Origin of the sequence: Terrabacter terrae (assembly GCF_039529575.1) — a bacterium.
Lineage (GTDB): Bacteria > Actinomycetota > Actinomycetes > Actinomycetales > Dermatophilaceae > Terrabacter > Terrabacter terrae.
Genome location: NZ_BAAANB010000001.1, coordinates 491,072 through 605,694 on the forward strand (window position 1 = coordinate 491,072; position 114,623 = coordinate 605,694).

At 72.0% G+C, this 114,623-nt stretch carries 103 protein-coding genes (1 of these 103 cut by a window edge); 69 read left to right on the forward strand and 34 right to left on the reverse strand.

Annotated features, from left to right (window positions below; genetic code table 11):
• Nucleotides 1-76: 76 nt before the first annotated feature.
• A complete protein-coding gene (locus tag ABD194_RS02290) occupies nt 77-1,318 on the reverse strand; it encodes an MFS transporter (RefSeq protein ID WP_343986861.1) in 1,242 nt (413 codons plus the stop codon).
• Between the two features lie 86 nt (nt 1,319-1,404).
• Between ABD194_RS02290 and ABD194_RS02295 the strand changes: the two genes are divergently transcribed.
• Nucleotides 1,405-2,310, forward strand: coding sequence for a LysR family transcriptional regulator (locus ABD194_RS02295; RefSeq protein ID WP_343986864.1), 906 nt, complete (start codon nt 1,405-1,407; stop codon nt 2,308-2,310).
• 40 nt (nt 2,311-2,350) lie between these two features.
• Here the strand turns inward: ABD194_RS02295 and ABD194_RS02300 are convergent, their stop codons facing one another.
• Together ABD194_RS02300 and ABD194_RS02305 are read right to left on the reverse strand one after the other, a co-directional pair.
• Nucleotides 2,351-2,878, reverse strand: a complete 528-nt coding sequence (locus ABD194_RS02300; RefSeq protein WP_343986867.1) for an amino-acid N-acetyltransferase — start codon at nt 2,876-2,878, stop codon at nt 2,351-2,353.
• A 246-nt stretch (nt 2,879-3,124) separates the two neighbouring features.
• A complete protein-coding gene (locus ABD194_RS02305) occupies nt 3,125-5,737 on the reverse strand; it encodes an ATP-dependent Clp protease ATP-binding subunit (protein ID WP_343986870.1) in 2,613 nt (870 codons plus the stop codon).
• 498 nt (nt 5,738-6,235) lie between these two features.
• Here ABD194_RS02305 and ABD194_RS02310 point away from each other — a divergent pair, with 498 nt between their 5' ends.
• On the forward strand, nt 6,236-7,168 hold the full coding sequence (locus ABD194_RS02310) for a hypothetical protein (RefSeq protein ID WP_343986873.1): 933 nt from the start codon (nt 6,236-6,238) through the stop codon (nt 7,166-7,168).
• Between the two features lie 185 nt (nt 7,169-7,353).
• On the opposite strand, the gene ABD194_RS02315 is transcribed toward ABD194_RS02310, so the two are convergent.
• The 3 genes from ABD194_RS02315 to ABD194_RS02325 form a co-directional block, all read right to left on the reverse strand.
• On the reverse strand, nt 7,354-8,106 hold the full coding sequence (locus tag ABD194_RS02315) for an SAM-dependent methyltransferase (protein ID WP_343986876.1): 753 nt from the start codon (nt 8,104-8,106) through the stop codon (nt 7,354-7,356).
• A gap of 120 nt (nt 8,107-8,226) precedes the next feature.
• A complete protein-coding gene (locus tag ABD194_RS02320) occupies nt 8,227-9,525 on the reverse strand; it encodes an alpha-hydroxy-acid oxidizing protein (RefSeq protein WP_425579940.1) in 1,299 nt (432 codons plus the stop codon).
• Nucleotides 9,526-9,551: 26 nt separating this feature from the next.
• Nucleotides 9,552-10,394: a maleylpyruvate isomerase N-terminal domain-containing protein gene (locus tag ABD194_RS02325; protein ID WP_343986882.1), complete on the reverse strand. Its 843-nt coding sequence runs from the start codon at nt 10,392-10,394 to the stop codon at nt 9,552-9,554.
• A 159-nt stretch (nt 10,395-10,553) separates the two neighbouring features.
• Between ABD194_RS02325 and ABD194_RS02330 the strand changes: the two genes are divergently transcribed.
• The 4 genes from ABD194_RS02330 (at nt 10,554) to ABD194_RS02345 (ending at nt 13,514) form a co-directional block, all read left to right on the forward strand.
• On the forward strand, nt 10,554-11,504 hold the full coding sequence (locus ABD194_RS02330; RefSeq protein WP_343986885.1) for a proline dehydrogenase family protein: 951 nt from the start codon (nt 10,554-10,556) through the stop codon (nt 11,502-11,504).
• Between the two features lie 42 nt (nt 11,505-11,546).
• Nucleotides 11,547-12,353, forward strand: a complete 807-nt coding sequence (gene proC, locus ABD194_RS02335; protein ID WP_343986888.1) for a pyrroline-5-carboxylate reductase — start codon at nt 11,547-11,549, stop codon at nt 12,351-12,353.
• A 15-nt stretch (nt 12,354-12,368) separates the two neighbouring features.
• Nucleotides 12,369-12,884 carry a GNAT family N-acetyltransferase gene (locus ABD194_RS02340; protein WP_343986891.1) on the forward strand — a complete coding sequence of 172 codons (516 nt, stop codon included), beginning with the start codon at nt 12,369-12,371 and terminating at the stop codon, nt 12,882-12,884.
• Between the two features lie 102 nt (nt 12,885-12,986).
• On the forward strand, nt 12,987-13,514 hold the full coding sequence (locus ABD194_RS02345; protein WP_343986894.1) for a GNAT family N-acetyltransferase: 528 nt from the start codon (nt 12,987-12,989) through the stop codon (nt 13,512-13,514).
• An 81-nt stretch (nt 13,515-13,595) separates the two neighbouring features.
• Here the strand turns inward: ABD194_RS02345 and ABD194_RS02350 are convergent, their stop codons facing one another.
• A complete protein-coding gene (locus ABD194_RS02350) occupies nt 13,596-14,264 on the reverse strand; it encodes a potassium channel family protein (RefSeq protein WP_343986897.1) in 669 nt (222 codons plus the stop codon).
• 50 nt (nt 14,265-14,314) lie between these two features.
• On the opposite strand from ABD194_RS02350, the gene ABD194_RS02355 reads away from it, so the two are divergent.
• The 6 genes from ABD194_RS02355 (at nt 14,315) to ABD194_RS02380 (ending at nt 21,206) form a co-directional block, all read left to right on the forward strand.
• Entirely contained in the window at nt 14,315-15,511 is a 1,197-nt protein-coding gene (locus tag ABD194_RS02355; RefSeq protein WP_343986901.1) for an acetoin utilization protein AcuC, read from the forward strand.
• A gap of 359 nt (nt 15,512-15,870) precedes the next feature.
• A complete protein-coding gene (gene aspS / locus ABD194_RS02360) occupies nt 15,871-17,187 on the forward strand; it encodes an aspartate--tRNA(Asn) ligase (protein ID WP_343986904.1) in 1,317 nt (438 codons plus the stop codon).
• Nucleotides 17,188-17,379: 192 nt separating this feature from the next.
• Complete coding sequence (locus ABD194_RS02365) at nt 17,380-17,580, forward strand: excisionase family DNA-binding protein (RefSeq protein ID WP_142182521.1); 201 nt, start codon at nt 17,380-17,382, stop codon at nt 17,578-17,580.
• A gap of 259 nt (nt 17,581-17,839) precedes the next feature.
• Nucleotides 17,840-17,938, forward strand: a complete 99-nt coding sequence (locus ABD194_RS02370) for a 30S ribosomal protein bS22 (protein ID WP_003792170.1) — start codon at nt 17,840-17,842, stop codon at nt 17,936-17,938.
• A gap of 269 nt (nt 17,939-18,207) precedes the next feature.
• The gene (locus ABD194_RS02375) at nt 18,208-19,254 is read left to right on the forward strand and encodes an NAD-dependent epimerase/dehydratase family protein (protein WP_343986914.1); all 1,047 of its coding nucleotides are present in this window, start codon (nt 18,208-18,210) and stop codon (nt 19,252-19,254) included.
• A complete protein-coding gene (locus tag ABD194_RS02380; RefSeq protein WP_343986917.1) occupies nt 19,251-21,206 on the forward strand; it encodes a 1-acyl-sn-glycerol-3-phosphate acyltransferase in 1,956 nt (651 codons plus the stop codon). Before ABD194_RS02375 ends, ABD194_RS02380 begins: the two co-directional genes overlap by 4 nt.
• Nucleotides 21,207-21,296: 90 nt before the next feature.
• On the opposite strand, the gene ABD194_RS02385 is transcribed toward ABD194_RS02380, so the two are convergent.
• A complete protein-coding gene (locus tag ABD194_RS02385) occupies nt 21,297-22,739 on the reverse strand; it encodes a hypothetical protein (RefSeq protein ID WP_343986920.1) in 1,443 nt (480 codons plus the stop codon).
• Between the two features lie 395 nt (nt 22,740-23,134).
• Nucleotides 23,135-23,866 carry an RNA polymerase sigma factor gene (locus tag ABD194_RS02390; protein ID WP_343986923.1) on the reverse strand — a complete coding sequence of 244 codons (732 nt, stop codon included), beginning with the start codon at nt 23,864-23,866 and terminating at the stop codon, nt 23,135-23,137.
• A gap of 250 nt (nt 23,867-24,116) precedes the next feature.
• Between ABD194_RS02390 and ABD194_RS02395 the strand changes: the two genes are divergently transcribed.
• The 8 genes from ABD194_RS02395 (at nt 24,117) to hemL (ending at nt 32,124) form a co-directional block, all read left to right on the forward strand.
• Complete coding sequence (locus tag ABD194_RS02395; RefSeq protein WP_343986926.1) at nt 24,117-24,380, forward strand: glutaredoxin family protein; 264 nt, start codon at nt 24,117-24,119, stop codon at nt 24,378-24,380.
• 142 nt (nt 24,381-24,522) lie between these two features.
• Nucleotides 24,523-25,206 carry a redox-sensing transcriptional repressor Rex gene (locus ABD194_RS02400; protein ID WP_343986929.1) on the forward strand — a complete coding sequence of 228 codons (684 nt, stop codon included), beginning with the start codon at nt 24,523-24,525 and terminating at the stop codon, nt 25,204-25,206.
• Nucleotides 25,203-26,585, forward strand: coding sequence for a glutamyl-tRNA reductase (gene hemA / locus ABD194_RS02405; RefSeq protein ID WP_343986932.1), 1,383 nt, complete (start codon nt 25,203-25,205; stop codon nt 26,583-26,585). The genes ABD194_RS02400 and hemA overlap by 4 nt, the downstream gene beginning before the upstream one ends.
• Complete coding sequence (gene hemC, locus ABD194_RS02410; RefSeq protein ID WP_343986935.1) at nt 26,582-27,586, forward strand: hydroxymethylbilane synthase; 1,005 nt, start codon at nt 26,582-26,584, stop codon at nt 27,584-27,586. Before hemA ends, hemC begins: the two co-directional genes overlap by 4 nt.
• Nucleotides 27,583-29,232, forward strand: coding sequence for a bifunctional uroporphyrinogen-III C-methyltransferase/uroporphyrinogen-III synthase (locus ABD194_RS02415; RefSeq protein WP_343986939.1), 1,650 nt, complete (start codon nt 27,583-27,585; stop codon nt 29,230-29,232). The genes hemC and ABD194_RS02415 overlap by 4 nt, the downstream gene beginning before the upstream one ends.
• An 11-nt stretch (nt 29,233-29,243) precedes the next feature.
• Entirely contained in the window at nt 29,244-30,209 is a 966-nt protein-coding gene (gene hemB / locus ABD194_RS02420; protein ID WP_343986942.1) for a porphobilinogen synthase, read from the forward strand.
• A gap of 36 nt (nt 30,210-30,245) precedes the next feature.
• Nucleotides 30,246-30,740, forward strand: coding sequence for a MarR family winged helix-turn-helix transcriptional regulator (locus ABD194_RS02425; protein ID WP_343986945.1), 495 nt, complete (start codon nt 30,246-30,248; stop codon nt 30,738-30,740).
• A 46-nt stretch (nt 30,741-30,786) separates the two neighbouring features.
• Entirely contained in the window at nt 30,787-32,124 is a 1,338-nt protein-coding gene (hemL, locus tag ABD194_RS02430) for a glutamate-1-semialdehyde 2,1-aminomutase (protein ID WP_343986948.1), read from the forward strand.
• Between the two features lie 19 nt (nt 32,125-32,143).
• Here the strand turns inward: hemL and ABD194_RS02435 are convergent, their stop codons facing one another.
• A complete protein-coding gene (locus ABD194_RS02435; RefSeq protein ID WP_343986952.1) occupies nt 32,144-32,761 on the reverse strand; it encodes a LysE family transporter in 618 nt (205 codons plus the stop codon).
• 177 nt (nt 32,762-32,938) lie between these two features.
• Between ABD194_RS02435 and ABD194_RS02440 the strand changes: the two genes are divergently transcribed.
• Genes ABD194_RS02440 through ABD194_RS02465 form a run of 6 tightly spaced genes read left to right on the forward strand, consistent with a single transcriptional unit; the run spans nt 32,939 to nt 38,016 of the window.
• Nucleotides 32,939-33,607, forward strand: coding sequence for a histidine phosphatase family protein (locus tag ABD194_RS02440; protein ID WP_343986955.1), 669 nt, complete (start codon nt 32,939-32,941; stop codon nt 33,605-33,607).
• The gene (locus ABD194_RS02445) at nt 33,607-34,221 is read left to right on the forward strand and encodes a TlpA family protein disulfide reductase (protein ID WP_343986958.1); all 615 of its coding nucleotides are present in this window, start codon (nt 33,607-33,609) and stop codon (nt 34,219-34,221) included. Before ABD194_RS02440 ends, ABD194_RS02445 begins: the two co-directional genes overlap by 1 nt.
• Nucleotides 34,222-34,228: 7 nt before the next feature.
• Nucleotides 34,229-34,972, forward strand: a complete 744-nt coding sequence (locus ABD194_RS02450; RefSeq protein WP_343986961.1) for a cytochrome c biogenesis CcdA family protein — start codon at nt 34,229-34,231, stop codon at nt 34,970-34,972.
• A gap of 1 nt (nt 34,973) precedes the next feature.
• The gene (gene resB / locus ABD194_RS02455; RefSeq protein WP_343986964.1) at nt 34,974-36,698 is read left to right on the forward strand and encodes a cytochrome c biogenesis protein ResB; all 1,725 of its coding nucleotides are present in this window, start codon (nt 34,974-34,976) and stop codon (nt 36,696-36,698) included.
• A complete protein-coding gene (gene ccsB, locus ABD194_RS02460; RefSeq protein WP_343986967.1) occupies nt 36,695-37,687 on the forward strand; it encodes a c-type cytochrome biogenesis protein CcsB in 993 nt (330 codons plus the stop codon). The genes resB and ccsB overlap by 4 nt, the downstream gene beginning before the upstream one ends.
• A gap of 17 nt (nt 37,688-37,704) precedes the next feature.
• Nucleotides 37,705-38,016, forward strand: coding sequence for a DUF4229 domain-containing protein (locus ABD194_RS02465; RefSeq protein WP_343986970.1), 312 nt, complete (start codon nt 37,705-37,707; stop codon nt 38,014-38,016).
• A gap of 82 nt (nt 38,017-38,098) precedes the next feature.
• Here the strand turns inward: ABD194_RS02465 and ABD194_RS02470 are convergent, their stop codons facing one another.
• The 6 genes from ABD194_RS02470 to ABD194_RS02495 form a co-directional block, all read right to left on the reverse strand.
• Complete coding sequence (locus tag ABD194_RS02470; protein WP_343986973.1) at nt 38,099-39,322, reverse strand: flavin-containing monooxygenase; 1,224 nt, start codon at nt 39,320-39,322, stop codon at nt 38,099-38,101.
• A 60-nt stretch (nt 39,323-39,382) separates the two neighbouring features.
• Nucleotides 39,383-40,258, reverse strand: coding sequence for a 1,4-dihydroxy-2-naphthoate polyprenyltransferase (locus ABD194_RS02475; RefSeq protein WP_343986976.1), 876 nt, complete (start codon nt 40,256-40,258; stop codon nt 39,383-39,385).
• Nucleotides 40,259-40,278: 20 nt separating this feature from the next.
• Nucleotides 40,279-40,602 (reverse strand): PLD nuclease N-terminal domain-containing protein, encoded by a 324-nt coding sequence (locus ABD194_RS02480; RefSeq protein ID WP_343986979.1) that lies wholly within the window; start codon nt 40,600-40,602, stop codon nt 40,279-40,281.
• 11 nt (nt 40,603-40,613) lie between these two features.
• Nucleotides 40,614-41,798: an o-succinylbenzoate--CoA ligase gene (gene menE, locus ABD194_RS02485; RefSeq protein ID WP_343986982.1), complete on the reverse strand. Its 1,185-nt coding sequence runs from the start codon at nt 41,796-41,798 to the stop codon at nt 40,614-40,616.
• Entirely contained in the window at nt 41,798-43,237 is a 1,440-nt protein-coding gene (locus tag ABD194_RS02490) for an MFS transporter (protein WP_343986985.1), read from the reverse strand. Before ABD194_RS02490 ends, menE begins: the two co-directional genes overlap by 1 nt.
• A gap of 103 nt (nt 43,238-43,340) precedes the next feature.
• The gene (locus ABD194_RS02495; protein ID WP_343986988.1) at nt 43,341-44,300 is read right to left on the reverse strand and encodes a 1,4-dihydroxy-2-naphthoyl-CoA synthase; all 960 of its coding nucleotides are present in this window, start codon (nt 44,298-44,300) and stop codon (nt 43,341-43,343) included.
• A 45-nt stretch (nt 44,301-44,345) separates the two neighbouring features.
• On the opposite strand from ABD194_RS02495, the gene ABD194_RS02500 reads away from it, so the two are divergent.
• Entirely contained in the window at nt 44,346-44,849 is a 504-nt protein-coding gene (locus tag ABD194_RS02500) for an NUDIX hydrolase (protein WP_343986991.1), read from the forward strand.
• A 29-nt stretch (nt 44,850-44,878) separates the two neighbouring features.
• Nucleotides 44,879-45,883 carry an o-succinylbenzoate synthase gene (locus ABD194_RS02505; RefSeq protein ID WP_343986994.1) on the forward strand — a complete coding sequence of 335 codons (1,005 nt, stop codon included), beginning with the start codon at nt 44,879-44,881 and terminating at the stop codon, nt 45,881-45,883.
• A gap of 226 nt (nt 45,884-46,109) precedes the next feature.
• Here ABD194_RS02505 and ABD194_RS02510 read toward each other — a convergent pair whose 3' ends face one another.
• Nucleotides 46,110-46,448 (reverse strand): hypothetical protein, encoded by a 339-nt coding sequence (locus ABD194_RS02510; protein WP_343986997.1) that lies wholly within the window; start codon nt 46,446-46,448, stop codon nt 46,110-46,112.
• A gap of 350 nt (nt 46,449-46,798) precedes the next feature.
• Here ABD194_RS02510 and ABD194_RS02515 point away from each other — a divergent pair, with 350 nt between their 5' ends.
• The gene (locus tag ABD194_RS02515; RefSeq protein ID WP_343986999.1) at nt 46,799-47,086 is read left to right on the forward strand and encodes a DUF6188 family protein; all 288 of its coding nucleotides are present in this window, start codon (nt 46,799-46,801) and stop codon (nt 47,084-47,086) included.
• An 18-nt stretch (nt 47,087-47,104) separates the two neighbouring features.
• Here ABD194_RS02515 and menD read toward each other — a convergent pair whose 3' ends face one another.
• Together menD and ABD194_RS02525 are read right to left on the reverse strand one after the other, a co-directional pair.
• Nucleotides 47,105-48,826 (reverse strand): 2-succinyl-5-enolpyruvyl-6-hydroxy-3-cyclohexene-1-carboxylic-acid synthase, encoded by a 1,722-nt coding sequence (menD, locus tag ABD194_RS02520; RefSeq protein WP_343987002.1) that lies wholly within the window; start codon nt 48,824-48,826, stop codon nt 47,105-47,107.
• 10 nt (nt 48,827-48,836) lie between these two features.
• Nucleotides 48,837-50,132: an isochorismate synthase gene (locus ABD194_RS02525; RefSeq protein ID WP_343987005.1), complete on the reverse strand. Its 1,296-nt coding sequence runs from the start codon at nt 50,130-50,132 to the stop codon at nt 48,837-48,839.
• 68 nt (nt 50,133-50,200) lie between these two features.
• Here ABD194_RS02525 and ABD194_RS02530 point away from each other — a divergent pair, with 68 nt between their 5' ends.
• From ABD194_RS02530 to ABD194_RS02620, 19 genes are all read left to right on the forward strand, one after another.
• A complete protein-coding gene (locus ABD194_RS02530) occupies nt 50,201-50,893 on the forward strand; it encodes a demethylmenaquinone methyltransferase (protein ID WP_343987008.1) in 693 nt (230 codons plus the stop codon).
• A 191-nt stretch (nt 50,894-51,084) separates the two neighbouring features.
• The gene (locus tag ABD194_RS02535) at nt 51,085-52,404 is read left to right on the forward strand and encodes a geranylgeranyl reductase family protein (protein ID WP_343987010.1); all 1,320 of its coding nucleotides are present in this window, start codon (nt 51,085-51,087) and stop codon (nt 52,402-52,404) included.
• Nucleotides 52,405-52,531: 127 nt separating this feature from the next.
• The gene (locus tag ABD194_RS02540; RefSeq protein ID WP_020145018.1) at nt 52,532-52,891 is read left to right on the forward strand and encodes an NADH-quinone oxidoreductase subunit A; all 360 of its coding nucleotides are present in this window, start codon (nt 52,532-52,534) and stop codon (nt 52,889-52,891) included.
• Nucleotides 52,892-52,959: 68 nt separating this feature from the next.
• Complete coding sequence (locus ABD194_RS02545; protein WP_343987022.1) at nt 52,960-53,514, forward strand: NuoB/complex I 20 kDa subunit family protein; 555 nt, start codon at nt 52,960-52,962, stop codon at nt 53,512-53,514.
• Nucleotides 53,511-54,317 (forward strand): NADH-quinone oxidoreductase subunit C, encoded by an 807-nt coding sequence (locus tag ABD194_RS02550; protein ID WP_343987025.1) that lies wholly within the window; start codon nt 53,511-53,513, stop codon nt 54,315-54,317. Before ABD194_RS02545 ends, ABD194_RS02550 begins: the two co-directional genes overlap by 4 nt.
• Entirely contained in the window at nt 54,317-55,705 is a 1,389-nt protein-coding gene (locus ABD194_RS02555) for an NADH-quinone oxidoreductase subunit D (RefSeq protein ID WP_343987028.1), read from the forward strand. Before ABD194_RS02550 ends, ABD194_RS02555 begins: the two co-directional genes overlap by 1 nt.
• Nucleotides 55,702-56,490, forward strand: a complete 789-nt coding sequence (nuoE, locus tag ABD194_RS02560) for an NADH-quinone oxidoreductase subunit NuoE (RefSeq protein ID WP_343987030.1) — start codon at nt 55,702-55,704, stop codon at nt 56,488-56,490. The genes ABD194_RS02555 and nuoE overlap by 4 nt, the downstream gene beginning before the upstream one ends.
• A complete protein-coding gene (gene nuoF / locus ABD194_RS02565; protein WP_343987032.1) occupies nt 56,487-57,830 on the forward strand; it encodes an NADH-quinone oxidoreductase subunit NuoF in 1,344 nt (447 codons plus the stop codon). The genes nuoE and nuoF overlap by 4 nt, the downstream gene beginning before the upstream one ends.
• On the forward strand, nt 57,827-60,310 hold the full coding sequence (locus ABD194_RS02570; RefSeq protein WP_343987034.1) for an NADH-quinone oxidoreductase subunit G: 2,484 nt from the start codon (nt 57,827-57,829) through the stop codon (nt 60,308-60,310). The genes nuoF and ABD194_RS02570 overlap by 4 nt, the downstream gene beginning before the upstream one ends.
• Nucleotides 60,307-61,752: an NADH-quinone oxidoreductase subunit NuoH gene (gene nuoH, locus ABD194_RS02575; protein ID WP_343987038.1), complete on the forward strand. Its 1,446-nt coding sequence runs from the start codon at nt 60,307-60,309 to the stop codon at nt 61,750-61,752. The genes ABD194_RS02570 and nuoH (ABD194_RS02575) overlap by 4 nt, the downstream gene beginning before the upstream one ends.
• On the forward strand, nt 61,745-62,605 hold the full coding sequence (gene nuoI, locus ABD194_RS02580; protein ID WP_343987041.1) for an NADH-quinone oxidoreductase subunit NuoI: 861 nt from the start codon (nt 61,745-61,747) through the stop codon (nt 62,603-62,605). The genes nuoH (ABD194_RS02575) and nuoI overlap by 8 nt, the downstream gene beginning before the upstream one ends.
• Entirely contained in the window at nt 62,602-63,390 is a 789-nt protein-coding gene (locus ABD194_RS02585) for an NADH-quinone oxidoreductase subunit J (protein ID WP_343987044.1), read from the forward strand. Before nuoI ends, ABD194_RS02585 begins: the two co-directional genes overlap by 4 nt.
• Before the next feature lie 5 nt (nt 63,391-63,395).
• Nucleotides 63,396-63,686: an NADH-quinone oxidoreductase subunit NuoK gene (nuoK, locus tag ABD194_RS02590; RefSeq protein ID WP_371860843.1), complete on the forward strand. Its 291-nt coding sequence runs from the start codon at nt 63,396-63,398 to the stop codon at nt 63,684-63,686.
• Nucleotides 63,687-63,701: 15 nt separating this feature from the next.
• Nucleotides 63,702-65,687, forward strand: a complete 1,986-nt coding sequence (gene nuoL / locus ABD194_RS02595) for an NADH-quinone oxidoreductase subunit L (protein ID WP_343987054.1) — start codon at nt 63,702-63,704, stop codon at nt 65,685-65,687.
• Between the two features lie 20 nt (nt 65,688-65,707).
• A complete protein-coding gene (locus ABD194_RS02600) occupies nt 65,708-67,309 on the forward strand; it encodes an NADH-quinone oxidoreductase subunit M (protein WP_343988182.1) in 1,602 nt (533 codons plus the stop codon).
• A complete protein-coding gene (nuoN, locus tag ABD194_RS02605; protein ID WP_343987057.1) occupies nt 67,306-68,919 on the forward strand; it encodes an NADH-quinone oxidoreductase subunit NuoN in 1,614 nt (537 codons plus the stop codon). Before ABD194_RS02600 ends, nuoN begins: the two co-directional genes overlap by 4 nt.
• Before the next feature lie 37 nt (nt 68,920-68,956).
• Nucleotides 68,957-69,973 (forward strand): polyprenyl synthetase family protein, encoded by a 1,017-nt coding sequence (locus ABD194_RS02610; RefSeq protein ID WP_343987060.1) that lies wholly within the window; start codon nt 68,957-68,959, stop codon nt 69,971-69,973.
• Between the two features lie 114 nt (nt 69,974-70,087).
• A complete protein-coding gene (locus ABD194_RS02615) occupies nt 70,088-71,269 on the forward strand; it encodes an alanine racemase (RefSeq protein ID WP_343987063.1) in 1,182 nt (393 codons plus the stop codon).
• Nucleotides 71,262-72,605, forward strand: a complete 1,344-nt coding sequence (locus ABD194_RS02620; protein WP_343987066.1) for a D-arabinono-1,4-lactone oxidase — start codon at nt 71,262-71,264, stop codon at nt 72,603-72,605. The genes ABD194_RS02615 and ABD194_RS02620 overlap by 8 nt, the downstream gene beginning before the upstream one ends.
• A 421-nt stretch (nt 72,606-73,026) precedes the next feature.
• Here ABD194_RS02620 and ABD194_RS02625 read toward each other — a convergent pair whose 3' ends face one another.
• The 5 genes from ABD194_RS02625 to ABD194_RS02645 form a co-directional block, all read right to left on the reverse strand.
• Nucleotides 73,027-74,439: a class II fumarate hydratase gene (locus tag ABD194_RS02625; RefSeq protein WP_343987069.1), complete on the reverse strand. Its 1,413-nt coding sequence runs from the start codon at nt 74,437-74,439 to the stop codon at nt 73,027-73,029.
• Between the two features lie 96 nt (nt 74,440-74,535).
• Nucleotides 74,536-76,122, reverse strand: a complete 1,587-nt coding sequence (locus ABD194_RS02630; protein WP_343987072.1) for an MFS transporter — start codon at nt 76,120-76,122, stop codon at nt 74,536-74,538.
• A 40-nt stretch (nt 76,123-76,162) separates the two neighbouring features.
• Nucleotides 76,163-77,140, reverse strand: coding sequence for an EamA family transporter RarD (gene rarD, locus ABD194_RS02635; protein WP_343987075.1), 978 nt, complete (start codon nt 77,138-77,140; stop codon nt 76,163-76,165).
• Complete coding sequence (locus ABD194_RS02640; protein ID WP_343988186.1) at nt 77,137-78,198, reverse strand: 2-oxoacid:ferredoxin oxidoreductase subunit beta; 1,062 nt, start codon at nt 78,196-78,198, stop codon at nt 77,137-77,139. Before ABD194_RS02640 ends, rarD begins: the two co-directional genes overlap by 4 nt.
• A gap of 26 nt (nt 78,199-78,224) precedes the next feature.
• Nucleotides 78,225-80,123 carry a 2-oxoacid:acceptor oxidoreductase subunit alpha gene (locus tag ABD194_RS02645; RefSeq protein WP_343987078.1) on the reverse strand — a complete coding sequence of 633 codons (1,899 nt, stop codon included), beginning with the start codon at nt 80,121-80,123 and terminating at the stop codon, nt 78,225-78,227.
• 167 nt (nt 80,124-80,290) lie between these two features.
• On the opposite strand from ABD194_RS02645, the gene ABD194_RS02650 reads away from it, so the two are divergent.
• The 10 genes from ABD194_RS02650 to ABD194_RS02695 are packed head-to-tail and all read left to right on the forward strand — an operon-like array spanning nt 80,291 to nt 89,798.
• The gene (locus tag ABD194_RS02650; protein ID WP_343987082.1) at nt 80,291-80,650 is read left to right on the forward strand and encodes an NADH-quinone oxidoreductase subunit A; all 360 of its coding nucleotides are present in this window, start codon (nt 80,291-80,293) and stop codon (nt 80,648-80,650) included.
• Nucleotides 80,650-81,330 carry an NADH-quinone oxidoreductase subunit B gene (locus ABD194_RS02655; protein ID WP_425579931.1) on the forward strand — a complete coding sequence of 227 codons (681 nt, stop codon included), beginning with the start codon at nt 80,650-80,652 and terminating at the stop codon, nt 81,328-81,330. Before ABD194_RS02650 ends, ABD194_RS02655 begins: the two co-directional genes overlap by 1 nt.
• On the forward strand, nt 81,327-81,851 hold the full coding sequence (locus ABD194_RS02660) for an NADH-quinone oxidoreductase subunit C (RefSeq protein WP_343987085.1): 525 nt from the start codon (nt 81,327-81,329) through the stop codon (nt 81,849-81,851). The genes ABD194_RS02655 and ABD194_RS02660 overlap by 4 nt, the downstream gene beginning before the upstream one ends.
• Complete coding sequence (gene nuoH / locus ABD194_RS02665) at nt 81,848-82,831, forward strand: NADH-quinone oxidoreductase subunit NuoH (protein ID WP_343987087.1); 984 nt, start codon at nt 81,848-81,850, stop codon at nt 82,829-82,831. Before ABD194_RS02660 ends, nuoH (ABD194_RS02665) begins: the two co-directional genes overlap by 4 nt.
• A gap of 60 nt (nt 82,832-82,891) precedes the next feature.
• On the forward strand, nt 82,892-83,785 hold the full coding sequence (locus ABD194_RS02670) for a NuoI/complex I 23 kDa subunit family protein (protein WP_343987089.1): 894 nt from the start codon (nt 82,892-82,894) through the stop codon (nt 83,783-83,785).
• Nucleotides 83,782-84,426, forward strand: a complete 645-nt coding sequence (locus ABD194_RS02675; RefSeq protein ID WP_343987092.1) for an NADH-quinone oxidoreductase subunit J family protein — start codon at nt 83,782-83,784, stop codon at nt 84,424-84,426. Before ABD194_RS02670 ends, ABD194_RS02675 begins: the two co-directional genes overlap by 4 nt.
• Complete coding sequence (gene nuoK / locus ABD194_RS02680) at nt 84,423-84,809, forward strand: NADH-quinone oxidoreductase subunit NuoK (protein ID WP_343987096.1); 387 nt, start codon at nt 84,423-84,425, stop codon at nt 84,807-84,809. Before ABD194_RS02675 ends, nuoK (ABD194_RS02680) begins: the two co-directional genes overlap by 4 nt.
• Nucleotides 84,806-86,725 carry an NADH-quinone oxidoreductase subunit 5 family protein gene (locus ABD194_RS02685; protein WP_343987099.1) on the forward strand — a complete coding sequence of 640 codons (1,920 nt, stop codon included), beginning with the start codon at nt 84,806-84,808 and terminating at the stop codon, nt 86,723-86,725. The genes nuoK (ABD194_RS02680) and ABD194_RS02685 overlap by 4 nt, the downstream gene beginning before the upstream one ends.
• Nucleotides 86,716-88,221: a complex I subunit 4 family protein gene (locus ABD194_RS02690; protein WP_343987102.1), complete on the forward strand. Its 1,506-nt coding sequence runs from the start codon at nt 86,716-86,718 to the stop codon at nt 88,219-88,221. Before ABD194_RS02685 ends, ABD194_RS02690 begins: the two co-directional genes overlap by 10 nt.
• On the forward strand, nt 88,218-89,798 hold the full coding sequence (locus ABD194_RS02695; RefSeq protein WP_343987105.1) for an NADH-quinone oxidoreductase subunit N: 1,581 nt from the start codon (nt 88,218-88,220) through the stop codon (nt 89,796-89,798). Before ABD194_RS02690 ends, ABD194_RS02695 begins: the two co-directional genes overlap by 4 nt.
• A 254-nt stretch (nt 89,799-90,052) precedes the next feature.
• Here the strand turns inward: ABD194_RS02695 and ABD194_RS02700 are convergent, their stop codons facing one another.
• Nucleotides 90,053-90,649 (reverse strand): hypothetical protein, encoded by a 597-nt coding sequence (locus ABD194_RS02700; protein WP_343987108.1) that lies wholly within the window; start codon nt 90,647-90,649, stop codon nt 90,053-90,055.
• A gap of 217 nt (nt 90,650-90,866) precedes the next feature.
• Here ABD194_RS02700 and htpX point away from each other — a divergent pair, with 217 nt between their 5' ends.
• From htpX to ABD194_RS02720, 4 genes are all read left to right on the forward strand, one after another.
• The gene (htpX, locus tag ABD194_RS02705; protein ID WP_343987112.1) at nt 90,867-91,739 is read left to right on the forward strand and encodes a zinc metalloprotease HtpX; all 873 of its coding nucleotides are present in this window, start codon (nt 90,867-90,869) and stop codon (nt 91,737-91,739) included.
• A gap of 70 nt (nt 91,740-91,809) precedes the next feature.
• The gene (pepN, locus tag ABD194_RS02710; RefSeq protein WP_343987115.1) at nt 91,810-94,308 is read left to right on the forward strand and encodes an aminopeptidase N; all 2,499 of its coding nucleotides are present in this window, start codon (nt 91,810-91,812) and stop codon (nt 94,306-94,308) included.
• Between the two features lie 50 nt (nt 94,309-94,358).
• On the forward strand, nt 94,359-95,159 hold the full coding sequence (locus tag ABD194_RS02715) for a hypothetical protein (protein ID WP_343987118.1): 801 nt from the start codon (nt 94,359-94,361) through the stop codon (nt 95,157-95,159).
• Nucleotides 95,156-95,740, forward strand: a complete 585-nt coding sequence (locus ABD194_RS02720; RefSeq protein WP_343987121.1) for a GNAT family N-acetyltransferase — start codon at nt 95,156-95,158, stop codon at nt 95,738-95,740. Before ABD194_RS02715 ends, ABD194_RS02720 begins: the two co-directional genes overlap by 4 nt.
• Before the next feature lie 300 nt (nt 95,741-96,040).
• Here the strand turns inward: ABD194_RS02720 and ABD194_RS02725 are convergent, their stop codons facing one another.
• The 5 genes from ABD194_RS02725 to ABD194_RS02745 form a co-directional block, all read right to left on the reverse strand.
• The gene (locus tag ABD194_RS02725) at nt 96,041-97,561 is read right to left on the reverse strand and encodes an SDR family NAD(P)-dependent oxidoreductase (RefSeq protein WP_343987124.1); all 1,521 of its coding nucleotides are present in this window, start codon (nt 97,559-97,561) and stop codon (nt 96,041-96,043) included.
• A gap of 166 nt (nt 97,562-97,727) precedes the next feature.
• Entirely contained in the window at nt 97,728-99,032 is a 1,305-nt protein-coding gene (locus ABD194_RS02730; RefSeq protein WP_343987127.1) for a S1C family serine protease, read from the reverse strand.
• A gap of 74 nt (nt 99,033-99,106) precedes the next feature.
• A complete protein-coding gene (locus ABD194_RS02735; protein WP_425579932.1) occupies nt 99,107-100,627 on the reverse strand; it encodes a sensor histidine kinase in 1,521 nt (506 codons plus the stop codon).
• A 4-nt stretch (nt 100,628-100,631) separates the two neighbouring features.
• A complete protein-coding gene (locus ABD194_RS02740; RefSeq protein ID WP_343987134.1) occupies nt 100,632-101,354 on the reverse strand; it encodes a response regulator transcription factor in 723 nt (240 codons plus the stop codon).
• A 144-nt stretch (nt 101,355-101,498) separates the two neighbouring features.
• A complete protein-coding gene (locus tag ABD194_RS02745) occupies nt 101,499-103,151 on the reverse strand; it encodes a DNA repair helicase XPB (RefSeq protein WP_343987137.1) in 1,653 nt (550 codons plus the stop codon).
• 103 nt (nt 103,152-103,254) lie between these two features.
• Between ABD194_RS02745 and ABD194_RS02750 the strand changes: the two genes are divergently transcribed.
• Nucleotides 103,255-104,187, forward strand: a complete 933-nt coding sequence (locus ABD194_RS02750) for a hydroxymethylglutaryl-CoA lyase (RefSeq protein WP_343987140.1) — start codon at nt 103,255-103,257, stop codon at nt 104,185-104,187.
• A gap of 111 nt (nt 104,188-104,298) precedes the next feature.
• On the opposite strand, the gene ABD194_RS02755 is transcribed toward ABD194_RS02750, so the two are convergent.
• On the reverse strand, nt 104,299-106,560 hold the full coding sequence (locus tag ABD194_RS02755) for a helicase-associated domain-containing protein (RefSeq protein WP_343987143.1): 2,262 nt from the start codon (nt 106,558-106,560) through the stop codon (nt 104,299-104,301).
• A 92-nt stretch (nt 106,561-106,652) separates the two neighbouring features.
• Here ABD194_RS02755 and ABD194_RS02760 point away from each other — a divergent pair, with 92 nt between their 5' ends.
• From ABD194_RS02760 to ABD194_RS02770, 3 genes are all read left to right on the forward strand, one after another.
• The gene (locus ABD194_RS02760; RefSeq protein ID WP_343987146.1) at nt 106,653-107,594 is read left to right on the forward strand and encodes an aldose 1-epimerase family protein; all 942 of its coding nucleotides are present in this window, start codon (nt 106,653-106,655) and stop codon (nt 107,592-107,594) included.
• A gap of 144 nt (nt 107,595-107,738) precedes the next feature.
• Entirely contained in the window at nt 107,739-108,134 is a 396-nt protein-coding gene (locus ABD194_RS02765; protein WP_343987149.1) for a cold-shock protein, read from the forward strand.
• A gap of 4 nt (nt 108,135-108,138) precedes the next feature.
• Nucleotides 108,139-109,026 (forward strand): DUF3027 domain-containing protein, encoded by an 888-nt coding sequence (locus tag ABD194_RS02770; RefSeq protein ID WP_343987152.1) that lies wholly within the window; start codon nt 108,139-108,141, stop codon nt 109,024-109,026.
• Nucleotides 109,027-109,046: 20 nt separating this feature from the next.
• Here the strand turns inward: ABD194_RS02770 and ABD194_RS02775 are convergent, their stop codons facing one another.
• Nucleotides 109,047-109,349, reverse strand: a complete 303-nt coding sequence (locus ABD194_RS02775) for a DUF2530 domain-containing protein (RefSeq protein WP_343987155.1) — start codon at nt 109,347-109,349, stop codon at nt 109,047-109,049.
• A 58-nt stretch (nt 109,350-109,407) separates the two neighbouring features.
• Here ABD194_RS02775 and ABD194_RS02780 point away from each other — a divergent pair, with 58 nt between their 5' ends.
• The gene (locus ABD194_RS02780) at nt 109,408-110,910 is read left to right on the forward strand and encodes an NCS2 family permease (protein WP_343987159.1); all 1,503 of its coding nucleotides are present in this window, start codon (nt 109,408-109,410) and stop codon (nt 110,908-110,910) included.
• Nucleotides 110,911-111,036: 126 nt separating this feature from the next.
• Here the strand turns inward: ABD194_RS02780 and ABD194_RS02785 are convergent, their stop codons facing one another.
• A complete protein-coding gene (locus ABD194_RS02785) occupies nt 111,037-111,417 on the reverse strand; it encodes a hypothetical protein (RefSeq protein ID WP_343987162.1) in 381 nt (126 codons plus the stop codon).
• Between the two features lie 155 nt (nt 111,418-111,572).
• On the opposite strand from ABD194_RS02785, the gene ABD194_RS02790 reads away from it, so the two are divergent.
• Nucleotides 111,573-112,022 (forward strand): MarR family winged helix-turn-helix transcriptional regulator, encoded by a 450-nt coding sequence (locus ABD194_RS02790; protein ID WP_343987165.1) that lies wholly within the window; start codon nt 111,573-111,575, stop codon nt 112,020-112,022.
• Nucleotides 112,019-113,305 carry an MFS transporter gene (locus ABD194_RS02795; RefSeq protein ID WP_343987168.1) on the forward strand — a complete coding sequence of 429 codons (1,287 nt, stop codon included), beginning with the start codon at nt 112,019-112,021 and terminating at the stop codon, nt 113,303-113,305. The genes ABD194_RS02790 and ABD194_RS02795 overlap by 4 nt, the downstream gene beginning before the upstream one ends.
• Before the next feature lie 254 nt (nt 113,306-113,559).
• Here the strand turns inward: ABD194_RS02795 and ABD194_RS02800 are convergent, their stop codons facing one another.
• Nucleotides 113,560-114,623: the 3' portion of a lytic transglycosylase domain-containing protein gene (locus ABD194_RS02800; protein WP_343987171.1), read on the reverse strand. It continues 316 nt past the right edge of the window; only the last 1,064 of its 1,380 coding nucleotides appear in the window; its start codon lies off the right edge, out of view; it ends in the stop codon at nt 113,560-113,562.

Consider the following 114,623-nt stretch of genomic DNA (forward strand, 5'->3'; position numbering starts at 1 on the left):
TTGCGTGTGCACGGTCGGACGGGGGCGGGTCTCCGAGACCGTATGCCGCGTGCTGACGTCGGCCGGCCGAACCACCTCAGCCTCGGGCCCTGGACCGGGCGAGCAGGCGGGTGGTCGAGACGAGGACCGCCACGAGGACGATGCCGGCGAAGGCGACGAGCACCGACGGCGCCGCGATGTAGGTCACGGCCACGCCGGCGGCCACGACCGGGATCGTGATCCCGGCGTAGGCGGCCAGGAACATCCCCGCGAGCGTCTCGCCTCGGTGCTCGGGTGACGACACGGTCGATGCCGTCGTGATCGCCACGTTGAAGACCAGCCCGACGCCCGCGCCGGCGATGACGCCGGCGACCGCGAAGACCGGCAGTGAGGTCGTCCACGCGCCGACGGCGACCAGCACCAGCCCGACCGACATGGCGGCCATTCCCGCCCGCAGGCGCGCCGGCACGTCCCGCGAGCCCAGCACCACCTGCGAGAGCGTGGAGGCGCCGATCACGCCGAAGACGATGGAGCCGGTCAGCAGGCGCGAGTGCAGCCCCAACGTGCCCCCGACGAAGCTGGCCGTCAGGGAGGTGAAGACACCCAGCACCGAGAAGGCAGCGGCGGCGGCGACCGCGGCAGCGGAGAAGTGGGGCCGGGCCGCCGGCTCCACGCTGACCCGCTGCGGACGGTACGCCGGCCGCGAGGCGGGCCGGTCGACCGTCTCGGGTGCGAGGAGCAGGGCCACGAAGACCACGGCGAGCAGGACGACCCACACGGCATACGGCACGGTGAGCGGGTGGGGGAGGAACTGCGTCAGCAGCCCGGCGACGAGAGGGCCGAGGGCCAGACCGCCGGTGTTGACGGCGCCCGCGACCACCGAGGCGAAGCGCCCGTCGGAGTCGGGGCGGCCCACGGCGTGCAGCTCGGCGAGGTGGGCGGTCGCAGTCGCGGTGACGGCGCCGATGCCCAGACCGCAGAGGAAGCGCGCCACGAGCAGGCTCGCGGTGTCCTGGAGCAGCACGAACATCACCGCGCTGACGAGCTCGACGGCCGTGGCCGCGAGCAGCACCGGCCGGCGGCCGAGGTAGTCGCTGACGTGGCCGGCGAGGTAGAGGCCGGCCATCACGCCGATGCCGTACGCCGCGAAGATCAACGTGATGACGAACGTCGGGAAGCCGTCGCGCTGCTGGTAGAGCGGGTAGAGCGGCGTGGGCAGCGTGGTGAACGCCATGAGCACGAGGAAGGCCCCGACGACGAGCCAGAAGCCCCGGCGGTGCCGGGTGCGGGAGGCGTCGTCGTGGGGTGCCCGCGTCGCGGTCTGGCCGGCTGTCGTCATGGTTCCAGCGTGCGCCTTCGGCATTCATCGTGTCCAACGAGGACTGTCAGTCACATTGATCGATATTGCTGGTGGATGATGGCGGAATGGACACCCGGCACCTCGAGTACTTCGTCGCCGTGGCGGAGGAGCTGAGCTTCACCCGCGCCGCCGAGCGCCTCCAGGCGGTGCAGTCGACGGTGTCTTCCGGTGTGGCGGTGCTGGAGCGCGAGGTGGGGACCGCGCTGTTCATCCGCTCCACCCGGCACGTGGCCCTGACCCGGGCCGGGGGAGACCTGCTGCCGCAGGCGCGCACCGCCCTCGAGGCCGTCGAGCGCATGCGCAGCGCGGGCGCACGGGCCACCGGCCGGGTGAGCGGGTCACTGCGGGTCGGCCTGCTGACCAACCTCGAGTCGCTCGGCCTGCCCGAGATCTTCGGCGCCTTCCACCGGGAGCACCGCGGCGTCGAGCTGTCGATGCGGACCTCGCCTCGGGGCTCGACCGGGCTCGTCGACGACGTGCGGCGCTCACGGGTCGACGTCGCCTTCTGCGGGCTCGCCCACGACGAGCTCGCCGGCCTGCACGCCCAGGTCCTGCGGCGCCAGCCGTTCGTGGCGCTCCTGCCCGCGGGCCACCGGCTGGCAGGCGCAGCATCGGTCGGTCTGCCCGACCTGCTCGACGACGAGTTCGTCGACATGCCGGTCGGGTTCGGCAACCGCAAGGTGGTGGACGACTGGCTGCGTGCCGCCTCGCTGCGACGCCGGGTGACCCTCGAGGTGCCGGACCTCTCTGCGGTGCCCGCCTACGTGGCGGCGGGCCTCGGCGTGGCCGTGGTGCCGCAGCAGACGGCTGCCGGCGCACCCGCCGAGGCCCAGGGGCCGGCCGGGATCGCCGTGGTGCCGCTCGTGGAGCGGCTCGTCTGGGAGCTGTCGGTCATCGCCCGTGGGGAGGGGCGCTCTCCTGCGGTGGACGCGCTGCTGACGCATCTCGAGCGCCACCTGCCCGCCGCCTGAGCGTGGCGCCCGCGCAGTGCCGACGCCCGCGGGGACCGGGTCAGAGCGTGCGCAGCATCCGGGTGTTGCCCAGGGTGTTGGGCTTGACCCGCTCGAGGTCGAGGAACTCCGCCACGCCCTCGTCGTACGACCGCAGCAGCTCGGCGTAGACATCCGTCGGCACGGCCTGGCCCTCGATGGCCTCGAACCCGTGCCGGGTGAAGAAGCCGGTCTCGAAGGTGAGGCAGAAGAGGCGCTGGACCCCGATGTCACGCGCGTCCTGGACCAGCTCCTCGAGCAGGCGCCCGCCCAGACCCGTCCCGACCTGGTCGGCCGCGACGGCGAGCGTGCGGATCTCTGCCAGGTCCTCCCACATGACGTGCAGCGCGCCGCATCCCACGATCCGCCCGTCCAGCTCCGCGACCCGGAACTCCTGCAGGCTCTCGAAGTAGGCGACCGCGTCCTTGCTGACGAGCACCCGACGCTCGGCCAGCGGGGCCACGAGAGCCCGGATGCCGCGTACGTCGCCGGTGCGGGCGCGGCGGATGGCGGGTGTCCCGTGGTCGGCGGGCTGGCGCTGGGAGGTCACCGGGACACGGTAGACGCCCCGAACCGTCCGGCGGGACACCGCCCGGCGCCTGCCCGGCGCCTGCCCGGCGCCCGTCCGGCGCGCCCCCCCGCCCGGCGGCCGACGCACGTGGACTCGCACGCTCGGCGTGACGGCATACGCGGCTCGTGCGTCACCCGCGGGAGGATGGCGAAGGGGCCGGGGACCTCGGTCCCCGGCCCCTTCGGTCGGTCACTCAGCGCTCCGTCGGGTGAGCGCTTCGTCAGGTCAGCGCTCGGAGCCGAGCCCGGACTCCGGGAACACCTGGTCGTCCGGCACGGCCGGTCCGGCGACGACGTTCACTCCCAGTGCCTCGTCGAGGGCAGCGCCCTCCGGGAGGTCGGCGAGGTCGTCGGCCGGGCGGTGCGAGTCGGGACGGGCGGCGCTGGAGAAGGTGAACTTCTCCTCCTTGCCCTCGCCCTCGGTGTCGACCTTGATGTGCTGGCCGGAGGTGAACTCGGCGAAGAGGATCTTCTCCGACAGGGCGTCCTCGATCTCGCGCTGGATGGTGCGGCGCAGCGGGCGCGCACCGAGCACGGGGTCGTAGCCGCGCTTGGCGAGCAGGTCCTTGGCCGCGGGCGTGAGCTCGATGCCCATGTCCTTGTCCTTGAGCCGCTTGTCGAGCTTGGCGATCTCGAGGTCGACGATCTGGGTGATCTCCTCACGGTTGAGGTGCGGAAACACGATCGTGTCGTCGACGCGGTTGAGGAACTCGGGCCGGAAGTGCTGCTTGAGCTCGTCGGTGACCTTCGCCTTCATCCGCTCGTAGTCCGAGCGGCTGTCGGGTCCGGCCGAGAAGCCCATGTTGGCCTTGGAGATGTCCCGGGTGCCGAGGTTGGTCGTCATGATGATGACGGTGTTCTTGAAGTCGACCATCCGACCCTGCGAGTCGGTGAGGCGGCCGTCCTCGAGCACCTGCAGCAGCGAGTTGAAGATCTCCGGGTGGGCCTTCTCGACCTCGTCGAAGAGCACGACGGAGAACGGCTTGCGGCGCACCTTCTCGGTGAGCTGGCCGCCCTCCTCGTAGCCGACGTAGCCGGGAGGCGAGCCGAAGAGGCGGCTGACCGTGTGCTTCTCGGAGTACTCGGACATGTCGAGCTGGATCAGCGCGTCCTCGCTGCCGAAGAGGAACTCGGCGAGCGTCTTGGCGAGCTCGGTCTTGCCGACACCGGTGGGGCCGGCGAAGATGAACGAGCCACCGGGGCGGCGCGGGTCCTTCAGGCCGGCACGGGTGCGGCGGATCGCCTGGGACAGCGCCTTGACGGCGTCGTCCATGCCGACGATGCGCTTGTGCAGCTCGTCCTCCATGTGGAGCAGACGGCTGGACTCCTCCTCGGTCAGCTTGAACACCGGGATGCCGGTGCTGGCAGCCAGGACCTCGGCGATGAGCTCCTCGTCGACCTCGGCCACGACGTCCATGTCGCCCGACTTCCACTGGGCCTCACGGGCGGCCTTCTCCTGGCGCAGGCGCTTCTCGTCGTCGCGGACGCGGGCCGCGCGCTCGAAGTCCTGACCGTCGATGGCCGACTCCTTCTCGCGCACGAGGGCGGCGATCTTCTCGTCGAACTCGCGCAGGTCCGGCGGAGCGGTCATGCGGCGGATGCGCAGTCGGGCGCCGGCCTCGTCGATCAGGTCGATGGCCTTGTCGGGCAGGAAGCGGTCGTTGACGTAGCGGTCGGCCATGTTGGCGGCCGCGACGAGCGCGCCGTCGGTGATCGTCACGCGGTGGTGGGCCTCGTAGCGGTCACGCAGGCCCTTGAGGATCTCGATGGCGTGGGGCAGCGTCGGCTCCTGCACCTGGATCGGCTGGAAGCGCCGCTCGAGGGCCGAGTCCTTCTCGATGTGCTTGCGGTACTCGTCGAGCGTCGTCGCGCCGATCGTCTGCAGCTCGCCCCGGGCGAGCATCGGCTTGAGGATCGAGGCCGCGTCGATGGCGCCCTCGGCGGCACCCGCACCGACGAGCGTGTGGATCTCGTCGATGAAGATGATGATGTCGCCGCGGGTGCGGATCTCCTTGAGGACCTTCTTCAGCCGCTCCTCGAAGTCACCGCGGTAGCGGCTGCCGGCCACGAGCGAGCCGAGGTCGAGGGTGTAGAGCTGCTTGTCCTTGAGCGTCTCGGGCACCTCGCCCTTGACGATGTCCTGGGCGAGGCCCTCGACGACGGCGGTCTTGCCGACGCCGGGCTCGCCGATGAGGACGGGGTTGTTCTTGGTGCGACGGGACAGCACCTGCATGACCCGCTCGATCTCTTTCGCACGCCCGATGACCGGGTCGAGCTTGCCCTCGCGGGCCGCCTGCGTGAGGTTGCGACCGAACTGGTCGAGCACGAGGGAGCCCGCAGGCGTGCCCTCGGTCTGACCCTGGCCGACGCCCGCGCCGGCCTTCTCGCCGCTCTGGCCACCCTGGTAGCCGGAGAGCAGCTGGATGACCTGCTGGCGGACCTTGTTGAGCTCCGCGCCGAGCTTGACGAGGACCTGGGCGGCGACGCCCTCACCCTCGCGGATCAGGCCGAGCAGGATGTGCTCGGTGCCGATGTAGCTGTGGCCGAGCTGGAGCGCCTCGCGGAGCGAGTACTCGAGCACCTTCTTCGCGCGGGGCGTGAAGGGGATGTGGCCGGTCGGGGCCTGCTGCCCCTGGCCGATGATCTCCTGGACCTGGGCCCGGACCGCTTCGAGCGAGATGTCGAGCGATTCGAGGGCCTTCGCGGCGACGCCTTCGCCTTCGTGGATCAGACCCAGGAGGATGTGCTCGGTCCCGATGTAGTTGTGGTTGAGCAGGCGCGCTTCCTCCTGAGCGAGGACAACCACCCTTCGGGCCCTGTCGGTGAACCGTTCGAACATGTTCTTCTCCTGACTGATCGAGAGACATCTCGATGCTATCCGTGCCCGCTGTCGACGAGCACATCCCGACCAACGTGGGCAGTGCCGGTCCTGTTCCCGATCCTGAGTCCGATCGACTCAGGTTCTGCCTGTGTTCGCCGTGGGCGGACACGTGCCCATGCGTCGCGTCGTCCTCCTGCCGTATGCCGTGTGCGTACCCGGCGCCTTCCCTGCCCACGCGGACGGGGGCAGCGAGGCTGGACAGGCACTGGCCGCCGCAGTCGGCTACGGACTGCGCCACGGCGCATTTTCAGGCGCGATGCGACCGGCTGTAGGCACGGAACTACACCAGGGCGCACTTCGGTGCGGGAACCAGTCCGAGTTCGCACCACAAATGCGCCACGGCGCACTTCGGTGCGGGAACCAGCCCGAGTTCGCACCACAAGTGCGCCACGGCGCATGCATAGGCCCTGTGGAGAGGCGTCACGCGCTTCGCGGTTGCACGGGCAGGCTGCCGACATGACACGCCCAGACCCCCGCACACCTCCGGTACGACGGGCCGACGCGATGGCGGCCGGCCACACCGATGGTCGGCTGCGGCGCTCGCACGTCGCCCTCTTCCGTGGAGTTCACGTCGAGCGCGGCGTCCCCGTCACGCTGGCGGTGCGGATCGAGGCCGCCCTTCTCGTGGTCACACCCGGCAGCCACGTGTCGCACCACACGGCGGCCAATCTGTGGGGCGGAGTCGTTCCTGACCATCCCGACATCCATCTCTCGAGTCCGCGCAACCGGACCCGACGCGACGGGATCACCGCCCATCGTCGCAAGGAGGGGCAGGAGGTCGTCCGCTTCGGTGGGTTCCGGGTGACGTCGCCGGTGCAGACCTTCCTCGACCTGGCTCACTGCCTGACCCTCGTCGACCTAGTCGTCCTCGGCGACTCGCTGGTCAGGCGTGGACGCACGACGCCCGAGCAGCTCGTGTCGGCGACCTGCCGACACCATGGGCCCTACTCGCGCCTGGCCCGCAAGGCTGCCGCGCTCGTCCGCACCGGTGTCGACTCGGCGATGGAGACGCGGCTGCGGTTGCTCATTGTCCTCGCCGGCCTGCCCGAGCCCGAAGTCGACCATCGGGTGCACGACCGCGACGGGACCTTGCTGCGGCGCTACGACCTGTCCTACCTCCCCTACCGGCTCGTCATCGAGTACGACGGCCGGCAGCACGCGGAGTCCGAGGAGCAGTGGCTCACCGACATCGCGCGGGACGAAGCACTGGACGACGAGCGGATCCGCCGGCTCGTGGTCGTGTCGCGGGACATCTACTCGACACCCGGGAACACGCTCACGAGGATCACGCGCGCCATGCGTCGGGCGGGTATGCCGGTGCCCCGTCTGCGGGACGATTGGCGCCGCCACTTCCCCGGCAGGCCGGGCGACATGGCCGTGCCGGCGTGACGCGGCAAGAGGTGCGCCATGGCGCAGTTCCGTGCCTGAAGCCGGTCGCATCGGACCTGAAGATGCGCCGTGGCGCACTTGTGCTCGGAACTCGGGCGGTTCCTTACACACAAGAGCGCCGTGGCGCACTTGTGGGCGTATGCCGGGTGGCCGCGAGGGGTCGTGGCCGAAGATGTCCCGGTCGTTCAGGGAACCCGGCCGGTGAGCAGGGCGAAGGTGACGAAGGCGCCGTCGTCGGCCTCGAGCATGCCCTGCACCGGGGAGCTGGTCTGGCCCTTGAGCTCCATCACGGCGCGCTCCCACAACAGCCAGTTGGCGCAGGCGTCCGGCTGGTTGCGGGCGGTGACCCGGGAGAAGGCGCGGCTGAACTCCCACTGGCTGCGCAGCCACTCCGCGGTGTGCCAGGCAGCGGACTCGGCGCCGACGACCCGGTCGATGTGCTCCGGGATCTCGCCGAGCTCGCGCACCTCGGTGGTGAGGGCGGGCGTCGCCACGCCCAGCTGGCCGCCGGGCCGCAGGAAGGTGGCGAGGTACGGCGGGTAGTGGTCGCCGGTGCCGAAGTACTCCCAGGCGTCGATGCTGACGATGGCGTCGAACGAGCCCCGGCCGAAGGGCAGCGCGTGGGCGTCGACGCGCACGGCCAGCACGCGGTCGTCCACCTCCTCCTTGCGGAAGACGGCGGCAGCGGCAGTGGGGTCGACCCACAGGTCGACGGCGACGACGTGCACGCCGTACTCCTTGGCGAGGAACACCGAGGTGGCCCCGAGGCCGGAGCCGAGGTCGAGCACCCGCATGCCCGGGCGCAGGTCGAGGTCGGCGGCGAGGTCCTCGAGCAGCCAGAGCGGATGCGGCCCCATGTCGAGGTCGACGAGCCACCGCGCGTCGTACTTCGACGACTTCGGGTAGCCGTCGCGGGTCAGGTGGTCGAGCGCAGGCATGTCTCGATCCTCGGTGACGAGCACGCGCGCCGTCGACCCGTTCCACCCGTCGAGCGACGCCCGCTCGTGGCCTTTCGACGGTGGAGGAGGGGCCGGTCGTGGCCTCTCGACGGTTCGGGGTCAGGGAGCGGCGGGGACGAGGCGGTCCGGGGTGAGGTCGGCGAGCGACGTGCAGCCGGTGAGCGCCAGCTGCAGGTCGAGCTCGGCGCGCAGGTTGCGCAGCACCTCGGAGACGCCCTCAGCGCCGGCGAGCGCGAGACCGTAGACGTGCGGCCGACCGATGCCGACGGCGGTCGCGCCCAGGCAGAGGGCCACGAAGGCGTCTGCGCCGCAGCGGATCCCGCCGTCGAAGAGCACCGGCACGCCCGACCCGGCGCCTCGGACCGCCTCGACCACACCGGGCAGGGCGTCGAGGGCGGCGACCGTGCGGTCGACCTGCCGGCCGCCGTGGTTGGACACGTAGACGCCGTCGACGCCGGCGTCGACGGCGCGGCGCGCGTCCTCCGGGTGGAGGATCCCCTTGAGGACGATCGGGAGCGTGGTCATGGCGCGCAGCCGCGGCAGGTCGGTCCAGGTCAGCGAGGGCCGGCTGAACACGTCGAGGAACGTCTCGACCGCCAACCGGGGCTCGGGCGCCCGCAGGTTGTGCCGCAGCTCGCCGGGGTGGCGGCGGCTCATGGACAACAGCGTCGACACCGCGGCCGGTGTCGGCCGCGGTCGAGGGGACGCGGCGTCGCCCGAGCCGGCCGCCACCCGCTGGGCGACGAGCCGCTGGAAGACGGGGTCGGACGTGTACTGCGCGATGCCCTCCCCGCGGGCGAACGGCAGGTGCCCGAGGTCGAGGTCACGCGGACGCCAGCCGAGGTATGCCGTGTCGAGCGTCACGACGATCGCCTCGCTGCCGCACGCCTCGGCCCGTGAGACCAGGCTCTCGACGAGGTCGTCGTCGCTGCTCCAGTAGAGCTGGAACCAGTGCCCCGACCCGGCGAGGACGCGCGCGACGTCCTCCATCGGCACGGAGGCCTGCGTGCTGAGGATCGGGGTGACCTGCTGCTCGCGGGCCGCCCGGGCGACCGCGCGGTCGGCCTCGTCGTCGGCCATCGACAGCACGCCGACGGGCGCGACGAGGAAGGGGCTGTCGTGCCGGCGCCCGAACAGCTCGACCGACGTGTCGCGATCGGTGGTGTCGACGAGCATGCGCGGCACCACGCGCCAGCGGGCGAAGGCCGCGGTGTTCGCCTCGGCTCCCGCCTCCGAACCGGCCGAGCCCGCGACGTAGGCGAAGCCGCGCCTCGACATGGCCCGGCGGGCGGCGGCCTCGAGCCGGGTGCCGTCGGTCGGCACGCTGGGACGTCGCCCGAAGGCCCCGGCCCGGTAGATCGCTGACTGGACGGTCCGGCCGAACCCGGCGAGCGGCATACGTGCTCCCTCGTCGCGCACGTCGGCTACCACTTCACCGACACGAAGCGGCGCCACCAGCGCTGGAGGTCGTCGGCCGGCTCGGCGGCCACCCGGTTCCACAGCCGGAGGTACAGGTCGACCGGGGGACCGGCGAGGGTGCGATCGGCACCGAGGGCCTCGGGCGACGGCGCCCCGACCCGGCGGGTGGTGACCGTGCCGTCGCCGGCGACCGCGACGAGCCAGGCGACGTCGGTGGCATCCGGCCGCACGAGCACGTGGGTCGCGCCGTCGGGCGGTGGCGTGAGCCGGCGGCGGGGGACGAAGCCGACAAGCAGCTCGTCGATGCCGTCGAGCGCGACGGCGGGACGGATCCACGTCTCGTCAGGCCGCGCCGGGCGTCCCAGCCGCGCGCCGAGGGCGTCGACCGCGTGCATCGTCGTCTCGTGGCACTGCCGCCGAGTCCAGAAGCGTCGGGGGGCCGGGGCGTCCCGCAGGAAGACCTCGGCGTCGAGGTCGTCGGGGGCGTCGACGATGGCCTGCAGGAGGTCGGTGGCGCCCTCGTCGAACCAGTCGAGCACGTCCGGCGACTCCCGTCCTTCGCGCTCGAACCGCCCCGGTTCCACGGGTGCGCCGCGCAGGTGGCTCGCCGCCCACCGGTGCACCATGCCCTGGTGTGCCACGAGGTCGAGCACCGTCCAGTCGGGACACGTCGGCACGGGGGCTCCCATCCGCGCGGCCATGGCGTTCGCGCGCAGGACGGTCGAGGCCGACCCGAGGGCGTCGCCGAGCTCGTCCAGGCTGGCCTCGTCCAGGCTGGGCTCATCCGTGGCCGGGCCGGCGGCGGCCGGTTCGACGGGCCCTCCGGGCGCCGGGGTCGGTGCAGGCATGGCAGCGAGTCTGCCGCATGTCTGCAGGTGAGGACCGGCACCTGCTCGGCACCTGCCCGGCACCGCGGTCACGCGGCGGTAGATTTGCCCGGCGGGACGGTGACCACCGTCAGCCGCCCGTCACCCAGCCACCCCACCGCGCACCCCCCGGAGGCCCCCGTGGACGCCAGCGACCTGCTGCGCAACTCACTCCTGCAGCTGTCGAAGCAGGAGCGGATCCGAGACGTCATCGAGAAGGCGCCGGTCTCCCGCTCGGTGGTGCGGCGGTTCGTCCCGGGCGCCGAGCGTGCCGACGTCGTGGCGGCCGCCACCGAGATCGCCGCCTCCGGGCGCCTGTCGACGATCGACTACCTCGGTGAGGACACGACCGACCTGGCGCAGGCGCAGCACACCCGTGACGCGTACGTCTCCCTGCTCACCGCGCTGCGCGACCAGGGGCTCACCGAGGGCGGGACCGTCGAGGTCTCGCTGAAGCTCAGCGCCCTGGGGCAGGCGCTGCCGGGCGACGGCAACACGATCGCCCTCGACCACGCCCGCGAGATCTGCGAGCTGGCGAAGCAGGCCGGCACCACGGTGACCCTCGACATGGAGGACCACACGACCACCGACCTCACGCTGGAGGCCCTGCGCGAGCTGCGCGCGGACTTCCCGACCGTCGGGGCGGTGCTGCAGGCGTACCTCTACCGCACCGAGGCGGACTGCCGTGATCTCGCCCACGCGGGGTCGCGCGTGCGCCTCTGCAAGGGCGCCTACAAGGAGCCCGAGTCGGTGGCGTTCCAGTCGGGTGCCGAGGTCGACAAGTCCTACGTCCGCTGCCTCAAGGTCCTCATGCAGGGCGAGGGCTACCCGATGGTCGCCTCGCACGACCCCCGCCTCATCGAGATCGCCGGGGCGCTCGCCGGCCAGGCCGGCCGGGACCCGAAGTCGTTCGAGTACCAGATGCTGTACGGCATCAGGCCCGAGGAGCAGAAGCGCATCTCCGACCGCGGCGACCAGATGCGGGTCTACATCCCCTACGGGCAGGAGTGGTACGGCTACCTCATGCGCCGCATGGCCGAGAAGCCGGCCAACGTCATGTTCTTCCTGCGCGGCGTCGCGACGAAGAGCTGACACCGAAGCGATTCGACCCGAGAAGCGGATAGGAGCCACCCGATGACGACGACGGCCATCTTCGGCGCAGGCGTGATGGGCGAGACGCTCGTGTCCGGGCTGATCCGGGCCGGCCGCGAGCCCGGTGACCTCATCGTCACCGGCCGCACCCCCGACAAGGTCAACGCGCTGGCCGAGCGCTACGGCGTCCGCGCCCTGTCCAACACCGAGGCGGCCGAGGTGGCCGACACGCTGGTGCTCTGCGTCAAGCCGCAGGACATGGGTGCCCTGCTCGAGGAGATCGGCCACCACGTCGCCCAGGGCAACGCCGTCGTGTCCCTCGCGGCCGGCATCACGACCGAGTTCCTCGAGTCGCGCCTGCCCGGCGGCACCTCCGTCATCCGGGTCATGCCCAACACGCCGGCGCTCGTCGACCAGGGGATGGCCGGCATCTCGCCCGGCACCCACTGCACCGACGCCCACCTCGCCGAGGCCGAGGCGCTCCTCAGCTCGTGCGGCAAGGTCGTGCGGCTCCCCGAGAAGCACCTCGACGCCGTCACCGCGATCTCCGGGAGCGGCCCGGCCTACATCTTCTACGTCGTCGAGGCGATGATCGAGGCCGGCGTCGTGCTGGGGCTGCCTCGTGCCACCGCCACCGAGCTCGTGGTCCAGACCCTCTACGGTGCGGCCACCATGCTCAAGGAGACGAAGGAGCACCCCACGGTGCTCCGCGAGCAGGTCAGCTCGCCCGGCGGCACCACCGTCGCGGCCCTGCGCCAGCTCGACGACCACAAGGTGCGCGCCGCGTTCGTCACCGCCATGGAGGCGGCGGCGGCACGGTCCAAACAGCTGGCGTCCGGCCAGGGCTGAGGGCACTGTGGGGTCATGGCCGAGCCCCAACCCCCGACGCACGTCCCGATGCACCTGCACCGCGTCTCGCCCGACGACTGGGAGTCGCACCGAGACGTCCGGCTCGCCATGCTCCAGGACGCACCTGACGCGTTCTGGTTCACCTACGCCGACGAGGCCGTCTACGACGAGGCGGACTGGCGCGACCGCATCGAGGGGGCCTGGCTGGTGCAGGCCCGCGACGCCGAGGGCGTCCTCGGCAGCGCCGGTCTCGGATCGCACTGGGAGCCCGAGCGCGCCAGCACCGCAACGCTTTTCGCGATGTACGTCGCCCCGCGGGCGCGAGGGCGAGGCGTGGGGGAGGCCCTCGTCGACGCCGTCCTCGACGAGGCTCGGCGGCTCGGAAAGTCGGAGGTCGTCCTCGAGGTGACGAGCAGCAACCAAACGGCGGAGGCGTTGTATGCGCGGTGCGGGTTCGTGCGCACGGGTGCGGTCCACGACCACCCGCGACGGCCGGACCTCCAGGAGATCGAGATGGTCCACCGCTTCTGAGCCGGCCCGAGCCGGCCCGAGCCGGCCGGCCGGCGGTTTCGGCTCCGGATGTTCACCGATCTGCGGATGCAGTACGAGTGCCTGACGTGCGATCGTGTGTCCATGACCGACATCACCGTGCGTCCCCTCGGCGAGGACGACTGGGCGGACTACCGTTCCGTCCGGCTCGCCGCACTGCGTGAGTCGCCCGAGGCGTTCGTGGCCACGGTCGAGGAGGAGGAGGCCTACGACGAGGCCTTCTGGCGCGCGCGGATGCAGCGCTCCGCCCGCCTCGTGGCCGAGCGGGAGGGCAAGGCCGTCGGCGTCGTCAGCGTCGGCACGGCGAAGACGAACGACGTCCCGGCCGGCGAGCTGTTCGGCCTCTGGGTCCATCCCGAGGCACGCGGCTCCGGCGTGGCGACCCGCCTGGTCCAGAACGGCGCGTCCCTCGCTGCCAAGCGCGGCCAGACGCACCTCGTCTACTGGGTCGGCACCGAGAACGGCCGCGCGGTCGCCTTCGCCAGCGGGATGGGCTTCCGTCCCACCGACTACCGCCGCCCGATGGGTGTCGTCAGCGAGGAGGACGGCGAGGAGGAGGTGGCCATGGTGCTGCCCCTCGGGAGCGAGGTCGACCCCGCCCTGCGCCTCTGACGCCGGTCCGCATCGATCACACCGACGACGTATGCCGTCCCGCGAGCCTCGCGGGACGGCATACGTGCGTCTGCCGCCGGGTCAGGGACGGGCGGCGAACCGCTCGATGAGCTCGACCGGCCCGCTCACGATGAGCGTGTGGTGCGCCGAGATCTTTGTCTGCGGGACCGCATACGTGAAGTCCTCGCCGGGCGCCTTGACGCCCACGACCGTGACGCCGTACTTCCGGCGGATGGAGCTCTGCTCGAGCGTGAAGCCGATCGTCTCGGCCGGCGGCTTGAGCTTCACGATGGCGAAGCCGTCGTCGAACTCGATGTAGTCGAGCAGCTTGCCGTTGACGAGGTGCGCGACGCGGCGGCCGGAGTCGGCCTCGGGGGAGATGATGTGGTGCACCCCGATGCGCTCCAGGATGCGCTTGTGCTCGGGCGAGAGGGCCTTGGCCCAGATCGAGGGGACCTCGGCGTCGACGAGGTTGGCGGCCGCCAGCACCGAGGACTCCACGGACGAGCCGATGCCCACGATGGCGATCTTGGGTGCCGCGTGGCGGATCATGTCCAGCGCCGACGACTGGGCCATGTCGGCGTGCACCACCTTGGAGACCTTGTTGACGTAGCTCTCCGCGATGGCGTTGTCGCGCTCGACCGCGACCACCCGGTGGCCGAGCTTGGTGAGCTCGAGTGCGACGGCCGAGCCGAAGCGTCCCAGCCCGATGACGATCACGTCGTCGCCGAAGAGCCGGTTGCGGCCCATGGGTGTTACCTCCGTCATCCGAGACGCGTTTCCGCGATAGCGTCTCAATCATGCCAACTCAGGCCCGGGTCGTCTGGGACGCCTCCTTCACGAGGTACGACTTCGGCCCCACCCACCCGATGGCCCCGGTGCGCCTGGACCTGACGGCACGGCTGTGCGAGGCCCTCGGCGTCTTCGACCTGCCCGGTGTCGAGGTCGACGGTGCGCAGGTGGCACCCGACGCACTGCTCGAGACGGTCCACGACGTCGACTACGTCGCTGCGGTGAAGCTCGCGTCGCAGGACCCCAGCCGGGCGGACGAGGCCTACGGCCTCGGCACGGAGGACGACCCGGCCTTCGTCGGCATGCACGACGCGAGTGCCCGGGTCGTGTCCGGCACGGTCGACAGCGTCCGCGCCGTCTGGGAGGGCCGCGCCGAGCACGGCGTCAACTTCACCGGCGGCCTGCACCACGCGATGCGCGACCGGGCGAGCGGCTTCTGCGTCTACAACGACATCGCCGTCGGCATCCAGTGGCTCCTCGACCACGGCGCCGAGCGCGTCGCCTACGTCGACGTCGACGTGCACCACGGCGACGGCGTCGAACGCATCTTCTGGGACGACCCCCGGGTCCTGACCATCTCCGTCCACGAGACCGGGCGCGCCCTCTTCCCGGGCACGGGCTGGCCCACCGACGTGGGCGGGCCGGACGCCGAGGGCAGCGCCGTCAACGTCGCGCTTCCGCCCGGGCTCAACGACGCGGGATGGCTGCGGGCCATCCACGCCGTTGCCATGCCCCTCGTCCGGGCCTTCAAGCCCGACGTGCTCGTGACGCAGCACGGCTGCGACACCCACACCGAGGACCCCCTCGCCCACTTCGCCGTCACGGTCGACGCCCAGCGGGCCGCGGCCGACGCGCTGCACCGGCTGTCACACGACGTCTGCGGCGGCCGCTGGATCGCTCTGGGCGGCGGTGGCTACGAGGTCGTGGACGTCGTCCCCCGCACCTGGACCCACCTGACGGCCATCGCCGCCCACGCGCCGATCAAGACCTCGGTCGAGGTGCCCGAGGACTGGCGCGCCCACGTCGAGCAGGTCTTCGGCCGGCCCGGCCCGCGGCGGATGGGCGACTTGACATCGGAGGACGGCCCGCTGTGGTGGCGCTCCTGGGAGATGGGCTACGACCCCGCCAGCGAGGTCGACCGCGCGATCATGGCCACGCGCACGGCCGTCTTCCCGCTGCACGGCCTAGACGTCCACTTCGACTGAGTTTTCTGCGCCTCGCTTCGCTCCGGCGCGTGCCGCGGCGCCCGCCCGGCGTCGCCTTCCTCCGCTTCGCTCGCTCGTTCCTCCGCTTCGCTCGCTCGTTCCTCGCTCGCTTCGCTGCGTCCAGGCGACGCCGGCGCCGCGGCCTGTTTCTGGCGCCTTGCTTCGCTCGCGCCGAAACCGGGTTGGTCGGTGGCGGGCTGGGCGCCTAGCCTTGGCACACGGCGACGACGGCCTGACGATCCTGAGCCGAGCACGACCAAGAGGCCGACCGCGATCCGCGGCGGCGAAGGTGTGGTGGCACAGCGACACTCCCCATCGCCCACACCTCCGGGGCACGAAACCCACCGGAGGTGAACGGAATGCACCCAACCCCGACCACGACCAGCGCAACGCGCGTCCTCGCCCGCGAGCTCGCGTCCGTGCCACCCGGCGAGCGCGCCACGCTCGCCGGCTGGATCCACCGACGCCGCGTCCTCGCGAGCGTGACGTTCCTCGTCCTGCGCGACCGATCCGGCCTGGCCCAGGTCGTCGTCAAGGACGGCGAGACGATCGAGCAGCTCGCCGGCCTGCCGGAGGAGACGGTCGTCGAGGTGACCGGCACGGTCTCGGCCAACGACGCCGCCCCGGGTGGCGCGGAGCTCGTCGGGCCCGCGATCACCGCCCTGACAGAGCCCGCCCTCGCGCCGCCCACCGAGCTGTGGCGGCCCTCGTTCGCGGCCGGGCTGCCGACGCATCTCGACCACGCGGCGGTCACCCTGCGGCACCCGCGCCACCGCGCCGCGTGGCAGCTGGCCAGCGCCTCGATGCGTGGGTTCCGTTCTGCGCTGGGCGCGCTCGAGTTCACCGAGATCGCCACCCCGAAGCTCGTCGGCACCGCCACGGAGTCCGGAGCCAACGTCTTCACCGTCGACTACTTCGGCCGCACCGCCTACCTCGCGCAGAGCCCGCAGCTCTACAAGCAGATGCTCGTCGGGGTCTTCGAGCGCGTCTTCGAGGTCGGGCCGGTCTTCCGGGCCGAGCCGCACGACACGGTCCGCCACCTCGCGCAGTACACCTCGCTCGACGCCGAGCTCGGGTTCGTCCGCGACCACCGAGACGTCCTCGCCGTCCTGCGCGAGGCGATCTCCGGCATGGTGGAGGCCATCCGGGCGTATGCCGCCGACGCCGCTGCGCTCCTGGGCGTGGAGCTGCCCGAGGTGCCCGCAGAGTTCCCGGTGATCCACTTCCGCGACGCGCTGGCTCGCGTCGGCGCAGTCCCGGAGGAGCCGGACCTCAGCCCCGCGCACGAGCGCGCGCTCAGCGAGTGGGCCAAGGCGGCATACGGCTCGGACTTCCTTGCGGTGGAGGGCTACCCGATGGCGAAGCGGCCGTTCTACACCCACCCGCAGCCGGACGACGAGCGGTGGAGCAACAGCTTCGACCTGCTCTTCCGTGGGCTCGAGCTGACGACCGGTGGGCAGCGCCTCCACCGACCGTCGGACTACGCGGCCGCGATGGAACGCACCGGCACCGACCCGTCCGTCCTCGGTGGCTACCTCGACGCCTTCGCCCATGGCATGCCGCCGCATGGCGGTTTCGCGATCGGTCTGGAAAGGTGGGTAGGGCGCCTGACCGGGGCCGAGAACATCCGCGAGGTGACGCTGTTCCCGCGCGACCTGCACCGGCTGGAGCCGTGAGAACTTCGCCTATCGGACAGATTCGCAGCGAACGTGTCGGCGTGTCGAGTTGCGCGGAGCGGATTGGTTGATCCGTTCGCTTCCCCTCCAGTCACATCTGCCCCTAGTGTTGCTTCTTGCACCTGCGTGCAGTTTCGCCGGAGGGGAAGCCGTCGACGCGCGGGTGCACCCACTGAAGATCGGGGTCATTACATGTCGAACGAGCGCCAGCTCAACGAGGTGCGGTTCCTCACCGTCGCCGAAGTTGCCTCGATCATGCGCGTGTCGAAGATGACGGTCTACCGGCTCGTCCACGGCGGGGACCTCCCCGCCGTCCGGGTCGGCCGCTCCTTCCGGGTTCCGGAGGACGCGGTGCACAAGTACCTGCAGACGTCCTACATCGACACCGCGTGACAGCAGCGTCACGAACGCACCGAGGGGGCGGCCACGACCACCAGGTCCGGCCGCCCCCTCGGCGCGTCCCGGGGACGAGGGCGGGGACCGGCCGATGCGCAGGACCGGACCCTCGTCGCGCTTTTGGGGTCGGGGACCATCACCCGCTAAGGTGTGGAGCCTGTTCGGCTCGTGAAGTTCGACCTACCCTTCTTCGAGGTGTGTCGACGCAGGTCGGCACCAGCTCAGTTCAAGGACACGTCTCACGACAAGGACAACCATGGGTTCTGTCATCAAGAAGCGGCGCAAGCGGATGGCGAAGAAGAAGCACCGCAAGCTGCTCCGCAAGACGCGCCACCAGCGTCGCAACAAGAAGTGACCTGACCAGCTCAGGCACCTGGGGCATCGCCCCGCACGCTCTCGACCCTCACCCTTCGGTGGGGGTCGTTCGCGTATCGGGCCACCTGGGTACCGAGAGTCTCGCCACATCGGGGTATCGGTCCGCGTGCGCCCCGGCGGAGCCCCGATCGCTCGGTAGGCTGCAACGTGCGGGGGTGAGCGGCCTCCTCCCTGCAGGCGCAGGCGGCGCAACCCTCCGCTTCCATCGCGAGCACGCACCGACGAGCCGCCCGACGACAGGAGGAGCCCATGGCCAAGGTCGTCCTGGTCACCGGGGTGTCCCGCTACCTCGGCGGGCTCTTCGCCCGGAGGCTCTCGAACGACCCCTCGGTGGAGCGGATCCTCGGGGTCGACGTCGTGCCGCCCCGGCACTCGATCGGCCGCGCCGACTTCGTGCGCGCCGACATCCGCAACCCGATGATCGGCCGCATCATGGCCCAGGCGGCCGTCGACACGGTCGTGCACATGAACGTCATCGCGACACCCCGAGACACCGGCGGTCGGGTGACGCAGAAGGAGATCAACGTCATCGGCACGATGCAGCTGCTCGCTGCGTGCCAGAAGTCCGAGTCGGTCAGCCGCCTCGTCGTGAAGTCCTCCGCCGCGGTCTACGGCTCCTCGCCGCGCGACCCCGCGATGTTCAGCGAGGACATGAACCCCAAGACGCTGCCGCGCACCGGGTTCGGCAAGGACTCCGTCGAGGTCGAGGGCTACGTCCGCGGCTTCTCCCGGCGGCGTCCCGACGTCGAGATCACGATGCTGCGCCTCGCCAACGTCGTCGGGCCGAACATCCGCACGGCCATCACCGACTACTTCGCCCTGCCCTTCGTGCCCGTGCCGCTCGGCTACGACGCCCGCTTCCAGCTCGTCCACGAGGACGACGCCACGGCGGCGATGATCCTCGCGACCACGGGCCCAGCTGCCGGCATCGTCAACGTCGCCGGCGACGGCTTCGTCACCGTCACCCAGTGCACGGCGATCGCCCACCGTCCCATCGTGCCGGTCCCGCTCCCGGCCGCCGGGCTGCTCGGCACCGTCATCCGGCGCAGCGGCCTGGCCGACTTCTCGTCGGACCAGCTGACCTTTCTCGCCTTCGGCCGCGGCCTCGACACCAGCCGGATGCGCACCGTCCTCGGCTTCGAGCCGCGGTTCACCACGCGGGAGGCGTTCGAGGACTTCGCCCGGCACCTGGACCCGGTGGTGCCCGGCGTCGACGGTGTGGGTGAGGCAGTCAGCGGGGCTGCCGGCGGCACCGCCACAGCCCTCTCCCGTGTCTTCGACAGGATCCAACCGTGACCGCCGACAGCAGCGGCGCAGCCGCCACGAACGAGCTGACCGCACCGGCCCGGGGCGCCGGTGACACCGCGTCCGCGAGCCGCGAGGCCGCGCCGACGAAGGCCACCGCGACGAAGGCCACCGCGAAGCAGGCGACCGCGAAGCAGGCGACCGCGAAGCAGGCGACCGCGAAGCAGGCGACCGCGAAGCAGGCCACCGCGAAGCAGGCGACCGCGAAGCAGGCCACCGCGAAGCAGGCCACCGCGAAGCAGGCCACCGCGAAGCAGGCGACTGCGAAGCAGGCGACTGCGAAGCAGGCGACCGCGAAGCAGGCGACTGCGAAGCAGGCGACCGCGAAGAAGGCCACTGCGAAGAAGGCCACTGCGAAGCAGGCGACCGCGAAGCAGGCGACCGCGAAGACTCCGGCCGCGAACCCGACGGCCGGGACGGCCGCGTCGAGGAGCGAGGGCCCCTCCGCGCGGCCGTCCCGCGGCGCGTTCGCCGCGGGAGCGGCCCGCGCCTCGGGCGAGCGTCGCCGGCGCAGCGGCACGCCTCTCCTGCCGGCCGTCCCGGTCGAGGTCAGCGCTGCTCGACGGGACCTGAGCGGCGCGACCCTCGACCCGCGTCCCGACGAGGTCATCGAGTCCGAGCAGGTGATCGAGGCCGCCGTGACGGAGGGGCCCACCGGAGCCGGGCCGACCGCGCGCACCGGGCGGCCGGGCGAACGGCCGAGCGTGCCTCCCACCGAACGGCCCACCGAAGCGGCGGCTGACGTGCCGGCCGACCTGCCCGCCGAGCCGACTCCACCGAGGACCCGGCCCACCCGCGCCTCGGTGCGGTCACCGCGACGGACCTCCGGCGCTCCGACGAGGCTGCGCGCCGTGCCGTCTGTCGAGGACGCCCCGGGGGCGGAGGCCTCGACCGCGGGGACGGGCACCCGGCATACGCTCGCGGGCGGCGAGGGGGGCTGGGAGTCCGCGTTCGCCGCCGTGCAGTCCCGTGCCGAGAAGCTGGTCGGCTCCGTGCTCGAAGGCGCTGAGGTCTCGTCCGAGGCGCGCCCGGGCCCGGCCGAGCTCGTCGAGCTCGCCGTGAACGTGCTGCGCGCGGCGGCCTCCTCCGCCGGGGTGCCGGCCGAGGACGTCGAGCGCCAGGTAGCCGAGACCCTCGCCTACCTGCGCCGCCGGCTGAGCGGCGACTACGTCGTCGACGAGTTCGGCTTCGACGAGGACTACACCGTCAACGTCCACCTCCCGCTGCTGCGGCCGCTCTACAAGAGCTGGTTCCGCGTCGAGGTGCGCGGCATGGAGAACATCCCCGACGTCGGGGGAGCCCTCGTGGTGGGCAACCACTCCGGCACCATCGCCCTCGACTCGCTCATGACGCAGGTCGCCGTCTACGACGAGCACCCCAAGCACCGGCACCTGCGGATGCTCGGGGCCGACCTCGTCTTCCAGATGCCGTTCATCGGCACCATGGCGCGTCGGTCCGGCACGACCCTCGCGGCCAACAGCGACGCCGAGCGACTGCTCAGCAGCGGCGCGCTCGTCGGCGTGTGGCCCGAGGGGTTCAAGGGGGTCGGCAAGCCCTTCAGCGAGCGCTACAAGCTGCAGCGCTTCGGCCGTGGCGGGTTCGTGTCGGCGGCGCTGCGGGCCGGGGTCCCGATCGTCCCCGTGTCGATCGTCGGTGCCGAGGAGATCTACCCGATCCTCGGCAACATGCCGGCGGTCGCACGCCTGCTCGGCCTGCCGTACGCGCCCATCACGCCGACGTTCCCGCTGCTCGGTCCGCTCGGGCTGGTGCCGCTGCCCAGCAAGTGGCTCATCGAGTTCGGCCCGCCGATCGACACGTCCTCCTTCGGGCCTGAGGCCGCGGACGACCCCATGCTCGTCTTCGACCTCACCGACCAGGTGCGCGAGACGATCCAGCAGACGCTCTACAGCCTGCTCATGCAGCGCCGGTCCGTCTTCCTCTGACGCCGGTCTGACGAAGGCCCTGACGCAGGTTCTCACGAATGCTCTGACGAAGGCCCTGGCGAACGCGGAGCGCCGCTGTCGTGTCCGGACTCAGGGCAGCAGCTTGGTCGGGGCGAGCCCTGTCGGCAGCGTGACGGACGGCAGCCCGAGGGTCACTGACGGCAGGGGGATGGTCGCGCCCGGCAACGTCACGCCGCCGCCGCCCACGCCGATGGTCGAGGAGGTCACTCCGACGCCGGGAAGGCCCACCGTGGCGCCGGGCACCGTCACGCCGCCACCGCCGACAGCGATCGTCGAGGTGATGCCGACGGTAGGCAGGTTGACCGCGCCACCGCCGGGCAGGGGCACGCCGCCCGGGACCGAGGTCGCGGGGAGCGGCAGGGCGCCGGGTGCGGTGGCTGACGGGGCCGATGGACCCGCGGGTGGCCCGGCCCGGCCGGGCGCGCCGGTGCCACCGGCCTTGGATCCCGCCCTGGTGCCGGACTTCGAGCCGGCCGTCGTACCGGGGGCGGACGTGCTGGAGCCTGGGCCGTTCGCGCGTGCGGCGCCGGCCAGTCCGGCGAGGACCGCGCGGGCCTGCGCCGCACGGTCGCCACAGGCAGCGCACGAGGCGAGGGCACGCATTGTGGCGACGTCGCCGGCGCCGAGCGTCTCACGCAGGCGCTGCCACGCCGAGAGGGAACGGGCCGGCACGCGCGGTCGCATCGCGTCGACCTGCGGGATGGCCCGCGCGTAGAAGTCGGCCAGCTCGGTCAGGGCGTCGGTGCGGCCCTCGGTGCGGTAGCCCTCGAGCAGGATCGTCTGGGCCCGACGCGTCGCGTCCGTGGCGGCGTCGTAGGCGGTGTCGAGGTCGTGCGGCGCCGGGTTGCCGCCGTCGAGCAGGTCGCGAGCGTCGCCGATGTGCTCCTGCGCCTGGGCCAGGTAGGTCAGGCCCTCGTCGTAGCGGGAGCCGGCGAGCTGCACTGCGGCCCGGTCGAGGAGCTGCTTGATGCTGTAGAGCGTGTCTCCCGGGACGGCCGAGCGCGAGGCCGCGCCCAGCGCGCCACCGAGCACGAGAACGGCGGCAGCCGCAGCGGCGACGAGCTTCAGCGGCCGAGCCGCCACACGGAGCACCGACACGGTCGCGCCCCTGTGCGGAGGGTCGGCGTCGGTCGGGTGGGTTCCCCCGGGGGCGACCTCGTCCCCTTCGGCCACCGGGGTCTTCGTGGTGCGCAGCACCGGAGGCGTGGGGGCTGCGCCGCGCGTGTCGGACGTGGCCCGGGCATCGACGCCGCCCGGCACGTCACGCCCGTCCTGACCACCCGGCGCGACGGGTCCCACCGGCACGACCGGCAGGGCGGTGGGCGGGTCGTCGGCGAGCAGCCGGGCGCGCAGGTCCGACACGAACTCCGCGCGGGGAGCCAGGGCCGCCTGGTCGACGGCCTGGACCGCGTGCAGCACGGCGACGAGCTCGAGGATGCCCGGCTCGCTCACCTCGCCGCCCTCGAGGGCGCGCTGGAGCAGCTCGCCGTCCGCGTTCGTACCGAGGTCCATGGCTCCTGCCCCCTCTCCTGTCCTGGCGGTCTGGTCGTCCGCGTTGTCGCTGGTGTCGCGTCGGTCGTGTGGGTTGCGTGAGTCGTGTCGGTCCGCTCGGTCAGCTGCCGGCCCGTGGGTGGGTCACCCCGGGGGCGAAGCCCCCGTCCCCGCCGGGCCGGGAAAGTGGCGCGCCGGGACGCGCAGGGCGACACGGCATACGGCGAGGGGTCGGTGGTGCACGTCGGTCGGGAGGGGCTGGGGGACCGTGGTCAGTCCCGCCTTCGCTGCCATCGAGCCGCCTGCGTTGTCGCGATCCACGGTCACGCCGGGCGGCGTGCCGGTCGTGGGTCCGGGCCCACACGCACCGGTCCTACGCCGTGAGAACGACGAAGGGAACGGCGAGGTTACGGGGGTCACAGCTCGACTCCCTCGAGCGACTTGCGCAGCGCCCGGGTCGCCCGCAGCTGCAGCTGCTTGACGGCGCCCTCGGACTTGCCGAGCACCCGCGCCGTGTCGGCCAGGCTGAGGCCCTGCAGGAAACGCAGCGTGATGCACTCCGCCTGGTCCGGTCCCAGCTGCCTGATGGCAGCCACGAGGCGCTCGTCGCGCAGCCGGGTCAGCACCTCGGTGTCGGGTGCGTCGACGCGCTCGTCGGCGTCGCGCATGTCGGCGGTGGCGACCTCGAAGCGGAAGCGCGCCGACTTCACGTGGTCGGCGATGAGGTTGCGTGCGATCGTGACGAACCACGCCGCGATGTCCTTGCCCTGCCAGGTGAAGGAGTCGATGCGGCGCATCGCGCGCATGAACGTCTCGGAGGTCAGGTCCTCCGCCAGGGCGCGGTTGGCCACCCTGACGAGGACGTAGCGGAAAACCGTGTCGACGTAGAGGTCGTAGAGCTGCGCGAACGCCTCCCTGTCGCCGCCCTGCGCCAGCTGCACCAGGGCCGCGATGCGGACGTGCTCCTCGGGCGCGCGCTCGAACCGGCGGGGACCGGCGCCCTGCGGCGCGGGGTCCGTCAGCCCGAGCCCGGTGCCGTCGCCGGCGAGCGCGGCCCAGATCGCGTCGAGCGCCGAGCGCCAGGTGGGTGGGGCGCCCACGCCGGGGACGTATGCCGGCACGCCGCCGAGGACGACCGCACCCGCCACCCCACCCGCCGTACCCGCGGCCCCCGTGACACGGAGAGGCGCCCGGACGCGCGTCAGGGGGCCCCGCACCGGGTCCCTTCCCGGGGCGGGAACCGGTCGGGGCCCGCGGGCCGGCGTCCTGTTCGCGCGCATTGTGGACAGTCTGACGGACATGAGGCGCGGATGGGACCCCTGAACTCATATGTGGCGGAGCCGACGTCGTGGCCGCGCGCCGCCACGGGGGCCCTTTCGGGTGCCTACAGTGGTCGGTATGACCGGTGAGCAGCCCGCGCAGACCCCGTCACCGCGAGTCGTGCTGCTCGGCCGGCCGGGCTGTCACCTCTGTGACGAGGCCCGTGTCGTCGTGGAGCGGGTCACGAGCGAGCTCGGCGTGGGCTGGGCGGAGCAGTCGGTCGACGACGACCCGGAGCTGCTGCGGCGCTACGCCGAGCAGATCCCCGTCACCTTCGTCGACGGCCGCCGCCACGACTTCTGGCGGGTCGACGAGGCACGTCTCCGGGCGGCGCTGAGGTGACCTGCCTGACCGCCGCCCGCTATGCCGTGGTAGGCGCCCGAAGTCAACTTTGTGCATGGCTTCACAAACGTCTAGCCTGAACGGGTCCCCACGTGCTCCGCGTTCGCCAGAACGCCTCTTCGAGAGGAGCCGGTGAGCAAGAGTGTCCGCCGACCCTGCACTGCGTCGAGAGATCCCCGACGCAACCGTCGCGCGGCTTCCCGAATACCTCCGAACCCTGTCCCGGCTCGCTGAGGACGGCGTCCTGTCGGTCTCCTCCGAAGAGCTCGCGGCAGAGGTCGGAGTGCGATCCGCCCAGCTGCGCAAGGACCTCAGCCACCTCGGCTCCTACGGCGTGCGAGGGGTCGGCTACGACGTCGAGACGCTGGCCCTCGAGATCTCCCGGGCACTCGGCCTCACCCAGGACTGGCCCGTGGCCATCGTCGGGATGGGCAACCTCGGACACGCGCTCGCCTCCTACTCCGGCTTCGTCACCAAGGGCTTCCGCATCGTCGGCCTCTACGACGACGACCCGGCCCTCACCGACGAGCGCATCGTCGGGGTGCCGATCCGGCCGCTGGCCGACCTGCGCGCCCACCACGCCGTCGACCCGATCGCCATCGGGGTCATCGCCACGCCCGCGCCGGCGGCCCAGGCCGTCTGCGACGCGCTGGTCGGCGCCGGCATCAGCTCGATCCTCAACTTCGCACCGGCCGTCCTGACGGTGCCCCACGGCGTCGACGTACGCCGCGTCGACCTCTCAACGGAGCTGCAGATCCTCGCCTTCCACGCCCAGCGCAAGTCCCTGGCCGCGGGTCACCTTCGTTCGGCGGTGCCTGCCCAGTGAGCCTGCTCGTCATCGGACTGTCCCACCACACGGCGCCGCTGGGCGTCCTCGAGGCGCTCTCCGAGCACCCCGACCGGGCCGAGGCCATCGCCTCCTCCGTGCTCGGGTCGGCCACGGCCACCGAGACCGTCGTGCTGTCCACGTGCAACCGCCTCGAGGTCTACGCCTCCGTGCCGGCCTTCCACCCCGCCGTGGCCGCCATCGGCGAGGCGCTCGCCGTCGCGGCGGGCATCGAGGCGCCGGAGTCCGGGCGTCCGGCGGCCGAGCTGGCGCCGAGCGACCCGCGGTCGGCACTCGCCGCGCGGGCCGAGGCCCTCGCCGACCACCTCTACGTCCGCTACGACGACGCCGCGGTGGCCCACGCGTTCACGGTCGCCTGCGGCCTCGACTCCATGGCCGTCGGTGAGGCGCAGATCCTCGGCCAGATGCGGGACGCGCTGTCCGGGGCCCAGAGCCGCGGCCAGGTGGGCGAGTCGCTCAACTCCCTCTTCCAGGGGGCGCTGCGGGTCGGCAAGCGGGCCCACACCGACACCGACATCGACCAGCACAGCGTCTCGCTCGTTCAGATCGCGCTCGAGGAGGCCTCCTCGGTGCTCGGGCCGCTCGACGGGGCGTCGGCGGCCGTCGTCGGGGCCGGCGGCATGAGCGGCCTCGCGGCGGCCACGGCCCGTCGCCAGGGGATCAGCTCGCTCACCATCGTCAACCGCACCCCCGACCGGGCCGAGCGCCTCGCCGCCGCCACGTCGGGCGTGGCCCGCCCCTGGGCTGAGCTGGCCGACGTCGTCGCGCAGAGCGACCTCGTCATCTCGTGCACCGGCGCGGTCGGCCACGTCATCACGGCCGACCTGCTCGCCGAGAGCACAGCCCGCCGCGGCGGCCGTCCCCAGATGGTCATCGACCTGGCCCTGCCCCGCGACGTCCAGCCCGTCGACTCCTGGGACCGCGAGATCCCTGGCGTCACCCTCGTGGACCTGCAGGCCCTCGGGCTGCTCCTCGAGGGCCGCGCCGACACCACCGAGGTCGTCCGCGTGCGCGACCTCGTCACGGGCGAGGTCGCCGACTACCTCACCCGTCGCATGGAGAAGTCCGTGGCGCCCACGGTCGCCGCGCTGCGTGCGCGGGCCGCGGCGCTCGTGGCGTCCGAGATGGACCGGCTCGACCAGCGGGTGCCCGGGCTCGACGCGTCGACCCGCGCCGAGGTGGCCCTGGCGGTGCACCGCATCGTCGAGAAGCTGCTGCACACGCCGACCAGGCGCGTGAAGGAGTTCGCCATGGAGGGCAGCGGCGACGACTACGCAGCAGCCCTGCGCGAGCTCTTCGACCTCGAGCCCAAGGACATCGCCAACGTGTCCGCCCCGCCGAAGCGGGCGCAGCCGTGACCGCCCTGCGCCTCGGCACCCGCCGTTCCGCCCTCGCCACCACCCAGTCCGGGTGGGTGGCCGACCGGCTGCGCGAGGCCGGGCACGAGGTCGAGCTGGTCGAGATCACGACCGAGGGCGACGTGTCGGGTGAGCTGCTCACCGCCATCGGCGGCACCGGGGTGTTCGCGGCCGCCATCCGCCGGGCCCTGCTCGACGGGCGCATCGACGTCGCCGTCCACTCGCTCAAGGACCTGCCGACCACCCCCGAGCCCGGGCTGGTCGTCGGCGCCGTCCCGGTCCGCGAGGACAGCCGCGACGTGCTCGTGGCCCGCGACGGCCTCACGCTCGGCGAGCTGCCGGCCGGCTCGGTGGTCGGCACCGGTTCACCGCGCCGCACGGCACAGCTGGCAGCGCTCGGTCTCGGTGTCCGGATTCGTCCGATCCGCGGAAACGTCGACACGAGAATCGGTCTGGTCGCCTCCGGCGCCGTCGATGCGGTGGTGCTGGCCCGCGCGGGACTGGCCCGCCTCGGCCGTCTCGACGAGGCCACGGAGGTCCTCGACCCGATCCAGATCTTGCCGGCGGCAGGCCAGGGTGCCCTCGCCGTGGAGTGCCGCTCCGACCGCCACGACGTCGTGTCGGCGGTCTCGGTCCTCGACGACCCCGACACCCGCGCGTGCGTCGTCGCCGAACGGTCGCTGCTGGCTGCGCTCGAGGCCGGTTGCACGGCCCCGATAGGCGCCCTCGCCGAGGTGGTCGAGGGTGACGACGGCCTCGAGCTGTCGCTGCGTGGCTTCGTCGGCAGTGAGGACGCGTCCGTCGAGCTGCGGCGCTCCCTGGTCGGCCCCTACGACGAGCCCGAGTCGCTCGGCCGGCGCCTCGCACAGATCCTGCTGGAGGACGGCGCCGCCGGCCTCGACATGACCGACCATCCGACGAGCGGCACCGGCGAGCCTGTCGCCGCCGACCCAGAACACGCCCCACGCCAAGCCCCACACCAACCGGAGCAAGTTTCGTGACTCCTTCATCGCAGCCGTCCGACCAGACGGCCTCGACCACCACCACCGCCACGACACCGGCCCAGGTCGCCTTCGTCGGCTCGGGGCCGGGCGACCCCGGCCTCATGACGCTGCGCGGCCGTGACCTGCTGGCCGCGGCCGACGTCGTGGTCCTCGACCGCATCGCTCGCGACGACGTCGTCCTCCAGCACGCCCGGCCCGACGTCGAGATCGTCGACGCCGGCCACGGCGAGCAGGGCCAGGAGCTGACCCAGGCGATGCGCGCCAAGATCGTCGTCAAGGCGGCGAAGTCCGTGGCCCCCGGGGGGCTCGTGGTGCGCCTCATGGACGGCGATCCCGCCACCTTCAACGGTCTCGTCGAGGAGGTGCGCGCCTGCCGCAAGGCCGGCATCACGTACGACGTCGTCCCGGGCGTCTCCGCGCTCACCGCCGGCCCCACGTATGCCGGTGTGCCCCTGACGTCGAAGTCCACCGGTGCCGTGCACGTGGTGGGCGTCGACTCCCCGGGGGTCGACTTCACCGGGTACGCCACCGACACCGACACCCTCGTGCTGCTGGGCACCACGGACGGCATCCGCTCGGCGCTGGAGGCGCTGCGCTCCGCGGGCCGTCCCGCCGAGTCCCTGGTCGCGCTGAGCGCGCGCGGCACCACGGTGCAGCAGACCTCGCTGGCCACGACCTTGGGGGAGGCCGCGTCGGTCTTCAGCGCCAAGGAGCCCCTCGAGGTCACGCTCGCCATCGTGTCGCCCAACGTCGAGCTGCGCGAGGAGTTCTCCTGGTTCGAGTCCAAGCCGCTGTTCGGCTGGCGGGTGCTCGTGCCACGCACGCAGGCGCAGGCCGGCTCCATGGTCGACCGTCTCGCCGCCTACGGCGCGACCGCCGACGTGGTGCCGACCATCTCGGTGGAGCCGCCGCGCACGCCGCAGCAGATGGAGAAGGCCGTCAAGGGCCTGGTCACCGGTCGCTACGAGTGGATCGGCTTCACGTCGGTCAACGCCGTGCGCGCCGTGCGTGAGCGCTTCGAGCAGTTCGGCCTCGACGCCCGCGCCTTCGCCGGTCTGAAGGTCGCCGCCGTCGGCGGCACCACCGCGGCCGCCCTGCGCGAGTGGGGCATCAACCCCGACCTGGTGCCCGCGGGCGAGCAGTCGGCTGCCGGCCTGCTCGAGGTGTGGCCCGAGTTCGACGAGGTGCTCGACCCGATCAACCGCGTGCTGCTCCCGCGCGCCGACATCGCCACCGAGACTCTCGTCGCCGGCCTGCGCGACATGGGCTGGGAGGTCGACGACGTCACCGCCTACCGCACCGTGCGTGCGGCGCCGCCGGCAGCGCACATCCGGGACGCGATCAAGGGCGGCGACTACGACGCCGTGCTCTTCACGTCCAGCTCGACGGTGCGCAACCTCGTCGGCATCGCCGGGAAGCCCCACGTCGCAACGGTGGTCGCCTGCATCGGCCCTGCCACGGCAAAGACCGCCCAGGAGCACGGCCTGCGCGTCGACGTCCTCGCGCCGGAGGCTTCGGCCCTCAGCCTCGTCGACGCCCTCGCGGGTCACGGCGTCGGCCTGGCCGTCGCGGCGGCAGAGGCCGGCCAGCCGGTGCAGCGGCCCAGTGACAAGCGGCCGGCCTCGCGCCGGCGCGCCCGCTGAGGGGCCGCGCGATGATCGAGCGTCCCCGCCGCCTGCGCCAGAACCCCGTCCTGCGGTCCCTCGTCGCGGAGACGCGGCTGCACCCGCGTGACCTCGTGCTGCCCGTCTTCGTCGCGGAGGGTCTCACCGAGCCGCGGCCGATCGACAGCATGCCCGGCGTCTCGCAGCACACCCTCGAGAGCGTCGTCGAGATCGCCCACCGCTGCGTGGCGGCCGGGCTCGGCGGGATCATGCTCTTCGGCGTCCCCCAGCACAAGGACGCCACGGGCTCGGGCGCGGTCGACCCTGACGGCATACTCAACGTCGCGCTGCGTGCCGTGCGCGAGGCCGTCGGCGACGACCTCGTCGTCATGGCCGACACGTGCCTCGACGAGTTCACCGACCACGGCCACTGCGGCGTCATCGACGAGCGCGGCCGCGTCGACAACGACGCGACCAACCTGCTCTACGCGGAGATGGCGGTGGCCCAGGCCCGCGCCGGCGCCCACGTCGTGGCGCCCTCCGGGATGATGGACGGCCAGGTCGCCGTCATCCGCGAGGCGCTCGACGCCGAGGGCTTCACCGACACGGTGATCCTCGCGTACTCCGCGAAGTACGCCTCGGCCTTCTTCGGCCCGTTCCGTGACGCCGTGCAGTCGAGTCTGCAGGGCGACCGCCGCACCTACCAGCAGGACGCCGCCAACATCGTGGAGTCGCTGCGCGAGATCGACCTCGACATCGCCGAGGGCGCCGACATGGTCATGGTCAAGCCGGCGATGTCCTACCTCGACGTGGTCGCCGCGGCGGCGGAGCGCTCGTCGGTGCCGGTCGCGGCCTACCAGGTCTCGGGGGAGTACTCCATGATCCAGGCGGCGGCCGCGAACGGGTGGATCGACCTGCGCACCGCGGCGCTGGAGTCGCTCGTCTCCATCCGCCGGGCGGGCGCCCACGTCGTGCTGACGTACTTCGCCCTCGACGTGCCCGGATGGATCGCCTGACAGCAACTACCATCTGTGACGTCACAGGAGGTTGACATGTCAGGTTCAGGGGAGCACTGCCACGACGGCGTGCGCTGGCTCAGCGACGCCGAACAGGCGTCGTGGCGTGCCATCCTGCGCGGCACGAGACTGCTCGAGCAGGCGCTCGACGATGCGCTGAACGACGCCGGCCTGCAGCTGAGCGAGTACGAGATCATCTCGATGCTCTCGGAGAGCCCGCACCACCGGCTGCGCATGTCCGAGCTCGCCGCCATGGTCGTGCAGTCACGCAGCCGCCTCACCCATACCGCCAAGCGCCTCGAGGACCGCGGCTGGGTGACCCGCGAGCAGTGCGCAGACGACAAGCGTGGCGTGGAGCTGGTGCTGACCGACGGTGGCCTCGACGCCGTTCGGACCATCTCGCAGGTGCACGTGCAGAGCGTGCGCGACAACCTCGTCGACATCATGGCGCCGGAGCAGTTCACGGCCATCGGGGACGCGATGGCGATCGTGCGCGACCACCTCGACCCGAACGCCGTCAGCGACCGCTGACCACCCGGCGCGGCATCGCCGGCGCCACGGTTGACACACTGGGGGCATGAGCTCGCAGCCCGTCCCCGTCCAGACCGACTCCGACGCCCCTGCGTCCGCCGCGCTCCTCGCGCGTGCCAGCGAGGTCATCCCGGGCGGGGTGAACTCTCCCGTGCGAGCCTTCCGCGCCGTCGGTGGGACCCCGCGCTTCATGGCCAGCGGGTCGGGGCCCTGGCTCACCGACGCGGACGGCAAGCGCTACGTCGACCTCATCTGCTCGTGGGGGCCGATGATCCTCGGCCACGCGCACCCCGACGTCGTCGCGGCGGTCACCGAGGCCGCAGCGAAGGGCTTCTCGTTCGGCACGCCCAGCGAGAACGAGGTGCGGCTCGCCGAGGAGATCGTGCGCCGTGTCGAGCCCGTCGACCAGGTGCGCCTCGTGAACTCCGGCACCGAGGCGACGATGTCGGCCATCCGCCTGGCCCGCGGCTTCACCGGCCGTGACGTCGTCGTGAAGTTCGCCGGCTGCTACCACGGCCACGTCGACGCGCTGCTGGCCTCGGCCGGCTCCGGGGTCGCGACGTTCGCGCTGCCCGACTCCGCCGGCGTCCCGCGCTCGAGCGCCGGCGAGACGATCGTGCTGCCCTACAACGACCTGTCCGCCGTCGAGGCGGCCTTCGCCGAGCGCGGCCACGAGATCGCCGCCGTCATCACCGAGGCGGCAGCCGGCAACATGGGCGTGGTCCCGCCGGCGCCCGGCTTCACCGAAGGCCTGCTGCGGATCACCAAGGAGCACGGCGCCCTGCTCGTCTCCGACGAGGTCATGACCGGGTTCCGCTGCAGCGCGTCGGGCTTCTACGGGCTGGAAGGTCCGTACGCCGCCGGCGCGCCAGACCTCTTCACGTTCGGGAAGGTCATGGGTGGCGGTTTCCCGACGGCCGCCTTCGGTGGCCGTGCCGACGTGATGGCCCTCCTCGCGCCGCAGGGGCCCGTCTACCAGGCCGGCACGCTCTCGGGTAACCCCGTGGCCTCCGCGGCGGGCCTCGCGACCCTGCAGGGGTGCACGCCCGAGGTCTACGCCCGGCTCGACGTCGTCGCCCACGCCATCGCCGACGCGGTCTCGAGCGAGCTGTCGGCGGCGTCCGTGCCGCACACCATCCAGTGGGCCGGATCGATGTTCTCGGTGTTCTTCCGCGACGGGGCCGTCACCGACTACGCCGACGCCAAGGACCAGGACGCGGACGCGTTCCGCCGGTTCTTCCACGCGATGCTGAGCCAGGGCGTGCACCTGCCGCCGAGCGCCTTCGAGTCGTGGTTCGTCTCCGCCTCGCACGACGACGAGGCCGTCGACCACGTCATCGCCGCCCTGCCCGCCGCGGCCCGCGCCGCCGCCACTCCGGACTGACGTCTCGGGCCGTCCGGGCTCAGTGGACGCTGGCGAGCAGCACCCCGACGCCCACGAACAGCCCGCCGAAGATGCGGTTGAGCGTGCGCTGCCCCGACTCCCGCTGGGTCAGACGACCCAGCCCCCGGGCGGCTGCCGCGAAGAAGAACCACATGATGACGACGTCGATCGCCACGATGGTCGCGGCCAGCACGACGTACTGCGGCAGCAGGGGCTGCTCGGGCCGGATGAACTGCGGCGTGAAGGCGAGGAAGAAGACCACGGCCTTCGGGTTGGTGAGGTTGACGAACAGGCCTCGTCGGAACATCGACCACGCCGGCTCACGGTGCACCTCGCCGACCTTCGCGGCGGCCGCGCGCGAGCGGAACTGCCGCACCCCGAGGAAGACGAGGTAGGCGGCGCCGACGTAGCGGATGACGTTGAAGAGCAGGGGCGAGTTCGCCACGAGCACGCCGACGCCGGCGGCGACCACCGCGATGTGGGCGAGCAGCGCGACCTGCTGCCCGAGGATGCCCCAGATCGAGCGGGTCCAGCCGGAGCCCAGCGAGTTGGCCATCGTGTTGACGGCGCCCGCACCCGGGGTCAGGGAGATGAGCGTCCCCGTTGCGACGAGGGTGAGCCAGAGCGACCATGACACGCGACGGAGTGTAGGTGCTCTGCGAGCGTGGGGAAGACGGCATCCACCCCCGGCGCCCGTGACCACCTCGGGCGGCGAGCGGCATACGGCCTCGAAGACGTCGTCGCACGTCACAGGGGGTGCACAGCCTCGGAGGCCGATTCGGTCCTGAGCAGCTCGTTTGAGAGACTGTCGACCATGGCTGAGAGCACCGGAGGGGCGGCGTCGGCCGCCGGCGACCTCACGGTCGTGCACCTCATGCGGCACGGCGAGGTCCACAACCCCCAGGGCGTGCTCTACGGCCGGCTCGACGGTTTCCATCTCTCGGAGCGGGGCCAGGAGATGGCCCGCCTCGTCGCCGCCCACCTCGAGAGCAACGACATCACGCACGTCGTCGCCTCGCCCCTCGAGCGGGCGCAGGAGACGGCCGCACCCGTCGCCGCCGACCACGGCCTCGAGATCACCACCGAGGCGAGGGTGATCGAGTCTGAGAACCGCTTCGAGGGCCGCAACGTCGACGTCTCGAGCCTGCTCCACCCCCGCAACTGGCACCTGTTCAGCAACGTCACCAAGCCGTCGTGGGGCGAGCCCTACGAGCAGATCGCCGCCCGGATGCTGGCGGCCATCGCCGACGCTCGCGAGGCCGCCCGCGGCCACGAGGCCGTCGTCGTGAGCCACCAGCTGCCCGTGTGGACGGTCCGCAACAAGCTCGAGGGCCGGCGCCTGTGGCACGACCCGCGCAAGCGCGAGTGCACCCTCGCGTCGCTGACCTCCCTGACCTATCGCGACGACGAGCTCCTCTCCATCACCTACTCCGAGCCGGCGGCCCGCCTGCTGGCACGGGCGAGCAGGAGCGTGGGCGCCTGATGCATCACCTCGACCGGCGCACCGCGTTGCGGTGGGGCGCCGCCGCGCTGGCCGCGGGTCTCGCGACCCTGACGGCCGCGTGCTCCTCCGACCCCAACTCCGTGGCCGACCAGGCCCGCGCGGGCGACCGCAAGGGCTACGTCGCCGGCGACGGGTCGATCGAGCAGCTCCCCGTCGCCGACCGCGGCCAGCCGGTGAAGCTCGAGGGGACGACCCTCGACGGCAAGCCGTGGAGCAGTGCCGACCGGTCCGGCACGGTGCTGGTGGTCAACGTGTGGGGCTCCTGGTGCCCGCCGTGCATCGAGGAGACCCCCGCCCTCCAGAAGGCGTGGGAGACCGTGCAGGCGAAGGGCAAGAAGGTCGAGTTCATCGGGCTCGACAAGCTCGAGGGGCCCGAGACCGGCCTCGCCTTCCTCAAGACCAACAAGGTGACCTACCCCTCGCTCGCCTACGACGGCGGCGTGCCCATCCTCGCGCTGCAGGGCAAGGCGTCCGCCACCCCGACGACGCTCGTGCTCGACGGCCAGGCCCGCATCGCGGCTCGCGTCTCGGGTCCCGTCGACACCACCACGCTGCTGGGCCTGATCGACGACGTCCTCACCGAGAAGGCCTGAGGCCGTCATGGGTTCGGAGCTCGCCACCGGATCGCTGCTCGTCGCCGGGCTCGTCGCCCTGGTGGCCGGCTTCGTCTCCTTCGCCTCGCCTTGCGTGCTCCCCCTCGTCCCGGGCTTCCTGGGCTACGTCACCGGCCTGTCGGAGGTCTCCCTCGAGAAGCGCTCGCGCGGCCGGCTCGTCCTCGGGGCCCTGCTCTTCGTGCTCGGCTTCACCGTCGTCTTCCTGGTCGCTGCGGCCGCCGTCTCGGCCGTCGGGCTGGCCTTCCGCGAGCACCAGAGCCTGCTGCTGCGCATCGGTGGCGCCGTCGTGCTCGTGATGGGCGTGCTCTTCCTGGGGGTCGGGCGCTCGTATGCCGTCCCGGTCAGCTGGCGACCACGGGCAGGTCTCGCCGGGGCGCCACTGCTCGGCGCCGCCTTCGCGATCGGATGGTCGCCGTGCATGGGCCCGACGCTCGGCGCGATCCAGGCCATGGCGGCGCCGATCTCGGCCGCCTCCGGCTCCATCGGGCGCGGGCTGGCGCTGGCCGCCGTCTACTCCATCGGCCTCGGGTTGCCCTTCGTGCTCATGGCGGCGCTCTGGGAGCGCGCCGGCTCCGCCAGCCAGTGGCTGCGGGAGCACCGCCGCGCGCTCCAGACCGTCGGAGGCGTCCTGCTCGTCGGCGTGGGACTGCTGATGCTCACCGGCGTCTGGGAGGACGTCATCGTGTGGGTGCAGGTGCGTCTCGTGAACGGCTTCCAGGTGGCGATCTGACGTGAGTACCGATACCGACCCCACCACCGGAGACACCACCGGCAGCACTGCCGACCGGGGCACGCCCGCGACGAAGGACACCGAACGCATACGCAAGGGGATGCGTCCCGACCGGCAGGAGCCGACGCTGCCCACGCTCGGCGCCGTCGGGATGCTCCGCTGGGGATGGCGCCAGCTCACCAGCATGCGCACCGCCCTGTTCCTGCTCCTGATGCTCTCGATCGCCGCCGTGCCGGGGTCGATCTTCCCGCAGCGCAACATCGACTCCGGCCGGGTCGCCGACTACATCGCCCAGCACCAGACCAGCGCACCGTGGCTCGACCGGTTCGGCTTCTTCGACGTCTACTCCTCGCCGTGGTTCTCGGCGATCTACCTGCTGCTCTTCGTCTCGCTCGTCGGGTGCATCGTGCCGCGCACGAAGGTGCACCTGTCGGCGCTCCGGTCCACGCCTCCGCGAGCCCCCGCGCGGCTGCGCCGGCTCGACGAGCACGCCGAGGTCACGACCAGCCTCTCACCGGACGAGGCCCTCGCAGCCGCCCGTGAGGTGCTGAAGCGCAAGCGGTTCCGCCTTCACTCGCACGACGCCACGTCCGTCTCGGGGGAGTCCGGCTACCTGCGCGAGACCGGCAACCTGCTCTTCCACCTGGCCCTGACCGGCATCATCGTCGGCATGGCGGTCGGCCACCTCCTCGGCTGGCGCGGCGACGTCATCCTCGCCGAGGGCGACAAGTTCGCCTCCTCGGCCGGGACGTACAACACGATCGCGCCCGGCCCGTGGGTCGACAGCGAGACGCTCCCGCCCTTCGTCCTCTCCCTCGACAAGCTGCACGTGGAGTTCAACGAGGAACCGGGACGCAACTTCGGCAAGCCGCGGTTCTTCGACGCGCAGACGACGTTGCGCAGCGCGCCCGGTGCGCCGGCGTCGAGCCAGACGGTCTCGGTCAACCACCCGATCAGCGTCGACGGCGCCGACATCTTCCTGCTCGGCAACGGCTACACGCCGGTCATCACCGTGCGCGACGCCAAGGGCACCGTGCTCTACCACGAGGCGACACCCTTCCTGCCGCAGGACCCCAACTACCGGTCCGTCGGTGTCATCAAGGTCCCGTCGGCCTCGCCGAACCAGCTGGGCTTCACCGGGTTCTTCCTGCCGACCGCCGAGCCGACCTTCAGCAACGGGCCGATGTCGCTCTTCCCCGACGCCAACAATCCCGAGGTCGCGCTCTCGGTCTGGGAGGGCAACCTCTTCCCCGGTGGCGCCCCGCAGTCGGTCTACACCCTCAACACCGAGCAGATGAAGCAGGTGATGAAGACCGACGGCACCCCGATGCTCGTACGCCTGAAGCCGGGGGAGACCAAGCAGCTGCCCGGCGGGCGCGGCTCGATCACCTTCGACGCCGTCAAGCGGTTCGCAGGCCTGTCGGTGCGCACCGACCCGGGAGCGCCGATCAGCCTCGTGAGCGCGATCCTCGCCACCCTGGGCCTGATCCTCGGCCTCACCATCAAGCGCCGGCGCGTGTTCGTGCGCGTGCGCACCGTGGACGACAGCCTCGACAACGGGCTCGACAGCAGCCTCGACAGCCCTGCCGGTGCTCACCGGCGACCGGCTACCGTGGTCACCATCGGTGGCCTCTCCAAGGACTCCGACCCCGGGCTCGCCGCGATCGTCTCCGCGATCTCCACCGGCGTGCACGACCGCCATGCAGAACGGACCGACCGATCGTGAACCTCGCAGCCAACGCCAACGCGGCCCTCTACGCGTCGATGATCGTCTACACCCTGGCCATGCTGGCCTTCACGTGGCACCTGGCTGCGCGAGCGCCCAAGGTAGTCGACTCGAAGGTCGTGGCCGAGGCACCGGCACAGGAGCGCGAGCTCGTCGGCGCCGGCGGACCGCCCTCCACCGAGCGTCGCCCCGCGACCCCGTATGCGGCGGGGCCGGGCTTCGAGGAGAGCCTCAAGAGCCGCCAGCGCGGCAACATCGCGCTGATGCTCACCTACCTGGCGTCGGCGCTGCTCGTCGCGTCGGTGCTGATGCGCGGGCTGGCCGTCGGGCGACCGCCGTGGGGCAACATGTTCGAGTTCGCGACGGCCGCGGCTGCCGCGGTCGGCGCCGCCTACAGCGTGCTCGCCAAGCGCAACAGCTGGCAGTGGCTCGGCGTCTTCATCGTCACGCCGATCCTGCTCGTGCTCGGCCTGGCGCTCACGGTGCTCTACACCGAGGCCGGCGAGCTCATGCCGGCGCTCAAGTCGTACTGGCTCGCCATCCACGTCACCGTGGCCTTCCTCGCCGTCGCCTTCTTCACCCTCGCCTGCGCCGTCGGGCTGCTCTACCTCGTGCGCCTGCGCCGCGAGGAGAAGCCGCCGGCGAAGCCCAACTTCATCGAGTCCCTGCCGAGCTCGGCCTCGCTCGAGCGCACCGCCTACAGCCTCAACATGGTGGCGTTCATCCTCTGGACCTTCACCCTGATCGCCGGTGCCATCTGGGCCAAGCAGGCCTGGGGCTCGTACTGGCAGTGGGACCCCAAGGAGGTCTGGACCTTCGTCATCTGGACCGTCTACGCCGCCTACATGCACGGCCGCGCCACGGCGGGGGTCGACCACCGCAAGTCCATGCTCATCGCGCTCGCCGGCTACGTCGCGGTCATCATCAACTTCACGCTGGTCAACCTCGTGTCGACCTTCGTGGGCATGCACAACTACTCGGGCATGTGAGAAGGCAGTGATCTGACGTGGTCCGCTACTCCCTGCTCCGGATCCTGATCTTCTTCGGGTTCCTCCTGCTCTTCTGGCTCATCGGCCTGCGCGACAACCCCGTGCTCCTGCTGGGGGCCTCGGCGATCGCCTCCGCCGCCGCGTCGTACATCCTCCTGCGCGGTATGCGCGACCAGGTCACGGCGCGGCTCATGGAGCGCCACGAGGCCAGGCTGGAGGCCAAGCACCAGGTCGACCCGACGAGCGACGAGTACGCCGAGGACGCCGAGGACGAAGGCGCCGGCCGCCCTGCCGACGCCTCGCAGGAGCCTCGCAGCACCGACCGCTGAGCCTTGGCTCGCGCGTCCCATGGCTCGTGGCGTACGCGTGTGGCCGGCAGGGCACTCGACGCACCTCTAGGCCGGCGGCCCCTCAGGCCGGGATGCCGAGGCGGGCGGCGACGCGGGTCGCCGTGGCCGTGGCGTCGTCCCCGACGCCGAAGAGCAGCGACGACCGGCGCCGGCGCAGGAAGTGGACGCCGACGAAGTGCAGGTCGGGCGCCACGACGCTCTCGCCGTCGGCGTGCACCGGGAAGCCGTGCTCGTCGACGAGCCCCGGGATCTCGGCCCACTCGCTGTAACGCGAACGGAAACCCGTCGCCACGACGACCGCTCCGAAGCCGCGCAGGTCGAGCGCGATGGGCGCCGACGTGTCGAGCGGACTGGGCTCCGGGATCTCGGGCACGGCCACGCCCCGGTCGCGACAATGGGACTGGATGATGTCGCGCAGGAGCGCGAACCCGGCGTCACCGGCCGCGATGACGTCGGCGAGGTCCGGCGCGAAGCGCGCCGTGTACCCGTCGATCTGGGCGAGGTGCCCGACGAGACGCACCCCGAGCGCCGCGAGGGTCCGGTAGTGCAGGTCGTGGCCGCCGCCGGCGCCGGTGGCCTGGACGTTGGCGCCGTGCCGCGCTGCGGGGCTCGACAGCTGGTCAGGCGTCTGCTCGTAGAAGCCCGAGTCCATCAGCCACTCGAAGAGGTCGCGACCGCCGACCCGTCGCGGGAACCACGGAGCCCTCCCGCACGCCATGACGACGTCGCGCCCGGACAGCGCGAGCTCCTCGGCGATCTGGCACGCGCTCTGCCCGCTCCCCACCACGAGCACGGCGCCGTCGGGGAGCGAGTCCGTGTTGCGGTAGCCGAGGACGTCGATGCACGGGACGTCCGGCGAGAGCCCGGCCACGGCCGCCGGTCGGAGGGGCCGTTGGTAGGCGCCCGTGGCTACGACGACGACACGGCTGCGGACCGTCTCGTCGTCGGTGCGCAGCTCGAACGCCCCGTCGGCTCTGCGCAGTCGGTGCACGGGGACGCCCTCGCGCACCCGACCGAGCCGGCCGGCGTACGCCTTCAGGTGCCCGGCCACCTCCGTGCGGGTCATGAAGCCGCCGGGGTCGTCCCCGTCATAGGCCGCTCCCGGTAGGCGGACGGTGTGGTTCGGCCCGACGAGCGTGAAGCTGTCCCACCGGTCGAGCCACGACGACCCGGGCTCTCTCGCCTCGAGGACGACGTGGTCGACGCCACGCTGGTCCAGCTCGTGGCTCGTCGCGAGCCCCGCCTGACCGCCCCCGATGACGACGACGTCGATCTCCTCGACCACGCGTCCACCGTGGCACCTGCGACCGTCCCGGGCAGCGAAACGGTCTGAACGGCCGGTCGGTCAGGCGCGTCCGAGGGCGAGGCCGATCGCCAGCAGCAGCGACCAGGCGAGCAGGAACTGACCGGTGCCGGCCAGCGCCGGGATCAGCCCGCGCCCGGTGGCCCTGCCCACCACGGCCTGGACCGGCCGCACGACGAGCGGCGCAGCCAGCAGGGCGAGCAGCGCCCACGGCGAGGTGAAGGACGCCAGGCCGGTCATGACGAAGGCGACGGCGATGAGGGCCAGGTAGAAGACGCGGGTCGCCGGCTCGCCCATCCGGACGGCGAGGGTGAGCTTGCCGTGCTGCCGGTCGGTGGGGACGTCGCGCAGGTTGTTGGCCACGAGGATCGCCGAGGAGAGCGAGCCGACTCCGATGGCGCCCCACCAGCCGGCGGCCGTGGGAGGCGTCATGGTGGCCATCGTGCCGAGCGTCGCCACGAGTCCGAAGAAGACGAAGACGAAGAGCTCGCCGAGGCCGAGGTAGCCGTAGGGGCGGGAGCCGCCGGTGTAGTACCACGCGGCGATGATGGCGGCCGCGCCGATCGGGATCATGATCCACAGCCCCGAGAGCCCGACGAGGGCCAGGCCCATCAGGCCGGCGAAGAAGAAGCAGGCGAAGGCTGCGAACTTGACGGAGCGGGGGGCCGCGAGGCGCTGGCCCACGAGCCGCACCGGCCCCACGCGGACCTCGTCGGTGCCGCGAATGCCGTCGGAGTAGTCGTTGGCGTAGTTCACCCCGACCTGCAGGGCGAGGGCGACGACAAGGGCGAGCACGGCATACGCCCAGACGACGTGACCGGTCTGGTAGGCGGCGCCGGTGCCGACGAGGATGGGGGAGACGGCGGCGGGCAGGGTGCGGGGGCGAGCGCCCTCGATCCACTGGGACAGGGTGGCCATGGGGTTCTCGGGGCGTCCTTCTACAGCTTGCGGAGGAAGTCGGGGTCGTCGTCGGGTCCGCGGGGTCCCGGCGGCTGCCGGCCCGGGCCGCGCGGCCCACGCGGCCCACGCGGTGCGCGCCGGGGACCGCCCCGGGCGTCGGTGCGCCCGGCCACGAGCCAGAAGACGGGCCCGACCACCGGGACGAGGGCCGCCAGGATCCACACCGCCTTGGGCATGATCCGCACCAGCCGCCGGTCGGTCTGCAGGCAGTCGACCACGGCGTAGATCGATGCGAAGACCACGAGGGCGACGAACGCGACGCGCAGCACGGTGATCTCCTTCGGCAGGTGGGGCACCCCCATCTTGCCACCGCTCAGGCGCGCTCTCCGACCCTCCGTCGGATGGCGGCGCGGTCGGGCTTGCCGGGGCCGCGCTGCGGGATCGCGTCGAGCACCGCCACCAGCCGCGGCAACGCGGTGTCTGGGAGTATGCCGCGAAGCCGCTCCCGGACCTCCCGCGTGGTGAGCGTGCGGCTCGGGTCCACCAGCGTCACTGCCGCGCACACGGACTCGCCCCACTCCGGGTCGGGCACGCCCAGCACGACGACGTCGAGGACGTCGTGCAGGTGGCGGCTGATCGCGTCCTCGACGACCCCGGGGTTGACCTTCAGGCCGCCGGTGTTGATGACGTCGTCGGCGCGGCCGTCGATGACGAGGTGGCCGTCGTCGTCGAGGTGCCCCAGGTCGTCGGTGCGGAACCAGCGCACGCCGTCGGGGTCGGTCGTGAAGGCGTCGCGGGTGAGTCCCGGCTCCCCGAGGTAGCCGTGGGCCAGGGTGTCGCCGCCGAGGACCACGTGGCGGTCGTTGTCGACGTGGACGCGACTGACCGGCAGCGGGACCCCGTCGTAGACACAGCCGCCGGCCGTCTCGCTCATCCCGTAGGTGAGGCTGAGGACGATCCCCAGCGCCCGGGCCCGCTCGACGAGGGCGCGGGGCGTGGCTGCACCGCCGACGAGCACGCCGTCGAAGGTGCGCAGGGCCTCGGCGCCGGCCCGGTCGTCGACGAGGCGTGAGAGCTGCGTGGGCACGAGGGCGGTGTAGCGGCGGGGCGCCGCCCGGGTCGGCCGCACCCGGCCGGCCGCCGCGGCGAAGCCCTCCACCGAGAAGCCGGCACCCAGGTCGAGCACGGTCGGGGTGACACCGGCGGCCAGCGAGCGCAGCAGGACCTGCAGGCCGGCGATGTGGTGCGCCGGCATGGCGAGCAGCCAGGCGCCACTGCCCCCGAGCACCTGGTGGGTGGCCCACGCCGACCGGTCGAGGGCCTCGGCCGTCAGCAGCGCGCGCTTGGGCCGACCGGTGGAACCGGAGGTCCCGATGGCGACCGCCAGCCCGTCGGGCAGGTCGGCCGGGTCGTGGGACGGCACGGTGGGCGGCGGGTCGCCGGCGGCATACGGCAGCACAGGGGCGTGGCCGCCCAGCGCGGCCTCGAGGGCGGGGAGCACGTCGAGGACGTCCGGTCCGGCGGGGATCGCGAGCGGGCGGGGGGAGGGGGCGGCCATCAGGCGGGTCTCGCTCTCGGTGGTGCGGTGGGCTCGGGTCGCCGGCGCTGCCGGGCCGCCATGACGACGGTCCAGAGGAGGACGGCGGCGCAGACCGGGAAGCCGATGTAGGGGTTGAGGGGCAGCACGATGCCGAGGGCGCCGCCGAGGACCCAGAGGACCTGCAGCATCGTCTCGGACCAGGCGAAGACCGACGTGCGGACGTTCTCGGGGACGTCGCGCTGCACGAGGGCGTCGAAGCACAGCTTGGACAGCTGCGCCGACAGGCCCTGGACGAAGCCGAGCAGGACGAGGGTCCAGACGCCGTACCAGATCCCGGTCGCGATGCAGCAGAGCGTGGCGGCGAGCACGGACACCATGGCGATGCGTTCGGGCCGCTGGTCGCGCACGACGTTGCCGAGGACGCTGCCCAGGCCGTTGCCGACGCCGATGGCCACCGCGACGAGGGCGAGGACGACCTCGCCGCGGATGCCGTCGATCGGGTGCTCCTTGGCGAGGAAGGCCAGGAACAGGATGAGGAAGCCGGTGAGCACCCGGGTGCCGCCGGTCGACCACAGGGCGTGCATCACCGGCCACGGGATCGCCTGCTTGCGCCGGCGGAAACGCCCGATCGGCCCGAGGGAGTCGACCGTCAGCGCGTCGCGGCCCGCGCCGACGCGGATCGGCACGGTGTCGTCGATCGAGAGCTCGCCGGCCGAGGAGTCGACGCGCGCCGGGAGGCGGATGGCCTGCACGGTGGCGAAGACGAAGACGGCGAATGCCACGCGCAGCGCCCAGGCCGGGCCGGCCAGCATCGCGAGACCACCGAGGGCGCCGCCGACCACCGCCCCGACGACGCCGGCCATGGAGACACGCGAGTTGGCCTTGACGAGGGTCGTGCCGGGCGGCAGCAGGCGTGGGACGGCGGCGGCCCGCGTGATCGTGTAGGCGCGTGAGGCCACCAGGCAGCCGAGCGCCGCCGGGAAGAGCCACGTGCTGTCGGTGCTGATGGCGTCGGCGAGCACCCAGCAGAGGAAGGCCCGGACGGCGAGGGTCGTGCCGATGGCCCAGCGCCGCCCGTGCGAGAAACGGTCGAGCAGGGGCCCGATCAGGGGCGCGACGAGGACGAAGGGCACCATCGTCAGCAGCAGGAAGGTGGCGACGCCGCTGCGGGCCTGCGCGGTCTGCGGGTTGAAGAACAGCGTGCCGGCCAAGGCGAGCGTCATGACGGTGTCGCCGGCCGTGTGGCTGCCGTGCAGCTCCGTCAACCGGGCCAGCCCGCTCTCCCCGGCACCGCCGGAGTGCGTGTACGCGTGCACCTTCGCCGCGGCGAAGCGCCCGGTGCGGGCGCTGGCCCGAGCCGTGCTGGAGGCGGCGCGACCGACACCCCGACCGAGACCGCGCCCCAGACCCCGAGCACGCCAGCCCGCCCTGGCGTGGCGGTCGTCGCTGGAGTGCACGGCAACATCCTGCCTCGTCACGGTGTCACCGGTGGCGGTGACGCGTCGGGCACCCGGCGAGGGCGGTCAGCGACGCCGGCGGGACGGCAGACGCAAGCGGTGCTCAGAAGTACCAGGGGAAGGGCGACCAGTCGGGCTCGCGCTTCTCGAGGAACTGGTCGCGACCCTCGACCGCCTCGTCGGTCATGTACGCGAGGCGGGTGGCCTCGCCGGCGAAGACCTGCTGGCCCATGAGGCCGTCGTCGGTGAGGTTGAAGGCGAACTTGAGCATGCGCTGGGCCTGGGGGCTCTTGCCCATGATCTCGGCCGCGACCTGCAGCGCCTCCTTCTCGAGGTCGGCGTGGTCGGCGACGAGGTTGACGGCGCCCATGCGCTGCATGTCCTCGGCGGAGTAGGTGCGCCCGAGGAAGAAGATCTCGCGGGCGAACTTCTGGCCGACCATCTTGGCGAGGTAGGCGCTGCCGTAGCCGGCGTCGAAGCTGCCCACGTCGGCGTCGGTCTGCTTGAACCGGGCGTGCTCGCGGCTGGCGATGGTGAGGTCGCAGACGACGTGGAGGGAGTGGCCGCCACCGGCCGCCCACCCGTTCACGACGGCGATGACGACCTTGGGCATGGTGCGGATGAGTCGCTGCACCTCGAGGATGTGCAGGCGGCCGCCCTGCGCCTTGACGCGCGCCTCGTCGACGGTGTCGGCGGTCTCCCCCTCGGCGTACTGGTAGCCGGAGCGGCCGCGGATGCGCTGGTCGCCGCCCGAGCAGAAGGCCCACTTGCCGTCTTTGGGGCTGGGCCCGTTGCCGGTGAGGAGCACGACGCCGACGTCGGGCGTCATCCGGGCGTGGTCGAGCGCGCGATAGAGCTCGTCGACGGTGTGGGGACGGAACGCGTTGAGCACCTCGGGCCGGTTGAACGCGATCCGCACGACCCCGGACTCGGCGTGCGGGCGGCCCGCCACGGGCTGGCGCCGGTGGTAGGTGATGTCGGTGAGGTCGAAGCCCTCGACCGGCGCCCACTCGCTCGGCTCGAAGATCTCGGACACGGCGTTCTGGCTCGGCTCGCTGCTCACGAGCCGACCCTATCCGCGCCCTTCCACCGGGTTAGGGTCGGCCGTATGCCGATCCCTCCCTACGTCGCCCACCTGCGCACGATGGTGGGTCGCGAGCTGCTCTGGATGCCGGGCGTGACGGCGGTCGTCCTGCGCCAGGGGCGGGGCGGCCTGGGCAGCCCGGACGAGGTGCTGCTGGTGCGGCGCTCCGACAACGGCGCCTGGACCCCCGTCACCGGCATCGTCGACCCGGGGGAGGAGCCGCACGTCACCGCGGTTCGCGAGGTGCAGGAGGAGGCGTGCGTCGTCGCCGAGGTGGAGCGGCTCGTGTGGGTCTCGACCACGCGGGTCGTGACCTACCCCAACGGTGACCGCGCGCAGTACGTCGACCACACCTTCCGCTGCCGCTGGCAGTCGGGAGAGCCCCGCCCCGGCGACGACGAGTCGACGGAGGCCGGCTGGTTCCCGCTCGACAGGCTGCCGCCCATGACGCAGTGGCACCGCGACCGCATCACGGTCGCCGTCGAGAACCCCACCGACGTCCGCCTCGGGGCCGCACCGTTCGAGTGAGCACTCACCGGGTCGGGGATGATGGGCGCATGACGACCCTGCCCCCGGTCGACGAGCTGCTCGCGCGGACGCACGTCGTCGCGCTGCCGATGCGCGTGCGCTTCCGCGGCGTCGACGTGCGCGAGGCCCTGCTGCTCGAGGGCCCCTCGGGCTGGGGCGAGTTCAGCCCCTTCGTCGAGTACGCCGACCCCGAGTCCGCGCGCTGGCTCTCCGCCGCGATCGAGGGAGCGTATGCCGTGTGGCCGGCTCCGGTGCGCGACGCCGTGCCGGTCAACGCGACCGTCCCTGCCGTCGGCCCCGACCGCGTGCCGGAGGTCCTCGCGCGCTTCGACGGGTGCACCACCGCGAAGGTCAAGGTCGCCGAACGCGGCCAGACCCTCGACGACGACGTCGACCGGGTCGCTGCGGTCAGGTCGGCGATGGGGCCGTCGGCGCGCGTCAGGGTCGACGCCAACGGCGGGTGGGACGTCGAGACGGCCACGGAGGCGCTGAGGCGGCTGACGGCATTCGACCTGGAGTACGCCGAGCAGCCGTGCGCCACCGTCGAGGAGCTCGTCGAGCTGCGGACTGCGCTGGCGCGCAACGGGATCGACGTCCCCATCGCTGCGGACGAGTCGATCCGCAAGGCCGAGGACCCGATCCGGGTGGCGCGGCTCGGCGCGGCCGACGTCGTCGTGGTCAAGGTCGCTCCGCTCGGCGGTGTGGCGGCCGCGCTCGAGGTCGTCGCTGCGTGCGGCCTGCCGGCAGTGGTGTCGTCGGCCCTCGACACGAGTGTCGGCATCGCCGCGGGCGTGGCCCTCGCGGCCGCGCTGCCAGAGCTGGACCATGCCTGTGGGCTGGGCACGGTGGGCCTCTTCGAACGCGACGTGTCGGCGGCCCCGTTGCGGCCGGCCGGCGGTCTCCTCACGGCGGGTCGCGCGGTGCCGGACCCCGAGGCACTCTTCGCGCTCGCGGCCCCACCTGACCGGCAGCAGTGGTGGCGCGACCGGCTCGTGCGCTGCCACGCCCTGCTCGCGCGAGGCAGCGGCCGATGATCAGTCACGACCAGGCGGAAGCCCGATCACCACTTGGTCCGCGGATGTGAGAGCAGCGCAGGCCCGGCGGGGAGCATCAACGGCTGACCGCCTGCGGGCTGCATCGAGTAGCGGCGCGAGAGGTGCGAGAGCGGGTCCCACGCGACCGCCTCGATGGAGACGGTCGCGCGGGGCTGGCAGTCGAGATGGGCGTCTCCGTTCCTTCGTGGAACCGGAGAGACAGCTCCTAGAGGTAGGCGCCGGTACCGACCGGAAGTACGCGGTTGATTCCATTCCATACGCCGCCGGTCGACTGCTGGTAGTTCTGAAGGCCTGCGGGGTCGGAGTAGATCCTGTTCCCCGTATAGCACATCTGCTTGTCGAAGCACTTGACGTGGTTGGCGTCGATCTGGACTCCGTTGCGCTGCGTGAAGCCCTCGACATAGATGTCCTTCACAGGACCTCCGCACTCGATGCCGTACTGAATCGCGACTGTCGTCGCCGTCGGCTTGTAGATCGAGTTCACCGGACGGCACGTAGTGGCTGCATCTGCCGTAGGCGCGCCGAGCGCGAACCCCGAGATCATCAGCGCACCTGCGGCCGCGATTGCTCGCATTCTCATAACGAATTCCCCTCTGTACATGAGTTGGTGAGCGCAGCCTGACCGCGCGCGATCCGCGACGCAACAAGACTCCTTGGCTCTTGCGTCAACGTGCAGGGCCACGGCGTCCAAGTTGCGGCGGGCACCTACAAGCACTAAACGCACCCCCGGCCGCCGGGCGTCGAGAGGCCCACCCGAGTGTGCGAAGTTGGTGCGCGTCACGGCGGCGTCGCGCTACCCCTGACGGCTTCCGTGCGGTTCTTCAACGAGCAGGGCCAGCCCGCTGGAGTCGAGGCAAGGCCGCCGCCGACAAGAGTCCCCGACAGGCACGCTCCGTGCGTCCGAACGCCACCTATCTGTGCCGTTCTATAGGCATGCAGACGATCGACACGGGCACCCCGCAGGAGGAGCTGCCCGAGGCGCTGGCGGCCCTCGTGGGCGCCGAGATTCGCGAGGTGCTCGTGCCCAGGGAGGGTCACCTGGCCGTCAACTTCGCAGATGCCGAGCTGAGCGTGCGGGCTGCGGACGACTACGAGGCGTGGCAGATCACGGGTCCGCACGGCGAGCGCATCGTCTGCATGCCGGGCGGCGAGCTGGCGAGCTGGCCCGCCTCGACCGGCTGACGACCCAGCGCCGCGGGATCAGCGACTCGGGTCGTCACCCGGCACGGCCTGTTCGGCCAGCTGCCGGAGCCACGCCGCCTCGGCGCGACGGTCCGCCCTCGAGACGCGGACCTCGAGCACCCTTGCGCCCGAGGGCGACTCGGCAAGCGCCTCCGCCAGGCGGCCGAGGTCGTCGACGCGTTCGTATGCCGTGTGGTGCGCCGCGCACAACGCCGCGAGGTCGGTGCCGTGCGGCGTCGCGAAGACCCGCTCGAAGGCGTCGGCATAGCGCCGGCCGCCCTGCTCGAGGGTGCTGAAGATCGCGCCGCCGTCGTCGTTGAGCACCACGAGGGTGAGGTCGGGACGCGGCTCGCTCGGCCCGACCATCAGGCCGTTCGTGTCGTGCAGGAAGGTCAGGTCGCCGAGGTAGGCGATGGTGCGGGCCGCCCGAGGGCGACCGAGCGCGATGCCGACCGCGGTGGAGACCATCCCGTCGATGCCCGCGAGGCCGCGGTTGCCGACGACGAAGCGGTGCTCGAGCGCCGGCCAGGGGGTGGCCATGACGTCGAGGTCGCGCACGGGGTTCGACGACCCGACCACGAGCGTGGTGTGGGCCCCGACGGCAGCTCCGACGACGGCCGCAACGGCCAGTGGAGAGAGGTCCGGCGCGCCGGAGGCTCGAGGGGAGTCTCCTTGCGCCGCAGCGAGACCCGAGTCGATGAGCTGCGACAGCCGCTCGTCAGCGGCCTGCCACCGGCGGAACCACGTCGGGTCCTCGGGCGCCTCGACGCGCGGCACGACGTCCAGCACCCGGGCGACCCGGCCCGGGTCGGTGGCCACGCCGCTGCGGCCCCGGACCGACAGGACCTCGAGGGCGGAGTCGCTGATGAGGCCGGTGACCGGACGCGACAGGGTGGGGTGCCCGATGACGACGACGCGCTCGACCTCGTCACGCAGGGCGGTGGTGAGCAGGAGCCGGCCGGTGCGCAGCGCCTGGCGGCCGATGCGCGCTCCTGAGGTCGGCTCCGCGACGAGGGGCCAGCCGGCGGCCTCGGCGAGCATCCGCGCGGCCGGCCCGGCGTCGTCACCGGCCACCACCACGGTGCGCGGCCCCAGGGGCAGCGGCTCCCCGTCGGTCGGCACCGACACGGACGGCTGGACCCCGACATCTCCCGCCTGCCGCAACTGCGCCGTGGCGCGGTTGTCGGGACGGTGCCACCAGGTGAGGGGGTCAGGGTCGGGGGGCGTGAGGTCGCCGTCGAGCTGGACGTTCAGCTGTGTCGGTCCCGCGCCCGAGCAGGCTTGCGCCACAAGGCTGCTCAACCCATCGACCGCGACTCCGGCCGTCACGTCGTGGCACCGCGCGAAGGTCCCGAAGATTCCGGCCTGCACGGTCGTCTGGTTGGCGCCGGTGCCGCGCAGCCGTTCGGGGCGGTCGGCGCTGACGACGACGATCCGCCGTCCGGTGTGGTGCGCCTCCATGACCGCCGGCAACAGGTTGCCGACGGCGGTGCCGGAGGTCGTGACAACTGCGACGGGACGCCGGGAGCCCGTCGAGAGCCCGAGCGCGAGGAAGCCGGCAGAGCGCTCGTCCACCCGCACGTGCAGGCGCAGGTCGCCGGAGCGGTCGGCGGAGTCGAGGGCCAGGGCGAACGGGGCCGAGCGTGAGCCGGGGCAGAGCACGACGTCGCGCACGCCGCCCAGCCACAGCTGCTGCAGGACCTCCAGGGCCAGCCCGCTCGCGGTCCGCTCGCCGGTCACGGTCGCGCCCTCACCGGCTGGTCAGCGCGTCGCGCATCGGCACGAGCTTGGCGTCGGACTCCGCCACCTCTGACTCGGGGTCCGACCCCGCGACGATGCCGCACCCGGCATACAGCGTGATCTGGGACGAGTCCTGCGGGTCGAGCGCCCCGCTGCGCAGGGCGATGCCCCACGCGCCGTCACCGTGGGCGTCCATCCAGCCGACCGGCCCGGCGTAGCGGCCACGGTCCATGTGCTCGAGCTCGGCGATCAGCTCGACGGCGCGGGCCGTCGGGGTGCCGCCGACCGCGGCCGAGGGGTGCAGCGCGGCGGCCAGGGTGAGCGAGGAGGCGTCGTCGGCGCTCACGGCCGCGACGTCGGTGGCAAGGTGCATGACGTTGGGCAGGTGGAGCACGAAGGGCGCCTCGGGCACGTTCATCGACGAGCAGTGGGGGGCCAGTGCCTCCGCGACCGAGCGCACGGCGTACTCGTGCTCCTCGAGGTCCTTGGACGAGCGGGCCAACGACGCCGCCAGGGCGAGGTCCTTCGCGTCGTCCCCCGTGCGGCGGATCGTGCCGGCGAGCACGCGCGAGGTGATCAGGCCCTTGTCGCGGCGCACGAGCAGCTCCGGCGTGGCACCGACGAGGCCCGCGACCGAGAAGACCCACGTGTTCTCGTAGCGCTCGGCGAGGCGGCGCAGCAGCCACCGGGGGTCGATGGGCGCGGAGGCGGTGGCCACGAGGTCGCGGGCGAGGACGACCTTGTCCACCTCGCCGGCGGCGATGCGCTGCACCGCCTCGGCGACGGCATGGGCGTAGTCGGCGGGGGAGACGGCGCCGTCGGCGAAGGCGACGTCGACAGGCGGCTCCGGATCGCCTGCGACAGAGGGATCCTCGAGGATCGAGAGCTGCGGCTCCAGCGACACGGTCGTCAGCCAGGTGTGGCCGTCACGGCGACCGACGATCGTCGACGGCACGACGAGACGCGCCTGCTCGGCCGAGTCCGAGGCGAAGGGGAAGGAGCCGAAGCAGACCAGTCCGCTGCCCGCGCGGTGCACGTCGTCGCGGACGACCGCGCGACGGGTCAGCTCGCCCCACCAGGCCTCCGCCTCCCGGAAGCGTCCCTCGCCGGCCGCCTCGAACGTCAGGGCGGCGCCCCACCCGACCAGCCCCTCGCCGCGGCGCACCCACGAGAGCAGCTCGTCGTGCGGCAGTCCCGCGGGCAGGTAGGCCAGCAGCGGGTGGTCGGCGTCGATCGGCACCGTACGGACGACGACCGATGGTCCCGCGGCGGGCGACGGCGCATCGGGGGCTGGGAGCGTGGACATCGTCTGCAACTCTACGGCGGGGCCGCGCCCGCACCGGCCGTGGTCACCCGTGGTGCGAGGATGGGCGCATGAGCCGTGCGCAGCTGGACAAGAAGCCGGTCGACGTCGCGTCGATGTTCGACACCGTCGCCGAGAAGTACGACGTGACCAACGACGTGCTCTCGCTCGGGCAGGACCGCTTGTGGCGCCGGGCCGTCGTCAAGGCCGTGGACGCCACGCCTGGGGAGCGCGTCCTCGACATCGCGGCCGGCACCGGCACGTCCAGCGAGCCGTGGGCCGACCAGGAGATCGAGGTCGTCCCGGCCGACTTCTCGCTCGGGATGCTCCGGGTCGGCCGCCGCCGCCGTCCCGACATGGCCTTCACCGCGGCCGACGCGATGAGGCTGCCCTTCGCCGACGAGAGCTTCGACGTCGTGACGATGAGCTTCGGCCTGCGCAACGTCGCCGACCCGGCGACGGCGCTGCGCGAGTTCCTCCGCGTCACGAAGTCCGGCGGCCGGCTGCTGGTGTGCGAGTTCAGCCAGCCGGTCAACAAGGCCTTCCGCACCGTCTACACGAACTACCTCATGCGGGCGCTGCCGCCGGTGGCGCGTCGGACGTCGAGCAACCCCGACTCCTACGTCTACCTGGCCGAGTCGATCCGCGCCTGGCCGCCGCAGGGCGAGCTCGCCCGCATCATCGAGGCGGCCGGCTGGCAGCAGGTCGGCTGGACCAACCTCACCGGCGGGATCGTCGCGCTGCACCACGGCACCAAGCGCTGACCCTGCACCCCGAGGCGGCGTATGCCGTGTGCAGGGTGTCGGTGGTCCACGGGGCGGCGGCCGCTCGCGGCCGTGAGCTCCCGTGTGCAGAGTTAGGTATGCCTTATCTGACAGTGAGGAAAATGCGGGCATACACTTCCCGGAGAGTTCGTGAAGATCTTCACAAGCGGTTCGGAAGCGTGCAGGGAGACATGTCCAGTTCGAGCGTCGCGCCCAGCCCCTCACGGGGTGGCGATGCGCCCGTCGAGCGGGCCGACGTCGTCGTCGTCGGTGCCGGTCCGGGTGGCAGCGCAACGGCCGCGTACCTCGCGGACCACGGCCTCGACGTGGTGCTCCTGGAGAAGTCGGCCTTCCCGCGCGACAAGATCTGCGGCGATGGCCTGACCCCCCGCGCCACCAAGGAGCTCATCTCCCTCGGCATCGACACGACCGGCTGGCAGCGCACCAAGGGCCTGCGCATCAAGGGCGGCGGCCACACGCTGCAGCTCGACTGGCCCGAGTCCGGGGCGTTCCCCGGCTACGGCATGGTCCGCACCCGCGCCCAGCTCGACGAGGCTCTCGCCCGCCACGCCGAGCGCAGGGGCGCGCTGCTCCAGGAGCGCACCAGCGTCACCGCCCCGCTGCACGACTCGTCCGGCCGGGTCACCGGTGTCAGCGCCAAGCGCCTCGACGACGCCGGCCGCCCCACGGGCGAGACCGTCACCTACCGCTCGCCCGTCGTCGTCGCGAGCGACGGCGTCTCCTCGCGCCTCGCGACGGCCGTGGGCCGGCCCAAGCGCGAGGACCGCGTCATGGGCGTGGCCGTCCGCGCGTACTACACGACGCCCAAGCGCGACGACTACCTCGAGAGCCACCTCGAGCTGTGGAGCCGTGACGACGACGGCAACCGCATCCTCATGCCGGGCTACGGCTGGCTCTTCCCGCTCGAGGACGGCCGCACCAACGTCGGCCTCGGCACCCTCGACACCACCTCGGCCTTCCAGAAGACCGACTACAAGGACGTCATGCGGCGCTGGGTCGAGGACATCAACCCGGAGTGGCAGCTCGAGCACGACGAGTCGTCCGGCCCCATCCGCGGCGCCGCCCTCCCGATGGGCTTCAACCGCACCCCGCTGTATGCCGACGGCCTGCTCCTCGTCGGTGACTCCGGGGGCATGGTCAACCCCTTCAACGGCGAGGGCATCGACTACGCCCTCGAGGCCGCCCGGGTCGGTGCCGAGCTCGTCGCCCAGGCGATGGCGCGCCCGAGCGACGCCGAGCGCGAGAGGGTGCTCGCGGCATACCCGAAGGTGATGAAGGACGAGCTCGGCGGCTACTTCACGCTCGGTCGCTGGTTCGCCCACGCCATCGGCAACCCCGAGGTGATGCGCCTCGCGACGAAGTACGGCCTGCCCCGCACGAAGCTCATGCCGCTCCTGCTCAAGATCATGGCCAACCTCGCCGACCCGATGAGCAGGAACGCGACGGACCGCCTCATCACGACGCTCTCGCGACTGGCCCCGAGCGCATGAGCCACCCCCCTGCCGACCGCCTTGTGACGCCGAGCACAATCGTCACGCACGCCCCTAGGATGGGTGCGCCACGAACCTGCGCCCCCGCTTCGCACTTCACGCACGACCGAAAGGCACGTGACCTCGGATGAACTCCTACGTCCCGATCCTGTTCATGCTGGGGCTCGGCTTCGCGTTCGCCGCGCTGTCGGTCTTCACCTCCCTCGTCGTCGGGCCCAAGCGCTACAACCGCGCCAAGCTCGAGGCCTACGAGTGCGGCATCCAGCCGACGCCGCAAGCCGCGGGTGGTGGACGTGTGCCGATCAAGTACTACCTGACGGCGATGCTCTTCATCATCTTCGACATCGAGTCGGTCTTCCTCTATCCGTTCGCAGTGGCCTTCAACAAGCTCGGCCTCTTCGCGCTGGTCGAGATGGTCCTGTTCATCCTCACGGTCTTCGTCGCGTACGCCTACGTGTGGCGTCGCGGCGGCCTGGAGTGGGACTGACCCCACGGGCCAGCCGCCCCGAGCGGCACGCGTCCACCGGGTCCGTCAGGAAAGTTAAGGAGTAAGCAATGGGTCTCGAAGAGAAGCTCCCAGCCGGGTTCCTGCTCTCGACCGTCGAGGGCCTCGCCGGCTACATGCGCAAGGCCTCCATCTGGCCCGCCACCTTCGGCCTCGCCTGCTGCGCCATCGAGATGATGGCGGTCGGCACCCCCGACTACGACATCGCCCGTTTCGGCATGGAGCGCTTCTCGGCGACCCCGCGCCAGGCGGACCTGATGATCGTGGCCGGCCGCGTGAGCCAGAAGATGGCCCCCGTCGTGCGCCAGGTCTACGACCAGATGCCCAACCCCAAGTGGGTCATCGCGATGGGCGTCTGCGCCAGCTCGGGCGGTATGTTCAACAACTACGCGATCGTCCAGGGCGTCGACCACATCGTCCCCGTCGACATCTACCTGCCGGGCTGCCCACCGCGCCCGCAGATGCTGCTCAACGCGATCATCGAGCTGCACCACCAGATCGAGACGTCGCCTCTCGGCGTCAACCGCGTCGAGGCCGCCAAGGCTGCCGAGGTCGCCGCGCTCTCCGCGACGCCGACGCACCAGATGAAGGGGCTGCTCGCATGAGCGACGCCGACAAGCCCGGCAAGGGCAACGAGAAGAAGGACGGCGCCCCGGCCGTCAACGCAGACACGACCAAGACGCAGACCTCCGGCCTGACGCCCCACGAGGTCGAGATCCGCCAGGACGCCGCTGCCGGCCTCGAGCCCGAGGTCGTCGGCGTGCGCCGCGGCATGTTCGGCGTCACCCAGGGCGGCGACACCAGCGGCTACTCCCGCCTGCAGCGCCCGATCCTGATCGCCGGAGCGGCCGCACGGCCCTACGGCGGCTACTTCGACGAGATCGCCGACAACCTCGAGCGTGGCCTCGTCGGGGGCACGGCCTCGTATGCCGAGGCGGTCGACCGCGTCGTCATCGACCGCGGCGAGATGACCCTCCGCGTGCGCCGTCAGCACCTGCCGGCCGTGGCCCGCGTGCTGCGCGACGACCCGTCGCTGCGCTTCGAGATCTGCACCGGCGTGTCCGGTGTGCACTACCCCGACCGCGCCGGCGAGGAGCTGCACGCCGTCTACCACCTCGTGTCGATCACCCACGGCGGCAGGCGTGTTCGCGTCGAGGTGTCGTGCCCCGACGACGACCGGCACATCCCGTCCATCGTCTCGATCTACCCGGCCAACGACTGGCACGAGCGCGAGACGTGGGACATGTTCGGGATCGAGTTCGACGGCCACCCGGCCCTGACCCGAATCCTCATGCCCGACGACTGGCCGGGCCACCCGCAGCGGAAGGACTACCCCCTCGGCGGCATCCCCGTCGAGTACAAGGGGGCCACCGTCCCGCCGCCGGACCAGCGGAGGTCGTACAACTGATGAGCACCCACACCGAGTTCACCCAGACCGAGGTGCCCGAGCACGGCACCAACGACATCTACGCGACGTCGTCGGCCGACGAGCAGGCCAGCGCGGGCGCCCACGTCTTCAACGCCGCCGGCGGTGACTGGAACGACCTCGTCGACGAGGCCACCTCGCTCGGCGAGGAGCGCATCGTCGTCAACATGGGGCCGCAGCACCCGTCCACCCACGGCGTGCTCCGACTCATCCTCGAGATCGACGGCGAGACGGTGACCGAGGCCCGCGCGGGCATCGGCTACCTCCACACCGGCATCGAGAAGAACATGGAGTACCGCAACTGGGTGCAGGGCGTCACGTTCTGCACGCGCATGGACTACCTCACGCCGATGTTCCAGGAGGCGGCCTACTGCCTCGCCATCGAGAAGCTGCTCGGCATCACCGAGCAGATCCCCGAGCGCGCCAGCGTCATCCGCGTGCTGATGATGGAGATGACCCGCATCAGCAGCCACATGGTCTGCCTCGGCACCGGTGGCATGGAGATGGGCGCGACGACCGTCATGACCGTCGCCTTCCGTGAGCGCGAGCGCCTCCTGCGCGTCATCGAGATGATCACGGGCCTGCGCATGAACAACGCCTACATCCGCCCCGGCGGTGTGGCCCAGGACCTGCCGCCCGGCTCGATCGACGCCCTGCGCGAGATGGTTCCCGAGATCCGGCGCGGCCTGGGCGAGCTCGAGGCGCTGCTCAACGAGAACCCCGTCCTCAAGGGGCGCACCGTCGACGTCGGCGTGCTCGACCTGGCGGGCTGCATGGCCCTGGGCATCACCGGCCCGGTGCTGCGCTCGACCGGCCTGCCGCACGACCTGCGCAAGCTCGACCCCTACTGCGGCTACGAGACGTACGACTTCGACGTCATCACCCGCACGAGCCAGGACGCCTACGGCCGCCTGCGCATCCGCATCGACGAGATGTACGAGTCGCTGAAGATCATCGAGCAGGCCACCGACCGCCTCCAGGGCAGCGAGGGCCCGGTCATGGTCGAGGACAAGAAGATCGCCTGGCCGGCGCAGCTGGCGCTCGGCAGCGACGGCCTGGGCAACAGCCTCGACCACATCCGCGAGATCATGGGCAGCTCGATGGAGTCGCTCATCCACCACTTCAAGCTCGTCACCGAGGGCTTCCGGGTCCCGCCGGGCCAGGTCTACCAGGCCGTGGAGTCCGCCAAGGGCGAGCTCGGCTGCCACCTGGTCTCCGACGGCGGCACGCGCCCCTACCGCGCGCACTTCCGCGACCCGAGCTTCAACAACCTGCAAGCCGTGGCCGCCATGTGCGAAGGCAGCCAGATCGCCGACGTCATCGTCGCCGTGGCCTCGATCGACCCCGTCATGGGAGGTGTGGACCGATGAGCGCTGGGCACGACGCCTCGGGCTTCCTGCACGTCAGCCCCGAGTCGAAGGCGCCGTATGCCGCCGACGTCCTCGAGCGCCTGCACGCGGATGCCGCCGAGGTCATCGCCCGCTACCCCCAGAAGCGCTCGGCGCTGCTGCCGCTGCTGCACCTCGTGCAGTCGGTCGACGGCTACGTGGCCGGTCGGGGAGTGGCCTTCTGCGCCGAGGTCCTCGACCTCACCGAGGCCGAGGTCAGTGGTGTCGCGACCTTCTACACCCAGTACAAGCGCCACCCCAACGGCGACTACACCGTCGGGGTCTGCACCAACACGCTCTGCGCGATCATGGGCGGCGACCTGATCTTCGACCGCGTGTCGGAGCACCTGGGAGTCGGCCACGACGAGACGACCGAGGACGGCAGGATCACCCTCGAGCGCCTCGAGTGCAACGCCGCGTGCGACTACGCGCCCGTCGTGATGGCCAACTGGGAGTTCTTCGACAACCAGACGCCCGAGAGCACGATCGGCCTGGTCGACGACCTGCGCGCCGGCAAGGACGTCACGCCGACGCGTGGCGCCGCGAAGGTCTGCACGTTCAAGGAGGTCTCGCGGGTGCTCGCGGGCTTCGAGGACGGCCGCGCCGACGAGGGCGTGGGCGCCGGCCCGGCGTCGCTGCTCGGCCTCACCATCGCCAACGAGCGCGGCTGGACCGCGCCCGGCACCGACCGGGCCCAGGGCACCGGCAGCAACGGCTCGCGCGCGCCCCAGGCCGCGCCGGCCGACGGGAAGGACGGATCGAAGTGACCGACACCCTGACCCCGATCCTCACGAAGTTCTGGGACGACCCGCAGTCCTGGACCCTCGCGACCTACGAGCGCCACGACGGCTACCAGGCCCTCACCAAGGCGCTCGAGATGGAACCCCAGGCGATCATCGACGCCGTCAAGGACTCCAGCATCCGCGGCCGCGGCGGCGCCGGCTTCCCGACCGGCATGAAGTGGTCGTTCATGAGCCCGCCCGACGGCGGCCCGCGCTACCTCGTCGTCAACGCCGACGAGTCCGAGCCGGGCACGTGCAAGGACGTGCCGCTCATGATGGCCAACCCGCACGCGCTCATCGAGGGCGTCATCATCTCCTCGTACGCCATCGGCTGCGAGCACGCCTTCATCTACCTCCGCGGTGAGGTCGTCCACGTCTACCGCCGCCTGCTGCGCGCGGTCGAGGAGGCCCGCGCCGCGGGTTACCTCGGCACGAACGTCGGTGGCAAGGGCGTCAAGGTCGACATCACGGTGCACGCCGGTGCCGGCGCGTACATCTGCGGCGAGGAGACGGCGCTGCTCGACTCGCTCGAGGGCCGCCGTGGCCAGCCGCGCCTCAAGCCGCCGTTCCCCGGCGCCGCCGGTCTCTACGCCCGCCCGACCTCCGTCAACAACGTCGAGTCCATCGCCTCGGTGCCCGGGATCATCCTCGAGGGCGCCGACTGGTTCAAGGGCATGGGCACCGAGAAGTCCACCGGTTTCGGCATCTTCAGCCTCTCGGGCCACGTGACCAACCCCGGCCAGTTCGAGGCGCCGCTCGGCATCACGATGCGCGAGCTGATCGACCTCGCCGGCGGCATGCGCGGTGGCCGCAAGCTGAAGTTCTGGACGCCGGGCGGCAGCTCGACGCCGATCTTCACCGAGGAGCACCTCGACGTGCCCCTCGACTTCGACTCGGTCGCCGCGGCCGGCTCGATGCTCGGCACCCGCGCCCTGCAGGTGTTCGACGAGACGGTCTCCGTCGTGCGCGCCGTCGCCCGCTGGACCGACTTCTACGCGCACGAGTCGTGTGGCAAGTGCACCCCGTGCCGTGAGGGCACCTGGTGGCTGCGCCAGATCATGAACCGCATCGAGAACGGCCAGGGCACGCAGGACGACATCGACAAGCTCGTCGACATCTGCGACAACATCCTCGGCCGCAGCTTCTGCGCGCTCGGTGACGCGGCGACCAGCCCGATCACCTCGGCCGTCCAGTACTTCCGCGAGGAGTTCGAGGCCGGCATGCACACGCCGGCGCACGAGCTGTTCCCGCCGGAGAAGTCGGTCCTCTTCCCTGTCCAGGCACAGGTCCAGACCAAGGAGTCCAGCGGGATGGTGTCCGCATGACCGTCACGAGCTCCCCGTCCGCGGGTGGCAACGCCGTCGACAAGGGCGGCAACGCCCAGGTCCCGGCGAACCCCGACCACGTCAGCCTGACGATCGACGGCGTGCCCGTCAGCGTGCCCAAGGGCACGCTCGTCATCCGGGCCGCCGAGGAGGTCGGGATCGAGATCCCGCGCTTCTGCGACCACCCGCTCCTCGACCCGGTCGGCGCCTGCCGCCAGTGCCTCGTCGACGTCGCGATGCCCGACCGCGAGGGCAACGTCCGCCCGATGCCCAAGCCGCAGGCCTCCTGCACGATGACCGTGTCCGAGGGCATGGTCGTGGGCACGCAGAACACGTCCAAGGTGGCCGACAAGGCGCAGCAGGGCGTCATGGAGCTGCTGCTCATCAACCACCCGCTCGACTGCCCGGTCTGCGACAAGGGCGGCGAGTGCCCGCTGCAGAACCAGGCGATGAGCGCCGGCCGCCCGGTCTCGCGCTTCGAGGACGTCAAGCGCACCTACCCCAAGCCGGTCAACATCTCCTCCCAGGTGCTGCTCGACCGTGAGCGCTGCGTGCTCTGCGCCCGGTGCACCCGCTTCTCCGACCAGGTCGCCGGTGACCCGTTCATCGCGCTCGTGGAGCGGGGTGCGCTGCAGCAGATCGGCATCTACGAGGACAAGCCCTTCGAGAGCTACTTCTCGGGCAACACCGTCCAGATCTGCCCGGTCGGCGCGCTGACCGGTGCGGCCTACCGCTTCCGCAGCCGCCCGTTCGACCTCGTGTCGACGCCGTCCGTGTGCGAGCACTGCGCGAGCGGCTGCGCCATGCGCACCGACCACCGCCGTGGTGTCGTGCTGCGTCGTCTCGCCGACGAGGACGCGGCGGTCAACGAGGAGTGGAACTGCGACAAGGGCCGCTGGGCGTTCACCTACGCCACGCAGCCCGACCGCATCGACTTCCCGATGGTGCGTGACGCCGACGGTGAGCTCCGGGTCGTCGGCTGGCCCGAGGCCCTGGCCGCTGCCGCTGCCGGGCTCTCCCGGGCCAGGGCGGCCGGCGTGCTCGTCGGCGGCCGCGTGTCCGCCGAGGACGCCTACGCGTACGGCAAGTTCGCCCGCGTCGTGCTGGGCACCAACGACGTCGACTTCCGCGCCCGGCCGCACTCGGCCGAGGAGGTCGCCTTCCTCGCCGAGCACGTCGCCGCGACCGGTCCCGAGGGCGGCGCCGTCACCTACGCCGACCTCGAGAAGGCGCCCGCCGTCCTCCTCGTCGGCTTCGAGCCGGAGGACGAGAGCCCCATCGTCTTCCTGCGCCTGCGCAAGGCGTTCCGGAGGAACAAGACGCGGGTGTATGCCGTCGCCTCCCACGAGACGCGCGGCCTCACCAAGCTGGGCGGCACGCTGCTGCCGACCGTCCCGGGTCACGAGGCGTCCGCCCTCGCCGGCCTGGCCGGCACGCCCCTGGGCTCGGCAGCGCGCGAGGCCCTCGGCGCCGGCGGCGTCATCCTCGTCGGTGAGCGCCTCGCCACCTCGCCGGGTGCCCTGTCCGCCGCGGCCGACCTCGCTGCCGCCACCGGCGCCCGCCTCGCGTGGGTGCCGCGTCGGGCGGGGGAGCGGGGCGCGCTCGAGACCGGCGCGCTCGGTGCGCTCCTGCCCGGCGGCCGTCCCGTCTCCGACGCGGCCGCCCGTGCCGAGGTCGCCCGCCTCTGGGACGTCGACCAGGTGCCGGCCACGCCGGCCCGCGACACCGCCGGCATCGTCGCGGCTGCCGCCTCGGGTGACATCGACGCCCTGCTCGTCGGTGGCGTCGACCCGTCCGACCTCGGGGACCCGGCAGCCGCCGCGGCCCTGGAGAAGGCCTTCGTCGTCTCGCTCGAGCTGCGCGAGTCGCCGGTCACGGCACTCGCCGACGTCGTGCTCCCCGTCGCGTCCCAGTCGGAGAAGTCCGGCACCTACGTCAACTGGGAGGGCCGCGTCCGCGCCTTCGACGAGGCGCTCGAGAGCAACAAGGTCAGCGACCACCGTGCCCTCGACATGCTCGCGAGCGAGCTGGGTTTCTTCCTCGAGACGCGCACCCAGCGGGAGATCCACGCCCAGTTCGAGGCCCTCGGCCCGTGGGGCGGCGCCCGCGCCACCGGCGCCCCCGCCGGCCAGCGCGTCGCCTTGGCCCCGGCCGGCGAGGGTCACTTCGTCCTCGCCACCTGGCCCACGCTGCTCGACGCCGGCCGGATGCAGGACGGCGAGCCGTTCCTCGCCGGCACCGCGCCGCTTCCGGTGGCACGCCTGTCCGTCTCGTCGGCCGCCGAGCTCGGCGTCGCCGAGGGTGACGAGGTGACGGTCACCGGCCCCGCCGGCCACGTCACCCTGCCCGCGGTCGTCACCGAGGGCATGGTCGACGGCGTCGTCTGGCTGCCGACCAACTCGCGACTCTGCTCCGTCCGCACCGGCCTCGGCAGCGATGCCGGCGGTCGCGTCCACGTCACGAAGGGTGGTGCGGCATGAGTCTCGCCGCGACCGCGTACGGGGTGGCGGCAGCGCTGCCCTCCTCGCTCCCCACGACAGAGAACCCCGCGGCCGACTTCAGCGACACCCCGTGGTGGATCGCGCTGATCAAGGCCGTCGGCATCTTCGTCTACCTGCTCGTCTCGACGCTGCTCGTCATCTGGTTCGAGCGCCGCGTCATCGGCCGCATGCAGCAGCGCCCCGGCCCCAACCGCAACGGCCCGTTCGGTCTGCTCCAGACGCTGGCCGACGGCATGAAGTCGATGCTCAAGGAAGACATCACGCCGGCCAACGCCGAGAAGCTCATCTACACCGCGGCGCCGCTCATCGCCGCGACGATGGCGTTCGTCTCGTTCGCGATCATCCCGCTCGGCGGCACGGTCTGGATGTTCGGCCACCACACTCCGCTGCAGGTCACCGACGTCCCCGTGGCCGTGCTGCTCGTCCTCGCGGTCGCCTCGGTCGGCGTCTACGGCATCATCCTCGCCGGCTGGAGCTCCGGCTCGACCTACCCGCTTCTCGGTGGCCTGCGCTCGACCGCCCAGGTCATCAGCTACGAGATCGCCATGGGCCTCTCGCTCGTCGCGATCTTCCTCTACAGCGGGTCGATGTCGACGTCGGCGATCGTCTCGGCACAGAGCTCGCTCTGGTACATCCTCCCGGCCTTCTTCAGCTTCGCCGTCTACGTCATCACGATGGTCGGGGAGACCAACCGACTGCCGTTCGACCTCGCCGAGGGCGAGGGCGAGCTGACCGGTGGCTTCCACACCGAGTACTCCTCGATGCGGTTCGCGATGTTCTTCCTCGGCGAGTACGTCAACATGTTCACCGTCTCGGCCCTGGCCACCACGCTGTTCCTCGGTGGCTGGCAGGCCCCGCCGATCATCTCGGCGATCAACGACAACATGTTCGGCGGCGCCTGGTGGGGCCTGCTGTGGTTCACCGCCAAGTTGTGGTTCTTCATGTTCATCTTCGTCTGGCTGCGCGGTTCACTGCCGCGCGTGCGCTACGACCAGTTCATGCGCTTCGGCTGGAAGTTCCTCATCCCGATCACCCTCGCCTGGGTCGTGGCCGTCGCCTTCATCCGCGGCGCCCAGCTCGGCTTTCTCGGTGACAGCAAGCTGACCTTCGCCGGTCGCGAGCTCTCGGTGGCCACCGTCGTCATCGTCAGCATCGTGGCCGTCATCGCGCTCGCCGCGGCGTGGATCTGGGACGACCGGCGCGCAGCCCGCGCCGCCGCCGACGACGAGACCCCGCCCGAGGAGATCGACCCGTTCGCCGGGGGCTACCCGGTGCCGCCGCTGCCCGGCCAGCGCCTCGCCGAGCCCACCCAGTCGAGCCACCGACTGGCCGCGTCCCGCCAGCCGGTGCTGACCGGCAGCACGACCAGCTCGACCAGCTCGACCAGCTCGAGCACCGCCAAGGAGGAGGACCATGGCTGACGACACCGTCGGCAAGGACGTGTCGCCCCAGAGCCCTGCCGACCGGCCGGCCTCCGAGGTCGGCACGCCGCGCGAGCAGCGATCCGGCAGCGACGAGCGCGGCAAGGGCTTCCTGTCCGAGCTGTTCGCTCCCGTCGCCGGCTTCGGGGTGTCGTTCGGGACGATGTTCCGCAAGGTCGCGACCGAGGAGTACCCCGAGAAGCCGCGCCCCACGGCGCCGCGCTTCCACGGACGCCACCAGCTCAACCGTCACCCCGACGGCCTCGAGAAGTGCGTCGGCTGCGAGCTGTGCGCCTGGGCCTGCCCCGCAGACGCGATCCTCGTCGAGGGCGCCGACAACGACGACACCCCCCTCGACCAGGGCGGCAAGGGCCGCTTCAGCCCGGGGGAGCGCTACGGCCGCGTCTACCAGATCAACTACCTGCGCTGCATCTTCTGCGGCCTGTGCATCGAGGCGTGCCCGACGCGCGCACTGACGATGACCAACTTCTACGAGCTGGCCGACAACGACCGCGGCAAGCTCATCTTCACCAAGGACCAGCTCCTCGCGCCGCTCCAGGGCGGCATGCTGCCCCCGCCGTTCCCCATGGCCGACGGCATGGAGGAGCGCGACTACTACCAGGGCAAGGTCACCGCAGCCACCGACGCGCAGAAGGCGTACGTCGACGCCCGTGACGCGGGCACCGACGACGAGGACCTCGACGCCCTCGACGACGACGGCAGCGGCGCCCCCTCGGTGACCGGCGCCGTCGGTCGCCCCGGCAATGCCGCCGCGGCCGTGCCCTACGAGCACGACGTGGCGCACTCGGAGCACCCGACCGCAGCCCAGACCAGGGAAGGGGCCAACCCGTGACCTCCACCGCCGAAGCCGTCGGCTTCTGGCTGCTCGCCCCGCTGGCGGTCCTCGCCGCGCTGGGCCTGCTCTTCGCCAGGAAGGCCGTCCACGCGGCCCTGGGCATGGCCGTCGTCATGTGCATCCTCGGGGTCTTCTACATCATGCAGAAGGCCGACTTCCTCGGCATCGTGCAGGTGTTCGTCTACACCGGCGCCGTGATGATGCTCTTCCTCTTCGTCCTCATGCTCGTCGGCGTCGACTCCGCCGACTCGATCGTCGAGACCATCCGCGGCCAACGCTGGGCCGCGTTCCTGCTCGTCATCGGTCTCGCCGGGCTGCTCGTCTTCTCGATCGGCCAGGTCGTCGTCGACCAGCAGAGCGTGCAGGCCGGCATGGACAAGCTCGTCGCGTCCAACAACGACACGGGCAACGTCACCGGCCTCGCCGAGCTGATCTTCGGCCAGTACGTCTGGATCTTCGAGGTCACCTCCGCGCTGCTGATCACGGCCGCCCTCGGGGCCATGGTGCTCGCGCACCGCGAGCGCCTCTCGCCGCGGATCACCCAGGCCCAGTGGGCCGCCCGCCGCGTCCGCGAGAACAAGAACGTCGCCGGCCTGCCCGCCCCCGGTGTCTACGCCCGCCACAACGCGGTCGACACCCCGGCGCTGCTGCCCGACGGCACGCCCAGCGACCTGTCCGTCTCGCGCGTCCTCGTCGCGCGCGACCAGGTCGCCACCGCCGACGGCTTCAAGGACGTCGAGCGCCACATCGAGCGAGAGATCGAGGAGGGTCGGTCCAAGTGAGCCCGATGCACTACGTCTACCTCGCGGTGCTGCTCTTCGCGATCGGCGCGGCCGCCGTGCTGACGCGACGCAACGCGATCATCGTCTTCATGGGCGTGGAGCTCATGCTCAACGCGACGAACCTCGCCCTCGTCACCTTCTCCCGGATGCACGGCGCCCTCGACGGGCAGGTCATGGCCCTGTTCGTCATGGTCGTCGCCGCCGCGGAGGTCGTCGTGGGCCTCGCCATCATCATGGCGATCTTCCGCGCCCGCCGCTCGGCCTCGGTCGACGACGCCAACCTGCTGAAGCTGTAAGGAGCGCCGCCCAGAATGGGAACTCTCGTCCAGACGCTCGCGAGCTCACCGAGCACGCTGAGCACGTATGCCGCGGGCCTCGCCGCGCACGAAGGTGAGGCGCACGCCGCGACCGGGGTGACGGCATACGCGTGGCTGCTCGTCGCGCTGCCGCTGCTCGGCTCCGCGGTCCTGCTCCTCGGCGGCCGCCGCACCGACAAGTTCGGGCCCGTGCTCGCGACCGTCCTCTCGTGGGGCGCCTTCGTCGTCGGCGCGCTGGTGTTCGTGGCCATGCTCGGCCGCGACTCGGGGTCGCGCGCGATGAACGTCAACCTCTACGACTGGATCAACGACGGCGCGTTCAAGCTGAGCGCGGGGCTCCTCGTCGACCAGCTGTCGATGGTGTTCGTCCTGCTCATCACCTTCGTCGGGTCGCTCATCCACGTCTACTCCCTCGGCTACATGGAGCACGACCCCGACAAGCGGCGCTTCTTCGCCTACCTCAACCTGTTCGTCGCGGCGATGCTCCTGCTCGTCCTGGCCAACTCCTACCTGCTGCTCTACGTCGGCTGGGAGGGCGTCGGCCTCGCGAGCTACCTGCTCATCGGCTTCTGGAACTACAACCCGGCCTACGCGACCGCGGCCAACAAGGCCTTCATCGCCAACCGCGTCGGTGACTTCGGCCTGTCGATCGCCATCATCGTGATGTTCTTCCACTTCGGTGCGGTCGACTTCCAGACGGTGCTCGGCGCGGCCGGCAACAACGCCAACCAGGGCTTCATGACCGCCATCGGGCTGATGCTGCTGCTCGGCGCCTGCGGCAAGTCGGCGCAGTTCCCGCTGCAGAGCTGGCTCGGCGACGCCATGGCCGGCCCGACGCCCGTCTCCGCGCTCATCCACGCGGCGACCATGGTGACCGCGGGCGTCTACCTCGTCGTGCGCTCCGCGCCGATCTTCGAGGCGGCCCCGACCGCTCAGCTCGTCGTCGTCATCGTCGGCGCCATCACACTGCTCTTCGGTGCGATCGTCGGCTGCGCCAAGGACGACATCAAGAAGGCCCTCGCGGCCTCGACGATGAGCCAGATCGGCTACATGATGCTCGCCGCGGGCCTCGGCCCGGTCGGCTACGCGTTCGCGGTCTTCCACCTGCTGACGCACGGCTTCTTCAAGGCCGGGATGTTCCTCGGGGCCGGCTCGGTCATGCACGGCATGAACGACCAGGTCGACATGCGCCGCTTCGGGCGGCTGTCCGGTGCCATGAAGATCACCTGGGTCACGTTCGGGCTGGGCTGGCTCGCGATCCTCGGCGTGCCGCCCTTCTCCGGCTACTGGTCCAAGGACAAGATCATCGAGGCCGCGTTCATCGGCGAGGGCTGGCGGCCCTGGGTCTTCGGCCTGGCCGCGCTCATCGGCGCCGGCATCACCGCGTTCTACATGTCGCGCCTGTTCTTCATGACCTTCCACGGCAAGAAGCGCTGGACCGACGACGTCCACCCGCACGAGTCGGGCCTGCTCATGACGGTCCCGATGATGATCCTCGCGGTCGGCTCCGCCTTCCTGGGCCTGATCCTCGGCGTCAGCGGTGGCATCACCAACTGGCTCGAGCCCGTCACGGGTGCCGAGCCGGAGAACGCCCACCCGGTGCTGCCCGCGTGGCTGCTCGTCGTGCTGACCCTGGTGCTCGTCGCCGCCGGCATCGCGCTCGCCTGGATGCGCTACTGGCGCGACGACGTGCCCGTGCGCGCACCGGCCGGTCGCCTCGCCACGCGGGCCGCCCGCCAGGACCTCTACCAGGACCAGGTCAACGAGGCCCTCCTCATGCGTCCCGGCCTCCACCTCACGCGCTCCCTCGTCTTCGCCGACAGCAAGGGCGTCGACGGTGCGGCCGGTGGCCTCGCCGCCCTCGTCGGCGGGACCAGCTCGCGCCTGCGCAGGCTTCAGAACGGCTTCGCGCGCTCCTATGCCCTGACGATGCTCGCGGGCGTCGTCGCCATCCTCGGTGCACTCTGGGTGATCTCCTGATGACGACTGTGTCGACCACCATGTCCGCCACCCCGTGGCTGACGATCCTCATGCTCGTGCCGCTCGTCGGCGCGCTGGTCGTGGCGTTCGTCCCGGGCAGTGTCGAGAACGCGAAGCGGATGGCGCTCGGGTTCTCGGTCGTGACGCTGCTCGTCGGCATCGTCGCCGCCACGACGTTCGACCGCTCCTCCGGTGCGCAGTTCCAGCTCGGTGAGCAGCACGCGTGGATCCCGCAGTTCGGGGTCAGCTACGCGCTCGGCGTCGACGGCATCGCCCTCGTGCTCATCCTCATGGCGCTCGTGCTGACGCCCATCTGCCTGCTGGCGGCGTGGCACGACGTGCCGGAGGAGGTCGGCCCGCGTGGCACCCAGCGCGTCAAGACGTACTTCGCGCTGATCCTCGTGCTCGAGACGTTCATGGTCGGGGTGTTCGCCGCCACCGACGTGTTCCTCTTCTACGTCTTCTTCGAGGCCATGCTCATCCCGGTCTACTTCCTCATCGGGCGCTTCGGCGGCTCGCGCAGGCAGTACGCCGCGATGAAGTTCCTGCTCTTCTCGCTGGCTGGCGGCCTCATCATGCTCGTCGCCGTCATCGCCCTCTACTTCCAGGGCCCCGGCGGCAGCGAGGGCTTCCTCATCTCGCGCCTCACCGGCCTGTCCATGGACCCGACCACCGAGCGGCTGCTCTTCGTCGGCTTCTTCTTCGCGTTCGCGGTGAAGGCGCCGATGGTGCCGTTCCACACCTGGCTGCCCGACGCCGCCACCGAGTCCTCGCCGGCGACGGCCACGCTGCTCGTCGGCGTGCTCGACAAGGTCGGCACCTTCGGGATGATCCGCTTCTGCCTCCAGCTCTTCCCGGAGGCGAGCCACTGGGCCACGCCGGTCGTGGTCGCCCTCGCGGTGCTCTCGGTCATCTACGGCGCGCTGCTCGCGATCGGCCAGACCGACATGATGCGCCTGGTCTCCTACACGTCCGTGAGCCACTTCGGCTTCATCGTGCTGGGGATCTTCGCCTTCACCAACGTGGGCCAGGGCGGCTCGACGCTGTACATGGTCAACCACGGCTTCTCCACGGCGGCGTTGTTCCTCTTCGCGGCCATGCTCATCCGGCGCCGCGGGAGCAAGCGCATCCCCGACTTCGGCGGGTGGCAGCGCATCACGCCGGCCCTCGCGGGCATCTTCCTCGTGGCGGGTCTCTCCGCCCTGGCGCTGCCCGGCCTGTCGAGCTTCGTCTCGGAGTTCCTCGTGCTCGTCGGGAGCTTCTCGACCCAGCCGGTGGGCACCGTGATCGCGACCGCCGGCATCATCCTGGCCGCGCTCTACATCCTGCTGATGTACAAGCGGGTTGCCACCGGGCCGCGGCCGGAAGGGCTCGTCAGCGCCCGTGAGCACGACCGTCTCGACGAGCCGGGCCGCCGCGGCCTCACCGCCGTGCGCGACCTGACGACGCGCGAGAAGCTCGTCGCCGCCCCGCTCATCGCCGCGTTCGTGATCCTCGGCTTCGTCCCGAACATCGCGCTCAACGTGATCAACCCGGCCGTCGACAAGACCCTGTCGTACGTCCAGCACGCCATTCCGAACCTCAACCCGGCCGGCACCGTGGCCGAAGGGAGCTCGAAGTGACCGCCGTCGCTCCGCTGGCGCTGCCCGCACTTCCCGCAGCGTTCCAGCAGTCGAACGTCGAATACCTCGCGGTCCTGCCGCTGCTCATCGTCTTCGTCGTCGCCCTGGTCGGTGTCCTCGTCGAGGCCTTCGCGCCGCGCGAGCGACGCCACTCGATCCAGGTGACCCTCGCGGTCGTGGGCCTGCTCGCCGCGGCGGCGTCGATCTTCGTCGCGGCCAAGCACCAGGGCCTGACGATGGGCCTGACCGACGGGGCGACGAGCCACCAGCTCTTCGCCCTGGCCATCGACGGGCCTGCCCTCTTCATGCAGGGCACCATCCTGCTGCTCGGCGTGCTCGGCGTCCTGACGATGTCCGAGCGCTTCGGCGGCGTGGGTCCCGACGCGTTCACCCCCAGTGGCGCCTCGACCCCCGGCTCGCCCACCGAGACGGCTGCCGCCCGCGCGGGGGCGCTGACCTCCGAGGTGTTCCCGCTGACGATGTTCGCGATCTTCGGCATGATGCTCTTCCCGACGACGAACGACCTCATCGGCATGTTCGTCGCGCTGGAGGTGCTCTCGCTGCCGCTCTACATCCTCTCCGGCCTCGCCCGTCGGCGCCGCCTGCTGTCGCAGGAGGCCTCGCTCAAGTACTTCCTGCTCGGTGCCTTCAGCTCGGCCTTCTTCCTCTTCGGCACGGCGCTGCTCTACGGCTACGCCGGCTCGGTCTACTTCGGTGACCTGTCCCGAGCGATCTCGAGCGGTCCGCTCGCCATGAACGGCCTGCTGCTGCCGGGCGCGTTCCTCGTCTTCGTCGGCCTGCTCTTCAAGGTCGGTGCGGTGCCCTTCCACGCGTGGACACCCGACGTCTACCAGGGCGCCCCGACGCCGGTCACCGGCTTCATGGCCGCGTGCACGAAGGCCGCCGCGTTCGGTGCGATCCTGCGTCTGGCCTACGTCGGCCTCGACACGGCCCGCTGGGAGTGGACCAACGCGCTCGTGCTGGTCGCCCTGCTGACGATGGTCGTCGGGTCGGTGCTGTCGGTGACCCAGACCGACATGAAGCGCCTGCTCGCCTACTCCTCGATCGCCCACGCGGGCTTCATCCTCGTCGGCGTGCTGGCCTTCGATCGCAAGGCCGTCGGCGCGGTGCTCTTCTACATCGTCGCCTACGGCTTCGCCACGATCGCGGCCTTCGCCATCGTGTCGCTGGTGCGGCAGAACGGCGCGGAGGCCACGCACCTGTCGCAGTGGGCGGGCCTCGGCCGGCGCTACCCGGTGGTGGCTTCTGCGTTCGCCTTCCTCATGCTCGCCTTCGCCGGCATCCCGCTGACCTCCGGGTTCGTCTCGAAGTTCGCGGTCTTCGCCGCAGCGGTCGGCACCGGTGGCGCGACGGGCACGGTTCTTGCCGTGGTCGGTGTGATCTGCAGCGCGATCACCGTCTTCGTCTACGCGCGGGTCATCGTGCTGATGTTCTTCAGCGAGGCGCCCGACGACGCCGTCGAGGTCGTGACGCCGTCGGTCTCGACGACGTTCTCGATCGCCATCGGCACGCTCGTCACGCTGGCCCTCGGCGTCCTGCCGTCGGCGCTGCTCGACCTGGCCGACCGCGCGTCGCAGTTCGTCCGATGACGATGCTGTCGCTCGAGGGTCAGGGTCGACGACTTCGATGACCACGCACGCCACCCCGCCGGTGCTCGGTGTCCCGGGCGCCTCGCCGGCGCTGTCCGAGCGCCTGCGCGACGGCCTGGAGCGCGTCGACGCCCTGCTGCGGCAGGTCGTCGACCACGACGACCCCTTCATCGCGCGGGCCTCGGAACACCTCGTGGCGGCAGGCGGCAAGCGGTTCCGGCCGCTGCTGACCCTCCTGGCTGCCGAGCTGGGCGACGGCATCAACGACGACGTCGTCAGCGCGGCCGCCGGGGTCGAGCTGACCCACCTCGCCTCGCTCTACCACGACGACGTCATGGACGAGGCGACCGTGCGGCGCGGCGTCGCCTCGGTCAACGCCGCCTACGACAACTCGACGGCGATCCTGGTCGGCGACCTGCTCTTCGGCAAGGCGTCCGAGCTCGTCGCGGGCCTCGGCGCGGAGGCGGTGCTGATCCAGGCCCAGACGTTCGTGCGGCTGTGCTCGGGCCAGATCCGTGACGACCGTGGGTGCCCCCAGGGCGTCGACCCGGTCGACTACTACCTCGGCGTCCTCGCCGACAAGACGGGCGTGCTGATCGCCACCGCTGCCCGCTACGGCGTGATGTTCAGCGGCGGCTCGCCCGAGACCGTCGAGACCCTGCGCTCCTACGGCGAGAAGCTCGGCGTGGCCTTCCAGCTCGCCGACGACCTGATCGACATCGCCTCCGACGCCGACGACAGCGGCAAGCTGCCCGGCACGGACCTGCGCGAGGGAGTCGACACGCTGGCCGTGCTCCGCTTCCGCGCCGTGGCCGACCCGGGCAACACCGACGACGCACGTCTGCTCGAGCTGCTGGACGGCGACCTGGGCGACGACGCCGCCCTCACGGAGGCGCTGCGCCTGCTGCGTGCCCACCCGGCACTCGAGCAGGCCCGCGAGGAGACGCATGCCGTCGCCCGCGACGCGCAGGCCCTGCTCGACCCGCTGCCCGACAGCGACGCCAAGGCGGCCCTGCAGGCGCTGGCCCTCAGCGTGGTCGAACGCGTCGGCTGATCCCACTCAGACCGCCAGCAGGTCGAGAGGGCACTTCGTATCACCAGGCCTTGGTGCACAGTGCCCACTCGACTCCTCTCGAGGAGCGGGGCGACGCTCGGTAGGGTGCCAGACATGCTTCGCCGTCTGTCGGAACCGGTCGCGGCGCGCCTCTCGGCCGCGACAGCCGGACTGCCTGCGCCGCTGGCCGTGGTCGACCTCGATGCGTTCGACGCCAATGCCGACACCCTCGTCTCCCTTGCCGGTGGCAAGCCCATCCGCGTCGCCACGAAGTCCCTGCGAAGCCGGTCGCTCATCGAGCGCGCCCTCGCCCACGACGGCTTCGAGGGCCTGATGTGCTACGCCGTGCGGGAGGCCCTGTGGTGGGCCCGCGCCGGCCACACGAACGTGCTCGTCGCCTACCCGAGCGTCGACGTGCCGGCCCTGACCCGCCTCGCCACCGAGCCGGCCCTCACCCCGGCCGTCACCGTCATGGTCGACAGCGTGGAGCACGTGGACTTCATCGCCCGCGAGGTGCCGGGCCACAGCGGCCTGCGGGTGGCCGTCGACGTCGATGCCTCCCTGCGCGTCGGGCCGGCACACCTCGGGGTCCGGCGGTCGCCGACTCGCAGCCCCGCCGACGTCGAGGCGGTCATCCGCCGGGCGCAGGAGCGCGGCCTCGTCGTCACCGGCCTGATGTTCTACGAGGCCCAGATCGCCGGCCAGCCCGACTCGTCCCCAGTGGTCCGCCGGATGAAGCGGCTCTCCGACACCGAGCTGCGGGCCCGGCGAGCCGAGGTCGTTGCCGCCGCCAGGGCCCTCGTGGACCTCGAGCTCGTCAACGGCGGCGGCACCGGAAGCCTGCACGTGAGCCACCTCGACCCCTCGCTGACCGAGCTCGCCGCCGGTTCCGGGCTCTTCGCGCCCACCCTGTTCGACCGCTACGACGCCCTGTCGCTGCGTCCTGCCGCCTACTTCGCCGTCCCGGTGGTGCGCCGTCCCGGCGAAGGCTTCGTGACGGCATACGGCGGTGGCTACGTCGCCTCGGGCCCGCCCGGCTGGTCCCGGGTGCCGAGCCCGCTGCCGGAGCAGGAGCTCGAGCTGCTGCGGCAGGAGGGTGCGGGCGAGGTGCAGACGCCCCTGAAGGGGTCGGGGGCCGACCGGCTCTCACTGGGGGATCGGATATGGTTCCGGCACGCCAAGGCGGGGGAGCTGGCCGAGCGCTTCACGGAGTTCGTGCTGGTCAGCAGCGACGGAGGCGACCGGGTCGTGGGACGGGCCGCGACGTATCGCGGGGAAGGGCAGTGTTTTGGCTGACAGCGTCAGCGGCACCACCAGCAAGGTCGTGCGCAGCGTCGACTGGACCAACTGGGCCGGCACGGAGACCTCCAGGCTCGCCCGGGTGGCGAACCCCCGCAGCGAGGCCGACGTCGCCGACGAGATCCGCCGGGCGGCCCGGAAGGGCCTGCGCCTCAAGGCGATCGGCGCCGGCCACTCGTTCACCGGTGTGGCGGTCACCGACGGGGTGCAGCTGCGCCTCGGCGCGTTGACGGGCATCACCTCGATCGACTCGACGCGCGGCGAGGCGACCGTCCGTGCGGGCACGCCGCTGCACGTCCTCGTCGAGGAGCTGGCGGCCTTCGGCCACGCCCTGCCCAACCTCGGCGACATCGACCGGCAGAGCCTGGCCGGCGCGACGGCGACGGGCACGCACGGCACGGGCCTGCGCCTCACCGGGCTCTCCGCGGGTGTCCGGGCGCTGCGCATCGTGCTCGCCGACGGCTCGGTCGTCGACTGCTCGCCCACCCGCGAGCCCGACCTCTTCCAGGCGGCACGCCTCGGGCTCGGCGCGCTCGGCGTCGTCACCGAGATCACCGTCGCGGTGGTCCCGGCGTTCCTGCTCCACGCCGTCGAGCGACCCGAGCGCCTCCCGGAGGTCCTCGCCCACGTCGACACCCTGGCCGAGACCAACGACCACTTCGAGTTCTACTGGTTCCCCCACACCGACCGGGCCCTGACCAAGCGCAACAACCGCGTCCCCGAGGGGACGGCCAGGCGCCCCTTGCGGGCGTGGCGGGAGAGGCTCGACGACGACCTGCTCAGCAACCGGGTCTTCGAGCTGACCAACCGCGTCGCCACCAGGGTGCCGCGCTCCACGAGGGGGATCAACGCCGTCGCGGCGCGCGCCCTCAGCAGCCGCCAGTACACCGACCGCTCCCACAAGGTGTTCGTGACCGCGCGCGAGGTGCGCTTCGCGGAGTCCGAGTGGGCGTTCCCCCGGGCTGCCCTGCGGGACGTGCTCCGGGAGCTGCGCGAGTGGGTCGACACCCACGACGAGCGCATCTCGTTCCCCGTGGAGTGCCGCGTTGCGGCGGCCGACGACGTCTGGCTGTCGACGGCGTACGAGCAGGAGAGCTGCTACGTCGCCGTCCACCGCTACCACCGGCAGCAGCACGGTGCGTATTTCGACGCCTTCGAGGCGATCGCGGCCAACCACCGCGGCCGGCCGCACTGGGGCAAGCTGCACACCCGCCGCGCGGACTACCTGCGCAGCGTCTACCCGCGCTTCGACGACTTCCTGGCCGTCCGGGACCGGGTCGACCCGCAGCGCCGCTTCGCCAACCCCTACCTCGACCGGGTCCTCGGCGCCTGACCGGAGAACTGCCGAAGCACGGTATGCCGTCTGCCTCGGTCAGCCGCGCGCGGCGCGCTGCCGCTCCCACGCGAGGCGCAGGGCGCGCCGCAGGGCCTCGGCGTCGCCGTCGAGATCGGCCTGCACCTTGGTGTGCGCCTCCCAACGGGGCGGCACCCCGAACGTCTCGGGTGCGTCGTCACGAGGCGCTCGCGGTCGGCCCCGCCGAGGCGCACCAGCACGGTGCCGGGGGCGTCGGCGCGGGCGACGAGCAGGCCGTCGACGTACCACCCACGCCGGCCGCCGGTCCGGCGGGCGCGGACGCCGTCGAGCGTGCAGAGGTAGGCGTCCACCTCGTCGAGGTCCATGGTCCCGACCGTAGAGGGATCGTGCCCCCGGTGGGGCGGCTCCGGGGCGTATGCCGTCGGCGTGCCGGGTCTCCTCAGGCCCCCGAGGTGGGCCGGGTCATCGAGAGCACGTCGAGGGCCTCGTCGAGCTGCTGCTCGGTCAGCGTGCCGCTGTCGACGTGGCCCTGCTCGAGGACGACCTCGCGGATGGTCCGGCGCTCCTTGACGGCTTGCTTGACGACCGCCGCCGCTGCCTCGTAGCCGATGTAGCGGTTGAGCGGGGTGACGATCGAGGGCGAGCCCTCGGCCAGGGCGCGCGCGTGCTCGACCTCGGCGGTGATGCCGTCGACGCACCGGTCGGCGAGCAGCCGGCTCGTGGCGGCCAGCAGGCCGATCGACTCGAGAACGTTCTTGGCGAGGACGGGCAGCATGACGTTGAGCTCGAAGTTGCCGGCCGCACCGGCCGTGGTGATGACGACGTCGTTGCCGATGACCTGGGCGCACGCCATGAGCGTCGCCTCGGGCACGACCGGGTTGACCTTGCCGGGCATGATGCTCGAGCCGGGCTGCAGGTCGGGCAGGTGGATCTCGCCGAGGCCCGTGCGGGGCCCGGAGCTCATCCAGCGCAGGTCGTTGCAGATCTTGGTGAGGCTGACGGCGACGACCTTCAGGGCACCCGACAGCTCGACGACCGCGTCCTGCGTGGACTGCGCCTCGAAGTGGTTGTCGGCCTCGCGGAAGTCGATCCCGGTCTGCCGGGAGACGCGCTCGATGACGGCCGCGGCGAACCCCGGAGCGGCGTTGAGGCCGGTCCCCGCGGCGGTGCCGCCCAGCGGCAGCTCGCTCGTGGCCTCCGCCGCGGTGCGCACGCGGCCGGCGCCGAGCTCGAGCTGGCGGCGGTAGCCGCCGAACTCCTGCCCGAGGGTGACCGGCACGGCGTCCATCAGGTGCGTGCGCCCGGCCTTGACGACGTCGGCGAACTCGGCCTCCTTGCGTCCCAGCGCCGCGGCCAGGTGCTCGAGCGCGGGCACGAGCTCGTCGACCGCTGCGGTCGTCGCCGCGATGCGCAGGGCGCTGGGGAACGTGTCGTTGCTCGACTGGCCGGCGTTGACGTGGTCGTTCGGGTGCACGTCGAGGTCGCCCGAGAGGCGCGCGAGTCGGGCCACCACCTCGTTGACGTTCATGTTCGTCGAGGTGCCCGACCCGGTCTGGAACACGTCGATGGGGAACTGGTCGTCGTGCTCGCCGTCCGCCACCTCGCGAGCGGCGGCCGCGATGGACGCTGCACGGTCCTCGTCGAGGACCCCGAGCTCCGCGTTGACCTCCGCCGCCGCGGCCTTGATCTGCGCGAGGGCGTGCACCACCCCGGCCGGCACCGGTCGGCCGCTGATCGGGAAGTTCTCGACGGCACGCGCCGTCTGCGCTCCCCACAGCGCGTCGGCGGGCACCTGGACCTCGCCCATGGAGTCGTGCTCGGTGCGGAAACCCTGCTTCGCCACGTCGCTCATGCCCTCATCTTGCCCGCTGGGGTGACTCTTGCACCCGGCGGTCCGCCGGGCCCGTGGACCGGCGCGCACCCGTCGAACGGTCCCGCACGCGTCCCGTCAGCGGTCCTGGGCGGTGGTCTCGCTGCGGACGACGGTTCCGGGGCACCCCTCGGACCCCGCGCACGACCACCCCGCCGGCGCCGTACGCCGAGTGGCGGCGCCGAGGGCCGACGGGACGTCGTGCTCGGGGGAGGGCTGACGGCCGACCGTCGTGCCGGCCCCTGAGACCCGCTCGGATTCCTCGCCCTCCAGGGCCTCCTCCCGGACGGGGTTGCGGATGAGCAGCCAGGAGACGATCCCGCCGGCGACCAGGAGGACGGCACAGAGGAGCATCGCCGTGCGGTAGCCGGCCGAGAAGGCCTCGGGCACGGCGTAGTCCGAGCCGCTGAGCCCAACGACCGCCGGCAGGGCGGCCACGGCCAGCAGGCTTCCGGCGCGCGCCACGGCGTTGTTGACCCCGCTCGCCACGCCGGCGTAGCGGTCGGGGGCTGCCGCGAGCACCGTCGCCGTGAGCGGAGCCACGAGCAGCGTCAGCCCGAGGCCGAAGACGGTGACCCCGGGCAGCACGCCGCTCCAGTAGCTCGAGCCCGCGCCGACGCCGGCGAGCAGGAGGGTGCCGGCACCGCACACGACCGGTCCGACGGTCATCGGCAGCCGCGGCCCGATGCGCGAGGCCAGCTCCCCGCCGCGGGCGGCGAGGAAGAGCATCAGCACGGTGACGGGTAGCGAGGCGAGGCCGGCCTGCAGGGGGCCGTAGCCGAGGACCGTCTGCAGCTGCAGGGTGAGGAAGAAGAACACGGCGCCGAGGGCGGCGTAGACGAGCAGCGTCATGGCGTTGGCCGCGCTGAACTGGCGCGAGGCGAAGAGCGACGGCGGCACCATGGGGTATGCGCTGCGGCGCTCGACGACGACGAAGGCGCCCCCGAGGAGCAGGCCCAGGACGCCGACCAGCACCGACCGGGCCGGCCCGAGGGCCTCGTGCTGGATGAGGGCGAGGGTCACGGCCCCGAGGGACAGGGTGGCGAGCAGGGCGCCGGGGACGTCGAAGCGATGGTCGGCCTGCGCGTCCCGGGTCTCGGGAACGTGCCGCTGGGCGATCCAGACGGTGACGACGCCGAGCGGCACGTTGACGAGGAAGGCCCACCGCCAGCTCGCGAACTGCACGAGCCACCCGCCGACGAACGGCCCGATGGCCGAGGCGACCCCGCCGAGGCCCGACCACGCGCCGATCGCCTTGCCGCGGTCGTCCGGCCGGAACGACCCCTGGATCATCGCCAGGCTGCCCGGCGTCAGCAGGGCGCCGCCGACCCCCTGCAGCACGCGCGCGGCGACGAGCTGGCCTGGTGACTGGGCGAGGCCGCACGCCGCGGAGGCGAGCGTGAACCACGTGACGCCGATGACGAAGACCCGGCGCCGGCCGTAGAGGTCACCGAGGGAGCCGCCGAGCAGGATGAGCGAGGCCAGGGCCAGCAGGTAGCCGTTGGTGATCCACTGCAGGTCGGCCATGCTGGCGCCGAGGTCGTCGCCCAGGCGCACGAGGGCGACGTTGACGACTGTCCCGTCGAGCAGCGCCATGCCGGACCCCAGGACAGCGGCCGCGACGACGAACCGGCCGGTGCGGGACGCGAGGGCGACGTCACTCATCCCGGCAGTCTGTCACCACGACGGGCACCGCCGTCGTCGCTCAGCGCGGGCAGTCGTCGACCGGCAGGTCACGCCGCGCGGCGCGGGCCCCACGCAGGCTGACGAGCGAGTCGACGGTGAGCACGAGAAGGGCGACCCAGACGATGCCGAAGCCGATCCAGCGCTCGGTGGGCATGTGCTCCCCGAGCAGCAGGACCGCGCACAGCAGCTGCATGACGGGCGTGACGAACTGGATGAGCCCGATCGAGACGAGCGGGATGCGCCGGGCCGCCGCGGCGAAGCACAGCAGCGGCAGCGCCGTCACGATGCCGGAGAGCACGAGCAGCGAGGTGTGCCACGCGCCGTGGTGGCCGAACTCCAGGCCGCCCTGCGCCCCGACGACGAGGAGCAGCACGACGGCGACCGGCGCGAGCACGACGGTCTCGACGGTCAGCCCGTGGATCGCGTCGAGGCTGACCCCGATCTTCTTCTTCGTCAGGCCGTAGAGCGCGAACGACACGGCGAGCGTGAGGGCCACCCACGGCACCCGCCCGCCGCTGACGCCGAGGTAGACACCCGCGGCGACGCCGATGGCGACGGCCACCCACTGCAGCACCCGCAGGCGTTCGCGCAGCACGACGACGCCGAGCGCCACCGTGACGAGCGGGTTGAGGAAGTAGCCGAGCGCGGCCTCGGACGTGTTGCCCGAGGTCACGGCTGCGACGTAGACCACCCAGTTGACCGCGATGAGCACCGCGGCGACGGCAGTCCCCGCGAGCAGCCGCGGCCGGCGCAGCAGCGGCCGGACCCAGCCGAAGTCGCGCACGACGAGGAGCACGACGACACAGAAGAGCAGTGTCCACAGGATGCGGTGGGCGAGGATCTCCCACGGCCCGGCAGGCCTGAGCGCGTCGAAGTAGAGCGGGAAGAGCCCCCAGATGCCGTATGCCGCGAAGCCGAGGAGGGTGCCCCGGCCGACCTCTCCCGAGGGCGCGGTCGAGGGTGGCGTGACCGGTGCGACGGACTGCCGGGCGCTCACGCCCCCACGGTCCAGGTGTCCCGGCCGGCCAGCAGCGCGTCGATGTCGGCGTCGGTGACCTCGCCGGTGCGAGCCGAGGCGATCTGCTCGCGCAGCGAGTCGTCGTAGGTCGGTCGCTGCACGTTGCGGAACACGCCCATCGGCACGTGGCCCAGGTCCGGGCTGTCGAGGCGAGAGAGCGCGAACGCCGCAGACGGGTTCTCGGCCGTGACGTCGTGGCGCACGATCCGGGCCGGGTCGGCCTCGGCGCGCGCCACGACGGCGAGCGAGCCTCGGTCGTCGCGGACCACGACGTCGTCGCCGGCCGCCACCTCCGCGCCGTCGGCGAGGTGCAGGATGCGCGCGGCCGCCTCGGTGCGGTCCTTGAGCACGTCGAACACGCCGTCGTTGAAGATCGGGCAGTTCTGGTAGATCTCGACGAGCGCCGACCCGCGGTGCTCGGCCGCCGCCCGCAGCACCGACGTCAGGTGCTGCCGGTCGGAGTCCATGGTCCGCGCGACGAAGCTCGCCTCGGCCCCGAGTGCCAGCGACACCGGGTTGAACGGCCGGTCCAGCGAGCCGAGCGGGCTCGACTTGGTCACCTGGCCCACGTGCGAGGTGGGGGAGTACTGGCCCTTGGTCAGGCCGTAGATCTCGTTGTTGAAGAGCAGGATCTTGAGGTTGACGTTGCGGCGCAGGGCGTGGATGAGGTGGTTGCCGCCGATCGACAGCGCGTCGCCGTCACCGGTGACGACCCACACGGACAGGTCCTCGCGTGTGGCTGCGAGCCCCGTCGCGATGGCCGGGGCGCGGCCGTGGATCGAGTGCATGCCGTAGGTGTCGAGGTAGTACGGGAAGCGCGAGCTGCAGCCGATGCCCGAGACGAAGACGATGTTCTCGCGCTTGAGGCCGAGCTCGGGCAGGAAGCCCTGGACGGCGGCGAGGATCGCGTAGTCGCCGCAGCCCGGGCACCAGCGCACCTCCTGGTCGGACGTGAAGTCCTTCTTGGCCAGCGCAGAGCCGTCGGGAAGGCGCGGGACTCCCGCGGTGCCGGTGGCACCAGGCCCGGCGGACGGCATACCGAGGTCGACGGGAAGGTCGATGCTCACTTGGCGGCCTCCTTCAGGGGCGCGTCGGACACGGACGTCGCGGCGGACACGATGACGTCGGCGAGCTCGCCCGCCTGGAACGGCAGGCCGCGCACCGAGGTGTGCGACTCGACGTCGACGAGGTACTTCGCCCGTAGCAGCAACGCGAGCTGGCCGAGGTTCATTTCCGGGACGATGACGCGGGAGTACGAACGCAGCACCTCGCCGGTGTTGGGGGGGAACGGGTTGAGGTGGCGCAGGTGCGCCTGGGCCACGCGGGCGCCGGTGGCTCGCGCCAGGCGTACGGCCGCGGCGATCGGCCCGAAGGTCGAGCCCCAGCCGAGCACGAGCACGTCGGCGTCGCCCGTCGGGTCGTCGACCGTCAGCGGCGCGATGGTGTCGGCGATCCCGTCGATCTTCGCCTGGCGCAGCCGGGTCATGTGGTCGTGGTTGTCGGGGTCGTAGGAGATGTTGCCGGTGACGTCGGCCTTCTCGATGCCGCCGACGCGGTGCTCGAGCCCGGGCGTGCCGGGGATCGCCCACGGCCGGGCGAGCGTCTCGGGGTCGCGCAGGTACGGGTGGAAGGTCGGGGCGCCCTTGTCGTCCACGGCGTTGGGCTCGGTCGCGAACTCGACCGTGAGGTCGGGCAGCTCGGCCGTGCGCGGCAGCCGCCACGGCTCCGAGCCGTTGGCGAGATAGCCGTCGGACAGGACGATGACCGGCGTGCGGTACGTCGTGGCGATGCGTACCGCCTCGACGGCCGTGTCGAAGCAGTCGGCCGGCGTCGCGGGCGCGACGACCGCCACCGGCGACTCGCCGTTGCGGCCGAAGAGCGCCTGGAGCAGGTCGGCCTGCTCGGTCTTGGTGGGCAGGCCGGTCGACGGCCCGCCCCGCTGGATGTCGCAGACCACGAGCGGCAGCTCCAGCGACACGGCCAGGCCGATGGTCTCGGCCTTGAGCGCGAGCCCCGGCCCGCTCGTGGTCGTGACGCCGAGCGCGCCGCCGAAGGACGCCCCGAGCGCGGCGCCGACACCGGCGATCTCGTCCTCGGCCTGCATCGTCGCGACGCCGTAGCGCTTGAGCCCGGCGAGGGTGTGCAGGATGTCGGACGCCGGGGTGATCGGGTAGCTGCCGAGGAAGAGCGGCAGGTGCGCGCGGTGCGCGGCGGCGACGAGGCCGAGCGACAGTGCGACGTTGCCGGTGACGTTGCGGTAGGTGCCGGCGGGCATCGTCGCCGGCGCGACCTCGTAGGCGACCGCGAAGTCCTCGGTCGTCTCGCCGTAGTTGTAGCCGGCGCGCAGCGCGGTCAGGTTGGCCTCGAGGATCTGCGGCTTGTCGGCGAACTTGGCCTTGAGGAACGCCTCGGTGCCCTCCATCGGCCGGGTGTAGAGCCAGGAGAGCAGGCCGAGCGCGAACATGTTCTTCGCGCGCTCCTTCTCCTTGCGGGTCAGGTCGGTGAACGCGGCCAAGGCCTCGACGGCGATGGAGGTCAGGGCGACCGGGTGCACGTCGTAGCTCTCGAGGGTGCCGTCCTCGAGCGGGTTGGTCGCGTAGCCGACCTTGGCGAGGCTGCGCTTGGTGAACTCGTCGGTGTTGACGATGACGGTCGCGCCGCGCGGCAGGTCGCGCAGGTTGGCCTTGAGGGCTGCCGGGTTCATCGCGACGAGGACGTCGGGGGCATCGCCCGGCGTCAGCACGTTGTGGTCGGCGAAGTGCAGCTGGAAGCTCGAGACGCCGGGCAGCGTGCCCTGCGGCGCCCGGATCTCGGCGGGGAAGTTCGGCAGCGTCGACAGGTCGTTGCCCAGCAGGGCGGTCTGCGACGTGAAGCGGTCCCCGGTGAGCTGCATGCCGTCCCCGGAGTCACCCGCGAACCGGATGACCACGCGATCGAGCTTCTGGACCAGTTTGGTGCTCATGCTCTGCGACGTCCTCGAACTTCCCTACCCAGATGCCCGTTGCCCTGTGCGGCGAGCACCTTTACATCGTAGTTCGCGCCCTATTGACATCTGTGCCGGTTGCCAGGTCGTGGACAGGAACATGCGTCCCGAGCCGTCGGCATACCGGCATGACTAGGCTGGCCGACATGTCCGGGTACGTTGCCGTCGCAGCGGTGCTGGGGGCGGGCGTGCTGCTCGTCACGGCAGCGATGCTGGCCCGACGCCTGCTGGCACCGCGCGCCCCGCACCCGGCCAAGCTGACGACGTACGAGTCGGGCGTCGACCCGGTGGGGGAGGGCTGGGCGCAGACGAAGGTGCGCTACTTCGTCTTCTCCTTCCTCTATGTCATCTTCGCCGTCGACGCGGTCTACCTCTTCCCGTGGGCCAGCGTCATCCGCGACGTGGACCTCGGCCGCGCCAGCCTCGTCGAGATGGGCCTCTTCCTCGGCGTGCTGGTCCTCGGCCTCGGTCACGCGGCGCGCCGCGGACTGCTGAGGTGGGTGTGATGGCGAGCGAGCCGACCAACGACCAGGCCAACCAGCAGGCCAACCACCCCGTCAGCCTTCCGATGCCGACCGTCGGGCCGGCCTCCATGGGCGCCCTCGGCGGCCACGCGCCCAGGCCGATCAAGGTGGTGCTCAACTGGGGCCGGCGCTACTCCCTCTGGGTCTTCAACTTCGGGCTCGCCTGCTGCGCCATCGAGTTCATCGCCGCGTCGATGGGCCGCCACGACTTCATCCGCCTCGGCGTCATCCCCTTCGCCCCGGGCCCGCGCCAGGCCGACCTCATGGTCGTCTCGGGCACCGTCACCGACAAGATGGCCCCGGCGATCCGCCGTCTCTACGACCAGATGCCGGAGCCGAAGTACGTCATCTCCTTCGGCGCCTGCTCCAACTCGGGCGGCCCCTACTGGGACTCCTACTCGGTGACGAAGGGCGTCGACCAGATCGTGCCCGTCGACGTCTACGTCCCGGGCTGCCCGCCGCGCCCGGAGGCGCTGCTGCACGGGATCATCCGCCTGCAGGAGCAGATCGCGAGCGAGCGCCTCTCCACGGCCAAGCTCAAGGGGAGGTATGCCGGCAGCCGCGTCGCCAGCGCCGGCGACGTCCGTCGCCCCCTCCTTCACCGGCCGGCCGCCCCCACTGCGCCCGCCGGGTCAGCCGTGCCCGCGGAGGCTGACCGGTGAAGGTCACTGACGTGCGCGACGTGCCCTTCGCCGACTGGGTCGCGACGATGCAGGAGCTCCGCGAGGAGGGCTACGCGTACTTCGACTGGCTGACGGCCGTCGACCAGACCGACGCCGCCGAGGAGGCGGGTTTCGACCTCGTGTGTCACCTGGTCGACACCCGGGTGCCGCGGGCGCTGCGCTCGGTCCTGCTGCGGACGAGGGCGCCCGAGGGGCGGCCCGTGCCGTCCCTGACGGGGGTCTTCCGTGGGGCCGCGTGGCACGAGCGCGAGACGCACGAGATGTTCGGCATCGGCTTCGACGGGTTCGACGACGGCAGCGGCCTCGGCCTGCGACCCCTCCTGCTGCCCGACGGGTTCGAGGGCTCGCCGCTGCGCAAGTCGTTCGTCCTCGCCGCCCGGGCGTCCAAGGCGTGGCCCGGCGCCAAGGAGCCGGGGGAGGGCCACGACTCGGCACGCGCTCCCGGCCGGCGCCGCGTGCAGGCTCCGGGCGTGCCCGGACCGGAGTGGGGGCCCCGGTGAACCTGCACCTGACCCTCCACCTCGCGCCCTGGCTCGAGGTCGTGCTCCGGGCGGTCGCGGTGCTGGTCGCGTTCCTCGTGCTGCCCCTCCTGGTCGGGCAGACCGAGCACAAGGTCATGGCGCACATGCAGGGACGCCTCGGGCCGATGTATGCCGGCGGTTTCCACGGGTGGGCCCAGCTCGTCGCCGACGGGGTGAAGTTCGTCCAGAAGGAGGACGTCACGCCGGCGCGCGCCGACCGGTGGGCGTTCCGGCTGGCGCCGTTCGTCGCGCTCATCCCGTACCTCGTGGCGCTCGCCGTCATCCCGCTGTCGCCGCGGGTCGTCGGGGCCGACGTCGAGGCGAGCGTCGTGCTGGTGCTCGCGATCATCGGCGTCGGGATCATCGGAACGCTCATGGCCGGGTGGGCCTCGGCCAACAAGTACTCCCTGCTCGGGGCCATGCGCGCCGCAGCCCAGCTCGTCTCCTACGAGCTGCCGATGGTGCTCGCCGTCGCGTCGGTCGCGCTCGCCGCCGGCACCCTGTCGCTCGTCGGCATCGCGAACGCGTGGAACCCCTGGTGGCTGCTGTGGCAGGCCCCCGGTGCGGTCGTCTTCCTCGTCGCGGCGCTCGCGGAGCTGCAGCGGCCGCCGTTCGACATGCCGCTCGCCGACTCGGAGATCGTCTTCGGCGCCTTCACCGAGTACACCGGGCTGCGCTTCGCGTTCTTCCTTCTGGCCGAGTACGCCGGCATCGTCGTCATGTCGCTGCTCTTCGCCGTGCTCTACCTCGGCGGCTGGGCGGGGCCGCTCGAGTCCTGGCTCGGCTGGCTGTGGACGCTGCTCAAGGGCTTCCTCGTCGCGGTCGTCGTGATCTGGCTGCGCGTGTCCTGGCCGCGCATGCGTGAGGACCAGCTCCAGCGCCTCGCCTGGGTGTGGCTCGTGCCGATGGCGCTCCTGCAGCTGGCCGTCACCGCCGTCGGGGTGGTGCTGACCTCATGAGGACTCGGCAGCAGCACAGTGTGGATGACGGGGAACGAGCGGAGGAAGGGGTGAGCGGGCGTGGGTGACGGCATACTCCCGGGGCTGGTCAAGGGGCTCGCGACGACCGCGAAGTCCCTGACCCGGCACACGCACACGGCCGAGTACCCCGACGTCGCGCCGGCGCTGCCGCCGCGCTCGCGGGGCGTCATCGCGCTCACCGAGGAGAACTGCACGTCGTGCATGCTCTGCGCGCGCGAGTGCCCCGACTGGTGCATCTACATCGACTCGCACAAGGAGGAGCTGCCGCCGACGACGCCGGGCGGCCGCGCCCGGCAGCGCAACGTCCTCGACAGGTTCGCCATCGACTTCTCGCTCTGCATGTACTGCGGCATCTGCATCGAGGTCTGCCCCTTCGACGCCCTGCACTGGAGCCCCGAGTTCGAGTACGCCGAGCTCGACATCCGCGACCTGCTGCACGAGAAGGACCGCCTCGGTGCGTGGATGGCGACGGTGCCCGCGCCGCCGGCGCTCGACCCGGGCAGCGTCGACCCGGCCGAGGTCGCCGCGGCAGCCAGGCCACCACGTGGCGCCCCCGGCGCTGGGGGCACGCGTGGAGCCGGCGCCGCTGCCCGCCCGGCCCGGACGCGCCGGCAGTCCGAGGACGCCCCGCCACCTGCTGAGCGGACGAAGGTCCTGCCCGCCGTCGAGGCACCGGAGCCGGGTGCCCCCGGCACGGTGGCGCCTCCCTCGGACCCCGAGCAGACCGCGACGCTCCCTGTCGCCGAGGCGGCGGATGCCGCAGCGGCACAAGGGGACACGACGCAGGTGCTGCCGAGCGTGTCCACGACCGAGGAGGGCACGACGGACGGAACCGATGGAGGCGACGGCGGCGTCAGCGGAGCCGGCGAGCGCGGCTCCCGGGACGACTCCCAGGACGACGCCCAGGGCGGCATCGGGGGCGGCACCGAGTGACCACCCGCGACATCGTCTTCACCGCCGTCGGTGCCGTCACCGCGCTGTCGGCGCTGCTGTCGGTCACGACGAAGCACGTCGTGCACGCGGCGCTGTGGCTGTTGGTGTCGCTCGGCTCGCTCGCCGGCGCCTACCTGGTCCTCGGCCAGGAGCTCGTCGGCCTGGTCCAGCTGCTCGTCTACGTCGGCGCCATCGTCGTGCTCGTCCTCTTCGCCCTGATGCTGACCCGGGCGCCGATCGGCCCGCACGCCGAGATCGACACCCCGTGGTGGCAGCGCGTCGCGGGCGCGCTGCTCGGGGCGGCGACGGCCGTGCTCCTGGCGTCGCTGCTGCTGCCGTTCTTCTCCGGCGCGACCGCCGACCTCGACACCAGGCCCAGCGCCACCCCGCAGATCGCGCAGGCGGTCTTCGGCACGTGGGTGTGGCCCTTCGAGCTGCTCTCGGTGCTGCTGCTCGTCGCGCTCATCGGCGCCTTCGCCGTGTCGCGGCTCGTGATCGGTGACCGCGGCGTCGGTCGAGGCGCGAGCGACGGTGACCGAGCGGTGGCCGACGGCCCACCGTCGGTGGGCGACGGCAGGGCAGGGGCGCACCACGGCGCCACCGCGGTCGCCCCTGCGCCGACCGGCGGTGACCGCGCGTGATCCACCTGTCGCTGCCCGCCGCCCTCGCCGCCCTGCTCGCCGCCTTCGGGGTCTACGGCGTCCTCGCCCGCCGCAACGCGGTGCTCGTGCTGATCGGGGTCGAGCTGATCCTCAACGCCGCCAACCTGCTGCTCGTCACGGCCGGCACCCGGACCGCGGGCGCGGCGTTCTCCGCCGGCCCGGTCCTCACCCTCTTCGTCATCACGATCGCCGCAGCCGAGATCACCGTGGCCCTGGCGATCATCCTGGTGATGTTCCGCCGGGCCGGCCACATCGACCTCACGGCCGTGCCCGACCTCAGCGAGGACGCCGTCGAGGACACGGCCGAGCACACGGCTGAGGGCCCCGGGCACTCCGCCCCCGCCGGAAGGGTCGTCCGTTGAGCTGGGTCGTGCGGGCGATCGTGGCGCTGCCGGCGATCGCAGCCCTCGCCGGGCTGCTGACACGGCGCCAGCGGGCCCTCTCCGCGGCCGTCGCCGTCGCAGCCTCGGCCGTCGTCACGCTGCTGGCGCTCGTCGAGTGGATCATCCCGGCACGCACCGCCGACATCGGCACGTTGGGGCGCCTGCCCCTCGGTGACCTCTCCGTCCCGCTGCGCCTGCTCTCCGACCGGCTCTCCGGCCTGTCGGCGTTCGTCGTCGCCGTGGTCGTGCTCGCCATTCACGTGTTCACGACGTGGTACCTGCGCGACGACCCCCGCTACGCGCGGTTCGCGGCCACGGTCTCGCTCTTCGCATCCGGGATGCTCCTCGTCGTCCAGTCCGGCGACCTCGTGCTCACCCTGGTCGGCTGGGAGGTCATGGGCTGGTGCTCGTGGCTGCTCATCGGGCACGACAGCGAGCGCCACGCGGCGCGCCGGGCGGCCTACAAGGCGTTCCTCGTGACGAGGGTCGCCGACATCGGCATGGTCGTCGGCATCGTCTCCCTGTCGGTGCGGGCCCGCTCCACCGACCTCATGACCGTGCTCTCGGCCCCCGGCAACCACACGCTGCTGACGATCGGGCTCGTCGGCGTCGTGATCGGCGTGGCCGGCAAGTCGGGCCTCGTGCCGTTCCACGACTGGCTGCCCGACGCCATGGAGGGCCCCACCCCGGCGTCCGCCCTCATCCACGCCGCCACCATGGTCGCGGCCGGCACCTACGTCATCGCGCGACTCTTCCCGCTCTACGCCGAGCACGACGGCGCCCGCACGCTGCTCGCCGTCCTCACCGCGGTCACCATGGTCTACGCGGCCCTGCTGGCGCTGGCGCAGACCGACCTCAAGCGGATGCTCGCCTACTCCACCCTCAGCCAGGTCGCGATCATGCTCTCGGCTCTTGCAGCCGCACCGGCCGAGCTCGGGCCCGGCGCCGGCGTCGGTCACCTCATCGCCCACGCCTTCTTCAAGGCACTGCTCTTCCTCGGCGCCGGCTGGCTGTCGGTCCTGGCCGGGGCCACCGCGATCGTGGCGCTGCGTGGACGCCTGCGCCCGACCGGGGCGCTGCGCTGGTCGATGGGCATCGGCCTCGCCGCCCTCGCGGGGGTGCCGCCGCTGGTCGGCTTCTTCAGCAAGGACACCGTCATCGACGCAGCCCTCGAGGGCGCCACGAGCGGCGGTGGCCCGCGGACGTGGCTCGTCGTCGTCGCGCTGTTCGTGACGGTCGTCCTCACCGCCGCCTACTGCACCCGGGCGTGGCTGCTCCTCGACACGCCCGTGGCCGCCGCCGGCGCCTCAGGACAGCCGCAGTCCCAGCCGGCCGTCGTCGCCGAGGAGGAGGTCGCCGTCGTGACCAGCACCGACAGCGCCGACGACGCCGAGGTCGAGCGCGTCCACGCCCACGGCCACCCCACGATCACGCTGTCCGCGGCGCTGGTCGTGTCGGTCCTCGCGGCCCTGACCGTCGTCGGCGTCCTCTTCCTGCTCAGCCTGCGCGGCGCCGTCCACGTCGGGATCCTGAGCACGCTGCTGTCCGTCCTGCTCATCGCCGGGGCCGCGTATGCCGTGTGGTCCCTCAGCGACCGCGGCCGCGTCGACGCGGCCGAGCGCATCCCGGCCCCCGTGCGGGACTCGGCGGTCCGGGGCTTCGGCGCCGACACGGCATACGTGGCCTTCGGGCGCGCCGTCACGGCAACGGCACGCCTCGTGGTGGCGCTCGACCGCGACGTCGTCGACGCCTACCCGCGGGCAGCGGCCGTCGTGGCCCGTGCGGCCGGACGCGCGGGGGAGCGTGGCCACCGGGCCGTGCCCTCGCTGTCGGTGCTGAGCCTGCTCGTCGGTGCGGTGCTCGTCGCCATCCTGGGGGTGACGGCGTGGCGCTGACCCTCATGCTCCTGCTGCCCCTGCTCGGCGCCATCGCCTGCATCGCGATCCCGGGGGAGTCCCAGGTCGAACGCGGCATCGCCCACGGCGTCGCCCTCGTGACCGCCGTCCTCGCGGTCGTCGTCGTGGCGGACCGGCAGCAGCTGGACGCGCCGTGGATCCGATCGCTCGGCGTCCGGTGGCACTTCGGCGTCGACGGCATCTCCGCCGCGCTCGTGCTGCTCACCGCGGTGCTGACCGTCGCGGTCGTGGCCCACGCCCTGTCGGGGCCGATCCCCAAGGGGGGCACCGGCTCGACCTTCCTCGGCTGCATCCTGCTCGTCGAGGCGGGAGCGCTCGCGACGTTCACGGCCCGCGACGCCGTCCTCTTCTTCATCGCCTTCGAGGTCGTCCTCGTGCCGATGTGGGTGCTCGTGCGCCGCTTCGGTGACGAGCACGTGCCCGACGAGACGCGCGCCGACGCCGCGGGCCGCTTCGTGCTCTTCACCGCCCTGGGCTCGACCCTGATGCTCGTCGGCATCCTGCTCCTCGTGCACCACCAGGGCACGAGCGACCTCACGGTCCTCGCCGCACGGCACGGCGCCGGGCTGTCCCGGTCGCTGCAGGTCACCATCGCGGCACTGCTGCTGCTCGGGCTCGGGATCAAGGTGCCGCTGTGGCCGCTGCACACCTGGCTGCCCTCCGCCCACACCATCGCGCCGACGGCGGGCTCGGTGCTCCTGGCTGCCGTGCTGCTCAAGATGGGCACCTACGGCATCGTGCGGCTGGCCGTCGCGACCGTCCCGCGGGGCGTCGCCGAGCTGAGCCCGGTGCTGGCGCTCCTCGGTGTCGTCGGCATCCTCTGGGGAGGCCTGGCCTGCCTCGTCGAACGCGACCTCAAGCGCCTCATCGCCTACAGCTCGGTGGCGCACATGGGCTTCGTCGCCCTCGCCATCGCCTCCGGCAGCGAGACGGGCCTGCAGGCGGCGCTCTTCGGCAACATCGCGCACGGCGTCGTCTCGGCCCTGCTCTTCTTCGTCGTCGGTGACCTCAAGGAGCAGTGGGGTTCGGCCGACCTCCGCGTGGCCCGGGCGGCCCTGCGCGACAGGGCGCCCCGCTTCGGCTTCGCGCTCGTCGTCGGGCTCGCCGCCGCGCTCGGGCTCCCGGGCCTCGTGAGCTTCTGGGGCGAGTTCCTGGCCCTGTATGCCGCCTGGTCACCCGCGCCCGACCGACCCGTCGCGCTCCTGCGCGCCTGCGTCGTGCTCGGCGCCGTGGGCCTGGCCCTGGCGGCCGGCTACTCCCTGCGGGTGGCCCGCATCGTGTGGGCGGGGGAGGGGAGCGAGGCGGCCACCGGCCCGGCAGCCGAGCCGGTCCTCGACACCCGCGGGGTGCGCTACGCCGTCGTCCTGACCCTCGTCGTGGTGGTCGTGGCGCTCGGCATCGTGCCGCACCTGCTGCTCGGCCTGTCCGACGCCGCGACGACCGGACTGCTGTCCGGACTGGGGGCGGGCCGGTGAAGGGCCTCACCGTCGACTACGCCACCGTGCTGCCCGCCCTCCTGCCGGTCGTCGGTCTCGTTGTCGTGCTCGTGGCCGACCTCGTCGACCCCCGCCTGCGACGCTTCCCGTATGCCGTCGCCGGGCTGGCTGCCCTCGGCTCGGCGCTCGCGACCGTCCCCGGCCTGGCGCTCGGCGGCGGCTCCACGCGGCAGACCTTCTGCCTGACCGGACGGGCTGCGGCGCGAGGCTCGCTCCCTGCCATCGAAGGGCTGCCGCAGGTGTGCCTGTGGCAGGCCGACGCTCTCGGCAGCACGCTGCAGCTCGCTGCGGCCCTCGCGGCCCTGGTGTGCATCGCCCTCGCCTGGCCGGGCACCCGGCGGGTCCGCCCCGTCGGCAGCACCCGCGAGCCGGTGGAGGCCGTGCTGCTGCTCGCCGCCCTCGCCGGCACCGTCGTCGTCGCGGCCAGCCGTGACGTGGGCACCTGGCTCGTCGCGCTCGAGCTCGCCACGCTGCCGGTCATCGCGCTCGTCGCCCTCTCGGGACGGCGGTCGGCGGTGGCGGGGGCCACCCAGTTGCTCGTCACCTCCCTGGTGTCGTTCGCGCTCCTCGTCCTCGGGGTCGCCCTCTGGTTCACGGCGACCGGCAGCCCGTTCCTGACCCCCGACGCGGCGCTGTCGACGGGCGGTGCCTTCGCGGCGGGCACGGGGGCCGGCGCCACGGCGGTCGTGTTCCCGTCCGTGTCCGCCGGCCTGGTGGCCCTCGCCACCGTCCTGGTGGTGGCGGGCGTCGGGTTCAAGCTCTCGCTCGTGCCGTTCCACGCGTGGACGCCGACGGCATACGCCGGCTCGTCGGTGGCGGTGGCGACGTTCCTCGCCACGGTGTCCAAGGTGGCCGCGCTCGCGGCCCTGCTCGTGGTGCTGCGGGCGGTCTCGGTGCTCGGGACGCCGGCCCTGCTCTCGATCGCGATCCTCGCTGCGCTCAGCATGACGCTCGGCAACGTCATGGCCCTGCGCCAGGACGACGTCGTGCGGCTGCTCGCGTGGTCCACGGTCGCCCAGGCCGGCTGGGTCGTGCTGCCCCTCGTCAGCATCTCCGCCCTCGGCGTCACGGCCAGCGCGACCTACCTGCTGACCTACCTCGTCGCGACGCTGGTGGCCTTTGCCGTCGTCGCGGTCACTCTGCGCGACGAGCCGGGTCGCGGTCGGCATCTCTCGGCATACGACGGGCTGTGGCAGCGCAACCCCTGGCGCGCCGGCGCGCTCGCCCTCGCGCTGACCTCGCTCGCAGGACTGCCCCCGGGCGTCATCGGCCTCGTCGGCAAGATCACGGCGCTGCGCCCCGTCGTGGCCGAGGGGTGGGTGTGGCTCGCCGTCATCGCCGCGGTCAACGCCGTGATGGGCGTGGCCGTCTACCTGCGCTGGCTCCGGGGTGTCATCACCGTCCCCGAGGGGAGGGCGGCGCCGCGCCAGCCGGCTGCCGAGGCGCTCGCCGCGGCGCGGCGACGTCCGGCGCTCGTCGCCGGTCTCGTGCTCGCGTCCGCCGTGCTCGTCATGGTCAGCGTGCAGCCGGACCTGCTGCTGCGACTGCTCGGCTGAGGGTCGGCCCGGCACCCACCGCCGGACGGCTGGACCGGGGAGCACCCGCACCGAGCGGGGACGGATGACCCGGCTTCGCCACGGACGGGCCTGCGCCACGCTCACGGACGAGCCCGGCCGCCGGGAAGGTGGGTCATCCCTCCCGGTGCCGTGCACCGAACCACGGACAGCGAAGAGCCCCGAGGGTGGTGCCTCGGGGCTCTCGGTGCGGCCGGGCGTCTGGCTGCTGAAACGGGCGGCCTGGTCTGGTGGGGTCAGGCGGTCTGGGGGACTCGCCGGGGCTCGGCGCTCACAGACCTGAGGTCCTCGGCGGTCTTCGCGTGGCGCAGGCCCAAGAGGCCGAGGACCAGGAAGACACCCGCTGCGACGAAGGCACCGATGGCGGCGTAGAGGGCGATCGTGCCCATGGTGCCGAAGGCGTACGCGTTGAGGAGCAGGCCGCGCAGGGTGTTGCCCATGAACAGCGTCTGGCGCAGCTGGCCGAGCTCGGCGACCTTGGCCTGGTCGGCGTTGGGGTCCTTCGACATCTTCATGAAGTCACCCGAGACCTCCTCGTAGGTGCGGTTGTTCGAGGCGGCGTTCATGTGCACGAGGATGTAGTGGTCGGCGAAGGCCTTGGCCTGGTCGCCGGTGGTCATCTTCTGCCCGGCGTACTGCAGGAGGGCGTCCTTCTGGTCCTGCGTCTCCAGGGCCGCTGCGCCGGGCATCGTGATGTCCTGCTGGCTCAGCTGCTGCTCGACCTGGTTGGCGACGAAGCTGTGGGCGTAGGTGAGCAGGCCACCTGCCACGAGGAGGACCACGGCGAGAAGGAGGCCGGTCCAGGAGATCAGCTTGTCGAGTGTCTTGCGCATCGTTCGCTTCTTTCGGAGAAGGGATGTCGGTGTTTCCCAACACCGCCAAACTACTACGGCACGTAGTAGGAGATTTCTTGTTTTCGACAAGTCGGACATGAGACGTGTGTCACGCAGTGTCACGCACGTGTCACGCACGCCGACCGCCCGCTCCCGGCGCGAGCTCCCAGCGGACTCCCAGCGGGAACACGCGTTGCCGGCCACTCGTTGAGCGGGCATGCACAACCACTTCAACGGGCTGAAGACTGCTGCCCTCTTCGGCGGCATCTGGGCCCTGCTGCTCGGCCTCGGTGCGCTGGTCGGGGGTGGCCGCTTCATCTGGGTCTTCGCGCTGATCGGCGTCGCGACGACGTTCTACGGCTACTGGAACAGCGACAAGCTGGCCATCCGGGCCATGCACGCCTACCCCGTGTCCGAGGCGCAGGCGCCGGCGATGTACCGCATCGTCCGCGAGCTCTCCACGGCCGCAGGCAAGCCCATGCCGCGGCTCTACATCAGCCCCACCCAGGCGCCCAACGCGTTCGCGACGGGCCGCAACCCGCAGAACGCCGCCGTCTGCTGCACCGAGGGCATCCTCGGCCTGCTCGACGAGCGCGAGCTGCGGGGCGTGCTCGGCCACGAGCTCATGCACGTCTACAACCGCGACATCCTCACCAGCTCGGTGGCGGCCGCCGTCGCCGGCGTCATCACCTCGATCGGCCAGATGCTGATGTTCACCAGCATGTTCGGCGGGGGCTCCGACGAGGACCGCCCCAACCCGTTCGCCCTGCTCGCGATGAGCCTGCTCGCGCCACTGGCCGCGATGATGATCCAGATGGCGATCAGCCGCACCCGCGAGTACGACGCCGACGAGGACGGCGCGAAGCTGACCGGCGACCCGCTCGCGCTGGCCTCCGCGCTGCGCAAGCTCGAGCTCGGGGTCGCGCGGGCCCCCCTGGCCCCGTCCCAGGATGTCGTGAACGCGAGCCACATGATGATCGCGAGCCCCTTCCGGGCCCAGGACGTCACGCGGTTCCTCTCGACCCACCCGCCGATGGACCAGCGCATCGCGCGGCTCGAGGGCATGGCCGGCGGCCCGGTCCAGCGCTGACTGCGCTCGCCCGGGTCCGGCTGGGCAACCCCGGAGACGGAGGGCCGGTGCATCTGGCAGGCTCGCTCCCATGCGCAGTCTCACCCTGGCCGAAGCCCGCGAGCGATCCTCGCTGATCACCGTCACCTCGTACGCCGTCGAGCTCGACCTCGACCAGGGCCCGGACGTCTTCGGCTCGCGCACGGTCCTGAGGTTCGGCTGCGCGACTCCGGGCGCCGTCTCCTGGGTCGACGTCAAGGCCCGCTCCGTGGAGAGCGTCGTGCTCAACGGCGAGAGCCTCGACCCGGCGCAGGTCGCCGAGGGCCGGCTCGTCCTGCCCGGTCTCGCCCGCGACAACGAGCTGACCGTCGTCGCGACGATGGCCTACAGCCACGACGGCCAGGGCCTGCACCGCGCCACCGACCCGGCTGACGGACAGGACTACGTCTACGGGCACCTGTTCCTCGACGCGGCCCCGAGCGTCTACGCCTGCTTCGACCAGCCCGACCTCAAGGCGCCCTACGACGTCACGGTGCACGCACCCGACGACTGGACCGTCGTCGGCAACGGGGCTGCCACCCGTGGGGCCGACGGCACGTGGACCCTCGCCGCGACCCGGCCCCTCGCCACCTACTTCATGACGGTGTGCGCCGGGCCGTACGTGTCCGTGCGCGACGAGCACGACGGCATACCGCTGGGCATCCACGCGCGCGCCTCGCTCCGCGAGCCGCTCGAGCGCCACGCGGCCGAGCTGTTCGACGTGACCAAGCGCTCCTTCGACTACTTCCACGGCCTCTTCGGCATCCGCTACCCGTTCGGGGAGTATCACCAGGTCTTCGTGCCGGAGTTCAACGCCGGCGCCATGGAGAACCCCGGCTGCGTCACCTTCCGCGACCAGTACCTCTACCGCGGCGCCGCGACCCGTGACGAGCTGCTGACGCGCGCCAACACGGTCAGCCACGAGATGTCGCACATGTGGTTCGGCGACCTGGTGACGATGCAGTGGTGGGACGACCTCTGGCTCAACGAGAGCTTCGCCGAGTACATGTCGCACCGCTGCCTCGTGGACGCCACCGACTACGCCGACGCCTGGGTCGACTCCTCGATCGTGCGCAAGGTGTGGGGCTACGGCGCCGAGCGCTCGCCCTCGACCCATGCGGTTGCCGGGGTCGAGGCCCTCGACGCCCAGAGCGCGCTGCAGAACTTCGACGGGATCTCGTATGCCAAGGGCGCGGCCGCGCTGCGCCAGCTCATCGCGTACGTCGGGGACGACCGCTTCATCGCGGGTGTCCGCGCCTACCTGACCGACAAGTCCTTCGGGAACGGCACGCTCGCCGACTTCCTCGGCGCCATCGAGGCATCGAGCGGCAAGGACCTCGAGGCGTGGTCGCGCGCGTGGCTGCTGACCGCCGACCGCGACACGATCTCGGTCGAGGTCGACGAGCAGAACGGCGTCGTCGAGCGGGCGCAGGTGCTGCGCGAGTCGCCGGCCGACCGCCCCGCCGACCGTCCCCACACCTTCGACGTGGCGGGCTGGACCGACGGGCGCGAGCTGGGCCGTGTCTCCACGACCGTCACCGGCCCCGTGACGACACTCGCCGAGCTCGAGGGCACGCCCGAGCCGGCAGTGCTCGTGCCCAACGCGTCCGACCTGACGTGGGCACGCGTACGCCTCTCCGACTCGACCATCGCAGCCCTGCCCGCCCAGCTGGCCCAGGTCCCCGACGAGCAGGCCCGCGCCGTCGTCTGGTCGGCGCTCATCGACGGCGTCCACGGGGCCACCGTCTCCCCGGAGGCCTTCCTCGACGTCTTCGACGCGGCGTGGCCGCAGGAGACGAACTCCTCGATCCTCACCCGGGTGGCGGCGTACGCGGAGCACCGGATCGTGCCGTACTTCGTGCCGCGCCCCGAGCAGGACGCCGCCACGACCAGGCTCAACCGCGCCGCGGCCGGGCTGCTCGAGGGCGCAGAGCCCGGCACGACCGAGTCCCTCGCGGCCGCCCGGCTCGTCGCCGGAACCAGCGACGACGAGGCGCTGCTGCGTGCGTGGGCGGACGGCGAAGGGCTCCCGGCGGGCCTCGAGGACGACGGCGACTTCCGCTGGATCGTCGTGCGCAACCTCGCGGCCCGCGGGCTCATCGGCGTCGAGGAGGTGGACGCCTTCCGGGCCAAGGACGACACGCTCCAGGGCGGCCTCAACGCGTTGATGTGCCGCGCCAGCCTGCCGGAGCCCCAGGCCAAGGCGTGGGCCTGGCGGCAGCTGACGGGTCGTGAGGGGCGCTCCAACTACGAGATGGTGCACCTGGCCCGCGGCCTGTGGGTGGCACCTGACGACGCCCTCGTCGCCGACTACGTCCCGCGCTACTTCACCGACGTGCCTGCCATGTCGGACTGGGTGGGCGAGGACGCCCTGTCCCGCGTCGTGCTCGTCGCCTTCCCGCGGGTCTTCACCGAGGAGACGGCGAGGCTCAGTGCGAAGACCATCGCCCGCGACGACCTGACGCCGGCCGTCCACCGCTCCCTCGTCGACGCCGACGCCGAGCTGCGCGAGGCGCTCGCCTCGCGCCAGACCTTCGGCGCGGCGGTCTGACGGGCGGGGTCGTGGTCGGGCGTGCGTCCCTGCCGCAGGTGGTCCGTGAGGTGACGGACGCCCATGTCGAGCTGCTCGAGGCGGGGTGTCCGGGGCTGCTCGAGGGCCTCTACCTCCACGGTTCCCTGGGATTCGGCGGGGAGTTCCACGGCGGCAGCGACATCGACTTCGTCGCCCTCACGGCCCACCGGGCGACCGGCGACGAGGTCGAGGCGCTCCGCAGCCTGCACGCGCAGATCGACCGCCGCTGGCCCGAACCGGCCTACGACGGCTTCTACCTCGTGGCCCAGGACCTTGCGGGCTCACCGGAGCTGGTGCCTGACGTGCCCGGGACTCTGCACCAGTGGTTCGACGTCGGCACCCACGCTGACGTCACGCACATCACGTGGCGCGAGCTGCGGGACCACGGGATCACCGTGCGCGGCACGCCCCTCGGCGACCTGGACGTCTGGAGCGACGACGCCGCGCTCCGGGAGGCGACCCGCCGCAACCTCGAGACGTACTGGCGCTCGCAGCTGGCCGCGATGGAGCACCATCCGCGCGAGGCCTCGCTGCCACAGGCGGCCGAGTGGGGTGCCCTCGGTGCCGCGCGGCTCGTCCACCTGCTGCGTACCGGCCGCCCGACCTCGAAGTCGGGCGCCGGACGCTGGGCGCTCGGGGACTATCCCACCCACCGGGAGATCGTCGAGGAGGCACTGCGCGTGCGGGAGCGTCCCGACGCCCCGACGGCGTATGCCGCCGACCCGGGTCGCCGTCGACGCGACCTGCTCGCGTTCATGGCCGAGATCATCGCCGACGGGCTCGCCGTCGCCGAGCCACTGCCGGCCGAGGAGCGGGAGGCTGCCAGATGAGCGGTCCCGCCAGCCCCGACTCCTTAGGCGGCCCGGACGTCTCCGGCGGTCCTTCGCGACCTGACGCCGGTGACTGGGTCATCGAGCTGGGCGACGTGCGCGACCCGGCGTGCGAGGAGCTGCTGAGGGACTACTACGTCGAGGTCAGCGACCGCTGGTACCGGCTGCACGAGGGACGGGACTCGACCCCCGAGGAGATCGAGACAGGCTTCCCCCGCATGCGCAGCGACGACCTCATCCCGCCCACGGGGGAGTTCCTCGTGGCGCGCAGCACCGAGGACCCGACCCTGCTGGCCGGGTGCGTGGGCCTGCGCCGCCTCCGGGACGACACCGGCACGAGGGTGGCCGAGGTGCGACGGCTCTACGTGCGTCCCGAGCTGCGCGGGGCGGGCCTGGGCACGAGCCTGCTGCTCTGTGCCGAGGAGGTGGCCCGCGTCTGGGGTGTGGCGGCGATCCGGCTGGACACCCGGCTCGACCTGGTCGAGGCCCGCTCGATCTACCTGCGCAACGGCTGGGTCGAGGTGCCGGCCTTCTCGCACAACGTCTATGCCGAGGCTTGGTACGCGAAGCGGCTCGACTGAGCCGCAAGGGACTCCACGGGCCGGCGAGTTCCGCCGGCACCACGGGCCGAGGCCCTTGGGTCGACGCCCACGGCTCGGTCCCGGCCGACCCCGACGACGCCCGGCCGACCCAGCCGGCCCCCTGTGCGTTGGGTCCTCAGGTGATCCACGGACACGGCAGCAGTGGCTGCGTCACCACACGACCCAACGCACAGCAACCGCCGGCCCTCGCGCCGGCCCGAGGTGGTCGCGGAACCCGGTTCGTCCTGTCGGAGCCGCCAGTCGTGTTCGACCGGGACCACCGCGCACCGACAGGGCGGGTCACCAGGGGCTGGGCTCGTAGTCCTTGACGAAGCAGCCGTACAGGTCCTCGCCGGCCTCGCCGCGCACGATCGGGTCGTAGACCCGGGCCGCGCCGTCGACCAGGTCGAGCGGTGCGTGCCAGCCCTCGGCGGCGATGCGCAGCTTCTCGTCGTGCGGCCGCTCGTCGGTGATCCAGCCGGTGTCCACGGCCGTCATGAGGATGCGGTCGCTCTCGAACATCTCCCCGGCGCTGGTGCGGGTGAGCATGTTGAGGGCGGCCTTGGCCATGTTGGTGTGCGGGTGGCCGGGTCCCTTGTAGCGGCGCGAGAACTGACCCTCCATCGCCGACACGTTGACGACGTAAGCGCGTCGGGCCCCGGCCGCCACGGCAGCCCGCATGGCCGGGCGCAGCCGCGAGACGAGCAGGAACGGCGCCGTCGAGTTGCACAGCTGCACCTCGAGCAGCTCGAGGGGGTCGACCTCCTCGACCCGCTGCGTCCACGAGTTCGTGCGCTGCAGGTCGGGCAGCAGGCCGCCGGCGTCCACGGCCGTGCCGGCCAGGTGCGCGTCGAGACTCGCGTTGCCGGCGGTCAGCGCCAGCGCCGTCATCGACGCCGCCGTCTGCGCCGCCAGGGCGTGCTCGACCGACTCGCCGTCGTGGTGCGCGACGGCGTGGCTCCCCAGGGCGCCGGCGATCGAGGCCGGGTGCGCCTCGCTGATCCGGTCGAAGGTCACCATCTCGGGCAGGGCCACACCCTCGGGCAGCGGCGCGGACTCGAGCTCGACCAGCCGGCCGTAGGCGCCGGGGGAGCGGCGCACCGTCTGGGCCGCGTTGTTGACCAGGATGTCGAGCGGGCCGGCAGCGGCGACCTCGTCGGCGAGGGCGATGACCTGGGTGGGATCACGCAGGTCGATGCCCACGACCTTGAGCCGGTGGATCCAGTCGGCGCTGTCCTCCATCGCAGCGAACCGGCGCATGGCGTCCTTGGGGAAACGCGTCGTGATCGTCGTGTGCGCGCCGTCGCGCAGCAGGCGCAGGGCGATGTACATCCCGATCTTGGCGCGGCCGCCGGTGAGCAGCGCCCGCCTGCCCGTCAGGTCGGTGCGCTGGTCGCGCCTGGCGTGGCTCTTCCTCGCGCAGTCGGGGCACAGCCAGTGGTAGAACGCGTCCACGAGCGTGTAGTCCCCCTTGCAGATGTAGCAGCCGCGCGGGTTGACGAGCTCGCCGGCGAAGGCTCCGGTCGCGTTGGAGACCAAGGGGATCCCCCTCGTCTCGTCGTCGATGCGCATCGGTGAGCCCGTCGCCGTCGACTCGATCACCTGGCGGTCCGCCTTGCGCTCGGCCCACGTCTTGGCGTTGCGCCGGTCCTTCTTGAGTCGCTTGTACATCAGCGAGGCCGCCCGCTTGAGGGTCTCGAAGTCGGGGTCGTCCAGGTCGAGCGACGGGGCCAGGGCGAGCACGCGCACCGCCGTCGCGACGTCCTCGGGGTCGAGGCTCACGACGGCGGAGGGGTCGAGCTCGGTTTCGGTCAGACTCACCGCGCAAGGGTACGGGGCAGGGCGGTCGGCTCCCCAATCCGCGGCCACGGTGCCCGGCGCTAGCGGCGATGACGTATGCCGCCGGGCGGGCGGGCGTCCGCGCCACAGGGAGTGGATGGCGAGGACGGCCGCGAGCCCGACGGCATACGCGGGGAGGGGAGGTCTGTCAGCCGGCCGGCTTGACGGCGAGCGTCACGGAGACGTCCTTCCGAGAGCCGTCGCGGATGATGGTCAGGGTGGTCTTGTCGCCGGCCTTCATCTCGCGGATCTGGGCCACGAGCGCGGTGGCCGAGTCGACTCGCTGGCCGTCGACGGCGATCACGACGTCGCCGCTCTTCATGCCCGCGTTGGCGGCGGGGGTGCCGCCACTGACGGACACGACCTGGGCGCCCGCGCGCTTGGCGTTGCCGTCGGTGACCACGGTGTCGCGCGTGCTGACCCCGAGGAAGGCGTGCTGCGCCTTGCCGCTGCTGATCAGCTGGTCGGCGATGGACTTGGCCTCCTTGACGGGGATGGCGAAGCCGATGCCGATGTTGCCGCTCTGGCTGCCCTGGCTCTGCCCGAGCGAGGCGATCGAGCTGTTGATGCCGACGAGCTCACCCTTGGCGTTGACGAGCGCGCCACCCGAGTTGCCCGGGTTGATCGCGGCCGACGTCTGGATCGCGTTGGTCACCACCTCGTTGCCGGAGGACTGCTGCTGGCCGAACGGGGACTCGCTCGGGCTGCCCGTGCTGACCGGACGGTTGAGCGCCGAGACGATGCCGGTGGTCACGGTGCCCGACAGGCCCAGCGGGTTGCCGACGGCCATGACCGGGGCGCCGACCTTGAGCGAGTCGGAGTTGCCGAGGCTGATCGGGACGAGGTCCTTCGGGGCGCCGGACAGCTTGATGACCGCGAGGTCGGTCGAGGGGTCGGTGCCGACGACGGAGGCGGCGTAGGTGCGTCCGTCGCTCAGGGTCACCGTGATGGAGCCGTTGCCGCCGGCGCCCTCCACGACGTGGTTGTTGGTCAGAACGTGTCCCTGGTCGTCGAAGACGACGCCGGAGCCGGCCCCTGCGCCCTGTGCCGTCGTGACGTCGATGCTGACGACGCTCGGTGACACGGCGCCCGCGACGGTGGTCCAGTCAGGGGCCGTGGAGCTGCCCTGCGTCACCGTGGGGGAGGTGTTCTGGTTGGTGTTCGTCGTGGCCGTGGCCGTGGGGGTGGTCGAGGAGGAGGATCCCTGCTCGCCCGCGTGGGTGAGTGCGTACGTGCCCCCGCTGGCGAGGACGGCCGCGATCAGGGCAGCGCCGAGGGTCTGGCCGAGGCGGCCGTCGCGCCGAGGCTGCGGCCGGCTGCCGGGACCGAGCGGCGGGGTCGGCCCGGCGGGAGGCATGGACGTCGCCGTGCTCGTCGTGGACGGCACGGGGGCGGCCGGACGGCTGTAGTAGTCGGCCTCGGGGATCTGCTGGGTCTCGTTGTCAGGTGCCATGGCTATGGCTCCTCCTCGCTCTGGGGTGATGCCTCCATGACACCTACCCAGCTTTGGTCGCCGTTGTGGCCTTCCTAGGAATCGGCTGTGCCTTGGGACGAGCGGTGGATCCGGCCGTCGAGCGGCTCCTGTGGATCGACGGGCAGCTCCACGACGAAGGTCGCACCGCCGCCGGGCGTCTCGCGGACCGTCACCGTGCCGCCGTGGGCGTCGACGATCGCGTGCACGATGGCGAGGCCGAGGCCGTTGCCGCCCCCGCTGCCGCGGCTGCGGGACCGGTCGGCGCGGTAGAAGCGCTCGAACACGTCGGCGCGCTCCTCCGGGGGTATGCCGTGCCCGTGGTCGCGGACGTGGACGGCCACGTGCCCCTGGTCGACCCGGCCCACCAGGATCTCGATCGGCGTGCCGACGGGCGTGTGAATCCGCGCGTTGGTGGCGAGGTTGGTCACCACCTGTCGCAGCTGCTGCTCGTCCGCCTGCAGCTCCGTCGGTTCGATGGGACCGGAGATGCCGGTCGCGACGATGTGGCGGTCGGGAGCGATGGTCCGCGCGTCCTGGGCGGCGTCGGCGGCGAGGACCGCCAGGTCGACCGTCTGCAGCTGGAGCGGGCGCTCGCCGTCGAGGCGCGCCAGCGTCAGCAGGTCCTCGACGAGCCCGCTCATCCGGTGCGCTTCCGACTCGATGCGCCCCATGGCGCCCGTCACGGCGTCACCGGTCGGCAGTGCGCCCTGCCGGTAGAGCTCGGCGTAGCCACCCACGGCGGCGAGCGGCGTCCGCAGCTCGTGCGAGGCGTCGGCGATGAAGCGCCGCATCTTCGCCTCGTTGGCCTCGCGTACGGCGAAGCTCTGCTCGATGCGCGCCAGCATCGCGTTGAGGGAGCGGGACAGGGAGGCGACCTCGTCCTGCGTGTCGGGCACGTCGACGCGCTGCGTGAGGTCGCCGACCGCGATCTGGGCCGCCGTGTCCTCGATCCGGGTCAGGGGACGGAAGGTGCGCCGCACGAGGAACCACCCGAGCACCGCGGTGACGATGAGCGTGATGGCCCCGATGCCGGCGGTGTAAAGCAGGAACTGGTCGACGGTTCGGTCGAGCGGGCCGAGCGGGATGGCCAGCACGTAGATCTCGGTGCCCGGCTCGTTGAGCTGGGCGAGGGCCAGCCACTCCCCGGCGCCGTCGCTCGAGCCGATCCGGAAGGAGGTGCGGTTGACCACCCTCGGGTCGCTCGGCGTCAACCGGGGGAACTCCGCCTGGTTGGACTCCGTCACCGCCTCGCCGATGGTCCGTGAGCGACCGGTGCGCGCGTCGATCATTCCGGTGGTGACGCCGGTCGGCAGCTGTGGGCCGTCCGCCTTCAGCTCCGACGGGTCGATCGTCGCGAGGCTGGCCGCGTAGACCGACAGCTCCTGCTCGGTCTGGTTGAGCAGGTAGACGCGCAGCAGGGCGCTGACGACCAGCGAGGTCACGGCCAGCGCGATGGCGATCAGCGCGAGCGTGACGCCGAGCAGGCGCCAGCGCAGCGGCATGGTGCGCAGGCGCGATGCCGTGCTCTCCCGACCGGCTCGTCGGGCGGCCGGCTGGGGGCTCACGTCGACCATCCGGTCAGGTCGTGGTCAGCTCGGGGGGCACTCGGAGAACGTAGCCCACGCCGCGCTTGGTGTGGATGAGCGAGGGGCCGTCGGCGTCGATCTTGCGCCGCAGGTAGGAGATGTAGGACTCGACGATGCCGGACTCACCCCGGAAGTCGTAGTCCCACACGTGGTCGAGGATCTGCAGCTTGGACAGCACCCGGTTGGGGTTGAGCAGCAGGTAGCGCAGCAGCTTGAACTCGGTGGGGGACAGGTCGATGACCCGGCCGCCACGGCGCACCTCGTGGGAGTCCTCGTTGAGCTCGAGGTCGTGGAAGCGCAGGGTCGCGCCGTCGTCGGCCTGGCCCCGGGTGCGGCGCAGCACCGCGCGGATGCGGGCGATGACCTCCTCCAGGCTGAAGGGCTTGGTGACGTAGTCGTCGCCGCCGACCGTGAGCCCCTGGATCTTGTCGCCGGTCGCGTCGCGTGCGGTGACGAAGACGATCGGCTGCTGGCGGCCGCGGTCGCGCAACCGGCGGGTCACCTCGAAGCCGTCGACGTCGGGGAGCATGACGTCGAGCACGACGAGGTCGGGGTCGGACTCCTCGGCGAGGGCGAGGGCCGTCGTGCCGTCGGCAGCCGTCTCGACCTCGAAGCCGGCGAAGCGCAGTGACGTCGCGAGCAGCTCGCGGATGTTCGGCTCGTCCTCGACGACGAGGAGCCGAGCCTCCGAGGTCGGTGCTGTCTGGGTGTCCACGAGACCAGTGTCGGCGTGTTTGCTGGGAGTTGGCTGGGAGACGGTCGGACTCTTCCTCCGCGCCCGGTGGATGCCGACACCCGGGGGTCACCGAGGGCGTATGCCGTCGGCTCCGCCCCGCCTCACGCGAGGTGCGCGTGCGGCTCAGAGGTCGTCGGCGTCGACGATCCGGTACGCGTAGCCCTGCTCGGCGAGGAAGCGCTGGCGGTGCGCGGCGAAGTCGGCGTCGACGGTGTCGCGGCTGACGACGGTGTAGAAGTGCGCGGTGCGCCCGTCGCCCTTGGGCCGCAGGACCCGGCCGAGGCGCTGGGCCTCCTCCTGGCGCGACCCGAACGTGCCGCTGACCTGGATGGCGACGCTGGCCTCGGGCAGGTCGATGGAGAAGTTCGCGACCTTGCTGACGACGAGCGTCGTGACCGCGCCGGTGCGGAAGGCGTCGTAGAGGCGCTGGCGCTCCTTGACGGTCGTCTCGCCGGTGATGACCTCGGCGCCGAGCCGCTCGGCCACCTCGTGGAGCTGGTCGAGGTACTGGCCGATGACGAGGGTCGGCTCGCCGGCGTGCTGCTGGGCGAGCTTCTCGACGACGGGGAGTTTGGAGTCGGAGCACGACGCGAGGCGGTAGCGGTCCTCCGGCTCGCTGACGGCATACGCCATCCGCTGGCCGTCGGGGAGGCTGACCCGCACCTCCACGCAGTCGGCGGGGGCGATGTAGCCCTGGGCCTCGATGTCCTTCCACGGCGCGTCGAAGCGCTTGGGGCCGATGAGGCTGAAGACGTCGGCCTCGCGGCCGTCCTCGCGCACGAGGGTGGCGGTGAGGCCGAGGCGGCGGCGCGCCTGCAGGTCCGCGGTCATGCGGAAGATCGGCGCGGGCAGCAGGTGCACCTCGTCGTAGACGACCAGGCCCCAGTCGCGGGCGTCGAGCAGGTCGAGGTGCGCGTAGGCGCCCTTCCGCTTCGTCGTCAGCACCTGGTAGGTCGCGATCGTGACGGGCCGGATCTCCTTGCGGGCACCGGAGTACTCACCGATCTCGTCCTCGGTCAGGGTCGTGCGCCTGAGCAGCTCGTCCTTCCACTGCCGGGCGCTGACGGTGTTGGTGACGAGGATGAGCGTCGTCGCCTTGGCGGCGGCCATCGCGCCGGCGCCGACGAGCGTCTTGCCCGCGCCGCAGGGCAGCACGACGACGCCGGAGCCGCCGTGCCAGAAGCCGTCCACCGCCTGCTGCTGGTAGGGGCGCAGGTGCCAGCCGGCCTGGTCGAGGTCGATCGCGTGGGCCTCTCCGTCGACGTAGCCGGCGAGGTCCTCGGCCGGCCAGCCGACCTTGAGCAGCTCCTGCTTGAGGGTGCCACGCTCGCTGGGGTGCACCACGACGGCGAGGTCGTCGAGGCGCTCGCCGGTCAGCGGCTTGATCTTCTTGTGCCGCAGGACCTCCTCCAGCACCGGGCGGTCGGTCGTGCGCAGCACGAGCCGGGTGCCCTCGGGGGAGTCGGGGAGGCCCTCCTTCTCGAGGGTCAGGCGGCCGTAGCGGTCCATCGTGTCGGCCACGTCGACGAGCAGGGCGTTCGGGACGGCATACCTGCTGTGCGTCATGAGGGCGTCCACGACCTGCTCGGCGTCGTGCCCGGCGGCGCGGGCGTTCCACAGGCCGAGGGGGGTGATGCGGTAGGTGTGCACGTGCTCGGGGGCTCGCTCGAGCTCGGCGAAGGGTGCGATGGCTCGCCTCGCAGCCTCGGCGTTCGCGTGGTCGACCTCGAGGAGGAGGGTCTTGTCGCTCTGGACGATCAGGGGTCCGTCATTCATCGACTCGTCCAACCCTCCCTCCCGTTCGATGTATTCCGGAGCCACCCGCGACGCGGCGTTACATCGAACCGGGGGTCTCCTCGCCTGGTGACAGTATGGGCGCATGCGATCCCCACAGGTCGAGGCGGCGACGGGGCTGCCCGCGAAGGTGACGATCTACGAGGTCGGTCCGCGCGACGGGCTGCAGAACGAGAAGACCGTCGTGCCGGCCGCGACCAAGGTGGAGTTCATCCGGCGTCTCGAGGCCGCAGGGCTCGGCACCATCGAGACGACGTCGTTCGTCCCGGCGAAGTGGGTGCCGCAGATGGGCGACGCCGAGCAGGTGCTCGGGGCACTCGGTGCCGACGGCCTCGGGCCTCGTCGCCCCGCCCTCGTGCCCAACGAGCGGGGCCTGGACCGCGCCGAGGAGCTGGGGCTGACGGCCATCGCGATCTTCGGGTCGGCCACCGAGACCTTCGCGCAGAAGAACCTCAACCGCTCGGTGTCCGAGCAGTACGCGATGTTCGAGCCGGTCGTGAAGCGCGCCCTCGAGGGCGGCATGTGGGTGCGGGCGTACGTCTCGATGTGCTTCGGCGACCCCTGGGAGGGCCCGGTGCCGGTCGAGCAGGTCGTCGACACGGCCGAGCGGCTCATGGACCTCGGCTGCCACGAGCTGAGCCTGGGCGACACGATCGGCGTCGGCACCACCGGTCACGTCCGCCGCCTGCTCGAGGCGCTCGCGGCCCGCGGCATCGGCGCCGACCGCATCGCCGTGCACTTCCACGACACCTACGGGCAGGCGCTCGCCAACACGATGGCGGCCCTGCGCGACGGCGTCTCGGTCGTCGACGCGTCGGCCGGCGGCCTCGGCGGCTGTCCCTATGCGAGGTCGGCCACCGGCAACCTCGCCACCGAGGACCTCGTGTGGGCCCTGCACGGCGCCGGTGTGGAGACCGGCGTCGACCTGGAGAGGCTCGTCGAGACGTCGGTCTGGATGGCCCAGCAGCTGGGCCGCCCCTCGCCGAGCAACGTCGTCCGCGCCCTCGACGGCGGCTGATCGGGACCGATGACGCACCTTGGGGTGCTGCTCACGCTCAGCCGCGACGGGATCGGACGCGAAGCGGGTCATCTGTCCCCGGCTGGATGTGCCGGGGCGGGTCAGGTGAGGTCAGGACTCCAGGGTGGCGCCGGTGATCCGGTGCACCGAGAAGGACTTCTCGTGACCGGCCTCGTCGGTGGCGCGGACCCGGCCGCCCTCGACCCGCTGCGGGTGGATGAGATGCCGGCTCGTGGAGCCGTGCCCGTCGGAGTAGCCGATCCAGACCCCGTGCCGCTCGGCGACCGCGTCGCGCAGCAGCGAGAGCGTCACGACGGGGTCCATGGCCTGGATGCGGGGCCCGGGACGTGCCTCGTCCTCGGCGCGCCGCTGGTCCGCGGTGGCCTCTGCGGCACGCAGGCCGTCGACGAGCGACTGGGTGTGGTCGCGGTCGACGGGGGAGACCCTGGGCGCCGGCCCGCGACGCCGTGACCCCGCCCGCCGGCGCGGTGTCTCCGCGTGGACCACGGTGCCGTCCTGGCTCTCGTGGACGGGCGCGAAGCCGTTGTCGCGCAGCAGGTCGACGAGCACCCGCGGGTCGGCCGACGAGACGAGCACCGTCGGCGCGAGGCGGCGCAGCCGCAGGGGAGCGAGGTCGCGGGAGGCGAGCATCGTGTCGAGCACCGACTCGTCGTCGGAGCGGATGTATGCCGCCGCGCCGCCGATGCGGGTCTGCCCGTGCCTGCGGGCGACGTCGGCCACGAGGTACTCGAGGGGCTGCGGGAGCGGGGTCCGGCTGGAGCGGCGCACCGTGTCGACGAAGTCGGCCGCGGTCCAGCCGGCGTCGAGGGCGCGCCGCACCGACTCGGGGGTGAAGCGGTAGACGGTGGCCCCGCCGCGGGACTCCACCTCGGCGGCCAGGCGCATGAACGACCCGAGGCCGCCCACGAGCGGCCCCGGCGCGACCGCCGTCAGGTCGGCCTGGACGAGGATGTGGTCCACCGGCGAGGGCAGGTGCGGCGACATCGCGGCGGCGACCTCGTCGACCGAGGCCGGCGACGAGAGCAGGGCTCGTCCCGCCTCGGACAGCGCGCCGCGCCCGGTCAGGCCCAGCCACTCGGCCTCGCGCAGCACGGCCTCGACCGCCTCGTCGAGCACGGCGGACGACCGGTTCGGCCGGCGCCAGGCGAGGCGCTCGCGCAGGGAGGCGTGGTCGGCGGCCGTGCCGGGCTCGAGCAGGGCCAGCTCGCCCAGCACCTCGCGCCGGATCGCGCGGATCGCCGGCCACTGCACGTCCGGGCCGAGCGCGTTCGCCGGCCCGGCGCCGGTGGTGCGCCGGCCGACGAGGTGCGAGGCACGGGTCGAGCCGAGCCACGCGACCGCGAGCGAGGCCCAGCGGTGGCCGGCCTCGCTCGAGCTCCACTCGTCCAGCTCCGACGTGGGAGCCCACACCGGCTCGACCTCGCCGTCGTCGGCGACGAGGCCGGCGGCATACGCGAGCTCGACGACGAAGGCGGTGTGCTCGGGATCGAGGTCGAGCGACTGCTGGGTGACGCGCAGGTCGCGCACCGACAGCCCCCCGGCGCGCAGGACCCGCGGTGGGGCGGCGCCCCAGTCGGCGGCGAGCTCGTCGAGGTGGGTCAGGCACTCGCTCGCCGCGCCCCCGGCCGCGGCGTCGACGAGGGAGACCCTGCCGGTGGCGACGTCGGGCGGGGTCAGCTCGACCGAACGGTGCAGCCGGCCGTCCCGCAGCACGAGCCCCACCTCCCGAGGCAGCGCCACCCGGTCGACCGACACGGGCACGAGCAGGTGGTGCTCGAGGAGCCAGCGGGCCGTCGTTCGGCCCGGGCCGCCGGTCGGCAGCACGCCGAAGGCCGGCCCCCACGTCATCCGCTCGAGCATGGCGCGTGCCTCGTCGGGCGCCTCGGCGAGAGCGGCCCGGATCTGCTCGGCGTCGGCCTGCTCGGGAGGCGAGGACGGGCGCAGCTCGCGCATCGGCGCCCCGAGGCCGGCGACCGCGCTGCCGAGGACCTCCGGGACGGTGCGCACGACGTGGTCGCCGTCGGTGCCGCGCCACAGCAGGGCCGAGCGCCAGAGGTCCTGCACGAGGGCATCGACCGTCGGCCTGTCGTCGGTGCCGAGCAGCCGCATCAGGGCACTCCGGTCGGCTGCGTCGCCCGCGACGACCACCGCCTCGAGCACCTGCAGGTGGCCGCGGTCGAGCGCCTCGACCGCCCGCTGCACGCTCGCCCTCGTGCCGGCGCGGGCAGCCAGGCTCGTCAGGTCGGCCGGCGCGGGGCGCGCGAGGTCTGGGCGCGCGAGCACGAGGTCGATGAGCTCTGCATCGCTCCTGCCGCGGATGTCGTCGGCGAGGCTGCGGCTGGACGTGGCCATCCTCCCAACCTACTTGCCGCCCGATGGACGGCTGCGCCCGAATGCGGTGGCCTCCGCCGTGCGGCCCCGGCCGTCCCGCTAGCGTTGCCCCCATGAGCGCGCTCTCGCCCGCGGCACCCGCCGAGCCGGCCCCGGCACGACCCACCGGGGAGCAGTGGACCATCGGCCACGGCCCCTACGAGGCCACCGTCGTCGAGGTGGGAGGAGGCCTGCGCACCTTCACCCGGGACGGGGTCGACCTCGTCGCGGGGTATGCCGCCGACGAGCCGTGCGCCTCGGGCCGCGGCCAGCAGCTGATGCCCTGGCCCAACCGGCTGCGCGACGGCCGCTACACGTCCGGCGGCACTGAGCACCAGCTCCCGATCACCGAGGTCGCGCGCGGCAACGCGAGCCACGGGCTCGTGCGGTGGGCGCTGTGGGAGCTCGTCGAGCTGGAGGACGACCGCGTGACCGTCGGCTACCGCCTGCACCCGCAGCCCGGCTGGGACCACTTCCTCGACCTGCGCACCACCTACCTGCTCGAGGACTCCGGCCTCGTCGTCACCGCGGCCGCCCGCAACGTGGGGCCGTCCGCAGCCCCCTTCGGCTACGGCGCCCACCCCTATCTCGCGATCGGTGACACCCTGCTGCCCGACGTCGAGCTGCACATCCCCGCCGCCACGTGGGTGGAGGTCGACGAGCGCCTGCTGCCCGCCGCCACGCACTCGGTGGACGGGCAGCCGTGCGACTTCCGCGCGGCCCGGCGCGTCGGGGACGCCACCCTCGACACCGCCTACACCGACGTCCTGCGGGACACCGACGGCATGTGGCGCTGCACCGTCGCGGCGGCGGACCGCGCGACGACGCTGTGGGCCGACGCAGCCTTCCCGTGGCTGCAGGTGTTCACCGCCATCGCCGAGGACCGCAAGGGCGAGGTCGGCGTCGCGGTCGAGCCGATGAGCTGTCCCGCCGACGCCTTCAACTCGGGCCGTGACCTCGTCGTGCTCGAGCCCGGTGACGAGTGGACGGGCACCTGGGGGATCACGCCCGCGTGACCGGGCCACGCGGCATACGCCCTCGGGGCCGGCTTGCCGCGAGCGGGAATTCGCGTTGCGGCGAACGGTTAGGCTGGACGAGAGCGCAAGGAGCGCCATCGAGTCGTCGTCGGACGGCCGGCCGAGATCTGAACGAGGTGGACTGTGCCGACTGGCAAGGTCAGGTTCTACGACGCGGAGAAGGGCTTCGGATTCATCTCCGAGGACTCGGGCGCGGACGTCTTCCTGCACGCGAACGCCCTCCCCGCGGGGGTCACCACCCTGAAGAAGGGTGTGCGGGTCGAGTTCGGCATCGTCGAGGGCCGCAAGGGCGCGCAGGCGCTGTCGGTCAAGGTGCTCGACCCCGTCCAGTCCGTGGCCGCCAACAAGTCGGCGCGCGAGCGCAAGAGCCCCGAGGAGCTCGTCGTCATCATCGAGGACGTCGTGCAGCTGCTCGACGGCGTCGGCAACGGCTATCGCGTCGGCCGCCGCCCCGAGCGCAAGCTGGCCTCCAACGTCGCGCGCGCCCTGCGCGGACTCGCCGACGAGCTGGAGAAGTGAGCCGATGACCGTCACCGTCCCCAAGACCGACACCAGGTCCGACGCCGTGCTGCTCGCGGCGGCCGGCCTGGCCCGAGACGTCCTCGACGAGGTCGCCGAGCCGGACACCATCGGCGCCCACCTCGGCATGGACCTGCTCGACGAGCGCCTCGGCATGCACTGGTTCGAGTGCACCTCGCCGGGCTATCGCGGGTGGCGGTGGGGCGTCAGCGTCGCACGCGTCCCGCGCGCCAAGGTCGCCACCGTCTGCGAGACCAACCTGCTGCCCGGCCCCGACGCCGTGCTCGCCCCCGAGTGGCTGCCGTATGCCGACCGGCTGGCTCCCGGGGACCTCGGACCGGGCGACGTGCTGCCCTACCGACCCGACGACCCCAACCTCGAACACGGCTTCGAGGCGACGGGGGAGGAGGACGTCGACCGGACGGCCTTCTTCGAGCTCGGTCTCGGCCGGCCGCGCGTGCTCTCGGCCGAGGGCCGCGAGGCAGCGGCGACCCGGTGGTACGACGGCGAGGGCGGCCCGAACTCCGACGTGGCCCTCAAGGCGACGGCGCAGTGCACCACGTGCGGCTACTTCCTGCCCATGGCGGGCGCCCTGCGCGTCACCTTCGGCATCTGCGCCAACGAGTGGAGTCCCTCGGACGGTCGTGTCGTCTCGCTCGACCACGGCTGCGGGGCGCACTCCGAGACCGACATGGAGCACCCCGAGCCGACGCCGGTGGGCGAGCCCATCGTCGACGAGTTCGCCGTCGACGTCGAGCCTGCCGAGGGGTCCGTGCATGAGCCGGCCGAGAAGCCCGGCGACGACGAGACGCCCGGGCACGACGAGACGCCGGCGGCGGGCGAGGAGCCCGACGAGGAGCAGCACGGCTCGGACGACCCCGTCACCGACTGAGGGCCGGAGACCCGGGGCGCTCAGGCGGCGTCGCTAGCGTTGCCGCGCCCCCGGCGTACGTAGGCCCAGCCGAGCCCGCCCAGCAGGAAACCGGCCACGCAGGTCCAGGGCCACCAGGAGCGGTCGCCCGTGTGCAGGGCGGGCACGAGCAGCGTGACGAGGAGCGCGACGACCCAGACGGCGAGCCCGACCTCGATGATGCGCAGCATCGGCACGTGCAGCGGCTGCAGGTCCTCGGGGAGCGGGGCCGGTGAGCGGTCGGCCGCCGGGCCGGACGGCGCGGCGCCCGGAGCGCCTGCGGCGGGAGTGGTCTCGTCGGTCACGCAGACAGCCTAGGGTCTGGTTTTCTGCCCGTAACATGCCACCACTAAGGTGTGCCGCATGTCGACGGATACGCGCACCACCCCCACGCCAACCAGGTCTGGGCTCGACGGCTTCTTCAAGATCACCGAGCGCGGGTCCACCGTCGCCCGTGAGGTCCGTGGTGGCGTCGTGACGTTCTTCACGATGGCCTACATCGTCGTGCTCAACCCGATCATCCTCTCGGGCGTCATCGACGGCTCCGGCGAGATGATCGGCGGCACGACCGACCTGAAGCAGAGCAAGCTGCTCGTCGCCGTGGGCACGGCCGTCGTCGCGGGCGTCATGTCGATTCTCATGGGGCTCGTCGCGAACTTCCCGATCGCCCTCGCCGCAGGCCTCGGCATCAACGGCCTCATCACCGGCATGGTCCTCACCCACTCGAGCGAGAAGATCACCTTCGCCGACCTCATGGGCCTGGTGGTGATCGAGGGCATCATCATCCTCGTCCTCGTGCTGACCGGCTTCCGCAAGGCCGTGTTCAAGGCGATCCCCGGCACGCTCAAGGTCGCGATCTCGGTCGGCATCGGACTGTTCATCGCCTACATCGGCGTCATCGACGCGGGCTTCGCGCGCCGGCCCACGACCCCCGGCACGGTCCCGAGCGAGCTCGGCATCGGCGGCAGCCTCGACGGCTGGCCCACCCTCGTCTTCGTCGTCGGCGTCTTCCTCATCGCGATGCTGCTGATCCGCAAGGTCAAGGGCGCAATCCTCATCGGCATCGTCGGCGCCACGGTGCTCGCGATGGTGCTCGAGGCGGTGTTCCACATCGGCCCGCGCATCTTCGACAAGTCGGGCGCCCTGACCAACCCGTCGGCCTGGGCGCTGACCGTGCCCCGGCTGCCCGACAGCATCACCAACACGCCGGACCTCGGGATCCTCGGCCAGTTCAGCCTGCTCGGCTCGTTCGGCAAGCTCGGCATCGTCACGTCGATCATGTTCGTCTTCTCGCTGCTGCTCGCCGACTTCTTCGACACGATGGGCACGGTCGTCGCGATCGGCACCGAGGCCAAGCTCCTCGACGAGGACGGCAACCCGCCCCACACCGACCGCATCCTCGTCGTCGACTCCGTCGCGGCCATCGCCGGTGGTGCCGGCGGCGTCAGCAGCAACACCTCCTACATCGAGTCCGCCTCCGGCGTCGAGGAGGGTGCCCGCACCGGGCTCGCCTCGATCGTGACCGGAGTGCTGTTCCTGCTCGCGACCTTCCTGGCGCCGCTCTTCGCGGTGGTCCCGTCGGAGGCCGCAGCGCCTGCGCTGGTCATCGTCGGGTTCCTGATGATGACGCAGGTCAAGAACATCGAGTGGGACGACATGGACATCGCCCTGCCGGCGTTCCTGACGATCGTCCTGATGCCGTTCACCTACAACATCACGGTCGGCATCGGTGCCGGCTTCATCGCCTGGGTGCTCGTCAAGATCGTCCGCGGCAAGACCCGCGAGGTCCACCCGCTCCTGTGGATCGTGGCTGCCTTCTTCGTCCTCTACTTCGTCAAGGCGCCGCTCCAGTCGCTGTTCACCTGAACCACCGAGCGCGTATGCGTTGACGCCCTCTCGCTCGCACGTGCGGCGCGGGGACGGTGAAGCGGGTGATGACAGAGCGCCGGCCCTGCGTCCGACTGACGGTAGGTCCGCAGGGCCGGCGCTCTGTCATGCGTGCGCCGTCGGGGCGCCGTGCAGGTGCACGAGCCCCGCGTGGTGGGCGATCTCCAGCAGCCACACGACGAGGATCGAGGCCATGAACACGGCCAGCAGCACCTCGGCGAAGGCGGTCTCGGCGAAGACCAGTGCCGCCAGCCCGAGGGCCAGTGACACGACGGCCAGCCCGATCTCACCCCTGCCGAACCGGTCGAGCTCGTCGCCGCTCCTCACGACGAGGAAGGCGGCGGTGCCCAGCAGCAGGCCGACGGCCGACATCCCGCGGGGGTCCTGCACGAGCGGCATCTCGCCGCGCACCAGGTAGCCGACGTACGGGATCGCGATGGCGAGGACCAGGAGGGTCCCGATCAGGTCTCTCAGCTTCAGTCTCATGATCACACCTCCCTTCTACTTCCAGCGTGGGTGGGGAGAGACGCGCGCGCCAGAGGCCAAGGTCCCGCGGGCGGTTTCGGCGGGTTCGGGAATGGTTAGCCGAGGTAATGAGTTAAGGTAAGTACCACCAGACAGTACTTCCGAGGACCCTGAACTTGCGCCCCAAGACTTCGACGGCCCAGCTCTCGCGCGCTGAGCTCGTCTCCCTCTCCAACGACATCCGGCTCGCGTGCATGCGCATCTCGCGGCGCGTCCGCTTCGAGTCCGACCGCGAGCTCCCGCCTCACCAGTTCTCGGTGCTGGCCCGCCTCGAGGGGACACCGCGCACCAACAGCGAGCTCGCCGACATCGAGCGGGTCTCGGCCCCCAGCATGAAGCGCTCCACGAGCGCGCTCGTCGAGCTCGGCTACGTCGCCCGGGCCGACGACCCCACCGACGGGCGGCAGGTGATCCTCTCCCTGACCTCCGAGGGCCAGAAGGCGCTGAAGCGCATCCGGCGGCACCGCGACGAGTGGATGCTCTCCCGGTTCGAGCACCTCACCGACGAGGAGCGCGAGCTGCTCCAGCGTGCGGCCGTGGTGCTCTCGAAGGTGGCGAGCAAGTGAGCCCCACCTTCCACTCGCTCTCGATCCCCAACTACCGCATCTACGCCTCCGGCGCGATCGTCTCCAACGTCGGCACCTGGATGGGCCGCGTCGCCCAGGATTGGCTCGTCCTCACGGTCCTGACCGACCACTCCTCCTCGGCCCTCGGCATCGTCACCGGGCTGCAGTTCCTGCCGTTCCTGCTCCTCGCGCCCTTCGCCGGCATGCTCGTCGACCGGTTCCCCAAGCGACGCCTGCTCTTCCTCACCCAGAGCGCGCTGCTGCTGACGGCGCTGGCGCTCGCCCTGCTCACGGCGGCCGGCGTGGTGCAGCTCTGGCACGTCTACCTGCTCGCCTTCCTGCAGGGTGTCGCGACCGCCGTCGACAACCCGGCCCGCCAGACCTTCGTGTCCGAGATGGTCGACACCGAGCACCTGCCCAACGCGGTGGCGCTCAACAGCGCCTCCTTCAACCTCGGCCGCCTCATCGGCCCTGCCGTGGCCGGCCTGGTCATCGCCTGGTTCGGTCTCGCTCCGGCGCTCTTCGCCAACGCCGCAACCTTCGTCTTCGTGCTCGTGGCGCTGCTGCGGATGAATGCCAGCCTGCTGACGCCCTCGCCCCGGGCTCGGGGCAAGGGCAAGATCCGCCAGGGGCTGCGCTACGTCAAGGGCCGCCCCGACATCATCCTCGTCATGGTGCTCGTCTTCGTGCTCGGCACCTTCGGCATGAACTTCCAGCTCACCATGGCGCTGATGGCCACCAAGGTGTTCGACAAGGGCCCGGGGGAGTACGGCCTGCTCGGCTCGATCATGGCCGTCGGCTCCCTCACCGCCGCCCTGCTCTCGGCTCGGCGAGCCCGGCCGCGCCTGCGGGTGCTCCTCGTGGCCCTGGCCGGCTTCACGGTGTCCACCGCCTTGCTCGCCATGGCTCCGAACTACGTGCTCTTCGCACTCTTCCTCGTGCCGACCGGCCTGTCCGCGCTGACCGCCCTGACCACTGCCAACGCGATGGTCCAGGTCAGCGTCGACCCCGTCATGCGGGGGCGCGTGATGGCGCTGTACATGGCGATCTTCATGGGTGGCACCCCCGTCGGGGCGCCGGTGATCGGCTGGATCGGTGACGTGTGGGGGCCCCGCTGGACGATCGCCATCGGCACGGTCGCAGTGGGCCTCAGCCTGCTCGGGGTAGCCCTCTGGTTCACGCGTCGGCAGAATGTGGCGGTGACGATCCAGACCCAGCGGCGGCCGCGGTTGCGCATCCAGCTCGCCTCCCCCGTGCCCACGGCTCCTGAGGTGACGAAGTGAGCTTCAAGTTCCGGCACCGCATCACCGTCGCTGCACTCGTGCTGTTCCTGCTCATCGCCGTCGTCGCGGCAGTCGTGAACCGCTGAGCGGTCGCCGGCGACACAGCCACCGAGCCACCGAGCCATTGAGCAACGAGCCACCGCGGCGCCGGGTCCCAATCACCGAGGCCCTCCAGCAGCGGTCACGAGCCGTCACGACGAAGCGGCCACCCGCCCGGCGGGTGGCCCCTTCGTCGTATCGGCGCCGGCGTCTCGTCAGGGGAGCAGACCGCCTGACGGGCAGGTCACGACCTTGTCGACGAGGACGCACACGACCTTTGCCTTGAGCGGGTCGAGCACGCGGACCAGGTCCTTGGGGTCACCGGACACCAGCGGCAGGTGTGGCAGGGCCAGCAGTCGCACGATCTCCGCGGGAAGGGTGGGCGAGGGCACGCCGGGGACGCTGGGCACGGGGACGGTCACCGTCGGCAGGGGGACACCGGGGACCGAGGGCAGCGGGACGGGCAGTCCGGAGCCGCGCTTGCTCGGCGTGGGCTTCGGCACCGGGTCGGGCTTCGGCTTCGGTGCCGGCTTGGGTGCCGGCTTCGGTGCCGACGACGGCTTGCCGCTGCCGGAGGGGGCGGGAGACGGCTTCGCCGAGGAGCGTGGTGTGGGGTCAGCGCTCGGCGAAGCCGTCGATCGGGGAGCCGGCGGACCGGCATACGCGAAGCCCGAGCCGTCGGGAGTGGCCGAACCCGTGCCGGGTGCGGGCCGTGCGGCGGGCAGCGCGCTCATGGGGACCACCGCGACGCCGCGTCGGTACGCGTCGGCGATGGACAGGACCGTGCGGACGTAGGCGTCGGAGTGGTTGTAGCGGAGCACGGCCTGGTAGGCCGCGCCCGGCCGGCGCAGGTCGGTGCCGCCCGAGCACAGCAGCACGCCGGCGCCGGTGACGGCGTCGGTCAGGCTCTGCGGGTTGGCGACCCCGTCGCCGTCGCCGTCGCGCCCGGCCATGCGCCACGAGGACGGGATGAACTGCATGGGGCCGACGGCGCGGTCGAAGACGGGGTCGCGGTCGAGCGAGCCGCCGTCGGTGTCGGAGATGCGAGCGGTGCCGTTCGAGCCGTTCAGTGGGATGCCGATGATGCCCGGCCGGGCGATGCCGCCGGCGTCCAGCACGTTCCCGCCGAAGCGGGCGTGGTTGCTCTCGACGCGGCCGATGGCGCCGAGGAGCGCCCAGTCGATGCCGCAGCCGGGCTTGATGCCGTCGAGCACGCCGGCGGCCCGCTGGTAGGCGGCGAGGGCGATCGAGGGTATGCCGTTCGCGTCCAGCCGGACCG

Bases quoted from the DNA above. Each gene is read 5' to 3' on its own strand.
- ABD194_RS02290 (WP_343986861.1), bottom strand. From the start codon at position 1,318: ATGACGACAGCCGGCCAGACCGCGACGCGGGCACCCCACGACGACGCC.
- ABD194_RS02295 (WP_343986864.1), top strand. From the start codon at position 1,405: ATGGACACCCGGCACCTCGAGTACTTCGTCGCCGTGGCGGAGGAGCTG.
- ABD194_RS02305 (WP_343986870.1), bottom strand. From the start codon at position 5,737: ATGTTCGAACGGTTCACCGACAGGGCCCGAAGGGTGGTTGTCCTCGCT.
- ABD194_RS02310 (WP_343986873.1), top strand. From the start codon at position 6,236: ATGACACGCCCAGACCCCCGCACACCTCCGGTACGACGGGCCGACGCG.
- ABD194_RS02315 (WP_343986876.1), bottom strand. From the start codon at position 8,106: ATGCCTGCGCTCGACCACCTGACCCGCGACGGCTACCCGAAGTCGTCG.
- ABD194_RS02320 (WP_425579940.1), bottom strand. From the start codon at position 9,525: ATGCCGCTCGCCGGGTTCGGCCGGACCGTCCAGTCAGCGATCTACCGG.
- ABD194_RS02325 (WP_343986882.1), bottom strand. From the start codon at position 10,394: ATGCCTGCACCGACCCCGGCGCCCGGAGGGCCCGTCGAACCGGCCGCC.
- proC (WP_343986888.1), top strand. From the start codon at position 11,547: ATGACGACGACGGCCATCTTCGGCGCAGGCGTGATGGGCGAGACGCTC.
- ABD194_RS02340 (WP_343986891.1), top strand. From the start codon at position 12,369: ATGGCCGAGCCCCAACCCCCGACGCACGTCCCGATGCACCTGCACCGC.
- ABD194_RS02345 (WP_343986894.1), top strand. From the start codon at position 12,987: ATGACCGACATCACCGTGCGTCCCCTCGGCGAGGACGACTGGGCGGAC.
- ABD194_RS02350 (WP_343986897.1), bottom strand. From the start codon at position 14,264: ATGGGCCGCAACCGGCTCTTCGGCGACGACGTGATCGTCATCGGGCTG.
- ABD194_RS02355 (WP_343986901.1), top strand. From the start codon at position 14,315: ATGCCAACTCAGGCCCGGGTCGTCTGGGACGCCTCCTTCACGAGGTAC.
- aspS (WP_343986904.1), top strand. From the start codon at position 15,871: ATGCACCCAACCCCGACCACGACCAGCGCAACGCGCGTCCTCGCCCGC.
- ABD194_RS02365 (WP_142182521.1), top strand. From the start codon at position 17,380: ATGTCGAACGAGCGCCAGCTCAACGAGGTGCGGTTCCTCACCGTCGCC.
- ABD194_RS02370 (WP_003792170.1), top strand. From the start codon at position 17,840: ATGGGTTCTGTCATCAAGAAGCGGCGCAAGCGGATGGCGAAGAAGAAG.
- ABD194_RS02375 (WP_343986914.1), top strand. From the start codon at position 18,208: ATGGCCAAGGTCGTCCTGGTCACCGGGGTGTCCCGCTACCTCGGCGGG.
- ABD194_RS02385 (WP_343986920.1), bottom strand. From the start codon at position 22,739: ATGGACCTCGGTACGAACGCGGACGGCGAGCTGCTCCAGCGCGCCCTC.
- ABD194_RS02395 (WP_343986926.1), top strand. From the start codon at position 24,117: ATGACCGGTGAGCAGCCCGCGCAGACCCCGTCACCGCGAGTCGTGCTG.
- hemB (WP_343986942.1), top strand. From the start codon at position 29,244: ATGATCGAGCGTCCCCGCCGCCTGCGCCAGAACCCCGTCCTGCGGTCC.
- ABD194_RS02425 (WP_343986945.1), top strand. From the start codon at position 30,246: ATGTCAGGTTCAGGGGAGCACTGCCACGACGGCGTGCGCTGGCTCAGC.
- hemL (WP_343986948.1), top strand. From the start codon at position 30,787: ATGAGCTCGCAGCCCGTCCCCGTCCAGACCGACTCCGACGCCCCTGCG.
- ABD194_RS02440 (WP_343986955.1), top strand. From the start codon at position 32,939: ATGGCTGAGAGCACCGGAGGGGCGGCGTCGGCCGCCGGCGACCTCACG.
- ABD194_RS02445 (WP_343986958.1), top strand. From the start codon at position 33,607: ATGCATCACCTCGACCGGCGCACCGCGTTGCGGTGGGGCGCCGCCGCG.
- ABD194_RS02450 (WP_343986961.1), top strand. From the start codon at position 34,229: ATGGGTTCGGAGCTCGCCACCGGATCGCTGCTCGTCGCCGGGCTCGTC.
- ABD194_RS02475 (WP_343986976.1), bottom strand. From the start codon at position 40,258: ATGGCCACCCTGTCCCAGTGGATCGAGGGCGCTCGCCCCCGCACCCTG.
- ABD194_RS02480 (WP_343986979.1), bottom strand. From the start codon at position 40,602: ATGGGGGTGCCCCACCTGCCGAAGGAGATCACCGTGCTGCGCGTCGCG.
- menE (WP_343986982.1), bottom strand. From the start codon at position 41,798: ATGGCCGCCCCCTCCCCCCGCCCGCTCGCGATCCCCGCCGGACCGGAC.
- ABD194_RS02500 (WP_343986991.1), top strand. From the start codon at position 44,346: ATGCCGATCCCTCCCTACGTCGCCCACCTGCGCACGATGGTGGGTCGC.
- ABD194_RS02505 (WP_343986994.1), top strand. From the start codon at position 44,879: ATGACGACCCTGCCCCCGGTCGACGAGCTGCTCGCGCGGACGCACGTC.
- ABD194_RS02510 (WP_343986997.1), bottom strand. From the start codon at position 46,448: ATGATCTCGGGGTTCGCGCTCGGCGCGCCTACGGCAGATGCAGCCACT.
- ABD194_RS02525 (WP_343987005.1), bottom strand. From the start codon at position 50,132: ATGTCCACGCTCCCAGCCCCCGATGCGCCGTCGCCCGCCGCGGGACCA.
- ABD194_RS02530 (WP_343987008.1), top strand. From the start codon at position 50,201: ATGAGCCGTGCGCAGCTGGACAAGAAGCCGGTCGACGTCGCGTCGATG.
- ABD194_RS02535 (WP_343987010.1), top strand. From the start codon at position 51,085: ATGTCCAGTTCGAGCGTCGCGCCCAGCCCCTCACGGGGTGGCGATGCG.
- ABD194_RS02540 (WP_020145018.1), top strand. From the start codon at position 52,532: ATGAACTCCTACGTCCCGATCCTGTTCATGCTGGGGCTCGGCTTCGCG.
- ABD194_RS02545 (WP_343987022.1), top strand. From the start codon at position 52,960: ATGGGTCTCGAAGAGAAGCTCCCAGCCGGGTTCCTGCTCTCGACCGTC.
- ABD194_RS02550 (WP_343987025.1), top strand. From the start codon at position 53,511: ATGAGCGACGCCGACAAGCCCGGCAAGGGCAACGAGAAGAAGGACGGC.
- ABD194_RS02555 (WP_343987028.1), top strand. From the start codon at position 54,317: ATGAGCACCCACACCGAGTTCACCCAGACCGAGGTGCCCGAGCACGGC.
- nuoE (WP_343987030.1), top strand. From the start codon at position 55,702: ATGAGCGCTGGGCACGACGCCTCGGGCTTCCTGCACGTCAGCCCCGAG.
- ABD194_RS02570 (WP_343987034.1), top strand. From the start codon at position 57,827: ATGACCGTCACGAGCTCCCCGTCCGCGGGTGGCAACGCCGTCGACAAG.
- nuoH (WP_343987038.1), top strand. From the start codon at position 60,307: ATGAGTCTCGCCGCGACCGCGTACGGGGTGGCGGCAGCGCTGCCCTCC.
- nuoI (WP_343987041.1), top strand. From the start codon at position 61,745: ATGGCTGACGACACCGTCGGCAAGGACGTGTCGCCCCAGAGCCCTGCC.
- nuoK (WP_371860843.1), top strand. From the start codon at position 63,396: ATGCACTACGTCTACCTCGCGGTGCTGCTCTTCGCGATCGGCGCGGCC.
- nuoL (WP_343987054.1), top strand. From the start codon at position 63,702: ATGGGAACTCTCGTCCAGACGCTCGCGAGCTCACCGAGCACGCTGAGC.
- ABD194_RS02600 (WP_343988182.1), top strand. From the start codon at position 65,708: ATGTCCGCCACCCCGTGGCTGACGATCCTCATGCTCGTGCCGCTCGTC.
- ABD194_RS02610 (WP_343987060.1), top strand. From the start codon at position 68,957: ATGACCACGCACGCCACCCCGCCGGTGCTCGGTGTCCCGGGCGCCTCG.
- ABD194_RS02615 (WP_343987063.1), top strand. From the start codon at position 70,088: ATGCTTCGCCGTCTGTCGGAACCGGTCGCGGCGCGCCTCTCGGCCGCG.
- ABD194_RS02625 (WP_343987069.1), bottom strand. From the start codon at position 74,439: ATGAGCGACGTGGCGAAGCAGGGTTTCCGCACCGAGCACGACTCCATG.
- ABD194_RS02630 (WP_343987072.1), bottom strand. From the start codon at position 76,122: ATGAGTGACGTCGCCCTCGCGTCCCGCACCGGCCGGTTCGTCGTCGCG.
- ABD194_RS02640 (WP_343988186.1), bottom strand. From the start codon at position 78,198: ATGCCGTCCGCCGGGCCTGGTGCCACCGGCACCGCGGGAGTCCCGCGC.
- ABD194_RS02645 (WP_343987078.1), bottom strand. From the start codon at position 80,123: ATGAGCACCAAACTGGTCCAGAAGCTCGATCGCGTGGTCATCCGGTTC.
- ABD194_RS02650 (WP_343987082.1), top strand. From the start codon at position 80,291: ATGTCCGGGTACGTTGCCGTCGCAGCGGTGCTGGGGGCGGGCGTGCTG.
- ABD194_RS02655 (WP_425579931.1), top strand. From the start codon at position 80,650: ATGGCGAGCGAGCCGACCAACGACCAGGCCAACCAGCAGGCCAACCAC.
- ABD194_RS02700 (WP_343987108.1), bottom strand. From the start codon at position 90,649: ATGCGCAAGACACTCGACAAGCTGATCTCCTGGACCGGCCTCCTTCTC.
- htpX (WP_343987112.1), top strand. From the start codon at position 90,867: ATGCACAACCACTTCAACGGGCTGAAGACTGCTGCCCTCTTCGGCGGC.
- pepN (WP_343987115.1), top strand. From the start codon at position 91,810: ATGCGCAGTCTCACCCTGGCCGAAGCCCGCGAGCGATCCTCGCTGATC.
- ABD194_RS02720 (WP_343987121.1), top strand. From the start codon at position 95,156: ATGAGCGGTCCCGCCAGCCCCGACTCCTTAGGCGGCCCGGACGTCTCC.
- ABD194_RS02730 (WP_343987127.1), bottom strand. From the start codon at position 99,032: ATGGCACCTGACAACGAGACCCAGCAGATCCCCGAGGCCGACTACTAC.
- ABD194_RS02735 (WP_425579932.1), bottom strand. From the start codon at position 100,627: ATGGTCGACGTGAGCCCCCAGCCGGCCGCCCGACGAGCCGGTCGGGAG.
- ABD194_RS02745 (WP_343987137.1), bottom strand. From the start codon at position 103,151: ATGAATGACGGACCCCTGATCGTCCAGAGCGACAAGACCCTCCTCCTC.
- ABD194_RS02750 (WP_343987140.1), top strand. From the start codon at position 103,255: ATGCGATCCCCACAGGTCGAGGCGGCGACGGGGCTGCCCGCGAAGGTG.
- ABD194_RS02755 (WP_343987143.1), bottom strand. From the start codon at position 106,560: ATGGCCACGTCCAGCCGCAGCCTCGCCGACGACATCCGCGGCAGGAGC.
- ABD194_RS02760 (WP_343987146.1), top strand. From the start codon at position 106,653: ATGAGCGCGCTCTCGCCCGCGGCACCCGCCGAGCCGGCCCCGGCACGA.
- ABD194_RS02770 (WP_343987152.1), top strand. From the start codon at position 108,139: ATGACCGTCACCGTCCCCAAGACCGACACCAGGTCCGACGCCGTGCTG.
- ABD194_RS02780 (WP_343987159.1), top strand. From the start codon at position 109,408: ATGTCGACGGATACGCGCACCACCCCCACGCCAACCAGGTCTGGGCTC.
- ABD194_RS02785 (WP_343987162.1), bottom strand. From the start codon at position 111,417: ATGAGACTGAAGCTGAGAGACCTGATCGGGACCCTCCTGGTCCTCGCC.